General features: G+C 66.8%; 99 protein-coding genes (2 of these 99 running past the window's edge). 54 read left to right on the top strand and 45 right to left on the bottom strand.

The features are described 5' to 3' along the window. From YM304_RS07690 to YM304_RS07650, 9 genes are all read left to right on the top strand, one after another. A protein-coding gene (locus YM304_RS07690; protein ID WP_083908262.1) for a putative bifunctional diguanylate cyclase/phosphodiesterase crosses the window boundary here: on the top strand, positions 1-1,227 show its 3' portion. 732 nt of this gene lie to the left of the window's left edge; the window shows 1,227 of its 1,959 coding nt (coding positions 733-1,959); its start codon lies beyond the left edge, outside the window; its stop codon occupies positions 1,225-1,227. A 70-nt stretch (positions 1,228-1,297) separates the two neighbouring features. Then, positions 1,298-2,305, top strand: a complete 1,008-nt coding sequence (locus YM304_RS07685) for a rhomboid family intramembrane serine protease (RefSeq protein ID WP_015441093.1) — start codon at positions 1,298-1,300, stop codon at positions 2,303-2,305. Positions 2,306-2,329: 24 nt separating this feature from the next. Continuing rightward, a complete protein-coding gene (locus YM304_RS07680; RefSeq protein WP_015441092.1) occupies positions 2,330-4,024 on the top strand; it encodes a glycerol-3-phosphate dehydrogenase/oxidase in 1,695 nt (564 codons plus the stop codon). A 26-nt stretch (positions 4,025-4,050) separates the two neighbouring features. Continuing rightward, the gene (locus YM304_RS07675; RefSeq protein WP_015441091.1) at positions 4,051-4,824 is read left to right on the top strand and encodes a M90 family metallopeptidase; all 774 of its coding nucleotides are present in this window, start codon (positions 4,051-4,053) and stop codon (positions 4,822-4,824) included. Between the two features lie 74 nt (positions 4,825-4,898). Continuing rightward, positions 4,899-7,865: a putative bifunctional diguanylate cyclase/phosphodiesterase gene (locus tag YM304_RS22195; RefSeq protein WP_015441090.1), complete on the top strand. Its 2,967-nt coding sequence runs from the start codon at positions 4,899-4,901 to the stop codon at positions 7,863-7,865. Positions 7,866-7,988: 123 nt separating this feature from the next. Further along, positions 7,989-8,615, top strand: a complete 627-nt coding sequence (locus YM304_RS07665; protein ID WP_015441089.1) for a hypothetical protein — start codon at positions 7,989-7,991, stop codon at positions 8,613-8,615. A gap of 248 nt (positions 8,616-8,863) precedes the next feature. Next, positions 8,864-10,894, top strand: coding sequence for an SPFH domain-containing protein (locus tag YM304_RS07660; RefSeq protein WP_015441088.1), 2,031 nt, complete (start codon positions 8,864-8,866; stop codon positions 10,892-10,894). Positions 10,895-10,960: 66 nt separating this feature from the next. Beyond that, a complete protein-coding gene (locus tag YM304_RS07655) occupies positions 10,961-15,925 on the top strand; it encodes a DNA repair ATPase (protein ID WP_015441087.1) in 4,965 nt (1,654 codons plus the stop codon). Between the two features lie 63 nt (positions 15,926-15,988). Continuing rightward, on the top strand, positions 15,989-16,285 hold the full coding sequence (locus YM304_RS07650; protein WP_015441086.1) for a hypothetical protein: 297 nt from the start codon (positions 15,989-15,991) through the stop codon (positions 16,283-16,285). A gap of 39 nt (positions 16,286-16,324) precedes the next feature. On the opposite strand, the gene YM304_RS07645 is transcribed toward YM304_RS07650, so the two are convergent. Both YM304_RS07645 and YM304_RS07640 read right to left on the bottom strand, forming a co-directional pair. Then, positions 16,325-17,593: a hypothetical protein gene (locus YM304_RS07645; protein ID WP_015441085.1), complete on the bottom strand. Its 1,269-nt coding sequence runs from the start codon at positions 17,591-17,593 to the stop codon at positions 16,325-16,327. Between the two features lie 54 nt (positions 17,594-17,647). Then, positions 17,648-18,631, bottom strand: a complete 984-nt coding sequence (locus YM304_RS07640) for an LLM class F420-dependent oxidoreductase (protein ID WP_015441084.1) — start codon at positions 18,629-18,631, stop codon at positions 17,648-17,650. 94 nt (positions 18,632-18,725) lie between these two features. Between YM304_RS07640 and YM304_RS07635 the strand changes: the two genes are divergently transcribed. Next, positions 18,726-20,144, top strand: a complete 1,419-nt coding sequence (locus YM304_RS07635) for an amidase (RefSeq protein ID WP_015441083.1) — start codon at positions 18,726-18,728, stop codon at positions 20,142-20,144. A gap of 186 nt (positions 20,145-20,330) precedes the next feature. Further along, complete coding sequence (locus YM304_RS07630; RefSeq protein WP_015441082.1) at positions 20,331-21,875, top strand: AMP-binding protein; 1,545 nt, start codon at positions 20,331-20,333, stop codon at positions 21,873-21,875. 45 nt (positions 21,876-21,920) lie between these two features. Here YM304_RS07630 and YM304_RS07625 read toward each other — a convergent pair whose 3' ends face one another. Then, positions 21,921-23,180 (bottom strand): pyridoxal phosphate-dependent decarboxylase family protein, encoded by a 1,260-nt coding sequence (locus YM304_RS07625; protein ID WP_015441081.1) that lies wholly within the window; start codon positions 23,178-23,180, stop codon positions 21,921-21,923. A gap of 70 nt (positions 23,181-23,250) precedes the next feature. Between YM304_RS07625 and YM304_RS07620 the strand changes: the two genes are divergently transcribed. Together YM304_RS07620 and YM304_RS07615 are read left to right on the top strand one after the other, a co-directional pair. Then, positions 23,251-24,270 carry an extracellular solute-binding protein gene (locus YM304_RS07620; protein ID WP_015441080.1) on the top strand — a complete coding sequence of 340 codons (1,020 nt, stop codon included), beginning with the start codon at positions 23,251-23,253 and terminating at the stop codon, positions 24,268-24,270. 38 nt (positions 24,271-24,308) lie between these two features. Continuing rightward, positions 24,309-25,907: an ABC transporter permease gene (locus tag YM304_RS07615; protein WP_015441079.1), complete on the top strand. Its 1,599-nt coding sequence runs from the start codon at positions 24,309-24,311 to the stop codon at positions 25,905-25,907. Here YM304_RS07615 and YM304_RS07610 read toward each other — a convergent pair. Continuing rightward, positions 25,808-28,492 carry an AMP-binding protein gene (locus YM304_RS07610; RefSeq protein WP_015441078.1) on the bottom strand — a complete coding sequence of 895 codons (2,685 nt, stop codon included), beginning with the start codon at positions 28,490-28,492 and terminating at the stop codon, positions 25,808-25,810. The genes YM304_RS07615 and YM304_RS07610 overlap by 100 nt on opposite strands. Before the next feature lie 132 nt (positions 28,493-28,624). Here YM304_RS07610 and YM304_RS07605 point away from each other — a divergent pair, with 132 nt between their 5' ends. Beyond that, positions 28,625-29,740 (top strand): ABC transporter ATP-binding protein, encoded by a 1,116-nt coding sequence (locus YM304_RS07605; RefSeq protein ID WP_015441077.1) that lies wholly within the window; start codon positions 28,625-28,627, stop codon positions 29,738-29,740. A 35-nt stretch (positions 29,741-29,775) separates the two neighbouring features. Then, positions 29,776-31,443: an amidohydrolase gene (locus tag YM304_RS07600; RefSeq protein WP_015441076.1), complete on the top strand. Its 1,668-nt coding sequence runs from the start codon at positions 29,776-29,778 to the stop codon at positions 31,441-31,443. A gap of 9 nt (positions 31,444-31,452) precedes the next feature. Here the strand turns inward: YM304_RS07600 and YM304_RS07595 are convergent, their stop codons facing one another. Further along, positions 31,453-32,469: a CobW family GTP-binding protein gene (locus tag YM304_RS07595; protein WP_015441075.1), complete on the bottom strand. Its 1,017-nt coding sequence runs from the start codon at positions 32,467-32,469 to the stop codon at positions 31,453-31,455. 59 nt (positions 32,470-32,528) lie between these two features. On the opposite strand from YM304_RS07595, the gene YM304_RS07590 reads away from it, so the two are divergent. Continuing rightward, positions 32,529-33,704 (top strand): CaiB/BaiF CoA transferase family protein, encoded by a 1,176-nt coding sequence (locus YM304_RS07590; RefSeq protein WP_015441074.1) that lies wholly within the window; start codon positions 32,529-32,531, stop codon positions 33,702-33,704. 13 nt (positions 33,705-33,717) lie between these two features. Here the strand turns inward: YM304_RS07590 and YM304_RS07585 are convergent, their stop codons facing one another. The 4 genes from YM304_RS07585 to YM304_RS07565 form a co-directional block, all read right to left on the bottom strand. Beyond that, entirely contained in the window at positions 33,718-35,187 is a 1,470-nt protein-coding gene (locus tag YM304_RS07585) for a serine hydrolase domain-containing protein (protein ID WP_154723358.1), read from the bottom strand. Between the two features lie 73 nt (positions 35,188-35,260). Next, positions 35,261-36,157, bottom strand: a complete 897-nt coding sequence (ligD, locus tag YM304_RS07575) for a non-homologous end-joining DNA ligase (protein ID WP_015441071.1) — start codon at positions 36,155-36,157, stop codon at positions 35,261-35,263. Between the two features lie 4 nt (positions 36,158-36,161). Then, entirely contained in the window at positions 36,162-37,208 is a 1,047-nt protein-coding gene (ku, locus tag YM304_RS07570; RefSeq protein WP_015441070.1) for a non-homologous end joining protein Ku, read from the bottom strand. A 74-nt stretch (positions 37,209-37,282) separates the two neighbouring features. Beyond that, positions 37,283-38,188, bottom strand: coding sequence for a hypothetical protein (locus YM304_RS07565; protein WP_015441069.1), 906 nt, complete (start codon positions 38,186-38,188; stop codon positions 37,283-37,285). Between the two features lie 106 nt (positions 38,189-38,294). Here YM304_RS07565 and YM304_RS07560 point away from each other — a divergent pair, with 106 nt between their 5' ends. Further along, positions 38,295-38,945, top strand: a complete 651-nt coding sequence (locus YM304_RS07560) for a hypothetical protein (RefSeq protein WP_015441068.1) — start codon at positions 38,295-38,297, stop codon at positions 38,943-38,945. A gap of 28 nt (positions 38,946-38,973) precedes the next feature. On the opposite strand, the gene YM304_RS07555 is transcribed toward YM304_RS07560, so the two are convergent. Genes YM304_RS07555 through YM304_RS07545 form a run of 3 tightly spaced genes read right to left on the bottom strand, consistent with a single transcriptional unit; the run spans position 38,974 to position 41,369 of the window. After that, positions 38,974-40,092 carry a M24 family metallopeptidase gene (locus YM304_RS07555; protein WP_015441067.1) on the bottom strand — a complete coding sequence of 373 codons (1,119 nt, stop codon included), beginning with the start codon at positions 40,090-40,092 and terminating at the stop codon, positions 38,974-38,976. A gap of 24 nt (positions 40,093-40,116) precedes the next feature. After that, a complete protein-coding gene (locus YM304_RS07550; RefSeq protein WP_015441066.1) occupies positions 40,117-40,977 on the bottom strand; it encodes a fructosamine kinase family protein in 861 nt (286 codons plus the stop codon). Beyond that, positions 40,974-41,369: a VOC family protein gene (locus tag YM304_RS07545; RefSeq protein ID WP_015441065.1), complete on the bottom strand. Its 396-nt coding sequence runs from the start codon at positions 41,367-41,369 to the stop codon at positions 40,974-40,976. Before YM304_RS07545 ends, YM304_RS07550 begins: the two co-directional genes overlap by 4 nt. A 53-nt stretch (positions 41,370-41,422) precedes the next feature. Here YM304_RS07545 and YM304_RS07540 point away from each other — a divergent pair, with 53 nt between their 5' ends. From YM304_RS07540 to otsB, 6 genes are all read left to right on the top strand, one after another. Next, entirely contained in the window at positions 41,423-44,506 is a 3,084-nt protein-coding gene (locus tag YM304_RS07540) for a BTAD domain-containing putative transcriptional regulator (RefSeq protein WP_015441064.1), read from the top strand. Between the two features lie 65 nt (positions 44,507-44,571). Beyond that, positions 44,572-44,904 (top strand): glutaredoxin family protein, encoded by a 333-nt coding sequence (locus tag YM304_RS07535; protein WP_015441063.1) that lies wholly within the window; start codon positions 44,572-44,574, stop codon positions 44,902-44,904. Between the two features lie 33 nt (positions 44,905-44,937). Beyond that, positions 44,938-46,362 carry a cystathionine beta-synthase gene (locus tag YM304_RS07530; protein WP_015441062.1) on the top strand — a complete coding sequence of 475 codons (1,425 nt, stop codon included), beginning with the start codon at positions 44,938-44,940 and terminating at the stop codon, positions 46,360-46,362. Beyond that, positions 46,362-47,540 carry a cystathionine gamma-synthase gene (locus YM304_RS07525; protein WP_015441061.1) on the top strand — a complete coding sequence of 393 codons (1,179 nt, stop codon included), beginning with the start codon at positions 46,362-46,364 and terminating at the stop codon, positions 47,538-47,540. Before YM304_RS07530 ends, YM304_RS07525 begins: the two co-directional genes overlap by 1 nt. A 100-nt stretch (positions 47,541-47,640) precedes the next feature. Next, positions 47,641-49,080, top strand: a complete 1,440-nt coding sequence (locus tag YM304_RS07520; protein ID WP_015441060.1) for an alpha,alpha-trehalose-phosphate synthase (UDP-forming) — start codon at positions 47,641-47,643, stop codon at positions 49,078-49,080. Further along, positions 49,077-49,877 carry a trehalose-phosphatase gene (gene otsB / locus YM304_RS07515; RefSeq protein WP_015441059.1) on the top strand — a complete coding sequence of 267 codons (801 nt, stop codon included), beginning with the start codon at positions 49,077-49,079 and terminating at the stop codon, positions 49,875-49,877. Before YM304_RS07520 ends, otsB begins: the two co-directional genes overlap by 4 nt. A 26-nt stretch (positions 49,878-49,903) precedes the next feature. Here the strand turns inward: otsB and YM304_RS07510 are convergent, their stop codons facing one another. The 3 genes from YM304_RS07510 to YM304_RS07500 are packed head-to-tail and all read right to left on the bottom strand — an operon-like array spanning position 49,904 to position 53,118. Further along, positions 49,904-50,581 (bottom strand): ribonuclease HII, encoded by a 678-nt coding sequence (locus YM304_RS07510; RefSeq protein ID WP_015441058.1) that lies wholly within the window; start codon positions 50,579-50,581, stop codon positions 49,904-49,906. A gap of 4 nt (positions 50,582-50,585) precedes the next feature. Then, entirely contained in the window at positions 50,586-52,103 is a 1,518-nt protein-coding gene (locus YM304_RS07505; RefSeq protein WP_015441057.1) for a hypothetical protein, read from the bottom strand. Positions 52,104-52,110: 7 nt separating this feature from the next. Then, positions 52,111-53,118 carry an NAD(P)H-dependent glycerol-3-phosphate dehydrogenase gene (locus YM304_RS07500; RefSeq protein ID WP_015441056.1) on the bottom strand — a complete coding sequence of 336 codons (1,008 nt, stop codon included), beginning with the start codon at positions 53,116-53,118 and terminating at the stop codon, positions 52,111-52,113. A 99-nt stretch (positions 53,119-53,217) separates the two neighbouring features. On the opposite strand from YM304_RS07500, the gene cofC reads away from it, so the two are divergent. After that, positions 53,218-53,838: a 2-phospho-L-lactate guanylyltransferase gene (gene cofC / locus YM304_RS07495; RefSeq protein WP_015441055.1), complete on the top strand. Its 621-nt coding sequence runs from the start codon at positions 53,218-53,220 to the stop codon at positions 53,836-53,838. Continuing rightward, positions 53,835-54,596 carry a PIG-L deacetylase family protein gene (locus YM304_RS07490; protein ID WP_015441054.1) on the top strand — a complete coding sequence of 254 codons (762 nt, stop codon included), beginning with the start codon at positions 53,835-53,837 and terminating at the stop codon, positions 54,594-54,596. Before cofC ends, YM304_RS07490 begins: the two co-directional genes overlap by 4 nt. A gap of 87 nt (positions 54,597-54,683) precedes the next feature. On the opposite strand, the gene YM304_RS07485 is transcribed toward YM304_RS07490, so the two are convergent. The 3 genes from YM304_RS07485 to YM304_RS07475 all read right to left on the bottom strand — a co-directional run bounded on the left by YM304_RS07485 (position 54,684) and on the right by YM304_RS07475 (position 56,047). After that, complete coding sequence (locus tag YM304_RS07485; RefSeq protein ID WP_015441053.1) at positions 54,684-55,076, bottom strand: hypothetical protein; 393 nt, start codon at positions 55,074-55,076, stop codon at positions 54,684-54,686. Between the two features lie 4 nt (positions 55,077-55,080). Continuing rightward, on the bottom strand, positions 55,081-55,368 hold the full coding sequence (locus YM304_RS07480; protein ID WP_015441052.1) for an HU family DNA-binding protein: 288 nt from the start codon (positions 55,366-55,368) through the stop codon (positions 55,081-55,083). 244 nt (positions 55,369-55,612) lie between these two features. Next, positions 55,613-56,047 (bottom strand): HIT family protein, encoded by a 435-nt coding sequence (locus tag YM304_RS07475; RefSeq protein WP_015441051.1) that lies wholly within the window; start codon positions 56,045-56,047, stop codon positions 55,613-55,615. A gap of 309 nt (positions 56,048-56,356) precedes the next feature. Here YM304_RS07475 and YM304_RS07470 point away from each other — a divergent pair, with 309 nt between their 5' ends. The 3 genes from YM304_RS07470 (at position 56,357) to YM304_RS07460 (ending at position 58,960) form a co-directional block, all read left to right on the top strand. Beyond that, the gene (locus tag YM304_RS07470) at positions 56,357-57,820 is read left to right on the top strand and encodes a PhoH family protein (RefSeq protein ID WP_162142048.1); all 1,464 of its coding nucleotides are present in this window, start codon (positions 56,357-56,359) and stop codon (positions 57,818-57,820) included. A gap of 167 nt (positions 57,821-57,987) precedes the next feature. Continuing rightward, on the top strand, positions 57,988-58,317 hold the full coding sequence (locus tag YM304_RS07465) for a WhiB family transcriptional regulator (RefSeq protein ID WP_015441048.1): 330 nt from the start codon (positions 57,988-57,990) through the stop codon (positions 58,315-58,317). Between the two features lie 58 nt (positions 58,318-58,375). Next, complete coding sequence (locus YM304_RS07460; RefSeq protein WP_015441047.1) at positions 58,376-58,960, top strand: 3'-5' exonuclease; 585 nt, start codon at positions 58,376-58,378, stop codon at positions 58,958-58,960. A 24-nt stretch (positions 58,961-58,984) separates the two neighbouring features. Here YM304_RS07460 and YM304_RS07455 read toward each other — a convergent pair whose 3' ends face one another. Together YM304_RS07455 and YM304_RS07450 are read right to left on the bottom strand one after the other, a co-directional pair. Continuing rightward, positions 58,985-59,968 carry a helix-turn-helix transcriptional regulator gene (locus YM304_RS07455; RefSeq protein WP_015441046.1) on the bottom strand — a complete coding sequence of 328 codons (984 nt, stop codon included), beginning with the start codon at positions 59,966-59,968 and terminating at the stop codon, positions 58,985-58,987. Next, complete coding sequence (locus tag YM304_RS07450; protein WP_162142047.1) at positions 59,965-61,020, bottom strand: helix-turn-helix transcriptional regulator; 1,056 nt, start codon at positions 61,018-61,020, stop codon at positions 59,965-59,967. The genes YM304_RS07455 and YM304_RS07450 overlap by 4 nt, the downstream gene beginning before the upstream one ends. Position 61,021: 1 nt before the next feature. Here YM304_RS07450 and YM304_RS07445 point away from each other — a divergent pair, with 1 nt between their 5' ends. From YM304_RS07445 to YM304_RS07425, 5 genes are read left to right on the top strand one after another with little or no spacing between them, the layout of a single operon-like run. Then, positions 61,022-61,837, top strand: coding sequence for an ABC transporter ATP-binding protein (locus tag YM304_RS07445; RefSeq protein ID WP_015441044.1), 816 nt, complete (start codon positions 61,022-61,024; stop codon positions 61,835-61,837). Positions 61,838-61,844: 7 nt separating this feature from the next. Next, the gene (locus tag YM304_RS07440; protein WP_015441043.1) at positions 61,845-63,089 is read left to right on the top strand and encodes an aminotransferase class V-fold PLP-dependent enzyme; all 1,245 of its coding nucleotides are present in this window, start codon (positions 61,845-61,847) and stop codon (positions 63,087-63,089) included. Further along, the gene (gene sufU / locus YM304_RS07435; protein ID WP_015441042.1) at positions 63,089-63,562 is read left to right on the top strand and encodes a Fe-S cluster assembly sulfur transfer protein SufU; all 474 of its coding nucleotides are present in this window, start codon (positions 63,089-63,091) and stop codon (positions 63,560-63,562) included. The genes YM304_RS07440 and sufU overlap by 1 nt, the downstream gene beginning before the upstream one ends. A 9-nt stretch (positions 63,563-63,571) precedes the next feature. After that, entirely contained in the window at positions 63,572-64,234 is a 663-nt protein-coding gene (locus YM304_RS22190; RefSeq protein WP_015441041.1) for a PaaI family thioesterase, read from the top strand. 60 nt (positions 64,235-64,294) lie between these two features. After that, positions 64,295-65,380, top strand: coding sequence for a phosphotransferase family protein (locus YM304_RS07425; RefSeq protein ID WP_015441040.1), 1,086 nt, complete (start codon positions 64,295-64,297; stop codon positions 65,378-65,380). A gap of 6 nt (positions 65,381-65,386) precedes the next feature. On the opposite strand, the gene YM304_RS07420 is transcribed toward YM304_RS07425, so the two are convergent. The 6 genes from YM304_RS07420 to YM304_RS07395 all read right to left on the bottom strand — a co-directional run bounded on the left by YM304_RS07420 (position 65,387) and on the right by YM304_RS07395 (position 69,422). Further along, on the bottom strand, positions 65,387-65,905 hold the full coding sequence (locus tag YM304_RS07420) for a YbaK/EbsC family protein (protein WP_015441039.1): 519 nt from the start codon (positions 65,903-65,905) through the stop codon (positions 65,387-65,389). Then, on the bottom strand, positions 65,898-67,202 hold the full coding sequence (locus YM304_RS07415) for an MFS transporter (protein ID WP_015441038.1): 1,305 nt from the start codon (positions 67,200-67,202) through the stop codon (positions 65,898-65,900). Before YM304_RS07415 ends, YM304_RS07420 begins: the two co-directional genes overlap by 8 nt. Continuing rightward, complete coding sequence (locus YM304_RS07410) at positions 67,199-67,438, bottom strand: 4a-hydroxytetrahydrobiopterin dehydratase (protein ID WP_015441037.1); 240 nt, start codon at positions 67,436-67,438, stop codon at positions 67,199-67,201. The genes YM304_RS07415 and YM304_RS07410 overlap by 4 nt, the downstream gene beginning before the upstream one ends. 63 nt (positions 67,439-67,501) lie before the next feature. Continuing rightward, complete coding sequence (locus YM304_RS07405; RefSeq protein WP_041298104.1) at positions 67,502-67,855, bottom strand: hypothetical protein; 354 nt, start codon at positions 67,853-67,855, stop codon at positions 67,502-67,504. Positions 67,856-67,909: 54 nt separating this feature from the next. Then, entirely contained in the window at positions 67,910-69,148 is a 1,239-nt protein-coding gene (locus tag YM304_RS07400) for a SufD family Fe-S cluster assembly protein (protein ID WP_015441035.1), read from the bottom strand. A 4-nt stretch (positions 69,149-69,152) separates the two neighbouring features. Then, on the bottom strand, positions 69,153-69,422 hold the full coding sequence (locus YM304_RS07395) for a ferredoxin (protein ID WP_015441034.1): 270 nt from the start codon (positions 69,420-69,422) through the stop codon (positions 69,153-69,155). Between the two features lie 42 nt (positions 69,423-69,464). Here YM304_RS07395 and YM304_RS07390 point away from each other — a divergent pair, with 42 nt between their 5' ends. Beyond that, positions 69,465-71,540: a S9 family peptidase gene (locus YM304_RS07390; protein WP_015441033.1), complete on the top strand. Its 2,076-nt coding sequence runs from the start codon at positions 69,465-69,467 to the stop codon at positions 71,538-71,540. 27 nt (positions 71,541-71,567) lie between these two features. On the opposite strand, the gene YM304_RS07385 is transcribed toward YM304_RS07390, so the two are convergent. Continuing rightward, complete coding sequence (locus YM304_RS07385; RefSeq protein WP_015441032.1) at positions 71,568-71,945, bottom strand: MauE/DoxX family redox-associated membrane protein; 378 nt, start codon at positions 71,943-71,945, stop codon at positions 71,568-71,570. A gap of 13 nt (positions 71,946-71,958) precedes the next feature. Next, entirely contained in the window at positions 71,959-72,753 is a 795-nt protein-coding gene (locus tag YM304_RS07380; protein WP_051071351.1) for an MBL fold metallo-hydrolase, read from the bottom strand. A 249-nt stretch (positions 72,754-73,002) separates the two neighbouring features. On the opposite strand from YM304_RS07380, the gene YM304_RS07375 reads away from it, so the two are divergent. The 3 genes from YM304_RS07375 to YM304_RS25660 are packed head-to-tail and all read left to right on the top strand — an operon-like array spanning position 73,003 to position 75,899. Beyond that, positions 73,003-73,902, top strand: a complete 900-nt coding sequence (locus tag YM304_RS07375; RefSeq protein ID WP_015441030.1) for an alpha/beta fold hydrolase — start codon at positions 73,003-73,005, stop codon at positions 73,900-73,902. Next, the gene (locus tag YM304_RS07370) at positions 73,899-75,374 is read left to right on the top strand and encodes a thioredoxin family protein (protein WP_015441029.1); all 1,476 of its coding nucleotides are present in this window, start codon (positions 73,899-73,901) and stop codon (positions 75,372-75,374) included. Before YM304_RS07375 ends, YM304_RS07370 begins: the two co-directional genes overlap by 4 nt. Positions 75,375-75,383: 9 nt before the next feature. After that, complete coding sequence (locus YM304_RS25660) at positions 75,384-75,899, top strand: UGSC family (seleno)protein (protein WP_255296097.1); 516 nt, start codon at positions 75,384-75,386, stop codon at positions 75,897-75,899. Between the two features lie 20 nt (positions 75,900-75,919). On the opposite strand, the gene YM304_RS07355 is transcribed toward YM304_RS25660, so the two are convergent. The 3 genes from YM304_RS07355 to YM304_RS22185 form a co-directional block, all read right to left on the bottom strand. Beyond that, positions 75,920-78,034 carry a WD40 repeat domain-containing protein gene (locus tag YM304_RS07355; protein ID WP_015441026.1) on the bottom strand — a complete coding sequence of 705 codons (2,115 nt, stop codon included), beginning with the start codon at positions 78,032-78,034 and terminating at the stop codon, positions 75,920-75,922. Between the two features lie 77 nt (positions 78,035-78,111). Next, a complete protein-coding gene (gene galE, locus YM304_RS07350) occupies positions 78,112-79,110 on the bottom strand; it encodes a UDP-glucose 4-epimerase GalE (RefSeq protein ID WP_015441025.1) in 999 nt (332 codons plus the stop codon). A 19-nt stretch (positions 79,111-79,129) separates the two neighbouring features. Then, positions 79,130-81,085 carry a hypothetical protein gene (locus YM304_RS22185; RefSeq protein ID WP_015441024.1) on the bottom strand — a complete coding sequence of 652 codons (1,956 nt, stop codon included), beginning with the start codon at positions 81,083-81,085 and terminating at the stop codon, positions 79,130-79,132. Between the two features lie 409 nt (positions 81,086-81,494). Between YM304_RS22185 and YM304_RS07340 the strand changes: the two genes are divergently transcribed. Then, positions 81,495-83,492 (top strand): hypothetical protein, encoded by a 1,998-nt coding sequence (locus YM304_RS07340; RefSeq protein WP_154723352.1) that lies wholly within the window; start codon positions 81,495-81,497, stop codon positions 83,490-83,492. 37 nt (positions 83,493-83,529) lie between these two features. Beyond that, positions 83,530-85,164: a hypothetical protein gene (locus tag YM304_RS24660; protein WP_015441022.1), complete on the top strand. Its 1,635-nt coding sequence runs from the start codon at positions 83,530-83,532 to the stop codon at positions 85,162-85,164. On the opposite strand, the gene YM304_RS23425 is transcribed toward YM304_RS24660, so the two are convergent. Continuing rightward, on the bottom strand, positions 85,066-87,342 hold the full coding sequence (locus YM304_RS23425) for a glycosyltransferase (RefSeq protein ID WP_070105282.1): 2,277 nt from the start codon (positions 87,340-87,342) through the stop codon (positions 85,066-85,068). The genes YM304_RS24660 and YM304_RS23425 overlap by 99 nt on opposite strands. Before the next feature lie 80 nt (positions 87,343-87,422). Between YM304_RS23425 and YM304_RS07320 the strand changes: the two genes are divergently transcribed. The 4 genes from YM304_RS07320 to YM304_RS07305 are packed head-to-tail and all read left to right on the top strand — an operon-like array spanning position 87,423 to position 91,265. Next, positions 87,423-88,007 carry an acyltransferase gene (locus YM304_RS07320; RefSeq protein ID WP_015441020.1) on the top strand — a complete coding sequence of 195 codons (585 nt, stop codon included), beginning with the start codon at positions 87,423-87,425 and terminating at the stop codon, positions 88,005-88,007. 35 nt (positions 88,008-88,042) lie between these two features. Continuing rightward, positions 88,043-89,947 (top strand): HAD-IIIC family phosphatase, encoded by a 1,905-nt coding sequence (locus YM304_RS07315; RefSeq protein ID WP_015441019.1) that lies wholly within the window; start codon positions 88,043-88,045, stop codon positions 89,945-89,947. Further along, positions 89,944-90,195: an acyl carrier protein gene (locus YM304_RS07310; RefSeq protein ID WP_015441018.1), complete on the top strand. Its 252-nt coding sequence runs from the start codon at positions 89,944-89,946 to the stop codon at positions 90,193-90,195. Before YM304_RS07315 ends, YM304_RS07310 begins: the two co-directional genes overlap by 4 nt. After that, the gene (locus YM304_RS07305; RefSeq protein ID WP_015441017.1) at positions 90,192-91,265 is read left to right on the top strand and encodes a glycosyltransferase family 4 protein; all 1,074 of its coding nucleotides are present in this window, start codon (positions 90,192-90,194) and stop codon (positions 91,263-91,265) included. Before YM304_RS07310 ends, YM304_RS07305 begins: the two co-directional genes overlap by 4 nt. On the opposite strand, the gene YM304_RS25655 is transcribed toward YM304_RS07305, so the two are convergent. The 9 genes from YM304_RS25655 to YM304_RS07265 all read right to left on the bottom strand — a co-directional run bounded on the left by YM304_RS25655 (position 91,266) and on the right by YM304_RS07265 (position 99,936). Then, positions 91,266-91,802 (bottom strand): acyltransferase, encoded by a 537-nt coding sequence (locus YM304_RS25655; RefSeq protein ID WP_015441016.1) that lies wholly within the window; start codon positions 91,800-91,802, stop codon positions 91,266-91,268. Next, positions 91,799-93,358: an O-antigen ligase family protein gene (locus tag YM304_RS07295; protein WP_015441015.1), complete on the bottom strand. Its 1,560-nt coding sequence runs from the start codon at positions 93,356-93,358 to the stop codon at positions 91,799-91,801. Before YM304_RS07295 ends, YM304_RS25655 begins: the two co-directional genes overlap by 4 nt. Beyond that, positions 93,355-93,498: a hypothetical protein gene (locus tag YM304_RS24655; RefSeq protein ID WP_154723351.1), complete on the bottom strand. Its 144-nt coding sequence runs from the start codon at positions 93,496-93,498 to the stop codon at positions 93,355-93,357. The genes YM304_RS07295 and YM304_RS24655 overlap by 4 nt, the downstream gene beginning before the upstream one ends. Positions 93,499-93,562: 64 nt before the next feature. After that, positions 93,563-94,360, bottom strand: coding sequence for a tyrosine-protein kinase family protein (locus YM304_RS22180; RefSeq protein ID WP_015441014.1), 798 nt, complete (start codon positions 94,358-94,360; stop codon positions 93,563-93,565). Further along, entirely contained in the window at positions 94,357-95,820 is a 1,464-nt protein-coding gene (locus YM304_RS07285; protein WP_162142046.1) for an oligosaccharide flippase family protein, read from the bottom strand. Before YM304_RS07285 ends, YM304_RS22180 begins: the two co-directional genes overlap by 4 nt. A gap of 84 nt (positions 95,821-95,904) precedes the next feature. Then, a complete protein-coding gene (locus YM304_RS07280; RefSeq protein ID WP_041298099.1) occupies positions 95,905-96,870 on the bottom strand; it encodes a hypothetical protein in 966 nt (321 codons plus the stop codon). 161 nt (positions 96,871-97,031) lie between these two features. Continuing rightward, the gene (locus YM304_RS07275; protein WP_051071347.1) at positions 97,032-98,105 is read right to left on the bottom strand and encodes a WecB/TagA/CpsF family glycosyltransferase; all 1,074 of its coding nucleotides are present in this window, start codon (positions 98,103-98,105) and stop codon (positions 97,032-97,034) included. Then, positions 98,102-99,313 carry a glycosyltransferase family 2 protein gene (locus YM304_RS07270; RefSeq protein ID WP_015441010.1) on the bottom strand — a complete coding sequence of 404 codons (1,212 nt, stop codon included), beginning with the start codon at positions 99,311-99,313 and terminating at the stop codon, positions 98,102-98,104. Before YM304_RS07270 ends, YM304_RS07275 begins: the two co-directional genes overlap by 4 nt. A gap of 65 nt (positions 99,314-99,378) precedes the next feature. Further along, complete coding sequence (locus YM304_RS07265) at positions 99,379-99,936, bottom strand: serine O-acetyltransferase (RefSeq protein ID WP_197536940.1); 558 nt, start codon at positions 99,934-99,936, stop codon at positions 99,379-99,381. A gap of 70 nt (positions 99,937-100,006) precedes the next feature. Between YM304_RS07265 and YM304_RS07260 the strand changes: the two genes are divergently transcribed. From YM304_RS07260 to YM304_RS07230, 7 genes are read left to right on the top strand one after another with little or no spacing between them, the layout of a single operon-like run. Beyond that, the gene (locus YM304_RS07260; RefSeq protein ID WP_015441008.1) at positions 100,007-100,573 is read left to right on the top strand and encodes an acyltransferase; all 567 of its coding nucleotides are present in this window, start codon (positions 100,007-100,009) and stop codon (positions 100,571-100,573) included. A 23-nt stretch (positions 100,574-100,596) separates the two neighbouring features. Next, a complete protein-coding gene (locus YM304_RS07255; RefSeq protein ID WP_015441007.1) occupies positions 100,597-101,619 on the top strand; it encodes a Gfo/Idh/MocA family protein in 1,023 nt (340 codons plus the stop codon). Further along, on the top strand, positions 101,616-102,920 hold the full coding sequence (locus tag YM304_RS07250; protein WP_083908255.1) for an acyl-CoA dehydrogenase family protein: 1,305 nt from the start codon (positions 101,616-101,618) through the stop codon (positions 102,918-102,920). The genes YM304_RS07255 and YM304_RS07250 overlap by 4 nt, the downstream gene beginning before the upstream one ends. Continuing rightward, on the top strand, positions 102,917-104,020 hold the full coding sequence (locus YM304_RS07245; RefSeq protein ID WP_015441005.1) for a DegT/DnrJ/EryC1/StrS family aminotransferase: 1,104 nt from the start codon (positions 102,917-102,919) through the stop codon (positions 104,018-104,020). Before YM304_RS07250 ends, YM304_RS07245 begins: the two co-directional genes overlap by 4 nt. A gap of 12 nt (positions 104,021-104,032) precedes the next feature. Then, entirely contained in the window at positions 104,033-105,022 is a 990-nt protein-coding gene (locus YM304_RS07240; protein WP_015441004.1) for an NAD-dependent epimerase/dehydratase family protein, read from the top strand. Further along, the gene (locus YM304_RS07235) at positions 105,019-106,170 is read left to right on the top strand and encodes a DegT/DnrJ/EryC1/StrS family aminotransferase (protein WP_015441003.1); all 1,152 of its coding nucleotides are present in this window, start codon (positions 105,019-105,021) and stop codon (positions 106,168-106,170) included. Before YM304_RS07240 ends, YM304_RS07235 begins: the two co-directional genes overlap by 4 nt. Then, positions 106,167-107,018 (top strand): leucyl/phenylalanyl-tRNA--protein transferase, encoded by an 852-nt coding sequence (locus tag YM304_RS07230; RefSeq protein ID WP_041298097.1) that lies wholly within the window; start codon positions 106,167-106,169, stop codon positions 107,016-107,018. Before YM304_RS07235 ends, YM304_RS07230 begins: the two co-directional genes overlap by 4 nt. On the opposite strand, the gene YM304_RS07225 is transcribed toward YM304_RS07230, so the two are convergent. Beyond that, the gene (locus tag YM304_RS07225) at positions 106,979-108,034 is read right to left on the bottom strand and encodes a GNAT family N-acetyltransferase (RefSeq protein ID WP_015441001.1); all 1,056 of its coding nucleotides are present in this window, start codon (positions 108,032-108,034) and stop codon (positions 106,979-106,981) included. The genes YM304_RS07230 and YM304_RS07225 overlap by 40 nt on opposite strands. 119 nt (positions 108,035-108,153) lie before the next feature. On the opposite strand from YM304_RS07225, the gene YM304_RS07220 reads away from it, so the two are divergent. Next, positions 108,154-109,212: a GNAT family N-acetyltransferase gene (locus YM304_RS07220; RefSeq protein ID WP_015441000.1), complete on the top strand. Its 1,059-nt coding sequence runs from the start codon at positions 108,154-108,156 to the stop codon at positions 109,210-109,212. Here the strand turns inward: YM304_RS07220 and YM304_RS07215 are convergent. Then, positions 109,169-109,900, bottom strand: a complete 732-nt coding sequence (locus YM304_RS07215) for a class I SAM-dependent methyltransferase (RefSeq protein ID WP_015440999.1) — start codon at positions 109,898-109,900, stop codon at positions 109,169-109,171. The two genes, YM304_RS07220 and YM304_RS07215, sit on opposite strands and share 44 nt — an antisense overlap. A 149-nt stretch (positions 109,901-110,049) precedes the next feature. Here YM304_RS07215 and YM304_RS07210 point away from each other — a divergent pair, with 149 nt between their 5' ends. Then, positions 110,050-110,769 carry a hypothetical protein gene (locus YM304_RS07210; RefSeq protein WP_154723349.1) on the top strand — a complete coding sequence of 240 codons (720 nt, stop codon included), beginning with the start codon at positions 110,050-110,052 and terminating at the stop codon, positions 110,767-110,769. Positions 110,770-110,814: 45 nt separating this feature from the next. On the opposite strand, the gene YM304_RS07205 is transcribed toward YM304_RS07210, so the two are convergent. Continuing rightward, positions 110,815-111,882 carry a glycosyltransferase gene (locus YM304_RS07205; RefSeq protein ID WP_015440997.1) on the bottom strand — a complete coding sequence of 356 codons (1,068 nt, stop codon included), beginning with the start codon at positions 111,880-111,882 and terminating at the stop codon, positions 110,815-110,817. After that, on the bottom strand, positions 111,879-112,997 hold the full coding sequence (locus YM304_RS07200; RefSeq protein WP_015440996.1) for a glycosyltransferase family 4 protein: 1,119 nt from the start codon (positions 112,995-112,997) through the stop codon (positions 111,879-111,881). Before YM304_RS07200 ends, YM304_RS07205 begins: the two co-directional genes overlap by 4 nt. 104 nt (positions 112,998-113,101) lie before the next feature. Here YM304_RS07200 and YM304_RS07195 point away from each other — a divergent pair, with 104 nt between their 5' ends. Continuing rightward, positions 113,102-113,854: a polysaccharide deacetylase family protein gene (locus YM304_RS07195; RefSeq protein ID WP_015440995.1), complete on the top strand. Its 753-nt coding sequence runs from the start codon at positions 113,102-113,104 to the stop codon at positions 113,852-113,854. Between the two features lie 34 nt (positions 113,855-113,888). After that, on the top strand, positions 113,889-115,343 hold the 5' portion of the coding sequence (locus YM304_RS07190) for an FAD-dependent oxidoreductase (RefSeq protein ID WP_015440994.1). Its footprint extends 183 nt past the window's final position; the window shows 1,455 of its 1,638 coding nt (coding positions 1-1,455); the start codon lies at positions 113,889-113,891; its stop codon lies beyond the right edge, outside the window.

Raw genomic sequence — 115,343 nt, 5'->3', positions numbered from 1 at the left:
GGACGACCGGGGCACGTGGCCGCGATCTTCGTCGACCTCGACCACCTCAAGTACGTCAACGACGCATTCGGCCACCGCGTCGGCGACCAACTCATCACGTCGACCGCACAACGCCTCGCCCAAGCGATCCGCCCCACCGACCGCGTCGCCCGCATCGGCGGCGACGAGTTCATCGTGGTGAGCACCGGCATCGTCGATGCGATCTCCGCGCTCGACCTCGCCGAACGAGCACGTCGCGCGCTCACCGGCCATCTCAAGATCGGCGAACTCGACCTCGCGTTCTCGGTCAGCATCGGCGTGGCGCTCACCGATCCCGACGTGATGGATCTCGACGACATCGGTGCCGCCGGACTGCTCGTCGGCAACGCCGACACCGCCATGTACGAAGCGAAACAGCACGGACGTGGCCGCTGCATCCTGTTCACCTCCGACATGCGATCGGCCGCTCGCGAGCGCACCGAGATCGCGGCGACGCTCGCCCGCGCCGTCAACGACCACGACCTGACCGTCGACTACCAACCCGTGTTCTCCACGGTCACCAAGACCGCAGTCGCCGCCGAGGCCCTCGTGCGCTGGACGCATCCGACCCGCGGCCGCATGGACCCCGCCACGTTCATCGCCGTCGCCGAAGAGTCCGGCATCATCAGCCGACTGGGCGAACTCGTCCTCGACCAGGCCATGGGCGACCTACGCGGGTGGATCGAGAACCACACCGTCCCGTCCGACTTCTCGGTGCACGTCAACGTGTCAAGGGTGCAGCTCGGCTCGGCATCGTTCGTCAACCTGGTCATCGCCAAGCTCCGCGAGCACGCCCTCGACCCGACACAACTGGTCCTCGAGGCTCGCGACACCTCGCTGCTCGGCCGCATCGCCGACGTCGACCGGTCGATCCGGGCGCTGCGCCGCGCCGGGGTGCAGGTCGCCGTCGACAACTTCGGCACCGGGCCGAAAGCGCTCGCCGTCATGACCGACGTCGGCGCCGATGTGCTCAAGCTCGACGGCTCGCTCGCCCTCCCGACCGGTTCGTCCGACGCCGAGACACGCCTCGTCAGGGCCATCGTCCTCCTCGCGCACGCACTCGACATGTCGGTGGTCGCCGAACGGGTGAGCGGCTACGAACAACTCCGACGCCTCCAAGCCGCCGGGTGCGACCTGGTGCAGGGGAATCTGCTCGGCGCGCCACGGCCGGCATCGGCGTTCGGCACGGCCAGCAACATCGAGTGGTAGCCGCCGCGCGGCGCCGCTGTTTCGAAGGTTGTCAGGATTCGCCACGGTCGGCGTCGATACGCTGATCGTCGTGCCACTGCCGTTGCCATCATCCGACTCGAGCGGCACCTCCGGAAAGTCTGCGCTGCCGCAACCACCCGGTGGTGGCTTCCAGCCGCCGCAGGGGGCGCCCGCAGGTCCGCCGACGTCCCCGGGGACCCCCGCGCCGGCTCCGGCCGCCTGCTACCGGCACCCCGACCGCGTCGGCGGTCGCCAGTGCACCCGCTGCGGCAAACACGCCTGCCCCGACTGCCTGACCCAGGCAGCCGTCGGCAGCCATTGCCTCGACTGCGCCAAGGCCGCCCGCCCCGACCTCAAGACGCGAGCGCGATTCTGGTCGGCCGGACAGCCCGCGCTGGTGGCGTACACCCTCATCGCCATCAACGTCGCCGTGTTCGTCGGACTCGGCCTCTACTACGACTTCGGCGGCATGTTGTCGGGCCGTATCACCGAGGCGCACTTCTACTACGCCCTCAACGAAGCGTTCCTCGACTCGAACGTGCCCGCCGAGTTCTCCCCGTTCGGCACCGAGGGTGCCCAGTGGTACCGCCTCGTCAGCTCCGGCTTCCTGCACTACGGCCTGCTGCACCTCGGGTTCAACATGTTCTTCCTCTACCTGCTCGGCAACGAGATGGAACCGATGATCGGCCGCACGAAGTTCGCGCTGCTCTACGTCGCCTCGCTGCTCGGAGGCTCCGCCGGCGTGCTGCTCATCGACGGGCAGAACGCCTTCTCCGCCGGGGCGTCGGGCGCCGTGTTCGGGCTCCTCGGGGCGTACGCCGTGGGCATCTGGCGCCACGGGATCAACGTGTTCAACACGCAGATCGGCTCGCTGCTGATGATCAACCTGTTCCTCACGTTCTTCGTGCGCAACATCTCGATCGGCGGGCACATCGGCGGTCTGGTCGCCGGTGGCATCTGCGGGTTCATCATGCTGGCGCCCGGCTACAAGGGCGTGCCGCCCTGGTCGAAGTACGCCGTGCCGATCGCCGTTGCCGTGGCATCGATCGCCATCTCGGTCGTCGTCGCCTCCGGCTGATCTTCGGGCCGTAGCCTCGTTCACATGGCTCTTCGTGAGACGCACATCGACCGGATGCGTGACGGCTCGTTCGACACGCTCGTCATCGGTGGCGGCATCAACGGTGCCGTCACCGCCGCATCGCTGGCCGGGCGTGGTGCCAGCGTCGCGCTGATCGACCGCGGCGATTTCGCGCACTTCACGAGTCAGGCGTCATCCAACCTCGTCTGGGGCGGCTTCAAGTACCTCGAGAACTACGAGCTGTGGCTCGTGTTCAAGCTGTGCCAGTCGCGCAACCGCCTCATGCGGGCCTACCGAGACAACATCAAGGAGATCGGTTTCTACGCAGCGCTCGACAAGAAGGGCCCGTACCCACCGTGGTTCGCGGCACTCGGCGCGCTCGGCTACTGGATCATCGGCCAGTTCGGAACCCGCTGGCCTCGGCTGCTGTCACGCGAGAAGATCGAACGCGAAGAACCGGCGATCAACACGACCGACGTCGCCGGGGGCATCGAGTACCGAGACGGCATCCTGATCGACAACGACGCTCGCTTCGTGTTCAGCTTCGTCCGCTCCGCGATCGAAGCCGGAGCCGCCGCCGCGAACTACGTCGAGATGGTGAGCGCCACACGAGACGGCGACCGCTGGACCGCGCAGCTCCGTGACGTCGACACCGGCGAAGAGTTCCAGACCACCGCACGCACGATCGTCAACGCCGCCGGCCCGTTCGTCGACGAGACGAACCAGTCGTGGGGCCTCACCACCGACCACCGCATCGTCTACTCCAAGGGCATCCACCTCGTCGTGCCTCGGCTCACCACGAAGCACCACGACAAGGTCCTCGCGTTCTACGACGACACCGAACGCCTCTTCTACGTGATCCCGATGGGTCGCCGCTCGGTGATCGGCACGACCGACACCCGGGTCGACACGCCCTACACCGAAGCCGACGACGACGACATCGAGTTCCTGCTCGAACAGATCAACGCTCGGATGGACCTCGACCGCCCGCTCCGCAAGCCCGACATCATCGCCAAACGCTGTGGCGTGCGACCGCTGGTCGTCTCGACCGACGGCGCCGACCACACCGAGGTCGACTGGACCAAACTGTCACGCAAGCACGCGGTCGAGACCGATCACCGCCAGCGAGTCGTCACGATCTTCGGCGGCAAGCTCACCGACTGTCTCAACGTCGGCGAAGAGGTCGCCGAGGCGGTCGAGCAGCTCGGCATCCCCCTCGAGAAGGATCTGCACAACTGGTACGGGGAGCCCGCCCGCGCCACGCGCAAGGAGTTCTTCCGGCAGGCCCGCTTGATGAAGCTCGACCGCATCCGCGACAAGCCCGAGGTCGAACCGCTGTCCGATCGCCTGTGGCGGCGCTACGGACGCCGAGCGTTCGCCATGCTCGACGCCATCCGCGAAGAACCGGCGATGGCCGAAGACATCATGGGGTCGGCCGACTACATCCGCGTCGAACTCCACGAGGCGGCACGTTCCGAGATGGTCACGAAGCTCGAGGACTTCATGCGGCGCCGCTCGAAGATCGAACTCGTCGTGTCCGATCACGACATCGATCACTCGCCGGGTTTGCGCGAAGTCGCCGAGATCCTGTTCGGCGCCGACCAGGCCGACGCTCGACTCGCCGAGTACTTCGGCGGTGACGACAACATCCCCGACGCGGTCAAGGCCGGTCCGCCACCGAGCGAGTCGACCAAGTCGGCCGGCGACGTCCTCGTCTGACCGGCGACGACCCGACGACGATGTCGATGCTGTCTCGAGTTCGCGGCTGGTTCCGACGCACCCCGCCGAGCTTCGATCCCACCTGGGAGGCGGTGCTCCGATCCGGGTTCGACCACTGGAACCTGCTCGACGACGCCGAACTCGAACGCATGCGCATGCTCGTGGCGCGCTTCTTCCACGGTCGCCGCTGGGAAGCGGCGCAGGGGATGGACCTCACCGACGAGGTCAAGGTGCTCATCTCCGCTCAGGCCTCGATGCTCCTGCTCGGTCTCGAACTCGACGAATACCTCGACGTCAGCTCGGTCATCGTGCACAAGTCGACCATGCGGGTGAAGAAACAGCGGCCCACCGGCGGTGGCGTGTGGTCGGGCGGCACCCAACACATCTCCGGCCAGGCGCATCACCGCGGCCCGGTGATGCTCTCGTGGTCGGCGGCTCAGCGCGGCGCTCGTGTGCCCGAACGAGGGATGAACGTCGTGTACCACGAGTTCGCGCACCGGCTCGACATGATGGACGGGGTGACCGACGGGACGCCGCCGCTCGGCGACGAAGCCGCCCAGGCACGGTGGCAGCAGGTGTTCACCGAAGCGTTCGCCCGGGTCCACGACGGCGAGTCGATCCTGCGCAACTACGCCGGCACCAATCCGGCCGAGTTCTTCGCGGTCGCGACCGAGCTCTTCTTCAATCGACCCTTCGACGTGTTCACTCACGAACGCGATCTCTACGAGGAGTTGCGGTCGTTCTACGGCCAGGACCCGGCGAACCGGCTCGTCCGCGCCGGCATCCACCCCGACGCCTGAACCGCACCTGCCATCCGGCGCGAGCAGACACTTTCTTGAGTCAAGCGCACCTTTGTCAGAGACGATGTCCGTAGGTGGCTTCAACATCACGGCGCACCGGTGGATCGTTCGCGATGCGCCTGCTGTTGCTCATCGCCGTGCCCATGATCGGGGTCAGTGTCCTCGCCTACCAACGGATCCGAGCGGAGAACGACCTCGCCGCCGATGCGCTCGAACTCGCCGAGGACGCCAGAGTCCAGCGAGCGACCGCCGAGGTCTACGGACCGGCCCAGATCGAACAGATCGCCTTGCAGGGGCTCGCCGCCATCGACGAGATGGAGGTCCCCCGCGATCTCGTCGTCGCCATCGCCGGCGTCGACTTCGAGACCCTCTACAACGCCAACCGCGTCAAGCTCGACGCCGCGCTCGACGCGCTGGCGGTCTCGGAGTCGCCGCGCATTCGAGCATCGAGCAACCTCGCCGACCAGCTCAGTTTCGTTCGCGGCGAACTCAACGCGCAACGCACGCAATCGGAGTCGTTCCGTGCCATGCCCGACGAGATCCGCCACGTCTTCACCAAGCTCGACGACATCCTCGCCGACCGAGGTGGCACCGTTGCGCTGAGCGACGTCGTGTCAGCGACCACCTCGGGCACCACGGCCGACCGAGCCAAGCTCCTCGCGCTCAGCCAGGTACTCGAGAACGTCGGTGAACGCGGCACCGCCCTGCTCGAGGCCCTCCTCGACCGCGGCCCGGCTTCCGCCCGCGGGATCCTCGAGGCGAACGCTCGACTCGATCTGTCGATCGAGAACTTCGAATCGCTCCTCGACGATGCCGAGGTGGCGCGACTCACAGACGTCACGTCGTTGCTGAAAGAACCGCCCGCAGCGTTGACCGACGCTCTCGCCGGCGTTCCGCTGTCGGAGCAGATCGATGCGAACTACATCCAGACCTCGGCCGGTGCCGTGCTCGACCAGATCGATTTTCTCGACGCGCTCGAGGTCTACTCCAACGACTTCCACGACGGCGTGGTCCGAGCCCTCGACGACCAGGCGGTCGCCGCCGAATCCGCAGCGTTTCGCACCACGCTGCTCCTCGCTGCGACGCTCGCCGTCAGCCTCGCCATGCTGCTCTTCCTCACGCTCTCGACGCTGCGGCCCCTCCGACGGCTCACCCGACGGGCGGCCACCATCAGCGACGGTGGATTCGACGTGGCGCCACTCCCCCTGCACGGGCCGAACGACGTTCGCACGCTCACCAAGTCGATGAACGACATGATGGTGACCCTCCACCATGTCGACCACGGCATCTCCGAGCTCGCCGGAGGGGCGACCAACAGCCTGCACGACGACCTCCCGGGACCCATCGGTGTGTCGCTGCGCCAGTCGTTCGAACGGCTCGAAGACACCAACAGCAAGCTGCAGGCGAGCCAGCAACTCGCCTCGGCGATCGTCGAGCAGGCGGCCGACGCGATCTGGACCATCGACGCCGACGGGCTCATCACGACGGCCAACGACGCGAGCGTCGCCCTCGTCGGCCTGCACGCCGACGACCAGGTCGGCCAACCGCTGCACCGCTTCCTGCCTCGCTACGACGGCGAAGTCACCGTCGAAGGCCCCACCGGCGAGTCGGCGCGGTTGCTGGTCGCGAGCAGCGACATCGACGCCGGCCACGAGCCGTTGACGACCGTGATCGCTCGCGACATCTCCGAACGGACGCGCTACGAGGAACGCCTGGCATACCAGGCCCACCACGACGCGCTGACCGGGCTCCCCAACCGTTTCGCCCTGCTCGAACGGCTCAGCGCGCGACCCGCCGGCGCCGCGGTCGCTGTGATGTTCATCGATCTCGACGGATTCAAGTCGGTCAACGACACCCAAGGCCACCTGGCGGGCGACCAGTTGCTGACCGAGGTCGGCAAACGCCTCACCTCCCATGTGCGTCCCGGAGACTTCGTGGCACGTCTGGGCGGCGACGAGTTCGTCGTGATCATCAACGACTACGCCAGCGTCGCGCACGTGGTCTCGTTCGGCTACCGCCTGATCCAAGAGGTCGAACAACCCTTCGGTGACGGCGACAACGTGTTCGCGCTCTCGGCGAGCGTCGGCGTGGCCGCGTTCGACAACGGCCTGGCCGACGCCGACCTGACACCGCTCGACGCCATACGTTGCGCCGACAATGCCGTGTACGAGGCGAAGCGCCGAGGACGGGGTCGCGTCGAACTCTTCGATGCGCGCTTGCGTGAGAGCATCGTGCAGAGCGCCGAAGTCGAGATCGCGCTCCGGCAGGCGGTGCGCAACGACGAGCTCGAACTGCACCTGCAGCCAGTCCTCGACATCGAGCGCAACACGTTCAGCAGCGCCGAAGCGCTGGTGCGATGGAACCGTCCGGGACACGGCATGGTCCCGCCCGGCGACTTCATCCCCATCGCCGAGCGATCGTCGCTGATCTTCGAGATCGGCCGATGGGTCATCCTCGAGTCGTGCAAGACCTTGAAGCGCTGGGCCGACGAGGACCCGTCGCGGACGCAGAAGATCGCGGTCAACATCGCCGGCTCGCACCTCATCGACGGCAACCTCGCCGCCGACCTCGATGCAGCGCTGCTGCTCACCGGAGCCGATCCGACCCGCCTCGAGTTCGAACTGACCGAGACCCAACTGATGCACGACGTCGAGCGGGCACGAGACGTACTCGAGCGTGTGCGGAGCCGCGGTGTCACCGTGGCGATCGACGACTTCGGAACCGGCTACTCGTCGATGGCATATCTGCGTCAACTCCCGATCGACACGCTGAAGATCGACCGCAGTTTCGTGTCGAACGTGACCGAGGACGGCTTCGACTCGACGGTGATCGACGCGCTGTTGACGATCGGGCACGCACTCGGCCTGTCGGTGGTAGCCGAAGGCATCGAGTGCGCCGAACAGCTCGCCTACCTCGCCTCGAAGGGCTGCGACCGAGCGCAGGGTTACCACTTGGCTCGACCGGCCCCGATCGCCGACGCCGAAGCGCTCATGTGGCCCCACGGCCAGCACGACCCGCTCGAACAGCTGCTCAACATCTGACCTGCTCACGAGCTGAGACCCGCGACTCAGATGTTGAGTCACCATGACGCAGCATTGTGACGGTTCGATGTTTTCGGCGCTCGACGTGTCGAGCGACACCGCGGGTTCCGGCATGATGATGACATGGCCGACGTACTCCGTGCATCAGTCGAACTCCCCACGATCGTCTTCACCGCGCTGCTGGCGATCTGCGCGGCGATGTGGCTGCTCTCACTCGTCGGCGTGCTCGACATCGAGGCCGACGCCGCCGACGGCCTGCTCGACGACGCGCTCGAACCGCTGCACCTCTCCGAGGTTCCCACCACGATCCTGCTCACCAGCGTCGGGCTCGCCGGGTGGTTCGCGTCGGTCCTGGCCAGCGTGTTCCTCCTCGACTCGCGTTCGGGCACCGCGCTCGCGATCCTCTCCGTCGTGGTCGGCATCGGCGCCGCGGTGTTCGCGCTGGGGGTGACGATCTGGATCGCCCCGAAGCTCGGCCGCATCTTCGTCACCCAGACCGCACCGTCGAAGCGAGATCTGCTGGGCCGCATCGCCGAGGTCCGCTCGGCGACCGTCACCGAGTCGAGCGGACGAGGCGAAGCCACCTGGCCCGACGGCACGGTCTCGACGGTCGACATCCGCACCACCACCGGTGCCGGCCTCGCAGCCGGCGAACTCAAGCGAGGCGATCGAGCGCTCCTCGTCGACTGGGTCGAAGCGACCGACGACTTCATCGTCGACCGAGTGCCGGCCGAACTCGCCGAATCGTGACGAGCATCCGTTCTCGACGGCGTGCTCCGTCGTGACCTCATCCCGCCGGTTCACGCCGCGTTCACCCCGCTCTGGCACGATCGACGAAGATCACCGAATCCGGAGCACAGCGATGCGCACCTCACCTAGCGTTGCCGCCGGGTGGCCGAACAGCGCACGGTCCACACGGCCCGCTGCCTCGACACATCCTCACCACCGTCTCGGCGTTCCGCTCCGAGGCCGAGACAACCAGAAAAGAGAGTGCCTCAATGGGTAGCGTCCTCGCCGCCGCAGCGATCGTCGTGATCGTGGTCGTCATCGTCATCTTCGTCGTCGCGCTGTTGGTGTCACGATTGTTCCGCAAGGTCCCACAGGGCCAGGCGCTCGTCGTGTCGAAGTGGCGCTCCGTCGTGGTCACCTTCACCGGCCAGATCGTCATTCCGGTCATCCATAAAGCCGAGATCATGGACATCTCGGTCAAGAACATCCAGATCGAGCGCCGCGGCAAAGGCAACGGTCTGATCTGCAAAGACAACATCCGCGCCGACATCTCGGTCGAGTTCTTCGTCAAGGTCGATCCGACCGAGCAGGCCGTCAAGAAGGTCGCCCAGGCCATCGGGTGCGACCGAGCGTCCGACATCGCCACGCTCAACACGCTGTTCGCCGCCAAGTTCTCCGAAGCGCTCAAGACCGTCGGCAAGAAGTTCGACTTCGAATCGCTCTACACCGACCGCGACAGCTTCCGCGACGAGATCGTCGAGATCATCGGCAAGGACCTCAACGGCTACGTCCTCGAAGACGTCGCGATCGACTACCTCGAGCAGACGCCGCTCGCCGACTTCGATCCCGACAACATCCTCGACGCCGACGGCATCCGCAAGATCACCGAGCGAACCGCCATCCAGCACATCGAGACCAACAAGGCCGAGCAGCTCGAGCGTGAAGAGACCACGCGCCGCACGGTCGATGCCGACAAGGCCGTGTTCGAGATGGAGCGCGATCGTGCCGAGGCCGAGGCCCGCCAGCAGCAGGAGATCCGCACCGTCCAGGCCCAGGCCGACTCCGAAGCGAAACTGGTCGAGGAGACCGAGCGCAAGCGTGCCGAAGAGGCTCGCCTCCAGGCCGAGCAGGGCATCGGCGTGGCCAACGAGAACAAGGACCGCGAGGTCGCGATCGCCGGGTTGAACCGCGAACGCGTGGTGAAGGTCGAGTCGGAGAACATCGAGCGCGACCGCTTGCTCGCCGTGACCGGCCGTGAGACCGCCGTCGCCGAAGCCAACAAGGAGAAGGAGGAGCGAGCCCGCGAGCTCGCCGACGTCGCACGGGGTCGCGTCGAAGCCGATCTCGGCGTCGCCGAGAAGGAAGAAGCCATCGCCACACTGCGCGTCGTCGAAGACGCTCAGCGCCGAGCCGACGCCGAGATCCGCACCGCCGAAGGGACCGCGCAGGCACTGTTCGTCGGCACGGTCAAGGAGGCAGAGGCCGCCCGCCAGGCCGCCACGTCGGAAGCCGAGCGGGCCACGATTCTCGCCCGAGCCAACGCCGACGCCGCCCAACAGGACTCGCTCGCCTCCCAGCGTCGCGCCGAAGGCAAGCAGGCCGAGCAGGCCGCCGACGGTTTGGCGACCGTGCAGGTCGAGCGCGAGCGTGCCGAGGCGATCCGGGCGACCGGCCTGGCCGAGGTCGAGGTCAAGCAGGCCGACGCCAGCGCCGTCGAAGCACTCGGCGCCGCAGAGGGTGCCGCCACCAAGGCCCGCCTCGAAGGCGAAGGCCAGGGTCTGCAGGCCAAGGCCGAAGGTGTCGGCGCGATGACCGCCGCCGGCCAAGACCACGAGGAGTTCCGCCTGCAGCTCGAGACCGACCGCGACGTCGCGTTGGCCAGCGTCCAGGCGAAGGCCGACGTCGCCAAGTCGGCGGCTGCGGCACTCGGCGAGTCGCTGTCGCACGCCGACATGACCATCGTGTCCGACGAGGGCATCGTCGAACGCATCCTCTCGGCCGCCGGGCACGGCCAGGCGATCGACGGATTCGTCAACTCGAGCAGCGGCGCTTCGAAGATGCTGGCGCCATACCTCGACGGCGAGGCCAACATCGTCCAAGACGTCGCCGCTGGCGTCGGTGGCATCGGTGCCGCCGGCATCCGCGACCTCACGCTCGCGGAGTTCGTCGCTCGACTCGGCGGACGCATCGGCGACAGCGACGGAGCGTCGGCGCTGATCGATCAACTCAAGTCGGCCGTCGAATCGAGCGGCTTGGCCGACCAGTCGGTCAGCAACGTCATCGACACCGACCCCAAATGACCCGCGGCTCCCGCATCAAACGGTGTCTGACACCGGATGACGCCCGTTCCCGCGCGTTCGGTTGCGATGACTGACGAAGCTGCACCGAGCGAGGAGCACGGATCCGAGGCGCTGCGCGGCGGGTCGTACGACCTGTTGCGTCGGCGCGTGGCCACGCAGGTCACCGAACTCGAACGCATCGCACGACAGATCGACGACGCCCGGGTGGCGTCGTTCGGTTCGGTCGGACTCTCGCTCAGCGGGGCCGACCGTCTGGCGACCGACCTCGCGTGCCTCCCGCGCGACATCGCCCGCATCGGCGACCTGCTCCTGCTGGGCTTCAACATCGACGTCGAGCTCAGCGTGCAGCAGCCCGAGCAGGTGTTCGCGCTCTACTCCGTGTCCGACATCGAGAGCGACGAACCGACGCTCTCCCCCGTCGCTGCCGACGACGATCGCAACTTCCTGGCAGAGCCGGCGTTTCGTGAGGAGTTCGACAAACTCGTCCGCTTCTACGGCAAGACGCGCTTCAGCGATCTGCGCACCACGCAGAACCAGTTGCTCGCCGTGTTCCAGGTCGGTGACCGCGTCGACGACGTACGCGTCTTCCGGTGGGCGCTGACCGGCGAAGGCGCCGAACGGCGCGCCACGTTCACCGACGGGCGCGGCGAACGTGACTACACCTGGCCCTCCGCACACGATCAGGAGTGGTCGACGTCGACGCGTGAAGACCAACGGGCCGGCGCCCACCCGGTCGTGTCGGTGCTCGACGAGGTCTTCATCGGGTTCCGCGGCGGTCGCCTCCAACTCCGCGTCGAGACCGGCGAAGGCGGTTCGCACGCGGAGATCGACGAAGCCATCGCGAACTCCGGCCAGTCGCTCGCCGACCTCGGCGTCGACTACCTCACCATCGGCGACATCCTGCTCATCCGAGTGCGTCTGTACGAGGAGGACCCGCGTACGTACGTGTTCTCGCGTCGGTCGCGGGCCGGCACGCGAGTCGATGCCGCGGGCGTCGCGTCACGCCTGCTCCCTGGCGGCGAGGGCATCGTCTTCCCCGGTGGCTACCACCTCACGTCGACGGGCACGCGCACGTTCGACGTCGACGTCGACGGGCTGCAGTTCGAAGAACTCGTCGCCGCACCGAACGGCGAGGACGTGCTCTACGTGTTCCACCGCCGCGAGAGCGGCGAGTACCTCCTCATGCCGTACAACCTGGTGCGCCGTGAGATCGCCCAGGTCATCGCCTGCCACGGATTCGCCACGTTCGCCGACGGGTCGATGATCCTCTTCCGCGATCAGCCGCAGGACTCCGACGCGGCCAAGATCCATCCGATCCAGTGGTGGACCACACCGTTCGCCGACACGACCTACGTCCCCGTCGCCGCCGATGGCGACGCCTGGTCGTTGCGGGTCGGCAACGCAGCGCTCGTCGCCGGTCTCGGCGACGTGTACGACATCGTCCGACTCAGCCGAGACGAGCGACCCAACGCCCGATCGTGGGAAGCGCTCGCCGCGGCCACCCGACGGGCGATGGACCAACACCTCTGGTTCGTCGACGACGAGGCCCACGGGATCGGCGCAGCGGCACACGAAGTGCTGATCACCGCTGGTCAACTGCTCGACGAACACAAGCTCGTCGAGCGCAAGCGTTCGGCTGCCCGCGCCACGCTGGCCGCCGCCGAGACCGACGTGCGACACGTGCTCAACGGAATCGCCACCGCGTCCAACCCCGACCAGGTGGTCTCGGCCCTCGGACAACTGCGACGAGCGCGCGGCGAGATGTCGGTCGTGGCCGACACCGACGGCATCGACACCGAGCGGGTCGAACTGCTCGTCGGCGAACTCGACGCCGGAGTGGCCGAGCTGTCCGAGCGGGCGGTCGACGTGCTGTCGCGTCCCGCCGCCTTCTCCACCCTCGAATCGAAGATCGCGTCGAGCGAAGCAGCGGTCGCCGACGCAACGACGTCGGCGCAACTCGACGACATCGCCACCACACTCGCCGGGCTGCAAGACGATCTCGATGCCGTCGTCGACACGGTGTCGGCGCTCGAAGGTGGCGATCCGACGGTCCGCACGGCGATCGTGCGCAGCGTCGCCGACGTCACGGGCACCGCCAACCGGGTACAGGCGCAGCTCGACTCGAAGCGACGGAATCTCGGCGCCACCGAAGCGACCGCGGCGTTCGACGCCGAACTCGCACTGGTCGAACAGACCCTCAACGGCTCGGTCGCCGGCGCGGCGACGCCAGAAGACTGCGACAGCGTTCTCGCCCGCCTCCTCGTCACCATCGAGCGACTCGAATCGCGTTACGGCGACGAACCCGAGCGCAGCGCGTCGATCGCCGAGCTCCGTGCGTCGGCCCACGAGGTCGTCGGCGAACGCCGCACCGCCCTGCTCGACGAGCGCAACCGTCGTGCCACTCGCATCGTCGACGCCGCCACCCGCCTCCTCGCCACCGTCACTCGCCGCGCCAGCGAGTTCGACGACGACAAGGAGGTCGCTGCGTTCTTCGCCACCGATCAGCTCACCTCGCGAGTTCGCGAGCTCGCCGACGAACTCGAATCGCTCGACGACGCCGGACGAGCCGCCGAGGTGCGCAGCGGACTGCGCGACGCGATGGAGGAGGCCCGTCGGCGCATCCGCGACAAGGCCGCCCTCGTGTCCGACGACGGCGCCGTCGTGCTCGGCGGGGTCCGGCTCGCGCAGAACACCCAGCCCTTCGAGATGGTCCTGTCGGCGCGGACCGACGAACGCGGCAACGACTCGATCGCCGCGACCATCACCGCCACCGACTTCGCTGCCGACGTCACCGAGCAACTGTCCGAGTTCGCCGATCTCCTCGGACGTGCGTTCCCGTCCGAGACCGCAGAGGTCTCGCGCAGCGAGTATCTCGCTTGGGCGGTGCTCGAATCGATGACCCAGCGGCCCGGCGGACTGCAGGAGTTGCTCACCGCCACCGCGAGCCCGGCGAAGATGAGCGAGCTGTGTCAGGCCGAAGCCGAGCGACGCCACGGCGACGGCTATCAGCGCGGCGTGCACGACCACGACGCGGCCCGCATCCTCACGGCCATCCTCCCGTCGCTCGAAGCCGAGCCACTCCTGCGATTCACCGGTCACGTGCGAGGACTCGCACGGCTCTGGCTGGCCACGCTCGACTCCGACACCGTCGAGTCCTGGGTGGCGAAGTCGACCGCCGCTGCCACCGCCGCTCGTCGGCTCCGTGCCTCGGGGCCGACCGAACGACTCGTCGACGACGCGGGCCTCGAACTCGCCCGGTTCGTCGCCGAATCGTCGCCCGCGTCGCCGGCAGACGCACCTGCCGACCCCACCGCCGGCTTCGGCGAGGTGCAGATCGAGCGAGCCGCCGATTATCTCGTCGCCGAACTCGCATCGGGTGGCACGGTCATCGCGTCGTCGACGGCCACGGCGCTCGTCGACGAACTGCGCAACGACCTCGGAGCCGAAGGCGTGGCCGAACTCGACGTGGCACTCGCCGCCGAGCCCGACCCGATCGAACGATTCGTGCTGGCCAGCGACTGGCTCTCGGCCTACGTCGCCGCCGACGAGTCCCGAGCCGACAAGGCCTTCGACATCGCTGAAGGCGCGGCGATGCTCTCCACGCCCGATCTCGCAGTGCGACGCGTCACCCACGGCGGCGCGCTCACCGTCAGCGGCCTCGTCGCCGACCACCCGCGCATCGTCGACGGGCAACTCGTCACCCGCACCGACGAACTCGCCGAAGGCGCCGGTGCGCTGTTCGCCGAGATGCAGACCCGCTGGCCTGCGTACTCGGCGGCCCGCAAGCGTGTCGTCGACGTGCAGAGCGAACGGGTCAAGCTGGCCGAGCACCGGCCGCGCGTCATGGCGGGCTTCGTTCGCAACACGCTGATCGACACCGCGCTGTTGCCACTGTTCGGCCCGAACCTCGGTCGTCAGCTCGGCACGGTCGATCCGACCGACGTCGCTCGACAAGGCCTCCTCGTCGTCGTCTCGCCTCCCGGCTACGGCAAGACCACGCTCATGGAGTGGATCGCCGATCGACTCGGACTGCTCATCGTGAAGGTCAACGGACCAGCGCTCGGGCACGACACGACGAGCCTCGACCCCGCCGACGCGCCCAACGCCGCGGCGAAGGCCGAAGTCGAGAAGATCAACCTCGCGTTCCGGATGGGACGCAACGTGATGCTGTATCTCGACGACATCCAGCACACGTCACCGGTGCTGCTCTCACGATTCATCCCGCTCGCCGACGCCACGCGCCGGATCGAGGGTGTCGCCGACGGCGAGGCGACCACGTTCGACCTGCGCGGCAAGCGCTTCTGCGTCGTCATGGCCGGCAACCCCTACACCACCGGTGGGGGCCGCTTCGAGATGCCCGACATGCTCGTCAACCGGTCCGACGTGTTCAACCTGGGTGATGTCTCGGGAGAGCACGGCGAGGCGTTCGCCCGGTCGTACATCGAGAACTCGCTCACCGCGTGTCCGACCATCGCGCCGCACGCCTCGAAGCTGCTCGACGATCTCGCCCCGGTGCTCGACATGGCCTCGGGCCGCAGGCCGGTCGACTCGACCGGCCTGCAACACGCGTGGGACGGCGCCGAACTCGACGCGACGGTGCGATCGGTCGCCATGCTCCAACGGGCTCAGAACGTGTTGCTGAAGGTCAACGCGGCGTACATCGCCTCGGCGGCGACCTCCGACGACGACCGCACCGCTCCCCCGTTCCTCTTGCAGGGTTCGTACCGCAACATGGCCCGGATCGCCGGGCGCATCGTGCCGGTCATGACCCCCGACGAACTCGATGCGGTCGTCGACGACCACTACAACTCCGAAGCTCAGACGCTCACCGATCGAGCCGAGCAGAACACACTCGCCTACAAGGCGCTCACCGGCAGGATGACCGACTCGGAGACCGAACGCTGGGACGAGATCCTCGAACGGGCTCGGGCCCGTGCGGAGGCGGCCGATGGCGTCGGGCGCGTCGTCGGAGCGCTCGATCGGCTGACCGGCGCCGTGCTGCACGATCCCGAGCACGACGGACCGATCTGAGGCAAAACACCAGGTCACGGCGCGCTCGCAACTCTGTTACAGGGTCCTGCGCATCATGGAGACATGAAGAACAGCGCCGCCGACATCCGCCACATCGATTCCGCTCCCACCGCCGTCAACGCCGCCGCAGAGCAGCTCACGCTGCTGAGCGTCCCGGTCGACACCCGGGCACATCAGCTGCCCACCACCGGCGCCCCGACCCGTTCGGTGCACGCCCGGTTCCGTCTCAACAAGGCCACCCGCGAGCGTGGGCTCCAGCACGTCGCCGAGATCCGCCGTCAGCTCGACGAGGCCAAGGCCGCTCGCGAAGCGAGCAACGTGCGGCGTCTGCCGTCACGCAACCCGGCCACGGCCGCCTGAGTGGCCTGGCGGACACGTCGGGTCCGCCCTCTGTTCCGGTCAGCGACGGCGCTGACGACCGGGGCCGAGGGTGATGCTCGGGGTGATCGCCTTCCAGTCCTTCAGCCGGAGCATGCTCGACCAGATCCCGGCGCCGAACGCCACGTCGAGCATCAGGCGATGTGGAGCGGCCACCACGGCCACCACCGCCAACCTGCGGGCACGGCGCGACACCAGTGCAGCCACGGCCACCAACGGCCACCACGCCCGACGAACCGCCGTCGTCAGCTGACGTGCGGCGGCCACGTGGTTCGTCACCGACAGGCGGAGCAGCGTGGCCGGAGCGACGTCGGGCAGCTTTCGACGGATCGACCACGTGCGACTGCCCGCCAGTCCGAGCCCGACGAGTGGATGGCCGGTCAGCGCGAGCAGCAACGAGCTCGCGGTCCAGCCGTCGGACCGGAACGGGGCCAGCGCCCGGGGATGGCGCAATGCGAGCGGCGCCGACGACGACCCGTATCCGTACTGCTGACGTAGGCGCTCCCGCACGGTCGCCCGACGGCGGTGTTCGACGGTCGCTGCCGGCTCGTAGCGGCAACCCCACCCGGCCTGGTCGAGTCGCCACACGAAGTCGACATCCTCACCGAAGCGCATCTGCTCGTCGAAGCCACCGATCTCGTCGAACGCCTCGGAGCGCACGATCAGCGCCGCTGCAGGCACGTAGCTCACCCGGGTTCCCTGCCGCACCCGAGCGGGGTCGGGTCCGAGGTCGAGCGACGACCCGGGGTCGCCGGTCACTCGGGGTGCCACCGCCCCGACTCTCGGGTCGTCGAAGTGGGCAAGCAGCGGCTCCCACCACGCTCGAGCGATGCCCTCATCGGACGCGGTCGGCCCACCGGTCACCTGGCTGGGCAGGTCGACGTCGGCGTCGACGAACGCGATCAGCGCCGTGTCCACCTCCCGGCGGCCTGCGTTGCGAGCCGCCGCTGGCCCCCGGTTGGTCGCCAGGCGGACCGACGCACCTGCGAGCGGCGGCACACTGCCGTCGTCGACGACCACCCGCTCGCTGAAACGCACGGTTCCGCCGAGTTGGGGCGTCACGATGGTGACGTCGGCGACCTCGAACACGGTCGATCGCTCCGGCCGCGGATGGATCGCTCCGGCCTCGAGCATCCGGTCGACCAGTGTCGACGTCTCGATGTGGTCGCCGGCGACGAGACGGTCGACGACCGCTCCGCCGGACGTCGAGAGTCGGAACATCGTCAGCGGCGACCCGGCGAGCACCGTGTCGCCCGCTCGCCGCCACGTTCGATCGACTCGATAGAGCATCAGCGGCTCAAGGCGAGCGGCGAGGTCGAGCCCACGAGCGCCGATCGAGGTCGATCACGTCGCGGTCGGGGCGAGGTCTTTCACGGCCTGCCAGTGATTCAGTTCCGGGTCGAGCGGCAGGATCGCGAGCGAACTGGTGGTGACACCGTTGTCGAAGTACGACTGGATCTTGGCCCGGCACTGGGCCGGCGAACCGTGCACGACCAGATCGTCGACCACCGAGTCGGGAATCTCTGCGAGTGCGGCCTTGCGATCGCCGGCCTTCCACGCGTCCCACATGCCCTGCAGTTGTTCGCCGCGGCCGAGCCACTCGTGGAACGCTGCGTACACCGGCACGTTGAGGTAGGCAGCGATCGCGAACTTCGCCGCCGCACGCACCGTCTCGGCGTTCTCGCTCGGGCAGCAGAAGATCCGGCACACGACTTCCTTCTCGTCACCGCCGCCGGCGTCCTGCACGACCTTGTTGACCATGGGCACGTCGGACGCGCTCAGCCAGTTGATGATCACGCCGTCGCTCTCGCGTCCGGCGAGTCGCAACATCCCCTCGCGCAGCGCGGCGACGAGGATCTTGGGTTGCTGTTCGGGCCGCACACCGAGGCGGAACCCGTTGATCTCGAAGGTGTCGTACGACTTCTTGATCTTCTCCCCCTCGAGCGCGTCCTTCAGGAAACGCACGACGTCGCGCACCTTCTTGTACGGCTCCTCGAACGGAATGCCGTTCCAGCGCTCGACGATGACGTTGCTCGACGAGCCGATACCGATGGCGAACCGGCCGGGGGCGGCGTCGGCCATCGAAGCGACGCTCTGCGCCATCAGCGCCGGCGACCGCGTGTAGGCGGGCACGATCGCCGTACCGAGCCGCAGCCGGGGCTCCCACGCCGCCGCCATCGCCAGCGGCGTGAAGGCATCGGCTCCGTCGGACTCGGCCGACCAGATGTCGGTGTAGCCCATGTCGGCCAGTTCGGCGAGTTTCGCCTGGTGCGAGTGCAGCGGGCCGGGAAGCGGAACGGTCATGCCGGGACGGATCGGAAGTGCCATGCCGCAAACCTAGAAGACCGCTCCCGAGCGGTGTGCATCCGCCGTCGCCGAACTGCGAGGGTCAGCCGCCCGCACCGACGCGGTACCGTTCGGCATGAGCAACGACACCTGGCAAGGCGATGCGGTCGGACTCGTCGAGGCGTTTCGCGCCGGTGAACGCAACCCGACCGAAGAACTCGACGCGGTCTATGCGGCGATCGATGCCAGCGACCTGAACGCCGTGTGCTTCACCGATCGCGACGCTGCTCACGACGCCGCAGCCGGTGCCGACGTGCGCAAGCCGTTCGGTGGCGTTCCGATCGGTGTGAAGTCCCTCACACAGGTCGAAGGCTGGCCCGACGACGATGCCTCGGTCCCGTTGAAAGACCAGATCGCTCCCGACACCGCCACGATGGTGCAGCGAGTTCGCGACGTCGGCGGTGCGGTCCTCGCTGCGCAGATGACGTCGAGCGAGTTCGGTGGCGTCAACATCACCCGCACCGTGTTGCACGGCACCACCCACAACCCGTGGCAGCACGGGCGAACGCCGGGCGGATCGTCGGGCGGTTCGGCCGCCGCGGTCGCCGGCGGCATCGTGCCGATCGCCACGGGAGGCGATGGTGGCGGTTCGATTCGCATCCCGGCCGGGTTCACCGGCCTCGTCGGGCTCAAAGGCACTTTCGGTCGGATCCCGCTCGGCCCGAACGCGAGATACGGCAACCTCACCGTGTCGACGGGCTGTATGGCCCGCTCGGTGCGCGACACCGCACGCTGGTTCGACGTGAGCAGTGGGCACGACGCCAACGATCCGCTCAGCCTGCCGAAGACCGACCCATGGGAACCGGCGCTCGGCACGCACCTCGACGAACTGCGCGGCGCCCGCGTCGCCGTGGCACCCGACTGGGGTGGAGCGACCGTCTCCCCGGTCATGTGGGAGCTCCTCGAAGAACGCGCGATCGGACTCATCGACGAACTCGGATGGCAACGGATCGACGGCCTCGACCTCGGCCTGCCTCGCATGGGAGCCGCCTGGTCGATCTCGGGCATGCTCGAGATCGCCGAGGCGCTCAAAGATCACTGGCCCGAGTGCGCCGACGATCTCACGTGGGAGATGCGCAACGGGCTGCGGGCGGTCGAAGGTCGCTACGGGCCGGAGGAACGAGCCAAGATCGAGCGGCGCCGCATGGAGGTCAACCAGGCGATGGCGCGCATCTTCGATCCGTCCGATGGTGTCGACTTCGTCATCACCGCATCGAACCCCGACGTCGCCTTCGACGCCGACGGCCCGCTGCCCAAGGTGTTCGGTGGCGTCGAAGCGCCATCGGGTCGCGGCAACAACGGGCTGCTCACGTTCCCCGCCAACCTGCACGGAAACCCGGCGATCTCGGTCCCCGCCGGCTTCGTCGACGACGGATCGAGCCGCCTGCCGATCGGCCTCCAGATCATCGGTCGCCACTTCAGCGAGCCCCTCCTCCTCGACGCCGCCCTCACCATGGAACGCACACACCCCTGGCCCCTCACCGCCCCCAACTGATCATCCCGCCCGTCCCGCCCTCACCACTCCCGTTTTGCCCCTGCAATCCGTCATCGGTGACGGATCTGAGGGGCAAAACCAGACAGGCCCGGTTTTGCCCCGGGGATCGGTCAGAGATGACGGATCTGAGGGGCAAAAGCTGGCGGCTGACGGGGCGAGTGAGCGGAGCGCGTAAGTTGTGCGTCGATGAAGGTCGCACTCACCGTCAATGACTTCCTGAAGCGAGCCGAGCTCGTCTACCCCGATCGCGAGGCGCTGGTCGACGAACCAGATCAGCCCGCCGAGAGTTGGGGATCGATCGACTATCGAGAGATGGCCCGACGGGCCAAGGCGATGGCTGCGGGGCTCGACGAACTCGGCATCGGCGTGGGCGAGCGCGTGGCGATGGTCAGCCACAACTCCGCTCGGCTCCTCACCGCGCTCTTCGGGGTCTCCGGTTCGGGTCGCGTGCTCGTGCCGATCAACTTCCGGCTCGTCGCGGCAGAGGTGGAGTACATCATCGAACACTCCGGAGCGCGACTGCTCCTCGTCGACCCCGAACTCGAAGAAGCGCTCGCCGACGTGCAGTGTGAGCGCAAGCTGATCATCGGTGCCGATTCCGATGCCGTGCTGATGAAGTTCGACACCGAGCCCGCCCCGTGGGAAGCCGACGAAGACGCCACGGCGACCATCAACTACACGTCGGGGACGACCGCTCGTCCGAAGGGCGTAGAGCTCACGCACCGAAACGTGTGGATCAACGCCACCACCTTCGGCTGGCACATGGGGGTGAGCGACCGCGACGTGTACCTCCACACGCTTCCGCAGTTCCACTGCAACGGCTGGGGCATGCTCTACGCGGTCAGCGGCATGGGCGGCAAACACGTCATCATCCGCAAGATCGACGGGCACGAGATCCTGCAGCGGGTCGACGAACACGGCGTCACGCTGATGTGTGGCGCACCCGCCGTGCTCAACATGGTGATCGACGCGGCCGAAGAACTCATCGCCGAGGGCAAGCCGGTGCCGGGTCGTGACCGCGTGCGCATCGTCGTCGCCGGCGCTCCCCCGCCCACGAGCACGATCCAGAAGACCGAGGAGGTGCTCGGCTGGGAGTTCGTCCAGATCTACGGCCTCACCGAGACCGCGCCGCTGATCACGATGAACCGCGGCCGGGCGGAGTTCGACGAACTGTCACCGACGGAGCGTGCGCAGAAGCTCGGCCGGGCCGGCGCACCGAGCATCGGCACGACGATGGCGGTCAGCCCCGACGGCGAGATCATGGCTCGCAGCAACACGATCATGAAGGGCTACTGGGAGCAGCCCGACCAGACCGATGCCGCGATCAAGGACGGCTTCTTCCACACGGGCGACGGCGGCACGATCGACGACGACCACTACGTGGTGATCTCCGACCGGAAGAAGGACGTCATCATCACCGGCGGCGAGAACGTGTCGTCGATCGAGGTCGAGGACGCGATCTTCCAGCACCCGGAGATCACCGAGGTCGCCGTCATCGGCATCCCCGACGAGAAGTGGGGCGAACTCGTGACGGCCCTCGTCGTCACCACCCCGGGCAGCGACCTCGACCAGGACGCGGTCATCGCACACACCCGCACGCTGCTCGCCGGCTACAAGTGCCCGAAGCGCATCGAGTTCCGCGACGAGCTCGCACGCACCGCCACCGGCAAGCTCCAGAAGTTCAAGCTCCGCGAACCGTTCTGGGACGGCGTGAACCGACAGGTCAACTGAGCAACCGTTCCTGAACTCCGACGGCCACGACGTGCCGCTACCCGGTCACTCGAGGGTGGCGTAGGTGGTGCTGCGATCGTCGGTGGTGTCGCCACGAACAGCGGCGACGCACGCCTCGAGATCGGTGAGGTAGTCGTCGATCACACCGGAGTTGGTGTTGCTGACCGTCGAATGCAGGTTGTCGGGCGGCGTCTGGCGATCGTGGTACCAGCCCCGCTCGAGCAGCGCGTCGCCCAGTGCGAACGCATCGACCGGCGTGCCACTCGCATCGGGATCGGACGCCATGGCCACGAGGTGGAACTGCCCGTCGCCGAGCACCTTGATGCCGTCGATCGCCATGATGCCGGCGCGCATCTTGTCGGCGTTGATCAACGTCTGGCGGGTGAGGTCGACGTACCCGTCGATGCCCAGATGCTGCATGACCGCCCACGCACACGCCATCGGCAGGCCCGAACGGGTGCCCTGCATGTTCGGTGAGGCGTAGAAGCCACCGAGCCAGTCGCCGAACACGAAGGTCTGGTACTTCCGCAACTCCTTCGTGCGGTGCAGGATGACCGACACGCCCTTGGGTGCGTAGCCGAGCTTGTGAATGTCGGCGGAGATCGTCGTGACCCCGTCGACGCGGAAGTCCCAGGGCGACACCTCGCGTCCGAGACGTTCGGCGAACGGCAGCACGAAGCCGCCCATGCAGGCGTCGACGTGGCAGCTCGCTCCCACCGACTGGGCGAGCGCGGCGATCGCCGGAATGTCGTCTTGCACGCCCTGCGGGTACTGCGGCGCAGATCCGACGACCAGGGCCGTGTTCTCGTTGACCGCCAGCGCCATCGCGTCGACGTCGGCGGTGTAGTCGGCCTTCACGGCGACCTTGCGCACGATGAGCCCGAAGTTGTCGGCCGCCTTGTGGAACGCCGCGTGTGCGGTCTCGGGCAGCACGATCTCGGGGGCGATCACACCGCGTTCGGCAGCGGCGCGCTTGCGCGCTGCGAGCACCGCGCACAGGATCGACTCGGTGCCGCCGCTGGTGAGGAAGCCGGCCACGTCGTCGTCGCCGTTCAGGAGCGCCGAGGTCCACCCGACCACTTCACGCTGGATCGCGGCCAACGACGGGAACGCCTGGGTGTTCAGCGCGTTCTCGTGGAGATAGAGGCGGGCTGCCTGCTCGGCCACCTCGTGCACCGACGGGCCACCGTCGTACACCATGCCGAAGGTCTTGCCATCGGCCCACTTGACGTCGTTCGCTCGCTTCTCGGTCAGCTCCGCGATGACCTCGTCGACGGGGCGTCCTTGCTTCGACAATTCGTCCATGCCGTGATTCTCTCAGAACCGGCGTCCGGTCAGGTTGTTAGGCAAACTTCACACGGCATACGCTCATCGCATGAAGCTCCGGACTCATCGCTCATTCGCCCTCATCGGAGTCGCGGTCGCTGCGCTCGTCGCCAGCGCGTGCGGCGGCGACGACGGCAACAGCATCACGGTCTACTCGGGTCGCGGCAACAGCCTCATCCAGCCGATCATCGATCGGTTCGAGGAGGAGAGCGGCATCGACGTCAAGGTCAAGTACGGCGATTCGGCCGACCTCGCGCTCCTCATCAACGAAGAAGCCGACGCCGGTCGGGCCGAAGCCGACGTGTACCTGTCGCAGAGCCCCGGGTCGATCGGGTTCGTCGACGCCAACCTCGCGCAGATCCCACAGGCGACGCTCGATCTCGTCGACCCGAACACTCGCGACGACGACGGGCGCTGGGTCGGCATCTCGGGCCGTCAGCGTGTGCTCGTCTACAACACCGACGACGTCGATCCGGCCGAGCTTCCCGACTCGATCTTCGACCTGGTCGCCGATGACCGCTGGGCCGGCGAGATCGGCGTGGCCGGGGGCAACGGCTCGTTCCAGGACTTCGTGACCGCGATGCGCTTCACCGAAGGCGAAGACGTCGCCGCCGCATGGCTCAGCGACCTCGCCGCGCTCGACCCGGTCGCCTACGCCAACAACAACGCCATCGTCACCGCCGTCGGGCGCGGCGATGTGCAGGTCGGCCTCGTCAACCACTACTACAACTTCCGCCAGCTGGCCGAGAACCCCGATCAGCCGAGCGCCAACCACGTCTTCGCCGACGGCGACCCCGGGGCCACGCTCATCGTCACCGGCGCCGCCATCGTCGCCGGGAGCGACAAGGCCGATCTGGCCGACCAGTTCCTCCAGTTCCTGCTCTCCGACGAAGGCCAGCAGTACTTCGCCAACGAGACGTTCGAGTACCCGCTCGTGCCGGGTCAGCCGACCGCCGGCAACGTGCCGCCGATCGAGTTCGGTGACGTCGGATCGATCGACCTCGACGAACTCGAAGGCGGACTCGGTCAGACCCGAGCGATGATCGAAGCCGCCGGGCTCGAGAGCTGAACGTCGCAACATCGAGCGAAGCTGCCAGACTTCGCTCGATGCCCGCAGACGCGACGAACACGGCCGCACCCCGTCGACCGCGGCGCTGGTCGGGCATCACCGTTGCAGCGATCGCCATCGGCGCGATCTTCGCGGCGCCCGCGCTGTTCGTCGTCGCCCGAACCGTCACCCTCGACGCGTCGTTCTCCGACACCCTCGACGACATCCGAGGTCCGCTCTGGCGGACCGTGCAACTCGCCACGCTGGTGTCGTTCTCGGCCACGTTGCTCGGAACCGGGCTGGCGTGGCTGACCGTTCGCACCGACCTGCCGTTTCGACGCGTGTGGCGCATCGCCCTCGTCCTCCCGCTCGTCCTGCCCTCGTTCGTCGGCGCCGGCGCGTTCATCGCCGGCATCGCGCCGGGCGGCGTCATCCACGATGCACTCGACCTCATCGGGGTCGACGCCCCACGACGATTCCGCGGGCTGGGTGCCAGCTGGCTGGTGCTCACTGCGTTCACGTACCCGTACGTGCTCCTGCCCGTCTCGGCCCGACTCGACTCGCTCCGCACGAGCCTGGCCGAGAGTGCCACCCTGCTCGGCCTGAGCCCTCGCCGAGTGTTCTTCCGGATCATCGCTCCCGAGATCCGACCGGCCGTGCTGGGCGGAGGGCTCCTGGTCTTCCTCTACACGCTGTCGGAGTTCGGGGCCGTGCAGTTGCTCGGCTACGACACGCTGACCCGTGTGATCTTCGTGACGCGGCAGGCCGACCGGGCCACGTCGTTCGCCGCAGCCACCACCCTGCTCGTCCTCGCCGTCGTCGTCGTCACGCTCGAACGCCGTCTGCGGGGTCGCACGAGCGTCGACCAGCGATCGGCGGCGATCGACCATCGCCCGGCCACGCTCGGCTGGAAGCGGATTCCGGCGACGCTCGCGTGTGCGGCGACGCTCGCCGTTGGCCTCGTGGTCCCGGTGCTCAGCCTCCTGGTGTGGACCCGTCGGGGCTTCTCCGACGGTCGCCTCGACGTCGGCGACCTCACCGACCCGGCGATCAACACCGCCACCGTTGCCGTGATCGCGGCCATCGTCACCGTGCTCGTCGTGCTGCCCATCGCACTGGCCACGACGCGACGACCCAGCACCGCGACGAGCGTGGCAGCAGGGGCCGTGCTCGGCGGTTTCGCCATCCCGGGTCTGGTCATCGCACTCGCGCTGGCCGTGATCGCACTCAATGCTCCGGGGATCGGGTGGCTGTATCAGTCGTTCTCGCTGCTCATCATCGGCTACGTGATCCACTTCGGCTCGCAGGCGCTGGCGAGTGCCGAACAGGCGGTCCGAGCCGTCCCCGACCATGTCCGCGAGCAGAGTCGGCTGCTCGAACCGCGCACCGCTCGGCGGGTGCTCCGCGTCGACCTGCCGATGATGCGTCCGGGGCTGCTGGCCGGCGGCGGCCTCGTGTTCCTCGCCACGGTCAAGGAGTTGCCCGCCACACTGCTGCTCGCACCCCTCGACTTCCCGACGCTCGCCACCGAGATCTGGGGCGGGTTCAACGAAGGGCTCTACGCGCTCACCGGGCTCGCGTCACTCACGCTCATCGCGGTGTCGGGCGTGCTCACCTGGTTGCTGGTGCTGCGCCCGACCGTGCGACGTCGCCGCTGATCGTTCCACCATCGGCCGATCAGCACCGCGACCCGCCACACCACGACACCGGTGGCCATCGTGAGCAGGTAGGCGACGCGATCGTCGAGCCACGGGGTGAACAGCGGCCACACCTGCCAGTGGACCAGGAAGGTCCACATCGAGGCCGCGGCCATGACGCCGACGACGCGAGCGACCGGCGTGGGCAGCGAGATGCGCGGGATCCAGATCAATGCCGTGACCATGACGATGATGCGCCATTCACGGTCGGTCTGCCCGAAGTAGCCGACGCTGGTCGCCACCGTGGCGGCGGTGGCGACGAGGCGCTGCACGTTCGTCGTCGACCGGTAGGCCAACCAGCCGAGAGCGACGAACGACGCGACCGTGTGGGTGCGGAACAGGTAGTTGTAGCTCCCGCCCAGCGCGATCACGTCGAACCGGAACAGCCAGGTGATCGCCAGGACGCCGAGCGCGAATGCGAACGGCGCGCGCCGTTCGGCGTGTCGCACCCGGGCGAACGAGAACAGGAGCCCGAGCACGATCATCACCTGGACGAACGTCTCGAAGTACCAGTACTCCCATCGACCGTCGCGCCGCGCGGCTCCCCCGGTGTAGTTGTTGACGAGCAGCACGGCGCCGAGGCTGTAGCCGCCGAACAGGAGCGCATTCAGCCCGATCCACACGCTCGTGGGCACGGCGACGCGAGCGATGGTCGAGCCGAGTGACCGGAGGCGCGCACCGACGTCGACGGCGGTGAGCTGGAAACGAGCGAAGTTGTAGCCGAGTACAGCGAGCAGCGTGTGCGCTCCCCCGGCGAGACGGAAGACGCGCATGTGGGTGCAGACGATCAGCGAGATGCCGATCGCTCGGATCACGACGCTCGTCTCGAGTTGCGTGACGAACCGTCGGCGCTGCTTGCTTCCGACCAGGCGATCGAGTTCGCCGACCGAGAGCACGTGCCAGTCGGACGGGACGGTGCCGATGATCTCTTCCAACCTGATCGACATCTCGACGTACGAGAACGAATCGCCCCCGAGCCCGGCGAACGTGTCGTCGGGAGCGACGGTGTCGACGCCGAGCACGAGCCGGAACGCCTCAGCGACCGACGCGTCGGTGCTCGGCTGCGCCGGTCCTCCGTCGATGCTGCGACCGGCCGCGACGAGCGCCGGGCGATCGATCTTGCCCGACGACGTACGAGGAAATTCGTCGACGACGATCGAAGCGATGCGCCCGGCGGGGATCGCGACGTGCTGTGCCGCAGCGTGAGCGAGGTCGGCGGCGGTCGCCGGGGGCTCACCGGTGGGGTCGGGTCGAAGGGCCGCGACGACGAGCAGTTCGTCGTCCCCGGCGCACCGGACGTCGCCGACCGTCGCCTGCAGCGTCGCTTCGAGATGGTCGAGGTCGATCCGCTTTCCGTGGATCTTGAGGAAGCGATTGGCCCGACCGACGATCTCGAGCAACCCCGCGTCGTTGATGCGACCGAGATCGCCGGTGCGGAGTTCGTCGAACTCTCGGCCGGTCGCCAGATCCGACGCGCTCGTCGCGTACCCCATCATCACGTTGGGCCCGCGATAGACGATCTCGCCGACGTCGGCGTCGGTCGCTGTGGCGTCGTCGCACCCACTCCGATCGATCGACAGCTCGCCGCCCGGAATCGCGACGCCCACGCACTCGGGGTGCGCCTCGACCTCGTCGGGCGGCAGGTATGCCATGCGTGCAGTCGCCTCGGTCTGCCCGTACATCACCACGAAGTCCCAGCCCGATCGCCGACCTCGCTGCGCCAACCTCGACACGACAGCGGGCGCGAGGCGACCCCCGGCCTGCGTGACGAGGCGCAACGTCGGGCTGTCGAGCAGGTCACCGCCACCGCGTTCGAGCAGGTCGAAGGTGTACGGCACGCCGGCCAGCGTGGTCACTCCGTGCCGGACGACGGCGTGGCGGAAACACGGGTCGACGACCGAGTTGTCGGTGAGGACGATCCGCGCTCCCACGACGAGGTGTGAGGTGAGCACCGACAGGCCGTAGCAGTAGTGCATCGGCAGCGAGGTGATCGCGCAGTCGTCGTCACGGAGATCGAGCGACGAGGCGATGGCGACGGCGTTCGATGCGAGTCCGCGCGCCGACCAGCGGACCAGCTTGGCCGCACCGGTCGAGCCCGAGGTGCTCGCCAGACCGGCGAGTTCGGCATGGAAGCGATGCGGCGACGGCACGGTCGGGTCGGTGCGGTGGTCGATGCCAACCCGGTCGGGTTCGCAGGTGACCACCACGTCGGGCCGATACGACTCGATGCCGGCCAGCGCAGCCGCCGATGGTTCGACGAGCACGAACGGATGACGCCCCTCGATGCAGGCGAGCAGCGTGACGACGACGTCGAGGTCGTTGCCGCCGCCGATGACCACGAGACGCCGTCCGACGCCGAACTCGGTGCACCGCTCGGCGGCGAGCCTCGCCAGTTCGGCGTACGACACCGAACGATCGCCGACGTGCACCGCCGTGCGACGGCCATGTCGCCGGAGCGCCGCGTTGCCGAGTACGTCGACGAGTTCGCGACCGTGGCGCTCGTCGCCATCCCCCACGTGGGGGCGATCGATCACCAGCTCGGACATCACATGGAAGGTACCCACGTGGCCGTAGGTGAAGCAACCCTAACGATCAGGTCGCTGATCGATCGCCGAGGCCGACCGACCCTGCGGCGCCGACAGCACGACTGGCGAATTGTTCGGTTACCCTCACAAGGAGTGCAACGCCTGCCTGCCGCCGCTGCTCCCGCAACGATCACGTTGCCGCGCCGCGGTGTCACGGTCGACGGCGTCTCGGTCAGCTACGACGGCACCGCTCGGGCGGTCGATCACGTGTCGCTCGACATCGAGGCCGGTTCGGTCGTCGCCCTCCTCGGTCCCTCCGGTTGCGGCAAGACCTCGTTGCTTCGAGCCATCGCCGGACTCGAGCGACCCGACACCGGAACCATCTCGGTCGGCGATCAGGTCGTGTCGGGTCCGTCCGACTGGGTGAAGCCGGAGCGCCGCAACATCGGCATGGTGTTCCAAGACGGTGCGCTCTTCCCGCATCTGAGCGTCGCCGACAACATCGCGTTCGGCCTGCGCTCGCCCGGCACGAAACTGTCGCGTGCCGATCGATCGTCGCGAGTCGACGAACTGCTCCGCCTGGTCGAACTCGACGGCCTGGGCGACCGCCTACCCGAGACGCTCTCGGGTGGGCAGCAGCAACGCGTGGCGCTGGCCCGATCCCTCGCGCCCAACCCGTCGGTACTGCTCCTCGACGAGCCGTTCTCGGCGCTCGACGCCGGGCTCCGGGTCCAGGTGCGCTCGAAGGTCGCCCGCATCCTGCGCGATGTCGGCGTCACCTCGATCTTCGTCACCCACGACCAAGACGAAGCGTTCGTCCTCGGCGACCGTGTCGCCGTGATGCGCAACGGCAACATCGAACAGTACGGCACGCCCGACCAGCTGTACCGAACGCCCACCACACCGTGGGTCGCCAACTTCGTCGGCGAAGCCAACTTCGTCGACGGCTCCCCCGTCGGCGACGGGGTCCACGCCACCACCATGCTCGGCGAGATTCCGATCTCCGATCACCGCGGGTTCAAGGGCGGCGGCGCGATGCAGATCCTCGTCCGTCCCGAGCAGGTCTCGATCGAGCGGCTCCCGCTCGACGGCCTCCACGCCGCAACGGTGACCGAGATCGAGTACTACGGCCACGACGTTCGCTACGAACTCGAGCTGGCCAACGGCGCTCGCCTCGCCGCCCGCACGCATCCCGGGCTGCTGCTCGAGCCCGGCGAGACGGTGCACGTCGGCTACGACGGCGGCCCCACCTCGGCCTGGCCGAGCTGACCCGCGCCGCCCGACCGCCAACTACGGTCGCAGCGATGGACACCGAGAACGTCGTCTACACCGCCCGCAAGATCGTGACGATGGATCCGTCGCAGCCCGTGGTCGACGCGGTGGCCGTGCGCGAGGGTCGCATCCTCGCCGCCGGGTCACTCGACGAGTGCACCTCGTGGGGCCCACACACGATCGACCGGACCTTCGACGAGCACGTGCTCGTCCCTGGCATGATCGAAGCGCACGCACACAGCCTCGAAGGAGCGTTCGCGCTGCTCCCCTACGTCGGATGGTTCGACCGGCACCGCCTCGACGGCACCGCACCGGGCGTTCGAACGTACGACGAGCTGATCCACCGTTTACGCGATCTCGACGACGAGATGACCCGAGCGGGTGCCGATCCGCTCGAACCGATCGTGGTCGGCGGGTTCGATCCGATCTACTTCACCGACGAAGCACGCCTCACCCGTGAACACCTCGACCACGCCGCGATGGAACGACCGGTGTTCGTGTTCCATGCCAGCGCTCACCTCGCCACGGTCAACTCGGCCATGCTCAGGGCTCACGACGTGAGCCGACACTCGACGACGGTCGGCATCGCCACCGACGACGACGGCGAACCGAACGGTGAGCTGCAGGAGATCCCGGCGATGATGGCGGCCGCGAGCTCCGCGCTGCAGCGCATTCTGCGAGCGATGAACGAGCCGGCCGCGATCGAGGCCCTCGGACAGATCTGCGCCAATCAGGGCATCACCACGCTCGTCGACCTCGCATCGGCAGGTCTGCAGCGTCCGGCGTCACAAGATCTCTGGCACGCCACGGTCGAGCGCGACGGCTTCCCGGCCCGCATCCTCCAACGGCACGTCGCCGCGCTCCCGCCGGGGTCGACCGACTGGGCCGAAGCTGCCGACGCGATCCTGCGGCTCCGCGACGACGACTCCGACAAGCTCCGCACCGCCGGCATCAAGATCATCCTGGACGGGTCGATCCAGGGCTTCACGGCGAAGATGGACTGGCCCGGCTACTACACCGGTACCGACCACGGTGTCTGGATGACCGCACCCGAACAGCTGCTCGACATCTGTCGTCCGTTCCACGAGCGCGGCATCAACATCCACACGCACTGCAACGGCACGATGACCATCGACCTCTGGATCGACACGGTCGAACAGCTCCTCATCGAGCATGCGTGGCTCGATCACCGGCACACGGTGCAGCACTGTCAGCTCACCTCACCGGCGCAGTTCCGACGCATGGCGAAGCTCGGGATGTGCGCCAACATCTTCACCAATCACATCTGGTACTGGGGCGACCAGCACCACGACATCACCGTGGGTCCTGAGCGGGCGCGCCGGATGGAGGCCTGTCGAACCGCCGAGCGCGAGGGTGTGTCGTTCTCGATCCACAGCGACGCGAACGTGACGCCGCTCGGGCACCTGCACACGATGTGGTGCGCGGTCAATCGCGTCACGCCGTCGGGCCGGGTGCTCGGCCCCGACGAGCGCATCTCGGCCGAATCGGCCCTGCGTGCGGTCACCCTCGGTGCGGCCTATCAGCTCCACCTCGACGCCGAGTTCGGTTCGATCGAGTGCGGCAAGGCCGCCGACTTCACCGTGCTCGGCGACGACCCGCTCACCGTCGATCCGATGACGATCAGAGACATCGACGTGTGGGGCACCGTCGTTGCCGGTGAGAAGTTCCCGGCCACCTGAACGGCTCGGTCAGTCGGCGCGGGGTGGTCGTGGTCGGTCGAGGTGCGTTGCCGCGAGCACGTCCATGTCGCGGTCGTCGAGCAGGCCGCGCACCCCGATCGCTTCGAGCCGTACGACCGGCGCGTCGCAAGCGATCGGGCGGTGGTCGACACGGCGCCCGACGACGTCGACGTGGAAGCCATGTCCTGGCCGATCGCCATCGGCCACGACCCCTTTGAGCCGGAGCAGCCCATCGGGAAGCTCGTCGAGAAACGACTGCAGCCCAGAGCTCGACACGCCCGTCGTCGACTCGAACGACCACGTCGTGTACGCCGCACCGACGACCGCTCCATGCTCCTCGATGAGGATGTCGCCGTGCGCCTGCGTCATCGGGTGTCTGACACCCGATGACGCAGGCGGGCGGTGCGGTCGGATGATCTCGATCGGGATGTCGCCGTGCGCAGCGCGCACGACCGGTGCGGCGGTCGTGCCGGCGAGCCACCGGGCGACGGCGTCGAGCTCGTCGTCGGTGCACCGATCGATCTTCGTCATCACCACGATGTCTGCGCCCTCGAGCTGGTGCATCACCTCGGTGCCGACATAGCGATCGCGCGACTGCCTGCGGATCGTGTCGGCGGCAGCGAGCACGATGGTGCCGCCTGGGCTGAACGGGGCGACGGTGCCCCACGCTGCGGTGGCGGCCGGATCGGCGACGCCGCTCGCCTCGATCACGATCTGGTCGAGCGGCGGGTCGAGTGACGCGAGCGTGGTCAGTGCTTCGTAGAGGTCGCCACCGAGCGTGCAGCAGACGCAACCGTTGGGGAGGTTGACGACGCCGTCCGGTGCGGCATCGTCGAGCAGACCGGCGTCGAGACCCAATGCACCGAAGTCGTTCACGATCACCCCGAATCGCACGCCGTGCGAGCGTCGCAGGATCGAGTCGAGCAACGTGGTCTTGCCCGCTCCGAGGTAGCCGCCGATCACCGTGATCGGAAGGTGCATCGACGGTTCGGGCGTCGCCGATCGGTGCTCGTCGTCGGACTCCATCTCGACGCGACGGTAGCCCGCTTCGTCAGAGGACTCCGTCGCCGTGCAATCATCACGCCATGGGGCCACTCGACGGTGTGAAAGTGTTGGACTTCTCGGTGATGATCTCGGGGCCGTTGTCCGCGATGATGCTCGCCGACCAAGGGGCCGAGGTCGTCAAGGTCGAGACGCCTGGCTTCGGCGACATCATGCGGATTCTCGGCACGTCGAAGAACGGGATGACCGGCATCTTCGCCAACAACAACCGCGGGAAGCGCTCGTTGGTCGTCGACCTCAAGACCGACGAGGCCAAGGAGGTCGTCCGACGGCTCGTCGCCGACACCGACGTCCTCATCCAGAACTTCCGCCCCGGAGCGATGGCCCGTCTCGGGCTCGGCTACGACGAACTCGCCGAGATCAACCCCGACCTGATCTACATGTCGATCTCCGGCTACGGCCCCGACGGGCCGTACAGCAACCGTCGCGTGTACGACAACGTGATCCAGGCCGCGTCGGGCTTGGCGAGCGTGCAGTCCGACCCGGCCAACGGCGAGCCCGCGATGTTCCGCACGCTGCTGTGCGACAAGGCCGCCGCCTACACCGCGTGCCAATCGATCACCGCGGCACTGTTCGCCCGGGCGACCGGCAAAGCGCGCGGCCAACACATCGAGTTGGCGATGCTCGACGCGGCCATCGCGTTCATGTGGCCCGATTCGGGGATGGACGCCGTGATCCTCGACGACGACGCCAACCGCCAGCCGACGTTGGCGGCGAACTACGGCGTCACGCGGCTCGCCGACGGCTTCGCGAGTGCGAGCGCAGTGACCGACAGCGAGTTCCAGGGACTCACCGCGGCGTTCGGTCGCCCCGAACTCGCCGAGGACCCACGCTTCGCCGACACGCTGTCGCGGATGGCGAACTTCGGCGAGATGGTGACCGAGTTGGCCGACGCCGCCGCCAACTGCTCGCTGCACGACTTCATCGAGCGGTCGGCCCAGTTCGATGTTCCGTCGTCGCGCATCAACACGCTCGACGACCTGCCGAGCGATCCGCAGGTGATCAACAACGAGGTGTTCGTCGAACGTGACCATCCGATCGCCGGACGAGTTCGCGAGCCGCGCCCTGCGGCCCGCTTGCACGGCACACCACAGCGGGTGAGTCGCGATGCTCCCGGTCACGGCGAGCACACGCTCGAGATCATCGCCGAACTGGGTTTCGACGCCGACGCGCTGCGCGCTGCCGGCGCCATCGCCTGACGCGTCGCTCGGGTCAGCCGGTGACGAAACCGCCGGCTTCGAACGCTCGGTTCATGATCTGTTCGAGCGCCGTCGATTCGCTCGGTGACTGCCCGGCGACCGTGAGCGCCCAGGTGACGCCGTCGCCACGATTGAGCAGCATCGCGTGCGTCGACTCGATGGTGCCGGTGTGGCCGAATCTGCCGTCACCGTACGAAATCAGGCCGAGGCCATAGCCGCGCTGGCCGTACTGCCCACCGACCGGGATCGCCATCTGGAACACGGTCGACTGGTCGAGCGGCTTGAAACCCGACGTGGAGAGGTCGAGCGAGTCGAGGATCGTGACGAGGTCGGTCGGCGAGGCGATCCACGACCCCGCTCCCCCGAGGGTCTCCATGTAGTTGCGCCCGTCGGTCGTCTGGTGTTGGATCTCGTCGGGACCGGGGTCGAACGTCGGAGCGAGACGCATCCCCGAGATACCGAGCGGGGTGAGAAGCTGCTGATATGCAGCCTGTTCGTAGGTGAGGCCGGTGAGCGCTTCGATGAGCAGCCCGGCGAGGCAGTAGTTCATGTTGCTGTAGATGTAGCCCCCGCCACCGACACCGCGAGCCAGGCCCTGGCGTGCCGCGTCGGTGCAGTCGTCGGCCCCGCTGCGGAAGAAGGTCGACTCGTACTTGCCGAAGCCGCTGCGGTGTGACAGCAGCCGGCGCAAGGTCAGTTGCTGGGCGCCGGACGACACCGACGACAGACCGACGTGTTCGGCGAGCACTCCGCCGATCGGGTCGTCGAGACCGACGACGCCGTCCTCGACCAGCGTCATGGCGACGATCGCCGTGATCGGCTTCGAGATGCTCGCGATGCGGAAGCGGTCGTGCGGTTCGGCCGGGTCACCGGTGGAGGGGTCGCGCTCCCCGAAGGCTGCGGTGTGGACGACGTCGCCGCCGATCGACACGGCGAGCGCCGCTGCGGTGTTGCCGGGGACGACGAGGACCGATTCGAGATACCGGTCGACCGCAGCCCACCCCGTGAGCGGCGTGTCGTCGGGCTCGTCGGGAGCTCCCGGTTCGGGAGCGCCACCGCCGATGCCGGCGTCGTCGACCGGGAACCGTGCGAGATCGATGTCGATGTCGACCTGCGGTCCGATGTCGAACGTCGGATCGTCGTACACGACCTCGCCGAGCGGGTCGACGGTCTCGTCGAGTCCATCCGCGTCGGCTTCGTCGACCGGTCCGGACACGGGCAGCACGCTCGTCGTCGGCGGAACCGCGGACGACGGGGGCAGGCTCGACGGTGACACCGTCGGCGACGGAAGCGGGCCGGTCGTCGTGGAGACCGTCGGAATGGTGGTGACGCTCGGGACGGTGATGGTGGTGGAGGTACTGGTGCTGGCCGGTGCCGATGCCGCAGGGGGCATGGTGTCGACCGCCGACTCCACGGCCGGTTCGGAGGCGCATCCGGCGACCACGAGCGCACACACTCCGCCGATTCCGATGCCACGCCTCACCGCCCCAGTGTGACGCAGCGAGGACCGCGTCACGTGTCATCACCGACGTGACATGGCGCTCAGCGCGCCGCCGTCAGGACTGCGGTGTCGGGAGTTCTTGCTGCAGTGTCAGCACCGGTTCGAACAGGTCGCCGAACTCGTCGACGCGTTCGAGCACGTCGCCGGCTTCGAACACGAGGTCGAGGTCGCCGCTCGCGCACGACTCGACCTCGTCCCAGGTGACCGGCGTCGACACGGTCGGACGAGGCCGGGCGCGCAGCGAGTACGGGGCGATCGTGGTCTTGTGGAGCGCGTTCTGGCTCCAGTCGACGAAGATCTTCCCGGGGCGCACGTCTTTGGCCATGATCGTGGTGACCTTGCCGGGCAGTTGCCGCTCGAGCACCTGTCCGACGGCGAGGGCGAAGTCGGCTGCACCCTGATGCGTGGCCCCGGGGGTGTTGAGCGGCACGTACATCTGGAGCCCCTTCGACCCCGAGGTCTTGCACCATCCTTGGAGCCCGACCGATTCGAGCACCGCCGTGGTCGCCAACGCGATCTGGCAACACTCGACGACCGAGGTCTTCGGCCCCGGATCGAAGTCGAACACCAGCGTGCTCGGCGTGTCGATGTCGACCGCATGCGCCATCGGTGCGTGGAGTTCGATCGCTGCCAGGTTGGCGGCCCACACCATCGCGGCCGGTTCTTCGATGCGGCAGTACTCGATGCCGCCACGCCGATCGCCCGGACCCAGCGACACCGGCACCCACTCGGGACGATGCTTGTTGCACCGCTTCTCGAAGAACCCGTCGCGATCGGTGCCGTCGGGGAACCGACGGAACGTCAGGCAGCGATCGGCGAGGTGCGGGATCGCCCACGGCGCGATGCGGGCGTGATAGTCGACGACCTCGGCCTTGGTGAACCCCGACGGGTACAGCACCTTGTCGAGGTTCGTGAGCGTGACCTCGCGCCCGTCGATCGAGACGACCGTCATGTGTTCACGCCGACTTCTTGGTGTCCGTCTTCTTCGCCTTGGCGCTCGAACGCTTCGTCGCGCTCTTCTTGGCCGCTCGCTTCTTCGTTGCCGTCTTCTTGGCCGCGGTCTTCTTCGCGGCGGTCTTCTTGGCCGCACTCTTCTTGGCTGCTGACTTCTTGGCGGCGCTCTTCTTCGCCGCGGTCTTCTTGGCGGCGGTCTGCTTCTTGCTCGCCAACGAACTCACCGTGCCGCCGCCCGACGCCTTGGCCGCCGGATGCCGGGCTCGGGACTCCTTGGCCGCGGCAACGCTGGCTTCGAGCGCGGCCATGATGTCGATGACCTTGGGCCGTTCTGCTTCGACCTCGGGCGCGGTGATCTCCTCACCATCGGCCTTCATCTGGATGAGCGCCATGACCTGCTCGCGGTACTCGTCGTGGTAGCGCTCGGGCTCGAACTCACCGCTGAGCGACTCGACGAGCGACTCCGCCATCAGGACCTCTTTGTCGTTGACCTCGACGTCGTCGAGGCCTCGGAGTTCTTCGATCGTCGTCCAATCGACCACCTCGTCGGCATACGCCAACGACGACATGACGAGCCGGCCCTCCTCGGCACGAATGGCCGCGGTGTACTGCTTGTTGCGCATCACGAAACGACCGATCGCGACCTTGCCGCTGGCCTCCATCGCTCGGGCCAGCAGGACGTACGGCTTCGGATTGTCGACGTCGGGGGCGAGGTGATACGCCGTGTCGAAGTAGACCGGATCGATGTCTTCGAGGTCGACGAACTCCTCGAGGTCGACGGTCTTCGACACCGCCGGCATGAAGGGTTCGAGTTCGTCGGGGTCGATGATGACGTAGCGCCCCTTCGAGATCTCGTACCCCTTGACGATGTGCGCGTCGCTCACCTCGTCGCCCGTGTCGGCGTTGACCTTGCGGTACCGGATACGAGCCATGTTCCGCTCGTCGAGCTGGTTGAACGACACCGACTTCTTGCGCACGGCGTGGTACAGCTTCACCGGAATCGCGATGAGACCGAAGGAGATGGTTCCGTTCCACACCGGTCGTGCCATTGGCTCACCCTACTTGCCGCTGCGCCTCGCGAACCGGCGCCGTCTCGCCCACACCGACGCGCGGTGCGGTCGGATCAGGTCTGATCGAGCACGGCCCGGGCGACGATGTCGGTGCCGAACCCGGTGAGGATCGCCAGGTAGAGCAGGCCGGTCGCTGCCATGACCGCCGAGTAGTAGCGCTCCTTGAGTGCCGCCCGGGTGACGAACACCAGGATGATCGTGGTGATGGCGCATGCGCCCCACATCCACCCGAGCAGTCCGCCCCATCCGTCGTCGACGGCACCGGTCCACACACTGATCATGCCGGTGGGAAGCAGCAGCGCACCGACTTCGAGCGGCCACAACCAGCCGAGCGCGGTCACCATCTCGTTGAGGAGTCGGCGCGGTAGACCCGGCTGCACCAGGTACCAGTGCCCGAGCAACATGCCGTCGCTGATGGCCCCGATGAAGGCTGCACCGACGAGCGTTCGCAGCAGGGCGACCGCAGCGTTGCCGCCGGCGTCGAGCGAGGCGGCGACCAGCCCCATCACGCCGATGAGCACCGGTACGAGGTCGAGGATCGGTGGGAACTCGGCGGCGACCGATGACGACTGCGACGCAGCATCGGTGGCTCCCCCGGCGTCGTCAGCCCCTTCGTCGGCACGCCCGGTTCGTTCGATTCCGGTCATGGCGGCGACCCGTTCGGATCGCCGGTCGAACTCGGCGTTCTGTCCGCTGACGCCGGCGTCTTTGCGTTGGACCGACACGACGAGGCCGACGACGCAGGCGAGGGCCACACCGAGCGACGACGCTTCGCGAATCCAGTTGGTGTCGAATGCGAGCCCGACTGCGAGCGCACCCGCCGCGAAGCAGAAGTACGTGGCGCGCAGCAGCCAGCCGTATCCGATGCCGACGACGCGGTGCCGGGTGGTGTACCAGCAGAACAGCATGCCGCCCGTCGCCCATTGCAGGAGCACCGTCGCGGCATCGAGTCGAATCACGGTCGCTGAGGGTAACTGTGGTCTTCCCGACCCGCTCCCGAGATCGGTGTCGACACGTCACGTGCGACGCCGGATTCTCGGCCGCCGGACCTAGCCTGGCGTCATCATGGTCACGCATCGATCGGGACGAACCGCCGCAGTGCTCGGAGCCGCCGCCATCGTGCTCGCAGGGTGTTTCACCGGCGAACGGCCGAGCTTCGAAGACGAAGAGGGCAGTGCAGCGCTCGTCAGCACCGGGAGCGACGACATCGACCTGGTGCTCGACCGCCTCGAATCGACCGACGGCGCCACCTTCACCGCCGACTACGAGACCGAACTCCACTACGGCGGGGTGTCGGCCACTGCGTCGGTCGTCCAGACCGACGACGATCTGCTCGTGGTGACCGTTGCGACGCCCACGGCGACCACGCAGTTCACGAGCAGCGCCGACGGCGACGAGACGTGCAACGTGCTCACCAACGAATGCGAAGCCGAGCTCAACGAGGCGCGCATCTCCGACGTCGCCCTCCGCCACGACTTCTTCGGCCAGGCCTTCGCCGACCGCCTCCGGAGCAGTGCCAGTCGCAGAATCGGTGACTCCGCGTCGTACACCAAGCCGATCGCGGGCGAAGACGCTCGCTGCGTCGACGTGGTCGTCTCCGGAGGAACCGAGACGTTCTGTGCGCTCGACTCCGGCGTGTTGGCCCAGTTCGTCGGTGCCGACATGAGCATCGACCTCACCGACTACAGCCCCGAGGTCGACCCCACCCGACTCTGAACGACGGCGACGCCGTTGCTTCGGCGGGTCAGGCGTCGACGGAGACGAGGTCGTGGTTCGAGTGGTTGACCGGCGCCGGCCCGCCGTCGGTGGCGACGACGATGTCTTCGAGCCGCATGCCCCACTCGCCCGGCACGTAGATGCCCGGCTCGATGCTGAACGCATGGCCGGCGGCGAGCGGGAGGTCGTTGCCCTCGACGATGTAGGGATCCTCGTGCTCCTCGAGGCCGATGCCGTGACCGGTGCGGTGAATGAAGTAGTCGCCGTACCCGGCGTCGGCGATGACCGCTCGTGCCGCCCGGTCGACGTCTTCGCACGGTGTGCCGACGGTGGCCGCCGCCACCCCGGCCGCGTGCGCGGCGTGCAGCACGGCGTACGCCTCGGCCACGTCGCCGGCGATCTCGCCGGTGAACACGCACCGGGTCGTGTCGGAGCAGTAGCCGTTCATCGTGCCGCCGAAGTCACAGAGCACGATCTCGTTCTCGCGGATCACCCGCTCACCGGCATGGTGGTGTGGGCTCGACGCGTTCTCGCCGGCGGCGACGATCGCGAAGTTCACCCGCTGGTGCCCCTCTTCGATGATGCGTCGACTCAGGTGCGCCGACACCTCGGCTTCGGTGCGTCCGACCAACGGGATCTCGCCGCGCTGCAACTCCCCGGCGATCTTGTCGACCGCGGCGCCGGCTGCGGCGAGCGCATCGATCTCGGCCTGATCCTTCTTCATCCGCAACTCGCCGACCACGTCGACGGCCCGGGTGTACTCGGCGCCCGGGATGTGGGGCAACAGTTCGACGAGGAACCGGGCCCACATCTGATCGCCGATGGCGACGCGGCCGGAGCCCGCGGCGAGGCGACCGACGATCGCCGTCGGATCCTGCGTCTCACCCCACGGGACGAGGGTGAACACGCCGGGCTGTTCGACGACGCGCGCCGCTTCGAGTCCGGGGATGATCATGCTGGCGTCGCCGTCACGCGGCACGACCAGCATCGTGAGCCGTTCGAGCGGCATCGCCGTGTAGCCGGTGAGGTACGGCAGGTCGTGGCCGACCGACAGCAACAGGGTGTCGATGTCGTGCTCGGTCATCGCCGCGCGAACCCGGTCGAGCCGGTCGAGATAGACGGACGTGTCGGCAGCGGGTGCGCTCATCTCCCCAGTCTGCCCGCTGCCTGATCAGATGCCGAGCGCGTCGAGGGCGCGTTCGGTCGCTGCGGCGTAGCCGCCACCGAACTTGACGGCGTGAACCACCAGTGGCGCCAACTGATGGAGCGGCACGCGCTGCTCCCACTCGTCGGCGAGGGGGAACTCGTCGTCGTACGCGTCGAAGCACTCCGGCCCGTAGCCGCCGAACAACTGCATCATCGCCAGGTCGAACTCGCGGTGGCCACCGTGCGCCGCCGGGTCGATCAGCCAGCTCGACCCCCCGGTGTCGACCAGGCGATTGCCCGCCCACAGGTCACCGTGCAGTCGTGCCGGGGGTTCGTCGGCAGCGCCGAACTCGGGGAGCCGAGATGCGGTGCGCTCGAGCCGCTCGAGACACGTCGGCGACAGCGCCGCGTGATCGGTCGCCAGCCGCACCAGCGGGAGCAGCCGGTTGGTGGCGTAGAACTCGGCCCAGGTGTCGCACGGTTCGTTCGGCAGGCGGCGGCTCCCGGTGGTCATGCGGTCGTCGCGTCCGAAGCACGGAGCCCCGGCTCGGTGCAGCGCTGCGAGTCCGCGACCGAAACTCGTCTCGGTCGCGCTCGCGGCACGGCCCTCGTCGATCCACTCCAGCACCAGCATCGCCGAGTCGACCGCCAGCACCTGTGGAACGGCGATCGCATCCGCGTCGCGCAGCCAGTCGAGACCGGATGCTTCGGTCTCGAAGAAGTGCGGCGGTGGGTCGCGGTGGGTCTTCGCGAACACGGTGCGGCCATCGTCGAGGACCATGCGATACGCCTCGGCGACATCGCCGCCACCGAGCCGTGCCGCGGCCAGCACCGCGGCGCCGAGCGCGTCGGCGACCCGCACGGTCAGGTCGAGCGGTGCCGTCACGCCGGCTCCAACAGGTCCCACTTGTTGCCGAACGCGTCGACGAACACGGCAACCGTGCCGTACTCCTCGTGCCGAGGCGCTTCGAGGAACTGCACACCTCGTCCGAGCATGCGCTGATGGTCGCGCTCGAAATCGTCGGTGTGCAGAAACAGGAAGACACGACCGCCGGTCTGGTCGCCGATGCGAGCACGCTGGTCGTCGTCGCTCGCTTGCGCGAGCAGGAGGTGGGTGGCGTTCGGGTCGTCGGCGGTGCCCGCGGGAGCCACCACGACCCACCGCTTGTCGCCCTGGTCGAGGTCGCAGACCAACTCGAACCCGAGATCGTCGACGAAGTGTCGAATGCCGCGGTCGTAGTCGTCGACCACCAACGAGATCAGTCCAAGCGATGCCACGACCGAAGTATCGCACTCTGGGCTGCGCCGACGCGGCGATCTACAGTGACGTCGTGGGCAACGGCAGCAACGACGATCGAATCGCACCGGTCCGGCTGCCCGAACTGCAACGAGAGATGGTCCGCCGCCCGCGACTGCTCGACCTCATGTCGTCGCGACACCAGCGTGTGGCCACGATCATCTCCGCCGGAGCCGGCTTCGGCAAGAGCACCCTGCTCGCCCAGACGATCCACGACCCGCTCACCACCGCACGGTCTCACACGATCTTCCACCGGATGGGTGCCCGTGACGACGACGCCGGTGAACTGACGGCGTCACTGTCGGCCCAGATCGCACTGCTGGCATCGGCGCACGATGCGTCGCAGGCCATCGAGTCGCGTCCCGAGATCTCGGTCGCCGACCAACTCTGGCACCTCAGCCCGTTGCCGATCACCGTCGTGGTCGACGACTACCACCACCTCGCGCCGGGGGCGCCCGGTTGGGCCGTGCTCGACGAACTGATCGGCGATCTCCCCGACAACGCCAACATCGTGCTGAGCGGCCGCGGCGGCCACGAGCTCAAGCTCGCCCGGTTGATCGCTCGGGGCGAGGCCGTCGACATCACCGAGGAGATGCTCGCGTTCACCCCCGACGAACTCGACGAGTTCGCGGCGCTGCGCAGCGTCGACCGCGACACGCTCGACGACCACGGATGGCCCGCGCTCGTCGAACTCGAAGCGCGTGCGGGCGTGGCCGGAGCGCACGAGTTCGTCGCCGAGGAGGTCATCGCACAGCTCGACCCGGCGCGGGTGCAGGCCCTGCGCTGCGTCGCCGTGTACGAGTTCGTCGACGACGGTCTCGTCGCGGCCGTCACAGACTTCGACGGCAGCACCGACGACCTGCTCGCCGGGCTCCCCCTCGTCTCGTCGAACGGCGACGGCACCTGGACCTTGCACGACCTGTGGCGCAAGGTGCTCGTCGACGGTCTCAGCACCGCCGAGCGCCGGGCGGCACTCACGCAGGTCGCGATCGAACTCCAGCGACGTGGCCGACTTCGCGACGCCTTGATCGCGGCGGTCGATGCCGACGCCGACGACGTCGCCCTCGACGTGCTCGTCGCGTTCGCTCGCGACCTTCCGCTGCGCCATTCGATCGACGACCGACGGGCGATCGTCGCGATGCTCCCCGACTCGCTGGCGTCGAGCGCCGAAGCCGAGATGCTGCGCGCCGACATCGTGTTCGCGTCCGAACCGACGCTCGCCGCCGAGCCGTTGCAGCGCTCCATCGACGTCGCCACCCAGCAGAACCGACCAGAGGTCACCGTGCTCGCGCTGTTGCGCCTCGGCGACCTCGCGTACCGGTCGGGGCAACGCGACGGTCTCGTCGAGACGCACGAGCGCCTCACCCGACTCGCCGCACTCGGCGGGACCGGCGCCGAGGCGGGCGTCGTTCTGGCCGAGTCGTGGCTGCTGCTGCTCGACAACTCCGCCGACGTCGCCATCGAGATGATGCGTTCGCCGGTCCTGCAGTCGTACCAGCCGGTCGCCGACATGGTCGACTACTACCGGGCGGTACAACTCGGCCAGGCCGGACGATGCAACGCCTCGCTCGAAGTGCTCGCCGACCTCTCGCGGATCCCCAACGCCCGCATCGCGCGGCGCATGGGCGGCTTCGCGGCGCTGATGACCTGGTGGTCGGGGGCCCTCGACGCCGACGACCGACGAGCCGCCCTCGAACTCACCGAGCAGATCGGCGCCGACCGCCAGGTCCACCTGTACGTCGAGGCGATGGCCACGGCGGCACTTTTCAGCGCGTCGGCCGGCGATGTGCCGACCGCCCGCTCCCTCCTCGGTAGAGCCGTCGCCCACCGCGACCGGATTCCGGCCATGGGATGGGGTGTCATCACCGTCGAGATCGCCACGGCGGTGCTCGATCTGATGGACGGTCACGAAGACCGCGCCGCGGCGCGCCTCGACGGTCTGGTCCCCGACACCGGTCCGTTCAGCGGGTTCGGCCGCCACGTGTTCGGCAACGCCGGCGCGCTCATCTACGCGCTGGTGCCCAGGTCGCGCCCGTTCTTCGACGACGAGGTCACCGGCCCCGACCTGTCGCTCGCGACCGAGGTCGGGCGAGCGCTGGTGGCGCTCCGCGAGCGCAACAGCACCGAGCCCGCACGACGTCTGCCGTGGGACGACCTCGCTCGTCTCCGCACCTGGGCCTACGAGCCGCACCTCGCCGAACTCGCGATCGCCGCCATCAGCAGCGGATCGGTGCGCGCCCGGGTGGCGCTCGCCTCGCTGGTCCACGATCCACGAGCCGCGCTGCGCGCCGTCGCCGAACGCCACGGCGACCCGGTCGGATCGATCGCCACCTCCGAGCTGGCCGACACGCCGCACCGCCCGTCGGAGCCGGTTCGCGTGTCGGTGCTCGGCCCCACCGCGGTCACCTTCGGCGACGAGCGTCTCGACCAGGCCATTCCGATCAAGCGCACGATGGTTCGTGAGCTGCTCCTCCTGCTCGTCGACCGCCGCACGATGCGCCGCGACGAGATCGGCGCGGCGCTCTGGCCCGACAAGGACGAGACGAGCGCACGCAACAACCTGCGGGCCACGCTCAATCATCTTCGCCAACTGCTCGAGGTGGCGAGCGACGAATCGGCGCCTCCGTGGCAGGTGCGATCCGACGGCGACTCGATCACCCTCTTCGCCAGCGATCGCCTCGACCTCGACGTCGGCCGATTCCGTGCAGCGATGGCTGCGGCACGACGAGCCGAGCGCGATCGCAACGCCGGTGATGCGCTCGCCCACTACCGCACCGCCCTGGAGCTGTACCGCGGGCCGTATCTCGCCGATGCGCTCGACCCCGACTGGGCGATCAACGAACGCACGGTGTTCCACCTCGACATGGTCGAGGCGGCCACGCGGGCGAGCGAGCTCTCGCTCGGGCGAGGCGCCGTCGACGATGCGCTCACCTTCGCTCGCCGCGCGGTCGACGCAGAAGAACTCTCCGAACGCGCACACCGAGCGCTGATCCGAGCGCTGATCGCCGCCGACGACCGCGCCGCGGCGGTGCGCGCTCACGACCGAGTGGTCGAGGTGCTCGCCGCCGACGGACTGCGCCCCGACGACGAGACGCTGCGCCTGCGCACCGAGATCTGACAACGTCGCCGAAACTCGGTCGCCCACCGCCATCGGGTGAGCCGTGGTGTTTGTAGCGTGAGCCCATGACTCAGGGAACTCCGACACAGGTCGATCTCTACTGGCGCCCCGGCTGCGGCTTCTGCTCGTCGCTGCGCCGCCAACTCGACAAGCTCAGCATCGAGCGAGTCGAACACGACATCTGGGACGACCCGAGCCACGCGGCGGTCGTTCGCCAGCACGCCGACGGCAACGAGACGGTGCCGACCGTCGTGGTGGGCGACGTGGGCATGGTCAACCCGTCGGCCGCCGAACTCGTGGCGCACCTCGCGCAGCACGCTCCGCACCTGCTGCCCGATGGTGTCGAGGCGCCGCAGCCCGGTGCGGTCGGGCGGGCGCTCGGCAAGATCTTCCGCTGAGCCCATCCCCTGACTCAGCGGTACTCTCATCGCATGACGCATCCGCAACTGGAGGGCACCGAGATCGTCGATTCGGTGCTCGACCTCATCGGTAACACGCCCATGGTCCGCCTCAAGCGGGTCAGCGAAGATCAGGGCATCGAGTGCTCGCTCGTGATGAAACACGAGGTGACCAACCCGGGCGGCTCGTCGAAGGACCGCCCGGCGCTCGAGATGATCCTCGCCGCCGAGGCGAGCGGCGAACTGAAGCCCGGCGGCACCATCGTCGAACCCACGTCGGGCAACACCGGCGTCGGCCTCGCCATCGTCGCTGCGCAACGGGGCTACAAGTGCGTGTTCGTCATGACCACGAAGGTCGGCAAGGAGAAGGTCGACCTCCTCCGGGCGTACGGCGCCGAGGTCGTCGTCTGCGACGTCGCCGTCGCTCCGGAAGACCCGAACAGCTACTACTCGGTTGCCGAGCGGCTCACGACCGAACTCGACGCGTTCCGCCCCAACCAGTACGCCAACCCGCACAACCCCGAAGCGCACACCAAGACCACCGGCCCCGAGATCTGGCGCCAGACCGGCGGCAAGATCACGCACTTCATCGCCGGCGCCGGCACCTGCGGGTCGCTCACGGGCACCGGCCGCTACCTCAAGCAGATGAACCCCGACATCAAGATCATCGCCGCCGACCCCGAGAAGTCGGTGTTCTCCGGCGGGTCGGGTCGCCCGTACCTCGTCGAAGGTGTCGGCGAAGACTTCTTCCCGGCCGCCTACGACGCCGACCTGTGGGACGAGGTCATCCCGATCAGCGACGAGGAGAGCTTCCTCACCGCTCGCTACGTGAGCGAGACCGAGGGCATCCTCATCGGAGGGTCGGGTGGCACCGCCGCCGCGGCCGCCATCAAGGTGGCCAAGCGCGAAGGCCCCGACGCGATGGTCGTCGTCTTCAACCCCGACTCCGGTCGCGGCTACCTGTCGACGGTGTTCAACGACCACTGGATGACCAACTTCGGGTTCCTCAAGGAATGCGATCAGTGCGTCGGCGCCGTGCTCGAGACGCGCAACGCCTCGATCGAGAACCTGCTCTACGTCAACCCGCACCAGCCGGTGAGCGATGCGATCGAGATCATGCGGGCCAACGGCGTCAGCCAGCTCCCGGTGTGCAAGAACACGCCACCGTTCGCCAACGCCGAGGTGTCGGGTTCGGTCGACGAACTCGAACTGATGGAGGTCATCCACCGCGACCCGGCCGCCATGCGCACCGAGGTCGAGAAGGTGATGTCGGCGAAGCTGCCCACCATCGGCGTCGGCCAGAAGGTCGAGCTGGCGGTGCAGATGCTCGAGAGCGCACCGGCGCTGCTCGTGTTGTCGGGCGGGCAGCCGCTCAGCGTGCTCACCCGATCCGACCTGCTGTCGTACTTCACGGCCGTGGCCGAATCCGCCAACAGCGAGAACGAAGGAGCCGACTGATGGGCGACGTCGACCAGGAAACCGAACTGCAGGGATTCTCGACCCGCGCCATCCACGCCGGGCAGGACCCCGAGCCGACCACCGGCGCAGTCGTGACCCCGATCTCGCTGTCGACCACGTTCGCCCAGGACGGCGTGGGCAACCACAAGGGCTTCGAGTACTCGCGTTCGGGCAACCCGACCCGCACCGCCATGGAGACCCAGATCGCGTCGCTCGAACAGGCCCGCCACGGCCTCGCCTTCGCTTCGGGTCTCGCCGCCGAAGACAACATCCTGCGCCTGCTCACGGTGCAGGACCCGAGCAAGGGCAAGCGCATCCTGCTCGGCAACGACGCCTACGGCGGCACGTTCCGCCTCATCGCCAAGGTCTGGTCGCCGATGGGCTTCCCGTGGTCGGCCGTCGACCTCACCGATCTCGACGCGCTGCGTGCCAACTGGCCCGACGACACCGGGATGATCTGGCTCGAAACGCCGACCAACCCGCTGCTCACCTGCTTCGACATCGAGGCGATCGCGTCGATCGCTCACGAGCGCGGCGCGATCGTGGTGGTCGACAACACGTTCGCCACGCCGTACCTGCAGCAACCGATCACCCTCGGCGCCGACGTCGTGGTGCACTCGGCCACGAAGTACCTCGGCGGCCACAGCGACGTCGTCGGCGGGTTCGTGGCCACGTCGAACGACGAACTGGCCGAGAAGCTCACGTTCACCCAGAACGCTGCCGGCGCGGTGCCCGCACCGTTCGACTGCTACCTCGTGCTGCGCGGTGTGAAGACGCTCGCCGTGCGCATGGATCGCCATTGCGAGAACGCGCGGGCGATCGTCGATCTGCTCGTGCACCACGACGCGGTCGACCGTGTGCTCTACCCGCAGCTGCCCGATCATCCGGGCCACGAAGCAGCGGCGAAGCAGATGAAGGACTTCGGCGGCATGGTGTCGTTCACGCTCAAGGCCGGCAAGGACGCGGCGCTGCGCGTGGCCGACGCGACCTCGGTGTTCACCCTCGCCGAATCGCTCGGCGCCGTCGAGAGCCTCATCGAGCACCCCGGGGCGATGACCCACATGTCGGCCGCCGGCTCGCCGCTCGAGGTGCCCGACAACCTCATCCGCCTCTCGGTCGGCATCGAAGACGCCGCCGACCTCGTCGACGACCTCGCCACGGCGCTCGACACGATCTGACACCCACGTCAGGTGGCGTCACGTCGAGCGTGACGTGAACACCGGGTGACGTCCAACCTGGTGGTGCGCGAATCGGTCGAGTCGTGCCATGCTTCGTGACATGCCAGGCACGTCGACCAGCAACCCTCCCGGTGGCGACAGCACCTCGAACGATGCGTCGTCACGCAACCCCATCGTCATCGCCGCGAACCGTCTTCCGGTGATGCGCACCGACGACGGCTGGGCGCCCTCGCCCGGCGGTCTCGTGCGAGCTCTGCTCCCGATGCTCCGCGAATCGGGTGGCACCTGGGTCGGGTGGACCGGCAACTCCGACGATCACGTCGAGCCGTTCCATGTCGACGGCGTCGACCTGCACCCGGTCCCCATCAGCGAAGAAGAGATCGAGCTCTACTACGAGGGCTTCTCCAACGACGCGCTGTGGCCGCTGTATCACGATGCGCTCCGCGACTCGACCTACGACGCGGCGCAGTGGGAGGCCTACCGATCGGTCAACGAACGCTTCGCGGTCACGCTGGCCAACATCGCACCGACCGACGCCACGGTGTGGATCCACGACTATCAGCTCCAACTCGTCCCGGGGATGCTGCGCGAGCAGCGTCCCGACGTGACGATCGGGTTCTTCCTGCACATCCCGTTCCCGCCCTACGAGCTCTTCTCCCGGCTCCCCTGGCGTGAAGAGATCATCACCGGCCTGCTCGGTTGCGACCTCGTCGGCTTCCAGCGACCGAAGGGTGCGACGAACTTCATCGCCTGTGCGCAACAACTCCTGGGCGTCGACGCGCACGACGGCATCATCGAGAACGCCGAGTACCAGACGCGCGTCGACAGCTTCCCGATCTCCATCGACTTCGGTGAGGTCGAGGAGATGGCGGCGGGCCGTGCCACGCGCAAACGAACCAGCCAGATCCGCGCCCGCCTCGGCGATCCCGAAGTGATCATGCTCGGCGTCGATCGCCTCGACTACACCAAGGGCATCGGACTGCGGCTCCAGGCGTTCGCACAACTCCTCGAAGACGGGCGGCTCGACCCCGAGCGCCACGTGCTCGTCCAAGTGGCCACGCCGACTCGCGAGGCGGTCGAGCACTACAAGGACGAGCGAGCCCAGATCGAGCGGCTGGTCGGTGAGATCAACGGGCGCTTCAGCCGCATCGGACTGCCCGTGGTCCACTACCTGTACCAGACGCTCCCCTACGACGAACTGATCGCGCTGTATCGAGCTGGTGACGTCATGCTGGTCACCCCGTTCCGCGACGGCATGAACCTCGTCGCCAAGGAGTACGCCGCGGCGCACATCGACGGCGACGGTGTGCTCGTGCTGTCGGAGTTCGCCGGCGCGGCCGACGAACTCACCGACGCGGTCCTGGTCAACCCGCACGACAACGAAGCCCTTCAAGACGCGATCCTGCAGGCGGTCGCGATGCACCGCCACGAACGTCGCCACCGCATGGCCGGACTCCGCGACCAGATCCGCAAGAGCGACGTGCAGGGCTGGGCCGACCGGTTCCTCACCGCACTCCTGCACGCCGGCGAAGCGCCGTGACCGACCACTTCGACGATCCCCGTGAGGTGGCCGCGGCCATCGACGCACTCGAGCCGCCACGGCTGCTCGTCTGCGACTGCGACGGCGTGCTCGCACCGCTCGTCGACCATGCCGACGACTCGCGACTGCTCGACGGCGTCGGCGACCTGCTCCATCAACTCGCCACCTCCACCCCGTGGAACGGCGTCGCCGACGACCTGAACGTGGCCGTACTCTCGGGCCGATCCCTCGCCGGCCTGGCGCAGTTCGACTTCGCCACCGACGTGATCGTGGTGGGCAGCTACGGCGGCGAGCGGCGCAGCCGCGACCCCGAACCGCTCACGGCCGCCGAGTCGCAGCGCCTCGACGACCTGGTGGCTGCTGCCGAAGCGGCGTGTGAACTCGCCGGCGAGGGTGCGTGGGTCGAACACAAGCCGGCCAGCGTCGTCCTGCACGTCCGCACCGCCGACCCCGAATCGGGCCAACGCGCACTCGACTCACTCGCCGAGGCACAGCCGGCCATCACGGGGTCGACCGCGCACCACGGATCGAACGTGCTCGAACTCATGGCCCGCCCCACCGACAAGGGCACGGCACTGCAGAACCTCCGCCGTGACGAAGACGCGGCCACGGTGATCTACATCGGCGACGACGTCCCCGACGAAGACGCGTTCGCCGTGCTCGGGCCCGACGACCTGAGCATCAAGGTCGGCCCAGGGGCGTCGCGGGCGTTCCGTCGTCTCGCCGATCCCGAAGCCGTCCGCGAACTGCTCGCGGCGCTCGCCGATCTGCACCGCACACCTCCCGCCGACCGCTGACGCCCGCTCCGGGCGTGCGGGCGCGTTCAGAACAGCGAGGTCTGGCCGGCCGGCGGCGTGCGGCGGATGGCCGTCCAGGGGTTGTAGTTCTCCATGAACACCCAGCTCCGGCGATGGATCGACGACGGTCCGTAGCCGAGGATGGCGGCCTTGTGGACCGGGCAGGGATACCCCTTGTTGGTGTCGAACGACCAGTGCGGGTAGTGCTCGGCCTCGGCCCGCATGATCCGGTCTCGTGTCACCTTCGCCAGGATGCTCGCCGCAGCGACGCTCAGACAACGCAGATCGGCCTTGACCTCGAGTTCGACGTTGGCGACCGACGGTGACACGAAGTCCCACTTGCCGTCGGTGACGGCCACGTCGGGCACCAGGCCCAAGCCCTCGATCGCTCGTCGCGCCGCCAGCTTCTGGGCCGCGGACATGCCGAGGCGATCGCACTCGTCCTGTGAGGCGCCACCGACCGCCCACGCGTCGCACCAGTCGGTGATCCGGTCGAACAAGAACTCCCGCTCGCGCTCGTTCAGCAGCTTCGAATCGCGCACTCCGTTGACCCTCGTGTCGCGAGGCAGTACGGCGGCGCCGACCATGAGCGGGCCGGCCCAGGCACCTCGACCGACCTCGTCGATGCCGACGACGGTCTGATGGCCGAGCGCCCACATCGCCTTCTCGATCTCCCGAGTCGGCGCACGCTTCTTCGATGCCATCGGGTCAGGCGAAGGTTCCGCCGTCGGGATCGATGCTCAGGATCCCCGTACCGGGTGCCGTGTTCGGTGGTGTGGCATCCGGTTCGTCGCTGTCGGCAGCGGGGGCTGTGGCGTCGTCGACCGCGGTGACCATCAGCGACGATCGGGCCGCCTTCGGCACCGCTGGCGCCGCCCACAGCGTCTCGCCGCTGGCGTCGACCGTCGACCACTCGGGGTCGATCGTCGGCGAGTCGAGGCGCACCTCACCCTGGTGCTGCTCCCAGAGCACGGCAGGGCGCTCTCCGTGCCAGCGGATCGCGAACGACGCAGTCGACACCGGACCGGTCGGGATGCCGTGGACCTCGAAGTTCGTGCCGAGCCAGCCGGTCGGCACACCTCCTGGGAGCAGCGATGCTCCGCCCGACACGGGGTCGACGACGTCGACGATCCGGCGCTCGATCGAGCGCACGAAGCGGCCGACCGACGTCGATCGGCGGACATCGGCCAGCGACGACAGCGCCGGCGGTGTCGAGGCAGCGGGTGCGGTGTCGGCGCGATCGACATCGCCGGATCGCCCCTTCCACCAGCGGCGACCGGAACGTCCCGCGGCCAGGTCGGCGGCGAGTCGTTCGAGATCGGCCGACGCTCGTTCGTCGCCGGCGCGCTGGGCGATCAGTCGAGCGGAGCGCACGGCATCGAACGCTTCGCGGCGATCGGATGCATCGGCGGCCGCACTCGTCTCGCGTGCCACTCGCTCGACCGGCTCGACGATCTCGAGCAGCCAGGCCTCGGCCGAATCACCGCATCGCACCAGCTCAGCGACATCGAGCAGGAATCCGACGGGGTCGGCATCCGGGTCGACGGGGCCCTCGAGCAGCAGGTCGCAGCGGGCCGCGTTGACCGCGTCGACGAGCGCTTCGTCGGGCAACACGAGTCGACTCGCCTGCTCGGTCACCCGCGTCCACCCGCGCACCACCGACATCGCCGGCGGGATCGAACCGAACCCTCCCGACGAGTTCGCCGACCGGAGCAGGACACGCACCGTGGCGTGGTGGCCGACCGGCAGCACGATCGCATCGTCGGGCAGCTCGATGCCCTGGATCGGCACGTCGGAGGTCGGGCGCTCGGTCACCACGTCCATTCCCGCCACCGACACGGCGATCGGCAGCGGCGACTCGTTCTCGAACTCGACCACGACGGTGCCACCGGCGTCGGGCACGGCCCAGACCCGCTGGATCGCGTCGCCGTCGGGAATTCTCAGCCGAGTCTCGAGGACGGGCGTGCCCTCGATGCGACGCTGCCGGATCGTGGGCTCGTCGGCGGGCACGTGCCATCGATCGTCGGCGGCGACGTACCAGTCGAGCACCGGCGACACCGCCACGTCGTCGGCATCGTCGTCGGTGAGCCACGGCGACACCGCACCCCAGGCGCTGACCGACCAGCGAGGCCGGAGCCCGGTGACGCCGATCGTGGTCTCGGGCGGGTTCGACCGCACGTCGATCGACGCTGAGCCGGGCGCCGTGGAAGCGCTACTGATGGTCATCGGTGAATTACTCGTGTTCGCTCTTGCTGGTTCGCTCCATGAGCGATGCCAGCGCGTCGGCCGCTGAAACGCCTTGGTGACACACCGCGACGACTTGCTCGGTGATCGGCATCTCGACACCGTACCGGCCCGCGAGCTCGAGCACGCTGGGACACGACTTCACGCCTTCGGCGACCATGTTCATGCTCTCGACGATGTCGTCGATCTGCTCGCCCTGACCGAGACGCAGCCCGACCGTGTTGTTGCGGCTCTGCGTCGACGAGCACGTGGCGATGAGGTCGCCCATGCCGGCGAGTCCGGGGAAGGTGTGTGGGTCGCCGCCCATCGCTTCGCCGAGCCGGGTCATCTCGGCGAGCCCGCGCGTGATCAACGTGGCACGCGTGTTGTCACCGAACCCCATGCCGTTGGCCATCCCCGAGGCGATGGCGATGACGTTCTTGACGACGCCGGCCACCTCGCAGCCCACGACATCGGAGTTCGTGTAGACGCGCAGACTCGGACGGCTGAAGATGCGCTGCAGTTCGGCAGCGACGCGCGGGTCGTCGATGGCCACCACACTGGCCGCCGGCTGCCCCTGGATGATCTCCTTCGCGAGGTTCGGCCCGGTGAGCACAGCGATCGGGTGGCCCGGCATGACCTCGGCGGTCACCTCGCTCATCCGCATCTGCGACGCCCGTTCGAGCCCCTTCGACAGGGTCACGACGGGGACCCAGGGCCGCAGGTACGCGGCGGCCTCCTCGGCGACCTCGCGATAGCCGTGCGACGGCACGCCCATCACCACGACGTCGGCCGTCGACACCGCTTCCTCGAGCGAACTCGTGGCGTCGAGCTCGTCGGGGAGCTCCTGCCCAGCCAGATAGTCGGGGTTGGAGTTATGGTCACGGATCTGCGTGGCCAGCTCGGGCCGCCGAGCCCACAGCGTGGTCGGGGTGTTGGCGCTGGCGAGTGCCGCAACGGTGGTCCCCCACGAACCGGCGCCGATCACCGCGACTCTGATCTTTGGCAACTCCGTCATGCCCGCGACCGTAGCCGCCGCCGAATGCGTGCACCCACGGCAGGCGACGTGATGCGAGCGGGTGCGGTGAGAGCGGCGTGCGACTCCTACATTGAGGGCGTGAAGACGGCCGTACTCGTTCCTGTCAAGGGCTTCTCCGCGGCCAAGCAGCGCCTGTCGGACGTGTTGTCACCCGACGAGCGCATGCGCCTCGCCGAGTGGCTGGCCGATCGAGTCGTGGCCGCCGTCGCCGACTTCGACACGTTCGTGGCGTGCGACGACGAGGTGGTCCGGTCGTGGGCGATCGACCGCGGCGCCACTCCGCTGTGGGGACCCGGCCTCGGCCTCAACGGTGCGGTCGACGACGGCGTGGCCCGCATCGCGGCGCTCGGGTTCGACCACGTCATCGTCGCGCACGCCGATCTCCCCTACCCGGCCGGGCTCACCGCCGTCGCCCGCCAGGGCGTCACCACGATCGTTCCCGACCAGCGACGCGACGGCACCAACGTCTTGTCGTTCCCGACCGATCGACGCGTCGACGCGGCCTACGGGGCGCACTCGTTCGGTCGCCATCTCGCAGCGGCCACCTCCGACGAGCGCCACGTGGTGGAGATCCGCCCCGATCTCCGGCTCTCGCTCGACATCGACACCCGCTCCGACCTCACCCATCCACTCACCTCGGAGGTGCTGCCGTCATGGCTGCCAACGATCCCGGTCAACCACTTCACCCACGGCTCATGACGTCCGACGTCGACGTCGACCGGTTCACCCGCGACCTGACCACCCCGACCTCCGCTCTCGCCATCGGCGCTCACCCCGACGACGTCGAGTTCGGCTGTGGTGGCGTGCTCGCCAAATGGGCGGCCGACGGCTGCATCGTGCACCACCTCGTGTGCACCGACGGCTCGAAGGGCACCTGGGATGCAGACGCCGACACCGCGGCGCTCGCCGCACGCCGCCAAGACGAACAACGCGACGCGGCGCGACGCCTCGCCGGAGATCGCGCCGGCGAGGTGCACTTCCTCGGCCAGGTCGACGGCGAGTTGCGCAGCGACCTCGACGTCCGCGAACAGGTCGCCTTCGTCATCCGCTCGGTGGCACCGCAGGTGGTGCTGGGTCACGACCCGTGGAAGCGATACCGCCTGCACCCGGATCACCGCAATGCCGGCCTGCTCGCCGTCGAGGGCATCGTCGCCGCCCGTGACCCGCACTTCTACCCCGAGCACCTCACCGAACACGGCGTGCGCCACCATCGCCCCGAGGCGCTGTTGCTCTGGGAAGCCGACGAACCCGACCACGTCGAAGACGTGACGACGGCGGTCGACACGAAACTCGACGCGCTCGAAGCGCACGTCAGCCAGTTCGAGTCGACGATGAAGGCGGTCGACGACACCGAACTCGACGCATTCCGGCAACGTATCCGCCAACGCCTCGCCGAACTCGGCGGCCCGTTCGACCTCGCCGCAGCCGAGATCTTCAAGCTCATCACGAGCCTCTGAGACGCCAAACGGGCGAGGACCGAAGTCCTCGCCCGTCGCTCGGCAGTGCCGAAGAGGTGTGTTGCTCGGCTCGATGGCCGAGCCGACTCACTTCTTCTTGGCGGTCGCCTTCTTCTTGGCAGGAGCCTTCTTCGCTGCTGCCTTCTTCTTCGCAGGAGCCTTCTTGGCCGGGGCCTTCTTCGCTGCTGCCTTCTTCTTCGCAGGAGCCTTCTTGGCCGGGGCCTTCTTCGCGACTGCCTTCTTCTTGGCAGGAGCCTTCTTCGCTGCTGCCTTCTTCTTGGCAGGAGCCTTCTTGGCCGCTGCCTTCTTCTTGGCAGGAGCCTTCTTCGCTGCTGCCTTCTTCTTCGCAGGAGCCTTCTTGGCCGGGGCCTTCTTGGCTGCTGCCTTCTTCTTGGCGGGGGCCTTCTTGGCCGCTGCCTTCTTCTTCGCAGGAGCCTTCTTGGCTGCTGCCTTCTTCTTGGCTGGACGCTTCGCGGCCATCAGTTCACTTCTTCTTGCCGTTCAGGGCTTCCTTGAGTGCCGAGCTCGACGAGAACTTCATCGCCGTCGACGCCTTGATCTGAACCGGCTCACCCGTCTGCGGGTTGCGGCCCGTGCGGGCGCTGCGCTCGGTCGTGCTGAACTTGCCGAAGCCCGGCCACGCGATGCTCTCGCCCTTCTTCGTTTCGGCGACCACGTGGTCGAAGAACGCACCGAGGGTGCGCTCTGCGTCTGCCTTCGACACGCCTGCAGCGTCTGCCACTGCGTCGATCATTTCTGCCTTGGTTGCCATTGGGATCCTCTTTCGATTGGTCTCGCTGTTCCTTCACCGCTGGTTGCGGTGAAGCCGATTCAGCCCCTCAGTCGGGCCCGAATGACACCCACGTAACTTACTGATGGTGCTCGCGCACAAGTATCAATGTGATTGCAAATGCAAATACTGGCGGCGAGAGCCCTTACCGGTATTGACCGAAACGGCCGTCGGGACCGACCATATGCATCGACGCGCCGCTCCCCGACCCGGACTCACGATGCGGTCAGCCCTCATGCCACGAGGCCTCGAATGCGGCCCGCATCCGCGCCGCGAACTCGGCCGCCTGCCCCTCCTCGTAGGTCGTTCGCGGCCAGAAGAACCCGCGTAGGCCGTCGCCCTTCGTTCTCGGCACGACGTGCACGTGCAGGTGCGCGACGCTCTGACTCACGATGTTGTTGTTCGCCACGAACGTGCCCGAACACCCCAGCTCAGCGGGCATTTCCGCACTGATGTGACGGACCCGCTGAAAGAACGGCCCCACCTCGTCGGCATGCAGATCGGCCAGCGTCACGACGTGCCGGCGAGGCACGACGAGCGTGTGCCCGTGGAACAGCGGGCGCCGATCGAGGAAGGCGACCACGTGGTCGTCGGCGAACACCACGTCGGCCGGTTCGACCCGCTCGACGACGCCACAGAACACGCACGCATTCGAGCTCATGCACCCAGCCTGCCACGCGGCACCCAGCACGCGACGGCCCGGCGTGCGGCGTCGGCACGCGAGGCGAGTGTCGACCCGAGGGTGCCGACGAGAACGCCGAGCGCCACCGGCGCAACCGACAACGGTCGGAGCCGCCGCCATCGATCAGAGCCGTCGCCATCGATCAGAAATGTGTCGCGCTGATGAATTCACGTCACCGACACGCATCCATCCCCCACCCGACGCGCGGCGTCCGCTACAACAGGACCTGTTCGCTATGAACGTCGATCTGCAAGTCCGCATCGAACCCAAACAACAACAGGAGTGATGGTGTCTGACCTTCTCTCGTCCAGTGTTCCGCCTGCCTCTGCTGCAGCGCCCCCGGAGACGAAAGGAGAAGCGTCAGCCACATCGCCCACCGACGACCAGCTCAGCGTCACCGACGCCCGCGATCGCACCTACCCACCGGGCACACGCGACCGCATCGTGCTCGACACCTCCGTCCTGATCGCCGACCCGACCTGCGTGCTCGAGTTCCGCGATGTCGACGTCGTCGTCCCACTGACGGTCGTCGAAGAACTCGACGGGCTCAAGAGCCGCAGCGACGACGTCGGTCGCGCCGCCCGAACGGCACTGCGCACACTCGAAGAACTCCGCGTGCGCCACGGTGGCTCGCTGGCCGAACCGGTGCCGACCGGCGCCGACAACGCCACGCTGCAGATCGAGATCAACAACATTCGCAAACACCTGCTGCTCGAGCACGGCCTCGACGCGTCGGTCCCCGACAATCGCATCATCGGCGCGGCGATCGGCCAGTCCGACTTCGGCCCCACCACCATGATCAGCAACGACGCGGCACTCCGAATCAAGGCCGCGCACCTCGGCGTCGACGCCGCCGAACACCGGCTCACCACCTCCGACCGCCCGACCGCAGCGATCGGCTGGACCACCATCGACGCCGCCTACGAAGCGATCGACTGCCTGTACGCCGCCGGGGCGATCGCCGTCGACGCCGTACTCGGCGCCGACGCCGAGCAACCACGTGAGAACGAGTTCGCCGTGCTGCGCTGTGGATCGCAGTCGGCACTCGTTCGCACCGTCGACGACGAGTTCGTGCTCCTCCCCCAGCAGTCACCCGAACCCTGGGGGCTGCGGCCGCGCAACAAAGAGCAGCGGTTCGCACTCGAACTCCTCCTCGACCCCGACATCGCAGTCATCGCACTCGACGGACGGGCCGGTACCGGCAAAACGCTGCTGGCGATCGCCGCCGGGCTCGAGATGGTCGTCGAGCAACGACAGTACGAACGCCTGGCGGTGTACCGCCCGCTCGTGCCGGTCGGACGCGCCGACGTCGGCTTCCTCCCCGGCGGCCTCGACGAGAAACTCGACCCGTGGATGTCGGCCATCCACGACGCGATCGTCGCCCTCAGCGACCAGGGCAACAGCCACGATGCGAGCAACCTCGTCGACGAACTGACCGACCGCGGGCAGCTGTCACTCGAGTCGGTGACGTTCCTCCGCGGTCGCTCGCTGCAGCGCCAGATGGTGCTCATCGACGAAGCGCAGAACCTCGAGCCGACCACGCTGCGCACGATCCTCACCCGGGTCGGCGACGGCACCAAGGTGATCTTCACCGGCGACACCAGCCAGATCGACGCCCCGTACCTCGGCGAGAACAACAACGCACTGAGCGTGCTCGCCGGAGCGTTCGCCGATCAGCGCTGCTTCGGGCACATCACGCTGACGGCCTGCGAACGCAGCTCGGTCGCCAGCCTCGCCGCCGAACTGCTCTGACGCCCGAACCGCGACGACAGCGACGACAGCGACCGGATCCGCGGCCCCGCTGTCGTCGACGCGCCCGCCACCGCAGGCTCTGACAACGATCTGACTCCAGCTCTTGTTTTTCACACGCCGATGTTTTAGTGTTAAATGCAATCACACCGAGCGAAACGACACTTGACATGAGCCTTGCCCACATCGACACCCCCCTCGACGAGAGCAACTACCCCTCTCGCAGCGACGCCTGGCGCGCCTACGCCGCATGCCGCGGCGAGACGCGTCTGTTCTTCCCCAAGAAGGCCGAACGACCCGAAGCGCGGGCACGCCGTGAGGCCAAGGCGCTCCGGCTCTGCGCGCAGTGCACCGTCGCCACCCCCTGCCGGGACTTCGCCCGCGAGCACCGCGAGTACGGCTTCTGGGCAGGCGAGTCCGAGGAAGAACGCCACCTCGCCGGCTACACCATCGCCGCTCCGATCGGCATCCGCGCCCGCAACGCCACCAAAGCGAGCTGACCGAGCGTCGGCAGCGCCGACGAGCAACACCGTCACACCCCGCCTCTACAGTGAAGCCGTGGGACTCCCCCGGTTTGCCGTCGTCGATCTCGAGACCTCCGGCCTCTCCACGCGCAAGCACCGAATCCTCCAGCTCGGCATGGTCACGGTCGAAGCCGACGGACGCGTCGTCGACCAGTGGTCGACCCTCGTCAAGCTCCGCTGGCCGCTGTCGCGTGTCGGGCCGACTCATGTCCACGGGCTTCGCCGCCGCGATCTGCGAGGCGCCCCGCCGATCGACCACGTCCTCGACGAGTTCTCCGAGCGACTCGGCACGTCGATCTTCACCGCCCACAACGCCCGGTTCGATGCCGAGTTCATCGAACGAGCACTCGAACGACGCTCCCGCCGCCACGAGTGCGGCGACGCGCTCACGCAGCGGCTGTGCACGCTGCGCATGTCGCGTCGACTCGACCCCGATCGTGAACTCTCCCACCGCCTCGGCGACGTCTGCACCCGCTACGGCGTCTCGCTCGATCGCCCGCACGATGCACTCGCCGACGCGATGGCGACAGCCGAGATCCTCCCGCACCTCCTGCGAGCGCACGACGTCCACGACGTGCACGACCTCGAACCGTTCTTCGATCGCCCTCGCACCCGCTGACGGCGCCGACCGAGCGCCACCGACTCAGTCGGCGTAGCGGGCGAGCATCCGCTGCGCGAGCGAGGTCACCGCGGGCCGCAGCTCGTCGGGCTCGACGAGCACGGCGTCGGGTCCGAGCCGCACCAGCAACCTCGCCAGCCACCGCTCGCTCGCCACCGGGAGCGTCACGTCGAGCCATCCGTTCGGCACGCCGCGCGCGGTCGTGGGATCGGCCCGATCGATCGGATACCGATCGATGATCCACTGAGCGTCGGGGCCGACGCGCACGAGCGCTCGCGGCACGTCGACATCGGTGAAGAACGGTTGCGGTTCGCCCGGCGCATCGCCCTCCGGCGGCACCGTACGGCCGGTCGGAGCCGCCTGTTCGATCCGGTCGATCCGGAAGGTGCGCAGCTCGCCCGAACGAGCGTCGTCGGCACGCACGTACCAGTTGCCGGCCTCGACGAACACGTGGCGGGGCACGAACGTCCGCTCGCTCACCGCGTCACGGGCCGGCGTGTAGTACGTGACGGCGAGCTCCGCGTGAGCAGCGACGGCATCGATGATCTGATCGGTCAACTCGGGTCGCGACAGGTCGATGGCCACGCCCGCCGTGTCGTCGGACCCGGCACTGGCCGTGTCGATACCGGCCGCGCCGAGCGCTGCGGCGAGTTTCGCGAGCCCGCGCCCGAGCGGCCCGGTGGCGTCGCCACCCGGGAGTTCGAGCGCTGCTCGTCCAGCGGCCAGCAGCGAGAAGGCTTCGGGCGCGGTGAGCCGCAACGACCTCGTGAAGAGCCGCGGCACCCCGACGAACACCATCCCGTCGTCGACGAACACGTCGATCATCTCGTCGACATACGGCGGCAAGCCACACATCGCGACGAGTTCGAGGTCGTTCGTGACCTGCGCTTCGGTCATGTCGAAGCGCTCGGCGACCTCCGACAGCGGCACCTCGCCCGCCTCCATGAGGTACGGCAGCATCACCAGCAGGCGCCGCAGCCGGTCTTCGGCGTTGCGCGGGCCGCTCACGACGCACTCTCCACGCGGGCCGACGCTTCGATCCACTCGACGATGTGTGCCCGGATCTCGGGCGGGCCGACGACCACGGCGTGATCGGTGAGTCCGAGGACCCACGACCGGAACGCGTCGAGATTGGTCGCCGGGACCCGGACGCGGATCGCCCCGTCGTCGAGGTGCTCGATCACGCGATCGGCCCCGAGTTCACGGGCGATCGCCCCGGCGCGCACCGCCGACACCTCGACCACCGCATCGACACCGTCCTCGGCTGCGTGGCCGATCTGTTTCGGATCGGCCGGAAACGCATCGCGTGGATCGAAGTCGGCCGGACGCTCGAACGCCCCCGGCTCTCCGGTGGCGATGTCGCCGACGATGCGGTCGACACGGAACGTCCGCTTCTCGCCGCGCAGGTGGTCGTGGCCGACCAGGTACCAGAAGCCCCCTCGCAGCAGCACGCCCCAGGGCTCGACGACGCGCTCGGCGTCGCGGTACTCGAACGTGATGGGAGCGCGGGCGGCGACGGCGGCGCGGATCGTCGGCAGCTCGGGCCGGTCGGGCAGCACCGCCGAGATCGGCGGGCGCTCGTCGCCGATCGAACCGCCGAGTTTCCAGATCGCGTCCTGCCCGGCATCGGTGCGCACCGTCGCCACCGCCACCTGCAGCGCCCGCATCTCGTCGTCGGCCAGATCGAGTTCGTCGAGCTCGTACGACGATCGGTCGATCCAGTACTGCGTCTGGCCCGACATCTCGTCACCGCCGACGACCGTCATCTCGATGGGCACGCCGATGCCGCGCAACGCCGCCTTGTCGCGCTCGAACGCCTGGCGCGCCGCCTTGTCGTTCTCGGGATACTGCCCGGCGAGCTCGGTGCGGATCCGGCGGAGCGGGAGCGGTTGCTGCGTTTCGAGCAAGAGCGCCAGGAGATTCGTCAGACGCTCCACACGATCGGCCATGTCGGCCATGCTAAAGGTCGCCGCGACGCGCGCACGCGTCCAAGCGCTGCTCAGCGGGGATTTACCCGACGCACACGAGAGAAACTCCTGCCCGACTCGTACAATCGGCATCGTGACGAACGCCGGAGCGACCGACTCGGCCCTCACGGGCGATGCGCCGCTCCTCGCTGTCCGCAACCTGCACGCAGCACCCGACGACGGTGACGTCGCCACCATGCCGGGCGCCGCCCAGGGGTGTGTGCTGCGAGGTGTCGATCTGACGATCGGCGTCGGCGAGCTCCACGCGATCGTCGGCGATGCGAGTACCGCAGCGATCGGCCCAGTGCTCATGGGATCCCCGGCGCATCGGGTCACCGACGGCAGCATCCACCTCCGCGGCGACGACGTCACCGATTGGCCCGTCGACGAACGAGCCAAAGCCGGCCTGTTCCTGTCGTTCCCACGCCCCACGCCGATTCCCGGCGTCTCGGTCCGGCGACTCCTCCACCGAGCCGAGTCCGCCAACGCTCGGTCACGCTCCTCGGCGCAAGCCGCTCACGGCACCGCCGGCGACTGGGCCCGGCGCGTCGGTCTCGACGCCGACGCGGTCGACTCGCCCGCCGCCGGCGACCTGTCCGAGCACCAATCCGAGCTCCAACCGCTCACCGAGATCGTGCAGCTGGCCGTCCTCCAGCCGGCGCTCGCCGTGCTCGATCTCACCGACTCGCCCAGCGACGCCGCCGTGGCCCGCGCCGTCCGCCTGGTCTGCTCCGAACGGCCACACATGGCGGTGCTCCTGATCGCACCGTCTCCTCGGCTTCTCGCCGAGATCGCACCGCACCGGGTCCACTCGTTCGTCGGTGGTCGCATCGTCGCGTCCGGCGGACTCGAACTCACCCAGCAACTCGAACGGAGCGACCACGAGTCGTTCCAGAAAGTCGGGGTCTGAACTCGTCATGACAACCGAAGCAATCGACATCGCCGCGATCCGCAGCCAGTTCCCGCTGCTCACCGACCGCACGATCGACGACAAACGCCTCGTCTACCTCGACTCGGGCAACACCTCGCAGAAACCCCGGCGCGTCATCGACGCGATGCAGCACTTCATGGAATCGACGTACGCGCCGATCAACCGCAGCTCGTACCGACTCGCCGGCGAAGCGACCGAGGTCTACGAAGGCGCTCGCGCCGCCGTGGCCCGTCTCATCAACGCCCCGTCGGCCGACGAGGTGGTCTTCACGAAGAACGCCACCGAGTCGATGAACCTGATCGCCCTCGCCTGGGGCCGCGCCAATCTCGGCACCGGCGACGTGGTGGTGCTCACCGAGATGGAGCACCACGCCAACATCGTCCCGTGGCAGATGCTGCAGGCCGAGCGGGGCATCGAGATCCGGTGGATTCCGCTCACCGCCGACGGGCAACTCGATCTGACCGACCTCGACCGCCTGCTCGACGGCGCCAAGGTGCTGTCGTTCACCGCGATGAGCAACGTGCTCGGCACGATTCCACCCACTGCGATGCTCTGCAGCGCCGCCCACGACGCCGGTGCGCTCGCCGTGGTCGACGCCTGCCAGTACGTGCCCCACAACGTCACCGACGTGCAGGCGTGGGGAGCCGACCTGGTCGCGTTCTCCAGCCACAAGATGTGCGGCCCGTCGGGCATCGGCATGCTGTGGGGGCGCATGGAGATCCTCGAGTCGATGCCGCCGTTCCTCGGTGGCGGCAACATGATCGACACGGTCACGTTCGACGGTTTCACCACCGCACCGGTCCCGGCCAAGTTCGAGGCGGGCACGCCTCCGATCATCGAAGCCGCCGGCCTCACCGCAGCGGTCGAGTTCCTCGAAGAGATCGGCATGGCCAACATCCGTCAGCACGAGATGTCGCTGACCCGCTACACCCTCGACACGCTCAACGAGCGTTTCGGTGACGAGATCACGATCTACGGACCCGACAACGTCGAGCTGCGCGGCGGGGTGTTCAGCTTCGCCTTCCGCGACCTGCACCCGCACGACGTGAGCCAGGTGCTCGACGAGACCAACGTCTGCGTCAGAGCCGGGCACCACTGCGCCAAGCCGCTCATGAAGACACTCGGCGTCGCCGCCACGACCCGAGCGAGCGTGTACCTGTACAACGACGAGCACGACATCGATGCGCTGGCTGATGGCCTGGCCGGCGCAACCGATATCTTTGGCTTCTGATGTCTGGCCTCGAAGATCTCTACCGCGAGATCATCCTCGATCATTACCGCACGCCTCGCAACCGGGGCGAGCTCGATCCGCCTGCGGTGCAGACCGACGGTCACAACCCGCTGTGCGGCGACGAGATCAGCGTGTACCTGCTCGTCGACGACTCCAGCGGCTCCGGCGACGATGCGGTGATCTCCGACATCAAGATCGGTGGCCAGGGTTGCTCGATCAGCCAGTCGTCGGCGTCGATGATGAGCCAGGCCGTGATCGGCAAGACCGTCGGCGAGGTCAAAGCGATCATCCGTCGGTTCAAGTCGATGATGGGCATCGAATCGGTCGAGCTCGAAGCGGGCGACGACGCGGTCGACCTCGGCGACCTCGAAGCGCTCCAGGGCGTGGTGAAGTTCCCGGTGCGCATCAAGTGCGCCGTGCTCTCGTGGAACACGCTCACCAACGCGCTCGACGAAGCCTCGTCGTCGACCTGAGCTCGACGAGTGTCGTCCGAATCGTCCGCGACCACGACGCCCGACGTCGCTGAAGCACGCGCCCGCCTCGGCGCGGCGTACCGGCGCCTCGGTCATTCGATCGCCGGCCACGACGCCGAGGCCGACGACCTCGACCGCATCGCCGACTCGCTCCACCTCGCCGCCGACGAACTCGACGCCTTCCCCATCCGTGACCGCGCCACCGAACGACGGACCGGCGACTGGGGACCACCACCGGCGAGCGGCGAGCAGATGTTCAGCTTCGACGAACGGCCGATCTCGGGCCGTGCCGCGCCGCTCGGATTCGACGTCTCGATCACTCGCGAGGGCGACGAGGTCGTCGGCAGGCTCACACTCGGCTCGGCGCACGAAGGCGCTCCGTCGCGCAGCCACGGCGGCATGGTGTCGGCGCTGTTCGACGACGTGTTCGGCTTCGTTCTCACGATCGAGCAACAGGCGGGCTTCACCGGTGAGCTGACGGTGCGGTACGAGGCCGGCACGCCGATCGGTGTGCCGTTGGCGTGTCGTGTGCGGCTCGCCGCACGCGACGGCCGCAAGTTGCTGATGACCGGCGAGCTGACGCTCGACGACGACCCGACCACGGTGTTCGCACGCTCGACCGCGACGTTCATCGCGATCGACCCTGAACGCTTCAGCCAGCTCACGTCCTGACCCGCGCTGCGTGCCGCTCGACTCCGAGTGGCGGCGGGCGCGGCGATTATGTTGCCGCACATGGCAGCCCCAGCAATCCCGGCCCAGATCGCCGACATCGACGTCGCCTGGCTCAACGAGGCGCTCGGCGACGAGTTCGGCACGATCACGGCGGCGAGCGCCGAGCGATTCGGCGAAGGCGTGGGCATCCTCGGCGAGTTGGCTCGGTTCACGCTCACCTACGCCGACGGTCACAGCGGGCCCGCCACCCTCGTCGCCAAGTGTGCGTCGCCGTCGGAGGAGAACCAGTTCCTGGCGCTCGCGATGGGGTTCTACGTCCGCGAGGTCAACTTCTACCGCCATGTCGCCGACAGCGTCGCCGTGCGCGTCCCGCGCCCCTATCACGCCGCGACCTCCGACACCGGGGTGCCCTTCGTGTTGCTGATCGAAGACATCGCCGGTGCGTCCACGCCGGATCAACTCGCCGGACTGTCGGTCGACGAGGTCACCACGATCATCTCGACCATCGCGCCGCTGCACATCCAGTTCTGGGGCAGCGACCGACTGGATGCGCTCGACTGGCTCCCGCCGATGAACAACGACATGTACAAGGGCGGCGCGCCGCTCGCCACCGCGTTGTTCCCGTCGTTCGCCGAGCACTTCGGCGATCGGATCCCCGCCGACTTCATGGCGACGATCGGCGGCGCATGCGAGCGCTACGCCGAACTGCTCGACTACACCACCACCATCGGAGCTCCGACGTTCACGCACACCGACTGCCGCGCCGAGAACTACCTGTTCGGTGGCCCCGACGGCGACGACGCCGTGACGGTGATCGACTTCCAGCTGTCGACCCGGCACATCGGCATGTGGGACGTCACCAACCTCATCGCCGGCTCGATGGACCCCGAACTCCGCAAGCAGCACGAGACCGCCATCATCCAGGGCTACGTCGATCAGATCGTCGCCGCCGGCATCGACTACTCGCTCGACCAGGCGATGCACGAGTACCGGGTCTGCCTGTTGCAACAGATGGCCGCACAGGTGATCACGAGCGATCTGCAGGGTGGCAACGATCGCGGCACCGAGCTGCTCGAGCAGCTGCATCTGCGGCCGGTGCTCGCCGCGATCGACAACGACGCCGGCTCGATCCTCGACCTCTTCTGACCGGCGTCAGTCTCGTCTGAGGTCGGTGACCGTGCCGCCGCTCGCGGTGACGAGGCGGTCGGGAGCGATGGCGAACACGTCGTTCCAGGTGCCGGCTGCAGCCCAGACCTCGTCATACTGCAACAGATCGGGGTCGATGAACACGTCGAGTTCGGTGTCGTGACCGAACGGTGGCACACCGCCGATCGGGAAGCCGGTGGCCGAGCGAACCGTGTCGGCGTCGACGCGCCGGCACCTCGCAGCACCGGCCGCCGCAGCGAGCTTCTTCTCGTCGAGCATGTTGGCACCCGACACATACGCGAGCACGAGGTCGATCGAGCCGTCCCCTGCGTCTGCGTCGCCGGCGCTCCGGTCGACGCCGAAGATCAGGCTCTTCACGATCTGGCCCACGGCGCAACCGACGGCGTCGGCTGCATCCTGTGCCGTCTTGGCGCCCTGCGGGTAGCTGACCGGCTCGACGGTGACCCCCAGTGTTCGGCCGGCCTCGACCACCTTGACGACGTTGCGGTGCGGTTGTTCAGACATCGATGGCGACGGTAGTCGGAAGCGTCGCCGGACCGGCTCGGGAAATGACCACGGTGCCCACGCCGCACAGCATCGCCGCGATCAGATACGGCCAGTCGTACGACCCGAAGACGTCGTAGAGCCACCCGATGAGCAGCGGACCGCCGGCCACACCCGCGATCGCGATGGCTTGCGATCTCCCGTAGATCTTCGGGTAGTCGAGCACCCCGAACCGCTCGGCGATCAACAGCGGTTGCAACATCAACAGGTTGCCGATGGTGAGCCCGAACAACACGATCGACGCAAAGATCAAGACGGTCGCACGGGAGACGGCGATCCCGGCGAGCGCCACACACTGCAGCCCGGCGAGCGCGACGGTCAGGCGCGTCATCGGCACGATCGACACGAGACGGCCACCGATCAGACGAGCGACGACCGACGTCGCGGCGAGCACGGTGATCGCGAACTGGGCGGTCCGCTCGTCGGTGCGGTCTTCGACCAGCTTGACCAACTGTTGGATGCCGCCGACCTGCGACCCGAGCGCCAGCACGAACCCGTAGGTGACCATCTTGTAGAACGTCGACGACACGGCGTCGGCATACGGCACGCCGGTGGCGACGGCCGGAGCAACGCCGCGTGCAAGGCGGATGCCGTCGGGTTCCCATCCGTATCTGGCAGGGTCCGGGCGGATGAGCAGCCAGGTGACCGGTACGACCCCGACGACGAACAGCACTCCGAGCCACGGCGTGGTCGCCGCCAAGCCGTGGTCGTCGATGAAGCGCTTCGCGAACGGCGTGATGACGATGCCTCCGACCGAGAGACCGGTCGACGCGACCGACAGGGCCACTCCGCGCTTGAGATGGAACCAGCGCGTCACCACCGTCGTGGTCGAGACCAGACCGGCGAACCCGTACCCGACCGCGAAGAACGCGTACGACACATACAGCTGCCACGGGCTGGTCACCTGCCCGACGAGCGCCAGCGCACCGCCCGAGACGAGCGCGCCGATGGTGATGACGATGCGCACGTCGAAGCGGGCGATGAGGCGGGCGACCCACAAGCCGATGAGCCCGCCGATGACGAAGAAGACGGTGACGGCGAACGAGATGCTGCCGAGCGCCCAGCCCTGCTCGTTGCTGAACGCGTTGAGATACACCGCCAACCCGTAGAAGGCGAGCCCCGAGTTGACGAGCAACACGACGAAGCAGCCCGCGACCACTCGCCACCCAGGAAACGTTCCCGTCGGCTCATCGAGGGCCGACACGTCCGGCGCGACCGACGCGGCGGCACCGCCGACGTGCGCCGGATCTCGGCTCATGAACCGGCGATCGCGTCGATCGCCGCGGCCACGGCGCGATCGCGCTCGGTCACGACGTGGCCGGCATCGTGTGTGGTCAGGCGGATCCTGACGGTTCCGTACACGTTCGACCATTCGGGATGGTGGTCGTGTTCCTCGGCGATGAACGCGACTCGCGTCATGAACGCGAACGCTTCACGGAAGTTCGCGAACGTGAACTCGCGCTCCAACCCGTCGTCGACTTCGCTCCAGCTCATTGCCAGAACCTACGCGCGCTGGCGTCGCGGCAGATCACCGGGGCACCCACCAGCAGGCGAGCGTCAGCGCTTCTTGCGGAAGATGCGCTTCAACAACCCCGGTTTGTTCGCGGCGTCGCGCTCTGCCTGCACTTCGGCCATCACGTCGGAACCGATCGAGTTCACGATGTCTTCGGCCGCGTCGAGCACCGCCGCGGCCGACCCGTCGTCGAGCCCGGCCGGTTCGGGTGGCGTCGCCGGAATGGCGAGGCTGCCGTGCGTCCAGGCGGCGTCGGCGAGGCGACGCTCGTAGCCCGGGCAGTTCTCGGGGCACCGCCACGGCGCGTCGGGTGCCAGGTCGATGTTGCACTTCCGAACGGTGTCACCATTGGGGTACGACCGAGATTCGAAGTTCTTGCACTCGGTCCGCATCGGCATGACGACGATGATATCCGGGCGCGAAGTGCCCCGACCCGCGGCCGTTCGAGCCGGTCAGCCGACCGACCCGCGCAGCGTCAGTTCGACGAGGCGTGACCATTCGACGGCGTACTCCATCGCGAGCCGGGACGTGACCGGCTCGATGAAACCGTCGACGATCGTCGCATCCGCCTCGTCGACGGAGAGCCCGCGCGACATGAGGTAGAACCGCTGCGACCCGGTGATGTGCCCCGTGTGATGCGACACCCGTACGTCGCCCACATCGGCGTGTGGCGCCGAGACCGCCCAGGCCGATGCCGCATTCGCGGCAGTCGTCACGTCGTCGGCGTGCAGCCGATCGGTGGTGACGTCGGTTCGAGTCGCTGCTGCCGTGGGCTCCGCGATCACGTGCACGTCCCCCGTCGACCGCCCGTCGTCGACGGTGATCGACGTGGCGACCACCGTGGCTGTCGTGTTCGGTGCGGCGTGGACCACGTCGACGTGTGCTCGACGTTGTTGGCCGCTCCCGGCCGCAGCCACCGACCACGCTCCGCCACTGGCCCCGTCGCCGACCAGTTCGACACCCGTGCGGTCGACCGTACGACGAGCTCCGATGTTGCCGTCGATCCATTCGGCGCTACCGCCGGCCTCGACCCGCGCTCGTTTGGTGGCGAACTGATCGACGTGTGCCGACCAGTTCTGGACCGTCGCGTGCACGACACGCCCCCGGGGCCGCACCACCACCTCGGTCACCGCGGACTGCGTCGACCGGTCCGTGTAGATCGGCGCCGAACACCCCGCGACACAGGTGACGCTCGCGCCGACCTCGGCGACGACCAGCGTTCGCTCGAACCGACCCGGTTGGCCCGGTCCGAGGCTCGACGCCGTCTGCACCGGCAGGTCGACCTCGACCCCGGGCGGCACATGGACGAACGTGCCGCCCGTCCACAGCGCCGTGTTGAGCGCGGCGAACGGGTCGGCGTCGGGACCCACCACCGACCCGAGGTGTTCTTCGACGAGGTCGGGATGCTCGTGCACGGCATCGTCGAGCGAACAACACACCACACCGAGGTCGGCGAGCGAGCGCGACCGCTCGCTGGACTCGGCATGGGCGACCTCGGTCGCTCGAACCCGAGCACCGCCCCGGGCGAGCGCCAGATGCCGGTCGAGTTCCCCGCGCAGGTCGAGGTCGGGAACCGCGTCAGCGAACCAGGCGACCGTCGACGGCTCGGCGAGCACCTCGAGCGCACGCCGTCGCAATTCCGTCAGCCAGCCGGGCTCGTCGGCACGGCGGGCGGCATCGGAACCGGACATCGCGTCAGGCGAGTTCGTCGACGGGCTCGACCGGCGGATCGTCGAGTTCGATGAAGATGCACTCGCCGGGGCAGGTCTCGGCCGAGTGGATCACGTCGGCCACGTTGCGCGGAGCGACCCAGGCCAGGCTTCCCGACCCACCCGGGTCGTTGAGCGGCTGCCCGGCCTCGGCGACATAGGCGATGCCGTCCTCGAGTTGGACGAACACGTCCGAGCAGTGATCGATGCAGATGCCATCGCCCGTGCAGAGGTCTTGGTCGATCCACACGCGCATGCAAGCGGAACGGTACCGGTGTGCGCCTACATTGGCTCGACCGTGAGCACGCCTGATTCAGCCCCAGCGACCAACGTCACAGCACCCAGCGCGCCCCGGCGCCCACACACGTGGCACCGGCCGACCGGCGAGGTCGACGACGACTACGCCTGGATGCGAGACGTCGACGACCCGGAGCTGCATGCCCATCTCGCCGCCGAGAACGCGTACGCCGACGGCTGGTTCGCCCAGCACACCGACACGATCGACTCGATCTTCGGAGAGATCAAGTCGAGAGTCCGCGAAACCGACATGTCGACGCCGGTGTTCAACGGTGGCTGGTGGTACGTCACCACGACCGAGGAAGGCGCCTCCTATCCCCGGCACCACCGCGGTCCGAGCGCCGACACGGCCACGCGGCATCTGCTGCTCGACGAGAACGTCGAAGCCGACGGTCACGACTACTTCGACCTCGGTGCGTTCGACGCCTCGCACGATCACTCGCACTTCGCCTGGTCGACCGACACCGCCGGCGACGAGCGCTACACGCTGCGCATCAGGACCATCGCCGACGACGGCACCTCGTCCGAACTCGACGACGTGATCCACGACGTCGCCCACGCCGGCACCGCCTGGTCGGCCGACGGCAGCGTGCTGTTCTACGTGCGCCCCGACGAGCAACAACGCCCCTTCCAGGTCTGGCGACACACCGTCGGCGACGCGACCAGCGACGACGACACCCTGGTGTATCAGGAGTCCGACGAACGCTTCTTCGTGCAGGTCGGAGAGACCCGTTCCGACGAGTGGATCGTGATCCACTCCGGCAGTCAGACCAGCGCCGAGGTCCGGCTCATCCCCAGCGCCATGCCGCTGATCACGCCCACCGTCGTGCTCGAACGCCGCGACGACGTCGAGTACCAGATCGACCACTGGGGCGACCGGTTCGTGATGGTGACCAACGACGGCGCCGTCGACTTCCGCATCCTCGAAGCGTCGATCGACGCCGACTGGACCCACCCCACGAGCTGGACCGAACTCGTGGCGGGTGAGTCCGGACGCCGGATTCTCGGTTGCGAAGCGTTCGCCGATCATCTCCTCATCCACGAATGGGCGGCCGCGCAGCCGCGCCTGCGCCTCTTGTTCCGCGACGGCACCGAACGCTTGATCGACCTCGGCCCCGAACCCCACGACGTCAATCCGTCGGCCAACCCGGAGTGGTCGACCACCACGTTGCGCTTCGGAACGCAGTCGCTCACCTCGCCCCCGACGCTGTACGACGAAGACGTCGTCACCGGCGAACGCACGCTGCTGCGCCGGCTCCCGACCCCGAACATCGAACTGGGTGACTACGTCGCGAGTCGGATGTGGGCCGAGTCGGCCGACGGCACCGCGGTGCCCATCGACATCGTCCGCCACGTCGACACGCCGGTCGACGGCACCGCGCCCGGCTGTCTCTACGGCTACGGGTCGTACGAGGCCTCGCTCCCGCCGTGGTTCTCGGTGGCCCGGCTGTCGCTCCTCGACCGCGGCTACGTCTGGGCCCTCGCTCACCCTCGGGGCGGCGGCGAGCTGGGCCGGCAGTGGTACCTCGACGGCAAGCTCGAACACAAGCAGCACACGTTCGACGACATGATCGCGAGTAGCGAACACCTCGTCGCCACGGGAGTGGTCGCACCGGACCGGTTGGCGATCCGCGGCGGGTCCGCCGGTGGGCTGCTCGTCGCCGCGTGCATGACCCAGCGACCCGACCTCTACGCGTCGGTGGTGGCAGAGGTGCCGTTCGTCGACATCGTCAACACGATGAGCGACCCGTCGCTGCCGCTCACGGTGACGGAGTGGGAGGAGTGGGGCGACCCGCGAACGGAGCCCTTCGCGTCGGCGATGCTCTCCTACTCCCCCTACGACAACACGGTGCCCGCCGACTACCCGGCGCTCTACGCCACCGCCGGCCTCAACGACCCGCGAGTCAGCGTGCACGAACCCGCCAAGTGGGTGGCCCGGCTCCGTGACGTGACCACCGGCGACGCCCCGATCGTGCTGCGGACCGAGATGGACGCCGGACACGGCGGACCGACCGGTCGTTACGACGCCTGGCGAGACGAGGCCCGCACCCTCGCCTTCCTGCTCGCGACCACCTGAGTACGCCGCGAGAGCGACCCGAGTCGCTCAGGTGGCGGCGATCGCCGCAGCGGCCAACAGCGCGAGGTTTCGAGCGACGTGACCCACACCGATCGGCTTCGCCGACCACGCGCCGAAGCACGCACACGGTGGCCGCTGTCCGGCGCGCAGCCGCACGACGATCAGCACGGTGAACGCGACGAGCAGCACGAGCGCCGCCACGGCGAACAGCTGGCGGGCGAACTGGGCGACGAGTGCGGCGCCGATCACGAGTTCGACCCACGGCATCACCGGGATGCTGAGCGACGGCGCTCCGAGGCCCCGAGCCTGTGACGCCCACGCATCGCGAGCGGCGAGCTTCGACGCACCAGCGACGAGAAACGCACCACCCACGACGACCGCGGCGACGATTCTCGCGATGTCCACCGACGCCTCGCGACTACGACGTGGCGGTAGCCGCGCCGTCGACCACGACGGTCTGGCCTTCGCGGGCACCGAACACGTCGAGGCCCTGTCGGGCGCCACTCGCGATCGCTGCGTCGAACAACTCGTCGAGTTCGTCGTCGTGATGGCTCGGGTCGTGATGGAAGAGCGCGAGCCGCTTCGCTCCCGACTCGACCGCCAACCACACCGCGTAGTCGATGGTGCAGTGTCCCCAATCGCACTTCCCGACGAACTCGTCGGGGGTGAACTGGGCGTCGTGGATGATCAGATCGGCGCCTGCGCACAGTTCGAGCGCGCCCTCCGACGCCGTCAGCGACCCGTCGCACGGCATCTGGTGGTCGCTCAGGTACGCGACCGATGCGCCGTTGCACTCGACCCGGTAGCCGACCGTGTTACCCACGTGCGGAATCTGGCGAGCTTTCACGTCGATGCGCGGCGTCGAATCGCTGCCCTCGACCAGCGTGAAGTCACTGTTGAGGATCTCGTGGAACCGCACCGTGCCAGGCAGCAGCGCCAAGTCGACGGGAAAGAGTGGCGGCTTGATCGTGTCGGCGAACACCTGCTCGACGCTGAGTCCGTCGAGTTGCTCGGGTGCGTACACCGCGACCTCCGAACCATCTCGCAACAGCGGGGTGAAGAACGGGATGCCCTGGATGTGGTCCCAGTGGAGATGGCTCAGCAGGCAGGTGCCGGTGAACGGCTGGTCGGCCGGCTGCCCGGCGCCGAAGTAGCGGAGACCCGTGCCCAGATCGAACAGGATGGGCTCGACGCCGGCGATGTCGAGTGACACGCACGAGGTGTTTCCGCCGTACCTGACGATCTCGGGGCCGTGACAGGGCGTGGAGCCGCGCACGCCGTGAAAAGTCACGGACATCCCGCTCGACGCGGGCCGAAGATCTGCATTCCCCCTGATTCGTGAATGGTAGGCCCGCTCGCGGCCCAAACCGCAAGGTCGACGGATGTGACTCCCGTCAGACACGTTCGGTCGTGACCGCCGCTCGAGAGCACCCGTCGGTGTCGTGCTGACTACGGTGCGGGCATGACCGACCCGATCGCCACGGAGCCGCTCCGCTTCGACAGTTTCGACGGCACCTCGATCTCGTTCCTGGCCGGGGAACACATCGACGATCGGGCTCGTCCGCTCGTCGTGTGTGCCCACGGGTTCCCCGATTCGCCGCAGACGTGGCGCCACCTGCTCCCCCGGTTGACCGCTGCCGGCTACCGAGTCGCCGCTCCGTTCCTCCGTGGCTACGCGCCGAGTGGGGTCCCCGACGATGGATGCGTGCAAACGGCAGCGTCGTCGGCAGACCTGATCGCGCTGCACGAGCATCTCGGCGCAGACGAACGCGCCGTGCTGATCGGCCACGACTGGGGCGCGCCGATCGTCTACGGCGCAGCTGCACTCGAACCGTCGCGCTGGGCGAAGGTGATCGGCATGGCCGTGCCACCGGGCAGCGCTCTCGGCACCGCCTTCCTCACCGACACCGCGCAGCTCAAGCGCAGTTGGTACATGTTCTTCTTCCAGCACCCGCTCGCCGACCTCGTCGTGCCAGCCGACGACCTGGCGTTCATCGACATGATCTGGAACGACTGGTCGCCCGGCTACGACGCATCGGTCGACCTCCCGCACGTCAAAGCGGCGTTGCGCGAACCCGCCAACCTGGCGGCAGCGATCGGGTACTACCGAGCAACGCTGGGCGGCGTCGGCCTCCGCGACGATCTCGCCGAGGCGCAGGCCGCCACCCAGGCCATCCCGGCCCAACCGATGCTCTACCTGCACGGTGAGCACGACGGCTGCATCGGCATCGAGGTCGCCGCCATCGCTCAGGCCGAAGCCGGCGAACACGTCCGCTTCGAGACCGTCGCCGACGCCGCTCACTTCCTCCAACTCGAACAACCCGACACCGTCAACGATCTCATCGTGGAGTTTCTCGCATGACCGACACCACCAGCACCAGCAGCAGCCCGTTCCCGATCCAGGACGGATTCGTGATCGTCGTCAAACGTGACTGCGAGACGTGCCGAACCGTCGCTCCCGTACTGGCTCAGCTCGACGGGTCGCTCGGAGCCGGTCGCGAGCTCGCCGTGTACACGCAAGACGACCCGGCGTTCCCGTCGTCACCCACGCCGATCGACGACACCGAACTCGAGTTCAGTTGGCACCACGACATCGAGACCGTGCCGACCGTGATCAAGATCGTCGACGGCGCCGAGGTCGCCCGAACGGTCGGATGGCTGCGCACGGCGTGGGAGGAGATCACCGGTGTCGACGGACTCGGCCCAGATCTCCCACCCATGCGTCCGGGGTGTGGATCACTGTCGGTCGATCCCGACCTGGTCGACGGCCTGCGCGTCAAGTTCGACGGCGGGGTGCTCACCGCGCGTCGCGTCGAGGTCGCCGACGCCGAAGACGTGATGGAGATGATGTTCGCTCGCGGCTGGACCGACGGACTCCCCGTCGTCCCACCCACCGAGGAACGAGTCCTGGCGATGCTCGAAGGAACCACGCGGGCGCCCGGCGACATCGTCGCGGTGATTCCGCCCGACCTCGACGAGATCACGGTCGAGAAGGTGGCGATCTCGGCGGTGATGGCCGGATGCAAACCCGAGTACCTGCCCTGGGTGCTCACCGCGATCGAGGCCGCATGCAACGACGAGTTCAACATGCACGGCCTGCTCTGTACGACCATGCCGGTCAGCCCCGTCCTGGTGTGCAGCGGTCCGGGCACGCGTGCGATCGGGATGAACTCGGGCGGCAACGTCCTCGGTCAAGGGAACCGGGCCAACCTCACGATCGGGCGGGCGCTGCAACTCGTCGTCCGCAACTTCGGTGGGGGCATCCCCGGCGACATCGACCGGGCCACGCACGGCAGTCCGGCGAAGATCAGCTTCTGCTTCGCGGAGGCCGACGACACCTCGCCGTACGGCACGCTGGCCGTCGAGCACGGCATCGACCCGGGCGTCGACGCCGTGACGGTGTTCGCCGGGGAAGCCCCACAGGGGTTCGTCGATCAGCTCTCGCGAACACCGGAGTCGCTCACCCGGTCGCTCGCCATGCGTCTCCAGGCCGTGCAGCACCCGAAGCTCATCATGATGTTCGACGCGATCCTCGTCATGGGGCCCGAACACGCTCGAGTCTTCGCCGACGCCGGATGGAGCCGTGAGCAGATCATCGCCGGCATCTACGAGCACCTCAACAGCCCCGGAAGCGAGCTCGTCCGTGGCGCGCACGGCGTCGCCGAGGGGGTGCCGGAGGCGTTCGGCACGGCCGAGTCGCTGCCGAAGTTCCGGCCCGGCGGTCTGATGCTTGCGTACGCCGGTGGCGGTGCCGGGTTGTTCTCGCAGATCATCGCCGGGTGGCTCAACGGCGACAAGGGCTCCAAGCCGGTCACGCGGGCCGTGCGGTACTAGGTTGGCAGCATGACCAACGTGCTCGATCCGACCAGCGAACGCAACGTCGTCGAACGTGAGCGTCTCGCCCGCCCGAGCTCGCTCGAAGGACTCACCGTCGGCCTGCTCGACATCTCCAAGCCGCGCGGCGACGTCTTCCTCGACCGGATCGAAGAACGACTCGTCGGCATCGGCGCCAACGTGAAGCGCTACGCGAAGCCGACCTTCGCCAAGCCGGCGCCGGTCGACCTGCGCCACCAGATCGCCACCGAGTGTCAGGTGGTCATCGAAGCCTTGGCCGATTGAGGCAGTTGCACGTCGTGCAGTGTGCACGACATCAACGATCTCGAATTGCGTGGCATCCCGGCGATGTTCGTCGCGTCCGACCAGTTCGTCGACGCCGCCGCCAAGCAGTCGGCGTCACTCGGCTTCCCGGCCGTCGCGCGCGTGTTCACGCCGCATCCGATCCAAGACCGCACCGACGACGAGATGCTCACCTACGCCGACGTCGCGTTCGACCAGATCCTCGACACCCTCACGCTCTGACCACTCGCGTTCCTGCTGCGTCATCTCGCTTCGAGCCGCCACACGATCGTCGTCCCATCCTGAGAGCCGGTGACCAGCGTCTGCCCGTCGTCGCCGAAAGCGGCCGTCTGGACAGCTCCCTGGTGTCCGTTCGCTGACGCCACGAGTCGACCGTCGGCGACCGACCAGATGTTCACCAGAGAATCCGCGGTGCCAGCGGCGATCAGCTTCCCGTCGGGCGACACCGCGATTTCCGCCGTACGCAGCTTTTCTCCCTCGAACGGTGCCGACATCTCTCCGGTTCGGAGATCGATCCTCTGCACCCGGCCGAGCAGATCACCAACGATTGCGACGTCGGCGCCCGGTAGCACCGCCACGTTCCGAGCCCCTCCGTCGGGCACCCTGTGCGATGCAACCAGTTCGTAGGACTCGAGATCCCAAACGCGCAACACTCCGTCGTCGGCGACGGTGACCAGAATGGAACCGTCCGCAGCGATGTCGAGGTCGAGGATCCCGCTGGCCTGGGGCGGCAGAACGTGGACCGTGTCGGCGGTCTGGGCGTCGAGCACGGTGACCGTGAAGTCGTGCGAGGTCGCCACGATGAACGATCCGCCCGGAGCGAAGCGAACCACGTTTCGGAAGAACGAGCACCCGTTGACGTCCTCTGCCTCGGCCACAGTCGACGCGACCCGCTCGTCGCGATCGACATTCCAGATGACCACCGTGTCGTCGTAGGCGAGCGCCGACCGCCGCTGCCCGACGCCGGACACGAGGCGGTCGCCGTCGTCGGAGAATCCGACGGTGTCGACATTGCCTTCCGGGTGCTCGAGCCGGGTGGTGCGCGCGGCCGAGTCGTCGACACGAACGGTGCCGTTTGCCGATGCTGAGGCGATCGATCCCGTACGAGAGATCGCGACATCGTTGACGGTCGCAGCGACGAAGTCGTCGAACCGATCCACGATCTCGCCATCGGGTGTCCGTCGCTCGATGCTTCCGTACAGATCGACGGTCAGGACCGACCCGTCTGACGCGTGCGATATCGCGGTGATGGGCAGCCCCAATCCGTCGAGTTGGGCGATCGACTCGCCCGTCTGTCCGAGCACCTCGCTCGACCCCTCGGCGTACACCACTCGTACACGGCTACTCTCGCCGCTCGCCGATGCCAGGAGCCAGCGAACTCGCTGCGAGCTCGACAGGCGGACCGACGATTCGCTTCCGTCGGGATCGACGATGCGCAGTTCACCGTTCGCCGCGACAAAGGCGCTCCCGTCAGCCGCAACGTCCCAGGGCGAATCGGGCGTGCCGGAGTCGACCGTCCACCGAAACTCGCGATCGCGCAGGTCCCACATTCCAATGGACCCGATGAACGAGTCGTCTGCCGAGGTCCACGACATCGCCACCACTGACTCCCCCACCGGTCGAATCGCGCTGATCTCGGTCTGAGCAGGCAGATCGATCGGCGTCACCAGCGGGTCCTGCCCGCGTTGCCAATCGAGGGCCAACGGCCCATCAGGGCTCGACAATGCGGCCACCACCGAATCGTCAGCGATCGCTGCCGCGAGCACCACCCGATCCTGCTCGATGTCGAACTGATCGATCACCGTCCCGTCGCTTGCCACGAACTGCAGGCTGCGACGGCCGGCGACGATCACGTTCGAATCCGATCCGTATGCGGCGGCTACGACGTCGTCGAACATGGCTGTCGGCCCCGGCGGCAATCCATCCTGGCCGGGCCCCAGACGCCACACCTCGAGGCGGTCGGCCGACAGTTGCAGTGCTGTCTGCTCGTCTGGGGCGATCTGCACGTTCCGCGTCTCGCCGTTCGTCGTCGCCGAAATCTCCGCGTATCCGTCGGAGGGCGATCCGGCGACGAGCCCGAGCGTGGTGGCGACGACGATGAGATCGCCGTGCACTGCGGCGTGCAGCGCACGCCCGCGGCCCAGCTGGCGAGCAAGGCTGACGACCAGATCACCCGCGACCGGATCGAGTTGGCGCTCGTCGTCGTTCGGTGCCACGAGCTCAGGCGGCGGAACCGAGTCGGCTCCGTCTGTCGGCACGGGACTGGCACACGCTGCAACTGCCACGAGCATCGACACGGCCGCACCCGACAGCGCGAGGCGTCGTGCGACGCCGTTCGCCGCATCTCGTGATCTCATCGATCGAATTCTGCCACGGGCTCCAACCGACCGACGCTCACATTCCGGTCTGTCAGGAGGGTGAACGAACCACGAGGTCAGCGGTCGGTGTGGGCAGCGTGCCAATCGTACGCCGTCTTCATGATGTCACGAAGTCCATGTTTGGCTGTCCAACCGAGGAGTATCCGCGCCTGCTCGGGGTCGGCGAAGATCGCGGCCGGATCGCCGCTACGGCGAGCTGCGATGTCGTGAGGAACCTCTCGTCCGGCGATCTCGGATGCGAGTCCGAGCACTTCCATCACCGACGAACCAACACCGGTTCCGATGTTCAGAGCGGTCGACTCACCACCTCGCTCGAGATGATCGAGCGCCTGTACGTGAGCCCTGGCAAGGTCTTCCACATGGACGTAATCGCGGATGCACGTTCCGTCCGGGGTGTCGTAGTCGTCGCCGAACACCTTCAACCTCTGGCCATCGCCCAACAGCGCCTTCATCGCGAGCGGAATCAGACTGAACGTGTGATCCCAGTCTTCACCGATGGCGCCGTCGAAACTCGCTCCGGCAGCGTTGAAGTATCGAAGGCTGATCGACTTCATGTCGGTCGTCTGGGAGTACCAATGCAGCACCCGTTCGACCATCGCCTTCGACTCCGCGTACACCGACTCAGGCCGGATCGAATGCGATTCGTTGACCGGCATGTCATCGGGATTTCCGTGCACCGAGCACGAGGATGAGAACACGACCTGGGCGACGCCAGCTGCGTGGACGGCGTCGAACAACTCGATGGACCCCGCGACATTGTTTCGCCAGTAGATCCCCGGTTTGGCCATGGACTCTCCAACGGCCTTGTACGCAGCGAAGTGGACGAGTTGCGTGACGCCGTGGTCGTGACACGTCGACGTGACGAGGTCTCGGTCGGCAACATCACCCACCACCAGCGGCGCACCGAGAACCGCGTCGACGTTCCCGTGCTCGAGCGAATCCAGCACGACCACATCGCGTCCGGCGGCGCGCAGGGCACGAACCGTGTGCGAACCCACGTATCCGGCACCTCCGGTCACCAGGACGGATCCGGCCGACTGCTCCCCTTTCGCCATGTGCAGAAACTACCTGTCCTCATCCGTTGATGAACGCCGAAGTCTCCCAGACCCGTTGATCGAGATACGACTGCACCCTTCCGATGTATTCGACCGCCGGCGTCGTGTACCAACGCCCAGCGAACCAGACGCCCATGCAGCCCATGACGTCCCCGGCTCCGTAGGTCGCTCCTCTCTCGACGTCGTTCAACCACGTCAGATCACCCTCGAAGCAGGCTCGCCAGACCGCGTAGGCGTAGTCGGCGTTGTAGGCCGAGGACCTGATGGCGTTCTCATCGACGAATGCCGAAGCGTGGTACAGGTACCGGACCTGCAGGAGCCCGATCGATTCGGGACACTGCCCCGACGCCGTCCGCAGTGATGGATGACACGCCGACTGATCCGAGGTGAGGTCGCCTCCGGCATCTTGTTTCCACCACGACTCGATCGCCGTCTGCGCTCTGACGAGATCCTCGTCGACACCCCACTTGCAGGCGACCCATTGGAGTATCTCATCGGTCGTCCCCACGAAGTCGCCGTCGACGCGAGGATGATCGCTGTTCGGCGTGGACCCTCGGGTGGCGTTGGCGCCTTGATTGACAGCCCGCACCTCGGCGGTCGGTCGCACCCGCTCAGCGCACCACTCGCCGTTCGGCAGCGTTGCCCCGACCGGCAAGGTCTCGAAGCGCCCGACCGGATCGGGCTCGGGGTCTGGATCGGGATCGGGATCGGGATCGGGATCGGGCTCAGGGTCCGGATCGGGATCGTCTCGCGTGTCGGTGAGGCGGAACGGAGAGAACGACACCAGATCCGACGAACCCGGGAACGCCGCGTTCACATCGACGATCAAATCCGTCGTCGACGACGACCACAAACACACCTCGCCGTCATCACCCAACCGCACCGTCGTCGAATTCGAGATCGGCTCACCCGCCCGATAATTCAAACTCGCCGCAGTCGGCCGATCCGAACCACACGGCCACGCCACCACGTGCCCATCCGCCACCGCACGAGCCGACGCGATGTTCAACACCGCCGCCTCAGCATCGACCGGCACATCACCACGACCACCAACCGACACCTCCAACACCGAACCACCGACATTCGCCGCACCCTCGCGGGTGTCGGTGAGGCGGAACGGAGAGAACGACACCAGATCCGACGAACCCGGGAACGCCGCGTTCACATCGACGATCAAATCCGTCGTCGACGACGACCACAAACACACCTCGCCGTCATCACCCAACCGCACCGTCGTCGAATTCGAGATCGGCTCACCCGCCCGATAATTCAAACTCGCCGCAGTCGGCCGATCCGAACCACACGGCCACGCCACCACGTGCCCATCCGCCACCGCACGAGCCGACGCGATGTTCAACACCGCCGCCTCAGCATCGACCGGCACATCACCACGACCACCAACCGACACCTCCAACACCGAACCACCGACATTCGCCGCACCCTCGCGGGTGTCGGTGAGGCGGAACGGAGAGAACGACACCAGATCCGACGAACCCGGGAACGCCGCGTTCACATCGACGATCAAATCCGTCGTCGACGACGACCACAAACACACCTCGCCGTCATCACCCAACCGCACCGTCGTCGAATTCGAGATCGGCTCACCCGCCCGATAATTCAAACTCGCCGCAGTCGGCCGATCCGAACCACACGGCCACGCCACCACGTGCCCATCCGCCACCGCACGAGCCGACGCGATGTTCAACACCGCCGCCTCAGCATCGACCGGCACATCACCACGACCACCAACCGACACCTCCAACACCGAACCACCGACATTCGCCGCGTGCGTCGCCTGGGGCACGACCGACATCGTCCCGACCATCGCCAACAGGGCGAGCGCGCCAGCCACCCCCGCCTCCCCAGCGCGCCGCACATCGGGTATTCCGGTCCGCCGCGTCATCGAAGAGGACAGTTTCATGACGATCATGTTACAACCATCCCAGCGTTGATTTCGCGGCGCATCGAAACCCACCGCCGGCCAGGGCGGACGCGCCCGAACGGCGGCTTCATCCGCTCATGCCGCTGCCCTCCATCGATGAGCGCTCCATTTCATTGACTCTCCGCAGCAACGACCGGGCCGATGCCATCGCGCTGTGACCTGCGGCGTTGCAGACGAACTGCACGAAATGTCGAAACTTGTCGCACCATCCACCGAATCAACATGACAGTCCCGTTACAATCGTGAGGACTACGTTGCTGTAGTTCATCTTTTCTCTTCATTTGGCTCCGCCGCGCGCCGATCGATGAGGAGAACGTTTCCGCCAACTTCGCCCCGGCGACTGTCACACGTGAGGAATCCAAGCGTGCTCACACACTCCACCAAACAATGTCAGCGCGAGAGCATCCGCTCGTCGTCACACGCACAACGAGCCTGGCCAGCGGTGTCGATCGTCTTCGCACTGCTCGCTTCGGTGGTCGTGATGAGCATCTCGGCGCCGAGCGCGCTCGGTACGAATTCGTCCGGTTCAGTCCTCGAGATTCAGGTCGCCGGCCAGGGAAGCATCCCGAGCGACGCCACCTCCGCCGTGCTCAACATCGCGTCAGCGCGTGCCAGTGCCGATGGGTTCGTTGTGGCGTGGCCATGCGGGAGCCCTCGGCCCGACACAGCGAGCCTCAACTACCGCAAAGGTCAACCCATTTCCAATGCCACGATCATTGCGATCGGCGACGGTGGAAAGATCTGTCTCGCGAACTCGACCGACACCGACCTGATCGTCGATGCCAACGCGGCGCTGACCGCTACGACGGGGGTGGTCACGGCGAATCCGATCCGCATCCACGACACGCGCGACTCATCGCCGAACGAAGCAGGCGCAACACTCGAGATACAGGTGAGCGGGCGGAACAACGTTCCTGAGGACTCTGAAGCAGCTGTGCTGAATATCGCCGCTGCTCGAGGAGCGAACAACGGATTCGTCACGGCGTGGCCGTGCGGCGATCCTCGACCCACCGCGTCGAGCCTCAACTACCGGGCGGGCGAGGCGGTGTCCAACGCAACGATCATCGCGATCGGTGACGGTGGCAAGATCTGCCTCTCCAGTTCGACTTCGGCAGATCTCGTCGTCGATCTCAACGGAATCGTGTCGGGCAACGCCGACTTCGCCGGCGGAGCGCCGATTCGGCTGCTCGACACCCGCGGCGGAAATCCGAACGGAGCCGGGGCCACGCACGAAGTTGCTATTGCCGGAGCCGGTATCGCGCCTGCAAACGCAACCGCCGCGGTGATCAACATCGCCGCAACCAACGCCACGGCGGCGGGCTTCGTCACGGCGTGGCCGTGCGGCACGCCCCGCCCGAACGCCGCCAGCCTCAACTACGGCACCGCCGGAGCGATCTCGAACTCGACCACCGTCGGAATCGGCGACGACGGCAAGATCTGTCTCTTCACATCGACGTCCGCCGACCTGGTCGTCGACGTCAATGGGGCGTTCGAGGGCGATGACCTCGCCACGTTCCCGCCTGTCCGGCTGGAGGACACACGAATCACTGACACGTCAGGCGGCGGAGGAGACGGCGACACCACGACCACCGGAGGAGACGGCGACACCACGACCACCGGAGGAGGAGGAGGAGGCGACACCACGACGACCGGAGGAGGAGGCGACACCACGACACCGACACCGTCCGGCACTCAGTTCTTCGAGTCGTTCGACGGCAACACCGGACTCGACCGGTTCCGGACTGGACTGTTCCACCGCGATGACACGGTCATCACACAGCATTCATGGCAGGGCGACCATGATCTCGACTGCAACGCCCCACCTACGGAACGCACGATCGACCGCAACGACATCGACGGATGGCGCTATCTGTGCAAGGACCACCTGATGACGAGCATCGGCGACACGTCCGGATACTCCGTTGGCTGGTTCTCGCCCGACCAAGTCTTCGACTCGATCACCGAGGTGTGCTGGGACGTCAACCTCACCGACCTCGGAAGTCGACAGTGGTGGAAGGTCGCCGTTCTCTCGACGTCAGCGCCGGACATCATGTCGGAGGTCGCAGCGTCCGAGCTGTCAGATCTGAACGGCAGCGACCGAGCCATTGCGTCCTATGGCGGCGTCGGTGGTTGGAAGGGCAAGATGCGGATTGGAGATGAACGGCAAGACTGGTTCGGCATGGACTCTGGCGACGACAAGAAGACGCGCTATCCAGCGTGTTTCCGCGACAACGGAAACGGGACGCTGACATTCACCATGACGGGCCCGAAAGATGGAGGTGCCGTGAGCACCGAGTCATTCACATCGGCAGGGTCCTTCCCCGACGGCCCGCTCAAGGTCGTCTTCCAGGACCACAACTACACGCCGACAAAGAGCGACAACGGCGTGGGGACTCCCGTTGGCTTCACGTGGCACTGGGACAACATCATCATCTCCTGAACCAACACTCGACCAGTGCGTCGCTAACCTCACGGCGGTGAACGGGTGGATCTCCACGAAGCGACGACTCCACCGTTGGTCTGCGATCGTGATCGTCTTCCTGGTCGCGAGTTGTTCCGAGCAGTCGGCACTCCCCCGAGCGGAGACCGAAGCATCACCGCTTCCGCGCTCGGACACCGATGTGGCCGTGGGCGACGACCAACCGAGTGCGACTTCTTCGCCGACCACCATTGCCGAGCCACCCCGCTCCGTTCCCGAGGGCACGATGCTGGTCGATGCAGCGGACGGCCGGCCGATCGACCGTCGGGTGTTCGGAACGAACCTCCCCGCCTGGGCACGCCCCGAACTCCTCAGCGATCCACGATTTCACGACGCTGCCACTGCTTCGGGGACGACGCTGATACGCATGCCGGGAGGCAGTTGGAGCAATCTCTACGATTGGTCAGGCTGCGAACAGCGAGATCCCGACCGATGCCTCTGGACCTGGGCCGCGCGGCCATCCGACTTCATCGACTTCCTGCAGGCGACCGACCTTGCCGGCATGTGGACGGTCTCGATCAACGAGACGGCTCAGAGCGCCGCAGCCGCAGTTGCGTTCTTCAACGGAGCGACCGACGACGACCGTCCGATCGGGGTCGATCGAAACGGAGTCGACTGGGGCACGGTCGGAACGTGGGCCGATCTGCGAGAACAGGGCGGCAACCCCGACCCGATCGGCATCAGCCTGTGGGAGGTCGGAAATGAGGTATTCGGCGCCCAGCAGCAAACCGGTGGTTCGGGGTGTGCCGACTTCGGGTGGGAACCCGTCTGGACCTGCCGCGGTGCCGAGTACATCACCGGGAACTCCGACCATGACGGGGCGCTCGAAATCCGCGCCGCGATGCTCGCCGTCGACGACTCGATCGAGGTCGGGTTCGTCGGAACCGGTGACCCCCAGAACTGGAACAACTTCGGCAACGAGGTGATCGACCAGGCTGGCGATGCGCTCGACTTCTACATCGTCCACTTCTACGGTTTCTCGTCGTCGGTCGACGGCGACGAAGCAATCCGACGGCCGCCAGATCTTTGGAATCCAGTCATCGGTGCCGTGTCACAGGCGCTCCCTGCATCGGTTCCCATCGCCGTCACCGAGTACAACCTTGTGTCCAACGAGGTCAACGATGCCGAACTGACGATGACCCAGACGATGAACGGACTCTTCCTCGCCGACACGCTCGGACAACTGGTCACACTCGATGTGCCGATCGCGAATCAATGGAACCTCGTCAACGGGACCACGACGAGCGGCACCGACTACGGCCTCATGAGCGTCGATCGCGTCCCGTTCCCTGCGTTCACCGCGATGTCCCTGTGGACACGAACCGGCTCCACGTTGCTGTCATCGTTCGGATCCGGCAATGACGACATCCGCTTCTACGCGACCCTCCACGAGGACGGCCGCATCGTCGCCGTGATCCTCAACCTCGCCGAGTCGACGGAGGAACTTCCGGTGCAGTTCGATCGATTCGAGGCCGCCAGCGGATCCGTCGAGTCATACAGTGCAGCCGATCTCACCGATTCAGAGTGGGTCGAGTCAACCTCGAGGCCGGTGTTCGACGACCCCTCGTCGATCACCGTCGATCTCCCTGGGTGGTCGATCAACCTCCTCGAACTCGTTCCCACGAGTTCGTGACGCCGTCCGAAGGGTCGCCGTGTCGAATCCGAAATCTTCGACGTGCCAGTCGGGCGGCAACGTGAACTCGGCGACATCGGCCAGCAATTCGACCAGACGGCGTGCGTTCTTGCGCGCATCGTGCTCGGTTCGGATCAGCTCCTGCGCCGAACGGCCGAACCGTTGACGAAGCGCTGAGTCACGCAGCAGTCCGTCCAGGCACGCCGACAGCGCACGTTCGTCGCCGACGGGGACGAGGGAGCCCGTCTCGCCCGGTCGGACGATTTCCGAAATCGCTCCCACGTCGGTCGACACCAGCGCCATGCCAGCCGCTCCGGCTTCGGCGAGGACCATCGGCAGGCAGTCTCCGGCCGTCGGTAGACAGAAGATCTCACAGCGATGGTAGAGCTCGATCAACTCGGGGCTGTTGGCCGTGAGTGAGTGGTGCACCGTCACACCTGGAGGTGGTGCCGAGATCTCAGTCTTCGTCACGATGTGGATCTCGAAGTCGGGAACGTCCGAGTTCGCCAGCGTGGCCGCAGCCGCGAGCAGCAGATTACCCCCCTTGCGTTCCAGGTCGCCGCCGACGAAGAGGATGCCGACCGGCCCAGCGGTAGGAGTTCGCTCCGGACGCTCCCAGATTTCGAGATCGACACCCGGTGGGATCACGGTGACGTCGTCGGGCCGCACTCCGTAGTCGTCACACAACCCATCCTTCGCCCACGACGACCACGTCACCAGCCGATCGGCAGACGCGAAACACCGGCGATTCAGTGCCAGCTTGATCCGCTCGGCGAGTCGAGAACCAACCTCGTGCGAATACGAGGCTCCGAGTGAGTCGTACTGCAGCGGCGTCGCGTCGAGCGAAACGACACTCGGCAGCGATCGAAGCCGACGGCCCAGCAGGACTGCCGGAACCTGGCTGTGGACGAACAAGGCGTGAGCCGTGACGTCCGGATATCGCCGCTGAACCCGGCGGAGACCGAGACGTGCCCTCAACCCAGCGCGCACGGTCCAGTTCGACCATCCAGGCAAGCGCGACCCGAACCGCCCGAGTCCGGGTTCGACCGGGATCACGGCCAATTGCAATGACTGGCTGTTGTGCAAGGCCGCCACCAGGTTCTTCGTGTGCGTCACGTGACCCAGCGTTTGTTCGAGCACGAAGAACGGCGTGAAGGTGTCCGGATCCGTGCCGAGTCGCCCGAGGAGCGTGAGCAATTCCTCTCGGGAACCGAGTTCCTGAGCGACGCCCTGATAGAAGTCGAGACCGTACATCGCACTGAGCAGGTTTCGGGTGAGCGACCGGGCGCGCAACGCTGCCGACAATCGCATGAGGCGCTCGAGCACGAACTGAGTCGGCTCCATCAGCCTCCCGCCGACGATTCGCTGGACGAGGACCCGCTGCAGACCGTGTCGCTCGTCGAACTCCTCCGCCATCGATCGCAACATGAAATCCTGACCGGTCCGGGCGAAGATCACGTTGTTGCGGCCGTACGCGAAGGCCATGGCCCGCCATGACGAGAACGGTCGCTCGGCGTAGTGCATGCCGCGCGCGGTCGGACAGAATCGAAACACGAGTCCGGCCTGGTGCAACCGGAACGCGAGTTCGACATCTTCTGCTCGTCGGAACGAACTGTCGAATCCACCGAGGCGGACCAGATGCTCACGGAACAGCGAGGCGTTGCCCGTGTAGAATTGCCGATACGACGGTTCGACGTCGTTCTCTCCAAGCGACTGGTACTGCTTGGAGAGTTGGAACTGCTCCCACTCGACCCAGGGCTCATACTCGGCGTCGACCGGCGAGAGCATCGGCCCGATCACCACGAGGTGGCGATTGCCGCTGTTGCCGTGCTCGCGGACGTGCTGTTCGACGAGGTCGGGCTCTGGAACGACGTCGTCATCCAGGAACAGCACGAGGTCCTTGCTGGCATGGTCGATGCCGACGTTGCGGGCGACGGCGGGTCCCGAGTTGTCGATCTGCACGGCCATGACATCGAGATCGAGCCCGTGGGATCTGAGGAACTCGTGAGATCCGTCGGTCGAACCGTCGGACACCACCACGACTTCCAGTGGCCCTCGATGCGTCTGGTGCTCCAACGCTCGCAAGACGCGTTCCAGGCGGTCGCGGCGATTGAACGTGGGGATGATCACGCTCACCGCCATTTCGAGCGTGTCCAACCCGTTGTCGTCTTCGACCACCGCAGGCAAGCGTACCCGCCAGCCCGCAGATGTCGGTGTCAGCGAGGCGGCCGGCCTCGCGCCACGGGTAGTTTGTCGAGGTGTCGAACGGTGAACAGTCTCCCGACCCAGATGCGTCGCGCCTGCGATCCGTCCTCACCGAGGAGTTCGGTTCGCTTCATACCCGCGTTCGGCTGATGCGACGACTCTCGTTGCTGATCCCTCGCGGAACAGGCTTCCGCCTACGCACGCAGGCGCTCAGGATGACCGGTTGGAAGATCCCGCGTTCGACGATGTTCTCGGAGGTCCCCCAGTGGTCGGGGTCGGGCCCGATTCGAACGCGCCTGACCATCGGCGAACACGGCTGGATCAACGTCGGTTGCCACTTCGAACTGAACGACCACATCATCATCGGCGATCACTGTTCGCTGGGTCATGAGGTGCTGATCATGACCTCGACGCACCGCGTCGGATCGCGGGGCTCGCGGGCCGGGGCGCTGTTCACCGCTCCAGTCAGTATCGGAGCGGGCGCTTGGATCGGTGCGCGATCGACCATCTTTCCAGGCGTCACCGTCGGCCGTGGCGCCATCGTGTCGGCCGGTTCGGTCGTGACCACGGACGTTCCGGACAACTCCGTGGTCGCCGGCGCTCCGGCGAGCATTGTCGTCAAACGTCTCCCTGGGTGAGAATCCCCGGCGCTCACGCTCGGTACGATGGCGACGTGGGTCAGGCGGACGACGAACTCGCTGCGCGCCGCAGCCGGGTCGATGTGTTGATCGCCGACGGCGACATCGCTGGCGCTCGACGAGAACTCGAACAGATCTGGACGCTCAAGCCTGGCGCAGCCTCTGCCGGATTCATCGAGCAGCGCCAGCACGTACTCGTCGACGCCGACCGCCCACACATGATCAAGGTCGGCATCGTGCGTTCGTTCACGGTCGAGCCCCTGCTGCCACTCCTACGCGCCGCCGCTGCGCTCCACGGCGTCGGGATGGAAGTCGACGTCGGCGGATTCAACACCTACGCGCAGGACCTGTACGCCCCCGAGCAATCGGTGCTCGCCGGGCAATCGTTCGATGCCGTCATCGTCGCGACGCAGACGAGGGACGTGGCCCCCGACCTGTGGAACGACTTCGCGTTGCTCCATGCCGACGCCGTCGACGCCGCGGTCGAACGTGTCACCAACGAGTTTCGATCCATGCTCAGAACGTTCCGCGACGCCTCGAGCGCACATCTGATCGTCCACTCGCTCGAAGTGCCGATCCACGCCGCGGCAGGCATCGCCGACCGTCGCTCCGCCTCCGGCCAAGCGCGTGCGATCCGGCGCATCAACGACGAACTCGACGAGATCGCGTCCGAGCTCAGCGGCGTCTCCGTTCTCGACATCGGTTCGATCATCAGCCGAGTCGGAAGCCACGCCTGGTTCGACGCGTCGAAGTGGCGAGCGATGAAGATGCCGATCCGGCCAGCCGCGATGATCCACCTCGTCGACGAGTGGCTGCGGCATCTGTTTCCCGCAACGGGTGCGGTCGCCAAGGCCGTGGTCGTCGACCTCGACAACACGCTCTGGGGCGGCGTCATCGGAGAAGTCGGAACCGACGGAATCGACCTCGGCGAGGACTCGCTTCGCGGTCTCGGGTACCGAGAATTCCAGCGGACACTCCGCGACATCCGTTCACGCGGAATCTTGCTCGCAGTGTGTTCGAAGAACAACGAGTCCGATGCTCTCGATGTCCTCGAACGACATCCGTGGATGGTGCTGCGAACCGACGACTTCTCGACCATTCGATCGAACTGGAACAGCAAGGCCGACAACCTCGTCTCGATCGCCGATGAACTCGACATCGGTGTCGATTCGCTGCTCTTCGTCGACGACAATCCCGCCGAGTGCGATGAGGTTCGTCGCCGGCTCCCAGAGGTCACCGTCGTCGAGTTGAGCGCTCCACCGAGCGCTACCTCAAACCCGTTGATCGGGCATCCCCGGCTCGAACGCATTTCGCTGACCGACGACGACCGTCGACGGGCCGAGATGTACGAGCAGCAACGCGAACGGCGAGCAGCACGCCACGACGCGATCTCGTTCGACGACTATCTGGCGTCGCTCGACATGCGCATCACGCTGGCTGCTTGCGGCAACAACGACGTCGAGCGGGTCGCACAACTCACACAGAAGACGAACCAGTTCAACGTCACGACTCGTCGGTACTCGGTGCCCGAGATGGATCGGCTGGCCGCCGACCCCGACGTCGACATCACCGTCGTTCGGGCCGCCGACCGTTTCGGTGACCACGGCATCGTCGGTGTGTCGATCGTCCGTCACCTGGGCGCCGTCGCTCACATCGACACGCTCCTGCTGAGCTGTCGTGTCATCGGCAGAGGCATCGAACACGCGATGGTCGCCCGAACCGCCACGAGAGCTTGGGCAGTGGGCGCCGAGCACCTCGAAGGCGTGTTCATCCCGACCGCCAAGAACGCGCCGGCAGCCCAGTTGTTCGAGCAGAGCGGTTTTGCCGCTACGACGAACCCCGGCGCCGAGCCATCGGGCGAGCACTGGCGGCTCGACCGTGGCAGTGTTGTCACCACCCCGAGTTGGCTCTCGGTCACCAATCTGGAGGAAGCCGAATGAACACACCCACCGTCGAGAGGATCATCGATCTCGCGTCGGCCCTGTTCGACACCACCAGAGACGACATCTCGGCTGCAACCACTCCGGCCGACGTCCCGAGCTGGGACTCGTTGGCGCAGCTGAACCTCATGGTCGCGATCGAGGACGAGTTCGAACTCGAACTCGACCCGGAAGTGGTCGGAGAGATTCTCGAGATCGGCGCGCTCGCGGCGCACGTCGATCTCGCGCTCGCCGGTCGAGCGCCATGACCGATTCATCCGCTGCGGCACAGCGTTCCGCCGTCATCGCCGTCTCCGGATCGATTCCCGCGACCCTCGACGACGACATCGCTGGTGGAACGCGCCCGCGCGCCGACTATCGGGTGTTGGCCGAGCACCTCTCCGGCGAGCTGCTCGACTACGACACGGCGATCAGCAGCCTCGGGCGCACCGGCCGCGTGCTGTCTCGCATTTTCGGAAAGAACGTGGCACTCGCTGTTGCTCTTCACCGGCGTGGTCGTCATGTCACCGATGTCTTCACCGACGGTGAGCAGGTCGGGCTGCCGTACGCCGCCCTGAGCCGGTTCCGGAGGAAACGGCCGCGCCATCACATGATCGTCCACATCATGTCGGTGCCGAAGAAGACCTTGCTGTTTCGCACCCTGAAGCTGCGCCCGCTGATCGACAACTACTTCGTGTACGCGTCACGCCAGGTCAATGCACTACGCGAACTGGGTGTCGAAGAACGCCGAATCCATCTGACCTCCTTCATGGTCGACTCTCGATTCTTCGCATCCACCGAGATCGAAGTGGCTCGGAGAAGAATGATCTGCTCGGCGGGCCTCGAGCAACGCGACTACGAAACACTGCTCGCCGCGGTCGACGGCCTCGATGTCGACGTCGTTCTCGCTGCCGCCAGCCCGTGGTCGCGTCGACGGTCGACGGTTGACGAGCGTGCGATTCCCGCCAATGTCACCGTCTGCCGCCTCGACTTCGTCGAGTTGCGACGACTCTACGCCGAGGCGGCCTTCGTGGTCATGCCGCTCCTCGACGTCGAGTTTCAGGCCGGGGTCACCACGATTCTCGAGGCGATGGCGATGGAGCGAGCGGTCATCTGCACCCGGACGATCGGCCAGACCGACGTGATCGTCGACGGCGACACGGGTGTCTACGTACCTCCGGGCGACGTGGCCGCCCTGAGAGCGGCGATCGTGCGCCTCCTCGAGGACCCAGATGAAGCCGACCGTCTTGGTTCCGCCGCGCGCCGCTACACGACCATCGTGGCGGACATCGACGTGTACGCGCAGCGTCTCGCCGAGATCATCACCTCGGTCGGCTGATCACAGCGAACGCAACACTGACGCCGGCACACCGCCGACGATCGTGTTGGCAGCGACATCGGCGGTCACGACCGCGCCTCCAGCGACGACGGCCCCATCTCCGATCGTGACACCTGGCAAGATGAGCACCGATGCCCCGATCCAGACGCCGTTGCCGATGGTGATCGGCTCGGGTGCAAGCGGCCCACCCCGAGCGTCGGCCGGACCGATTTCATGGCGCCCGGTGGCAAGAATCGTGTCGTGCCCAATGAGGACGCCGTCGCCGATCTCGACGGCTGCATCGAGGCAGATCGCGACCGGTGGACTCAGCGTGGTGTTCCGACCGATCGACAACGATTCGGCTCCCCACACACGGACCCGGCCGAGGATTGCCGAACCGTGTCCGATCTCGATGCCTGCGACCCGGAACAATGCCGTTCGGACCCGAACGAACATCGCATTGGGAAGCCTGTTCGCCAGCCACACGGCGAACATCCGCCGGTGGACAACACTCGCTGGAGCGAACTCCTCTCGCAGCACGGTGATAATGCGCGTCATCGGCTCTGAGACGACATCTCGCGGTCTGCCTCCGCGACCGGGGTGCCGATCTCCGAGGCCGGGTTCTCGACCTCGGATCGCTTGAGCTGACTGGTGCAGAGCGCAAGCGCCGTCCCGAACAGCACAGCATTGCGAGGCTCCCACGCGATGTCGACGTACACGAAGATGCTGTACATCACCACGAATGCCAAGGCTCCGACCGTGATGGCGAGGTCGTCACCGCGCCGCTGACGACGCACCCGCGACATCCCGAGTGAGATCGAACGGGCCATCACGTACAGCAGCGTGACGAAACCGGCGAACCCGGTCTTGATCCAGATCCAGAGAAATGAGTTGTGCGGGATGTACTCGTTGAACTCGAACGCACTGATGTCGGGCAGCGGGATCGGTCGGAGAAACTTCTGACCGAAACCGAGGCCCGTGATCGGTGAGGATCTGATGGTTGCGTGGAGGTCGATGTTTTCGATGACGCGATAGATGTCGGAACTCTGGTCCTTCTCACTGAGTTGATCGGGAGCGATCACGGTCTTCACCGCCTGAGCCGGGAACCCGATCGTGGTGTCGGAGTTCCAGAACGCCCCGACATAACCGAGCGCGACGACAGCAAGCGCCGGAACCACCTTCCAGAACGTGTTCCGCTGACGCCAGAACAGAACGACGCAGAGCAGAATCAACGCCACCGCGAATCCGATGAACGCCGCCCTGCGCTGTGAGAGCAGGTAGATGACGGTGACCGGTATCGCTGCGAGGAACAGCAGCCAACGCAGCCGCGTGGAGCAACTCCGGATCGTCAGGCTCGTCAGCAGGACAATCGCGATGAGGTTCATCCCGATGCTCGATCCGTGCTCGGTGAGCGTTTCGAGGTTCTCACGCACGAAGGCGGGCTGGCGAAGCAGGTACTCGATCGACAACAACGACTGGATCGTGATGGCGGCGAGCGCCAAATAGAACACCCGTCGGAAATCACGAGCATCTCGACACACGTTCGCAGCGAGGAGATAGACCACCGGGAAGTAGAGCAGAGGTCGAACCTCGAACACCGCGGCGCGCAGGTCGCCTCCGCGGGCGATGCCGTTCAGGAAGCCAAACACCACCGCTGCGACGAACACGGCGAGCGGACGGATCAACGGACTCGATTCGAACGGTCGGCCTCGCTCGGCGAGCCCGTGCAAGCCGACCGCGACGACAGCGACGCCCAAGGTCATCTCGAGCGGACTGATCGTCAGCCCGTCCGCGATGAAGAGCAGTGACTCCGGGCTCGACATGTTCTTGTTGAAAGGAAACCACGACACGGTGACCGCGTCGCCGATCAGCGCACAGAACACCGTCAACGCCAAACCGAGGCGCGGTCGCACGAACCAGGCCACCCAGATGCAAAGCAGCAGTGCCAACGAGATGCCGAGATACGGCTGGTACGAGCGCTTCCAGGAGATACCGGCCACGAACAATCCGACGAACAGCAGCGCACCGTACGCGATCAGAAACGAGAGCTGTTGACTGCTCAGAACCCGCCCGACGACGTCGGATGCGCGTCGTCGCACCGACGTGGCGATCACTGCACCACTCGCATGCTGAGGAAGCTGGCGCCGACGATCACGCACAGCACGATCAGACGGCGGGGTCGATCGACGAGGAGCGATGGCCGCACGCCCGACACGATCATCACGGCGAGAAGAAACCCGATGAAGACCTTCATGCGCGATCCCGCCGCGTCTCGGAGCGCGACCAGCTGGCCGCAGCGGCCGCGAGACTTCGACTCGTCAGCGAGAGAGCCATCGACGGAAGGGGCGCGGCGTCCGGGTCTTGACCTGATTGAGAATGACGCCCATTGACTCGACACCGGCGATCTGGTCCACGGCAGTTCGCACTTGGGAAACTGTGGTGACGCCGTGGCGAACCACCAGCAGGTGGGCGTCGGCGTGACGCAGCATCTCGAGCGAATCACTACCTCCGAGCAGTGGCGGGATGTCGAGCACCAAGTGCTGATACCGGCCGGCCAACTCGTCGATCAGACGGTCCATGGCCCCGGAGCGAGCAACGCGGTGACGCTCGTCGTCTGGAACGCCACCGCGTCGGAGCGTGGCGATACCGCCACTCGTTCGAATCACCGCGTCGAGTTCCGCCTCGCCGCGTAGGACTTCGTAGAGGCCAGGCCCCGCTTCGTCGAGAACCGAGGCCGCATCGCTCCTTGACCACCAGTTGAGATCGACCCAGCACGTCTGGCCAGGGGCCTGCTCGTCGAGCATCGCCGTCAGTGCCAACGCCACGGTGGTGGTTCCATCACCCGAGACGGACGAGACAACACCGATTCGCGCCGGCACCACGCTGTGCTCGTCGAGACGCGCTCGCGACACGACGTATCGCACCGACTCCGCGAGCGCGTCAGGGATGCGATCGCCGATCGCGTCGAGTTCGGCCAGCTCAATGCCGCCGATCTTGTCGGACTCGGTCAGGTCGAGGTCGGCCACCGCCGACCCACGATCCTCGTCCCGACGCGGTGGCTTCGTCTCGTGCTCCTGGATGTCCATGTCGGTCATCTCCTTGCTCGTCGCGCTCATCGCTCCGCCTTCTTGTGTCGGCCTGGCCAACGCGAGCGGAACACCCGAGTCAGACGCCGAAGTTGATCGATTTCGTCTTCGCTCAGCACCCGCAACAACCAAACGGCCACGACGTACACACCAACCGACACGGTACCTGGAATCACGAACACCATGTCTCTGAATTGCCAACCGACCCACAACATCAGGCCGCCTGCGGCTCCACAGCGTAGGACGCGGTCGAGCGTACGCATCGTCAGCAGGTGGGGTGCCATTCTGACGACCCCGACGATCATCATGATCGACTCCGTCACCACGTACGCGAGCGCTCCGCCGAGCGCTCCGTTGTCGAATCGGTCTCGAGTCCAGGGCACGAACACGAGGTCGAGCGGAACCGTCAAGAGAATTGAGAACACCATGAGACGGACCCAGAAGGCGACTCGGTCCGTTGCGAGTGCAAACCGCCCGAGCATGATCGTCTGACACGACAGGATGACGACGACGCCGAACACCGCCAGAACGGGGGCTGCATTGTCATACGCGTCGCCGTAGAGCGTGTTGACAAAAGAACGACTCACGACGATGGTGCCGACGCCGATCGGCACCGACACGACCAGCAGCGAGCGTGAGGAGCGCTCGAGCAAGTGAGGGACCTCGGCCGGGTCGCGCTGGTGCATGTCGGCGATCGCGGGAAACATCGCCGTCATCAAGATGACCGGGACGAACAGTAGTGACCCGAACAACAGATCGGCGGTGGCGTACCACCCGATCGTCTCCTCGTCGACGAGGATCGACATGACCAGGGTGTCGAGTTGCTGGTAGACGACCAGCGAGGCTTCGGCGAGCAGGAACGGGGCGGCGACCGTCGCGACCCTGCGCGCCGACCAGTCGGACGTCGACGTAGCCGGAGGACAGACCCGCCGGAACGCGTTGACCAGCAGTACCGCTGAGACGACCGAGACGCCGGCACCGACGCCGACGATGGCCAGTGCGCCACCACCGAGCGCGAGCGCCGAGACGACGGCGACCGCGTTGAGTAGCTTGCCGATCACCTCGACCCGTGCGGTGGCGCCCATCTCCTGGAGTCCGTGGATCACCGATGCGTAGGTCGATGACACGAGATTCACGAACGCAGCGAAGCTCATCGCCAGCACGATCGCGACGGTGCGTCGCTCGTAGTCAGCAACGAGGAGCAGCAGCACGACGAACGGAGCGACAGCGACGAACGCGACGGCGCGGGCGCGAATGGCCCTTGCCGCGAGGACTCGGGCCGCCGGTACGTCGCGCGCCACCTCGACCGTCAGCATCGTCGGAGTGCCGAGCGAAGCGAGCACGCTGACCATGAGCCAGATCGCGACGCCGAGGCTCAATCGTCCGATCGGGACCGGGCCGAGGAATCGTGGAACGATTGCGGCGACGACGGTGGCGAGCACCCAGGTGACCGACTGTGAGGCCATGAGCGCTGCTGCGTTCCGGGCCATGGATCGTCGCGGTTGCCCTACCTCCACTTCCGATTCAGTCTCCATGCTCGCCCGCACCTCCGCCGTCCGGGGGACCTGTCGCGGTCAGGAACCCAAGCGCGACGCGAGCGCCGACCGAGTGGGTTGCGACTTGCGTTTCCACGGCAAGCGCCGAGGAGGGCGCAGGGCCTTGATACGTGGCACAGCGGCCACGACGTGGGAGCCCGTAGCCGTCTCGACGTCACCCGCTGTCTGCACTGAGTCGTCGAGACGTGTCGAGAGCAGCAGCGTGGCCGCCGCCAGCACCACGCCCAACATGAAGAATGCTCCGAGCAGCAGGATCTGCGTCGACGAGGTCGATTCGGGTTCGAGCGGAACCTGTGGCGGATCGATCATGACGAGTGTTTTTCCGGCCTCGCTCCGCGACTGGATGACGCTGAGCTGAGACGCCTCGATCGCCGCCGACGAATCATCGATCTGCGACTGAGCGTTGATCACACGATCGTTCAGTCGGCTGAGTTGCAACTGATCGGACAGCGGGAGTTCGGCATCGGCGGCGAGGACGGGCAGCGAACGGACGAAGGCGTCGTAGGCGAGACCGGCATCGGCGGCCTGCGCGGTCGCCTCGGCCAGTCGGTCTTCGTAGAAGTCGACGGCGGCCTCAGCGTCCTCGGAGACGGTCGTGAGCACGAAGTCGAGATACTGCTCGATCGTGACGGCGACGAGCACGGCAGTGGTCTCCGGATCGCTCCACGTCGCCTCGATCGTGAGGAGCGTTTCGCCGATGTCGCGGGCGAACACCCTCGACCTGATGTCGTCGAGGAGCAGTCCGCCGGCCTCGATCGACTCCGTGAGCCCGGCCGCCTCGGCGATTCGTTCAATGAAGGCATCGGTTTGCAGACGTTCGTTGATCAGCCGAGCGGTTCCGCCGGCCGGCGACTCGAAGAAGTCGATGGACGTACCTCGGACTTCTTGACCTTCGACGAGTGGGTTGCTCGAGGCACTCAACGTGCCGGTTGCTTTGTATGGCGCCGTGACCCGGCCCGCCAGCACCACGCCGATCGCGAGCATGAGGACGATCGGCAGCGCGAGGAGATACCACCTCTTGAACAGGTTCTCTGAGAGCCTGAGCCAATAGTTCGGCCGGCGCTCAGCGTGCAGATGCGCTCCAGACGTGAGAATATGCCCCTCTTCCACCCGCCCAGGCTACCGCTCGTACCGCGTTCGATCCGTCAGTTCTCGGTCATTTCGCAGATCCATTCCTCACTCTGCGTGGCCATCGCGTACTGCGCTAGGGCCCGACCGACGTTGACGAGTGCGTGTGGTTGCTGCGCCCGCCGCGCCACGCGAACCAATCCGGCGAGCTGTGCCACCGCCCGGATGTCGAGTTCGGCCAGGCCGGCGAGGTCGATCTCCAGCGGTCTCGACTGTGCAATGGCCTCGGCGGCGAGCTGCCATTCGGCAGCGCGTCTGACGGTTGGTGCACCCGTCACCGCGACCGCCTCGCCGACGGTGAATGACAGACCAGAGCCGCCATGTGTTCGACGAGCGATCCGAATGTGACGAGCGGCTCGAGGACCGAAGACCCGAGCGTCTCGCGCGTATCTTCTACCGAGGCGGCCGGGTTCCTGTCCAGCGCGATACGCCCACTCGAGTCCTGCACGGCACATCCACTCAGGGGCACGTCGACGGTGCCCCACGAGCATGTCGAGCGAACCTCCGATCCCGATCATCACCGGGTTTCCCAGACGTGCACGATGCGCCGCGATGAAGCGCTCCTGTTTGGGATTACCGAGCGCGACACACAAGATGTCGGCATTTCGCGCCGCGATGTCGTCGAGCACGGAATCGTCGATGTCGCGCACGTCGCTCATCTGCGGTCCGCTCTCCGCGGTGATGTCGAGACCGGGATGACGGCTGCGGAGCAGATCAATCGCCCGCGCCGACACGTCTGGCGATGACCCGAAACAGTGGATCCGCCACCCCTCCCGCTCGCCACGCTCGGCGAGCAGAGGCACGAGATCCGAACCAGCGACTCTCTCCGCAACCGGCATGCCAGCAGCAGCCGCCGCCCACACGATCGGCATGCCGTCGGCCAGGTTGGTGTCGCTCCGACGCAACACATCGCCGAGATCGTTCTGGAACAGCGCGTTGACGACGAAATCGACGTTCACGGTCGCGATCTGATGGACCCGATCATCGGCGCGTCCACGCTCGACCAACTCGGCAACCAGATCGAGCGTCGTGGCCATCGTGAGGTCATCGATCGGAACACCGAACAACAACGCGGGTGGTTTGAGCATCATGTCGCTCCTCGTACGGGCGTACTGGTGTCGTTGCGCGTGGTGCGGGTCCATACGACCGATCCGGGGCGGAGCGCCACTCGGGCAAGAAGAGCCAGCTTCCACACGACGAGGCGCGGTGCGGACAACAGTGCCCGGTAGGTCGAACGCGGAGCACCGGCGAGCTGCAACCCGACCAGCACATGGGCGACGATCGCCACCCCGGCTCCGGCTCCGGCGAACGCGTGGAGCCGAGATCGTCGCCCTGCCAGGCCGAGCACGCCGACTGTGGTGGCCACCGCGTTCGCAGCGACCAGCACCGACAACGGTGGGACGAGGTGGTCGGCCACCGCGTCGAGATGAGCAGTCCGATGCCTCGGTCGGGTCGCTGCGGACCTCAGCAGCGGCGGGATGAACGTTCGGGCGACCTGCAGTCGGCCGAGCTCCCATCGTTCGTGTTGCGTGGATGATGACGCCAGGCTCTCCGGCATTTCCGCGGCGACCCCCGCGGTCGGCACGTAGTGCACGACGATTTCGTCGAGCAACAGTTCATTCTGGAGTTCGGCGTCCTCGACCAGGTGGCCCGACCATCGACGGCCGTCGAGAACGTGGCGACGAAAGACCATTCCGTTGCCGTACAGACCACACGACCCTCCGAGTTCGTTGCGGCCGAGGGGGCGCAGATGATGACGACACGCAAGCGCTGCGGCGCGAATCGCCGTGGCGGGCGACGTCGAGTCGTCGAGCACGTCGTAACGCCCCTGTGCAACGTCGGCACCAGCGTCGAGAGCCCTCGCCATCTCGGTCAGAAAGGCCGGATCCACCACCGTGTCGGCATCGACGATGGCGACAGCGTCTGACGGCCCGACCCGACCGAGCAGCCAGTTGAGCGCTGGACCCTTCCCACGTGCTGCCGGATCTGTTCGTTCGTGAACGGTCGCTCCGGCCGAACGAGCGACCGCAGCGGTGTCATCCGAGCAGTTGTCGGCGACGACATGGATCGAGAACGAGGCGCTCGGATAGTCGAGCGCTCGCATGGCGCGAATGGTTCGGTCGATCACGGCACGCTCGTCGTGCGCCGGAACGAGCACGACGAAGACGAGGTCGCCGTCGACCGGGGACGCGTTGACCGAGCGGCGGCTGCGGGCGACGGCTGCAACGCTGAGCAGTGCGAGGTATGCCGAACACGCTCCGACGAACCCACTGACCGCCGCAATGGCGGCGCGACCCACGCCGCCGACGACTCGACACAACAGGCGCGTGGGTACTCGACCAAGCCGAGCCGACTGCGATCGATTCAACGTGTTGCCGTTCGCGTCCGTACGGTCTCGGCCGGATTCCCGACCGCCGTCGCTCCGGCAGCAACATCGTCGAGAACCACCGCGTTCGCTCCGATCCGCGCCGCTGCACCGACAGTGATCCCACCCAGAACTCGGGCGCCGACACCGAAGAATGTGTCGTCACCGACGATCGGCCAACGGTTGTCGGTTCGGGTTCCGAACGTCACTTGGCCGATGATGGTGACGTTCGTGCCGATGTCTTCGGCGACCAGGACGCAGCCGACGGGATGCGCGATGTAGAGACCCCCGCCGATCGGCGTTCCGGGTGTCAGTTCGAGGCCGTACAACCGGAGGAGGCGCCGCTGGATCCAGCTCGGTACGCCGCGCACGCCCGAACTGGCGAGCGCAGACGCGAGCCGGAACCACGCCATCGCTCGCAACGGCGGGTGCCGTACCAGCAGCTTGGCGATCACCCGCCCGCTGAGCGTCGAGACCGGAACGATTTCTTGAGGGCGCACCCATCGGGCAGCGTCCATCATGAATCGGTCGACGGCATCTCGAATCGATCCACTCACGATCGGCAGTTTGCCATACTGTTGCCGTGGCCCCACGCCCAGATGGGCCAGGAGCAGTGAGAGGAATTCTGTGCAGCGAATTCATGAGACCGCGCATGTCGAGGACGGCGTCGAGATCGGCGACGGGACGGCGGTCTGGTCGCACACGCAGATTCGACCCGGTGCCCGCATCGGCCGGAACTGCAACATCGGCCGCAACGTCTTCGTCGACACGGACGTGTCGATCGGCGACAACGTGAAGATCCAGAACAACGCATCACTGTTCGAGGGAACGACCCTCGAATCAGGCGTCTTCGTCGGACCGCACGTCATTTTCACCAACGATCGCGTTCCACGCGCGATCACACCGGCAGGCGACCTCAAGACGGCCGACGATTGGGAACTCGGAAGGATTCTCGTCCGCTACGGCGCCGCGATCGGCGCTGGAGCGACGATCATCACGGGTACCGAGGTCGGCCGATGGGCGATGATCGGCTCGGGTGCCGTCGTGACGCACGATGTGCCCGATTACACACTGATCATCGGAAACCCAGGTAGAGTCGCGGGGTATGTGAGCGCGGCCGGGCGTCGCTGTGACTCACTCGACATGGCGGTGACGCTCAGTGAATCGGAAGCACAGCGTGTCACCGGTTCATGAAACATCGGACGGGGAACTCGCGCATGGTCAACATCGCTGTCATCGGGTACGGATACTGGGGTCCAAACCTCGTCCGGAACTTCGCCGCAACCGGCGGAGCGTCGGTCACCGTCGTCTGTGATCAAAACCAGGCTCGCCTCGACGAGATCAACAAGATCTATCCAGCGATTCGTACCTGCACCTCGGTCGACGAAGTCTTTGGAGCCGATGATGTCGAAGCCGTCGCGATCGCCACTCCGGTCACGTCGCACTTCGACCTTGCTCTCGGTGCACTTGAGAGCGGGCTGCACGTTCTGGTCGAGAAGCCGATGACATCGACCAGCGACGAGGCGAAGAAGCTCATCGAGGTCGCCGACGCCGCCGGACTCACGCTGATGGTCGATCACACCTTCGTGTACACCAGCGCCGTTCGCAAGATCCGTGAACTCATCGATGACGGTCGCCTCGGCAAGTTGCACTACTTCGATTCGGTCCGCGTGAACCTCGGTCTGTTCCAGAGCGACGTGAGTGTCGTGTGGGACCTCGCGGTCCACGACCTCTCGATCATGGATCATCTTCTGAATCGGTCGCCGAAGAGCGTGTCGTGCACGGGCGTCGCACACGTTGCGGGCCAACCCGAGAACATGGCGTACATCACCTGCATGTTCGACGACGATCTGATCGCCCACTTCCACGTGAACTGGCTCGCTCCCGTCAAAGTTCGCCAAACGCTCATCTGCGGTTCAGAACAAATGATCGTGTACGACGACGTCGACATGAGTGAAAAGGTCAAGGTCTACGACAAGGGCATCATTCTCGACGACGACGCGAAGTACCAGCGTCACGTCGGCTATCGCACGGGAGACATGTGGGCCCCACGCCTCGACAACGTCGAGGCGCTCGCGCTCGAAGCGCAACACTTCATCGAGTGCATCGAGACCGGAGCGACACCGCTGTCCGACGGCCACGCCGGCCTCCGAGTGATCGAGATTCTCGAAGCCGCCGCGGCCTCCATGGTCAACGGCGGGACGCCGGTCTCGCTACCGGGGAACGGGTCACACCGATGAGCACGTTGCCTCGACGAGTCTTCGATCGGATGCCCAACAAGGCACAGGACGCGGTCCGTCGCGCCGCTGGGAAGACGAACGGATCTACGCCGCCGTCGAAGCCCCTCGCGTCCGGGTTGCGGGTCGGCAACCAGGCCATTCACGAGGTGAGGCGAACGCCCGAAGCCGATGACGCAACCGACGCGTGGCTCGACAAGGTCGAATCGATCGCCGAACTCGCCGTCGAGCACCGCGATCGCGGCGAGGCCGATCGCCGCATGCCTCCCGAACTCAACGACGCATTGCGTGCTGCCGGATTCGCACGCATGATGGTCCCACGCCATGCGGGAGGCGAGCAGGAATCGCTCACGACGGCCACCCGCGTCGTCGAAGAACTCGCCCGCCTCGACGGGTCCCTCGGATGGGTCGGCTGGGTCACGATCGGCCACGGACGGCTCGCCGATCTGATGTCGACCGCCGCGACATCCGCCGTCTACGACCACGGTGAAGGCGTCGTCGCCGGCAGTATTCTGAACACCGGAACGGCGACCCGGGTGCCAGGCGGCTACCGCCTCACCGGACAATGGTCGTTCGCCAGTGGTTGCCACGGAGCCGACTACTTCCTCACGGGCGGATCCGTCGTCGAGGACGGCAAGAAGGTGATCATCGACGGTGAACCGCTCTTGCTCGCGCTGCTTCTCCCCCCATCCGAATGCGAGATCCTCGACACCTGGCACACGACCGGGCTCAGTGGGACCGGGAGCCACGACATCCGTGTCGACGACGTCTTCGTCGCCGACGAGTTCACGTTCCGCGCCGATGGGGTCTGGCAGGTGCTCGACAGTGACGGCGTCGGCTACGGTCGGCCCTACAGCGAGTACAGCCCTCCGATGATGGCCGCCGTCGCACTCGGGATCGCACAGCACGCGATCGACGAGTTCAAGGCCATGGTCGAGTTCAAGAACCGCCAACAGGAGATGCACTGGATGGCACGCCTCCCGAACACCAACGCCGCGCTCGGTCGAGCGGAGGCCACAGTGCAGGCAGCCCGCTCGTTCTTGTACGAGAACGTGCGACTTCTCGCGAGCCTAGAGCCGGGCGACGCCGCCATGGGACTCCAGTCGCAGATGGTGGGTCGGTACGTTGCCGAACAGTCAGCCGTCGTCGTCGACGACCTGTACGAAGCCGGTGGCGGGTTCTCGATCTACAAACGCAATCAGATCGAGCGCTGTTTCCGTGACGTGCGCATGGTCACGCATCACGGACTGATCTCGTCGGTGACCTACGGCAACGTCGGCCAGGCGATGACGAGCGGCTCATGAACGTTCCCTACGCCGACCTGCGAGCGCAGTATCACTCGATCAAGCCCGAGATCGACGAGGCTGTCCTCCAACTCCTCGACAGCACCCAGTTCGTGCTCGGCAGCCGTGTCGCCGCATTCGAAGACCTCTTCGCTCCCTATTGCCATGCGGCGCACGCAGCGGGTTCGAGCTCGGGGACCTCAGCGCTCCACCTCGCGCTTCTCGCTCTGGGCGTCGGCCCGGGTGACGAAGTGATCACGACCCCGCACACCTTCATCGCAACGGCAGCGGCGATCGGCTACTGCGGAGCCCATCCGGTCTTCGTCGACATCGATCCCGTCTCGTTCAACATCGATGTCAGCAAGATCGAGCCGGCGATCACACCGAACACCAAGGCCATCGTCCCGGTTCATCTGTACGGTCAACCGGCCGACATGGACCCGATTCTCGAGATCGCAACGCGTCGCGGCCTCGGCGTCGTCGAAGACGCGGCGCAGGCGCACGGCGCCGAGTACCGGGGGCGTCGCGTCGGAAGCATCGGCGATCTCGGATGTTTCAGCTTCTACCCGGGCAAGAACCTCGGAGCCTACGGCGAAGGCGGCGCGGTCACGACCAACAGCGCCGAACTCGACGAGGCCGTCCGGGTCCTCCGCGACTGGGGTGCCCGCGAGAAGCATCATCACGAGGTCAAGGGATTCAACTATCGACTCGAAGGGATCCAAGGTGCCGTCCTCGCCGTGAAGATGGCGCACATCGAACGGTGGACCGAGGCTCGGCGTGTGGTTGCGGCACGGTACGACGAGTCGTTGGCGGGCAGCGCGGTCGTCACGCCACACGCACTCCCCGATCGTCGCCACGTGTACCACGTGTACTCGGTTCGCTCCGACGATCGCGACGCTCTCGCCGCACACCTCTCCGCCGACGGCATCGCTTCGGGCATCCACTACCCCACGCCCGTGCATCTCCAACCAGCCTTCGCCGAATTGGGGCACGGGCGAGGCGATTTCCCAGAAGCCGAAGCGGCCGCTGCTTCCATCCTCTCCCTCCCCATGTATCCCGAGATGCCTGTCGAGTTCCAAGAACGTGTCGCCGAATCAATCCACGCCTGGTCGGCGAAATAGGACAACGTCATCATGAAGACATTCGACAAAGTCGTGCTCACCGGCGGCGCCGGCCTCATCGGCTCACACATCGCGGATGGGCTCGTCCGACTCCAGAACGACGGCGCCTGCAATGAGATCGTCGTGTTCGACAACTTCACTCGCGGCCGCCTCGACAACCTCGACGACGCGCGATCGATCGGTGACGTCACCATCGTCGAAGGCGACGTCAGAGATACCAACGCGCTGAAGGCCGCATTCGACGGCGCCGACCTCGTGTTCCACCTCGCCGCCATCCGGATCACTCATTGCGCCGAGGATCCACAACTCGCCCACGACGTACTCGGTACGGGAACCTTCAACGTTGCACAGGCTGCAGCCACCGCGAACGTCGACCGGGTCGTGCTCTCGTCGAGTGCATCGGTCTACGGGATGGCATCGCAGTTCCCGACGACGGAAGACCACCATCCGTATGGGAATCGCACGCTCTACGGCGCACTCAAGACATACAACGAAGGTCTGTTCAGATCGTTCAACGACATGTTCGGCCTCGATTACCTCGCGCTCCGGTACTTCAACGTGTTCGGACCTCGCATGGACGTTCACGGCAAGTACACCGAGGTGCTGATTCGCTGGATGGACCGCATCATGAACGGCGAGGCGCCGATCATCTTCGGTGACGGGACTCAGACGATGGACTTCGTCGATGTGCGTGACATCGCGCGGGCGAATCTGCTCGCTGCGCAATCGTCGATCTCCGACGAGGTGTACAACGTCGCCAACGGCACCGAGACCAGTCTCAACGACCTTGCACGATCGCTCGCCTCGGTCATGGGGAGCGACCTCACACCGGAGTACGGACCAGAGCGATCGGTGAACCCCGTTCCTCGACGTCTCGCCGAGGTCGACCGCGCTGCCGACGAACTCGGGTTTCGCGCGGCGATCGATCTCGAGTCCGGACTGCGCGACCTCGTCGAATGGTGGACCTCGGTCGCCGAGATCGACGGAGACGCTCGTCGATGACCGACGCCTCGCGAAGCGTTCCGCTCCTCCGCCCGTTGATGGGCGACGAGGAGGCCGACGCGGCGCGCCGGGTCATCTTGTCCGGCTGGATCACCCAGGGACCGGAGGTCGCTGCCTTCGAAGACGACTTCGCTGACTACGTCGGCTCGCAACATGCCTGCGCTGTCAGCAACTGCACCACAGCGCTTCATCTCGCGCTCCTCGCCGTCGGTGTCCAACCCGGCGACGAAGTGATCACGGTCAGCCATTCCTACATCGCCACCGCCAATGCGATTCGCTATTGCGGGGCCGAGCCGGTTTTCGTCGACATCGAAGCCGACACGAAGAACATCGACCCGGCCTCGATCGCTGCGGCGATCACCGACCGAACGTCCGCTGTGCTCTGCGTTCACCAGGTCGGCATGCCGTGCGACCTCGCCGCCGTTCTCGACGTCACGAACGCCCACGATCTTCCGCTGGTCGAAGATGCGGCCTGTGCGATCGGCAGCGAGATCCTGTGGAACGGCACGTGGGAGAAGATCGGTCGCGCCCACGGCGCGATCGCGTGCTTCTCGTTCCATCCGCGCAAGGTGATGACCACGGGCGATGGCGGCATGTTGACCACCAACGACTCGTCGTACGACGCTCGGTTCCGATTGCTCCGGCAACACGGCATGAGTGTGAGTGACCGCGAGCGTCATGCGGCGACCGACATCATCTTCGAAGAGCACTCGGTCCTCGGATTCAACTACCGGATGACAGACATCCAGGCATCGATCGGACGGGAACAACTGAAGCGGATGGACGGCATCATCGCCGAGCGACGACGCCTCGCTGCGCTCTACGACATGCTCCTCGCCGACATCGAGGGCGTCACGACACCGATCGAGCCCGACTGGGCGCGCAGCAACTGGCAGAGCTACCTCCTCGGCCTTCCCGACTGGGCCGACCAACGCGAGTTCATGCAGGGTCTCCTCGATCGAGGCATCGCCTCTCGACGCGGCATCATGTGCTCGCACCGCGAACGCCCCTACGAGGGCGAACACGATCTCCCGGTGTCAGAGTGGGCCCAGGATCGCCACGTCGTCCTCCCGCTCTTCCCGACGATGCATGACGACGACGTTCGAGCCGTGGTCGATGCTGTCGGTTCCACGCTCGACGCACGATGACCACCGAAGCCTCGCACCGAACGCTGTCGCAGGTCACAGCGTTGATGCGACGCAAGGCTCGAGGGGCTCGTCGTCGCCTGCTCGCGAAGCGCGAGGGCGCTACCGACCTGTTCTGGAGAAGCACCGTCGTCGGCTCGGCGACTCGGAAGCTCGGAGCCGACGAAGTCGTGAAGATCGCGATCGGCCACAGCGGTGACGCAGACGTCGCCGCACGCCGCTCGATCCGCCGCCTCAGAGAGCACCTTCCGATCGACGGTCTCGACATCCTCCCGAACCACCTCCAGGGTCTCGTGTTGCTCGGCAACACGGCGCGAGACGGCGGCCATGAATGGCAGGAATACGACCGACGAGCCGTCATTTCCAGAGCATCGGCACATCTTCCGAGGTCCGCTCGAAGAGCACTTCGCCAAACCGATCTCGACATTCGGATCACCAGCGACGTCGAGCCGATCATCCGTGCATGCCGACGGGAGTGGGAGAGTTGGATCACCGAGGACTTGATCGATTCGTACGTCGATCTCGCCAACCGGGGCGTGTGCATCGGAGTCGGGGCGTACCGTGACGACGACCTCGTCGCCGGAATCTGGGGACTAGTGGTCGGACGATGCTTCACCGGCATGAGCACATTCCACACTGAGCCGGGCGCCGGAACCGTCGTGTTCGCATGGCTTGTCAACGAGGTGATCGAACAGCGAGAACTGGTGTCGATCGACGTGGGCGAGGCGACACCGCACGTCATGAACTACGGCGTGTACGAGATCTCGCGTGAGGACTTTCTCCGCTACTTGCAAGCTCGTCTGGGCACCGATCAGGCCTCGGCGGTGGAGCTCCCGGCGCCGCCTTCCTGACCGCCGCGAGCGCGAACGCGGCCGAGCGCTGCCTCGCCGAGTTCGCGGACGCCGCGTATCGATCGCATTGCGGGCGAGACGTAGCTCCAATAGCGCAAGGGCACCTCCCTCGTGTTGAAGCGCTGCTTGTACCTCACGACCCCCGGGTGGTCACCGGTGGTGTTGAGATCGTAGAACTTGTATCCGCGAGCAGCGGCGTCACGAGCCACGTCCACGTCGGCCACGGGCATCACCTGATGGTTCAGGAACTCTCGTCGGGCGCTCCCGTGCCACAGCGTCGCGTGCTGGTTCCAATAGAAGACGAGACGACCTCCGACAGGTTCCCCGTCGACGCTGATCAGCCACAGCTTGATGTTCTCCGGATGCCGAGTGGCGAGGTCTTGAATCGTTTCGAACACGGTCCAGCCGTAGCCGTATCCATCGTCCTCCCCCCATCGGTCCACGGCGTCGCGGTACGCGTCGAAGTGAGTCCGGTACGACTCGACCGTCGTCGCTTCGGCGATGGTGACACCCTTGCGGAGGCCGCTGCGGTAGTGCTCGCGCAGCCGCTTCTGAAACCCGGAGAAGACCTGCTCGAAGTCTTCGTCGAGATCGATGACCCACGCCGGTTCGTCACGATCGACGGACCACCCCTTGCCACCATCGGAGAGCTGCGCCGGACCCGGCAGTGGGCTCTCCAAGTAGTCGAACGCGAGCACCGTCCGCCCGAGTACTTGCGCAGCGATCTCATCGAGTTCTGCCGCCGAGACAGGCCCTGTAGCGATGAGCCCGCCATAGCACCCTTCGGCTGTCGACGTCAGCTTGCGGAGCGGCCCGAGGCGCTTTGTCGCAACTGCGGGGAGCACGGCTCGAACTCCGGAATCGAGTTCGAATCCGACCGTGGCAGCCTCATCGGCGCGAAACGACGAGACCGCGATCTCCTGCCAGATCGGAGTGTGAAAGAACGTCGCAGCGGGCGACTCCTTCGCAACGTCCGTCCACCACGCCGTGTCAACGTCCCGAATCAGTTTGACCACGACTGCACCTCCGTCACGTTGACCAGGCCCCAGCACCCATCGCAGCAGGCTACCGAACGGCGCCACGAAGGAAGCCGCGAACCCTAGTGCAAGCAATCAGACTGGCTATCGTGCCGTGAATGGCGTCGCTGAAGCGTTTCAAGGGCGACCTCGCTCGACGGTACGACCGCACGCTGGAGCGCCTCGCGAGAATTCCTTACCGCCGCGGTGGTGTGCGCATCAAATGGTTCGACGATTGGCCAGACGAACTCGACGAAGCGCTCGTGGACATCGGTGTCCGCGACGAGTTCGGGGTCGATGCCCACCGAATCGCAGCACAGCCTCGCGACGGCGTCAAGAAGCTCCATGCGATCGTCACTCGACATCGCGAGCCGATTGCGGTGATCTCGCTGCGCCGACGCGGCACCTTCTGGGAGCCGGTGACCGCGCAGTGCTTACCCGAGCCGACGTTTGCTGCTCGAGCAGGTGAGCTCGGTTGCGCACTTCGGGCACTCGGCATCGAGATACGCGTCGAGGCTTCCCAAGGATGGGGCGAACGTCACGGCGCAGACGAACGTTGGCCCGAGACCTCATTCGTCGCCGATATCGCGCCGCCAGCCGACTATGAAACGCACTGGCGCTCCTCGTCCCACTGGAAAAAGGTGCGGTCCGCCAGGAATCGAACAGCCGACTTCGAACTCGCCTACGACGATGTCGGCGACCTCCGCTGGACGGTGGATCGATGGGAAGCGAACTGGCGAGACGATTCTCATCAGGCTGCCGTCGCCGCGGCCGATCGCATCGCCGTTTGGACGCATCTGCTTGCGAACGGCCAGGTGCAAACGGTGAGTCTCCGAGAGAACGGCGTACCGATCGCTGGGGCGGTCAACGTTGCGGTCGGCTCACGTTTGACCGGGCAATGCATCGCCCGAGACCTGGACCACCCGGCGAAATCGTCTGGTCATCGTGTCATCGACGCCGGGTTCGAACATGCCCGGGCCGCGGGCTTTCAGACGTTCGATCTCGGAGGATCGGTCGGGTACAAGAGTGCCTGGGCCCCGCCTGGCGAGGTTCGTTCTGTCGCCGTCTTCGAGCCGCGCTGGCGCCGAGCTCCAGGTCAGCTACGCCGGCTCGGTGAAACGAGCCGCCGTCGATTCACGAGTCAGACCGACGCCCCCGCGCCAGCACCATCAGGTTGAACTGCGGGAAGACCGCAGCGCCCAGGCTCGGGCGAACACGAAACAGCACCCGACGCATCTGAAACGCGAGCCACGACTTGAACTGACCGAACGTGGGCTTCATTCCGGGCAAGTCGAGGTCGTCGGTGAACTCACAATCGATCACGGTGAAACCGGCCGCCTCGACAGCACTCAGTGCCGTTTCCCGCGTGAAGTAGTGGAGATGGCCGTACTGCTCACGCATGTACGACGCCCAGTAGGAGCCGCGCACCACACTCTTCGCACAGACGTCGAGCGGGATGTGAAAGATCGTCAGATCAGATCGTTCGCTCAGTGTCTCGAGAAAACCGAGATAGTCCGGCACGTGCTCGAACACGTCGAGGAGCATCACCAGATCTGCTGGAGACTGCTCGGTCGCCAGGTAGTCCTCCTCGCGAAACTCGATTGCGGGGCCAGCATGCGTCGCCGCCAACTCGATGGCCTGCGGCGAGATGTCGAAACCCACGAACTCGGTCCCGACAGCGAGCAGCGAACTCAACTCATTGATCACTGCGCCGCTGCCACAACCCACATCGTGGACGACGCTTGGCCCGACGCCGTGACGGTCGAGGATCCGCGCGATGTTGGCCGCCTTCCACGGCGCATCGCCAGCGTGCCAATCGGACACTCGATCGAAGTAGGTCCCGTCGGTGTAGATGTTGCTCGTCATGCCCCCGCCTTGATGCTCTGTCCAGAGCTACGGCCCCGAACGATATCGACAACGAGACATCCGATTGTGCGCGTTGTACATATTCGACGGCCGATCCGGGCCGATCGCATTATGCGGTAATCTCCAACCTCGACACGGACGAGAGGCAGGTGAGCGTCATGCAGAGATGGACCATAGAGATTCGACCGCTCCATCTCCTCAACGTCCTCGTCGGCATATCCGGCCTGTTCTTCGTCACACATTCAGTCGCCGTCACCTTGGCCATCGAGCGCGGCATCACCGGACGCGGGTTCATCGACAAAGTGAATCTCGGTATCGACACGGCCATTCCGACCTGGTTCGCGGCGTTGTTGTTGTTTATGTCAGCGGTCGCATTGCTGGTCGTATACCGAACCTCAGCGGCAATCGACCCGCGCAACGGTCGCCATTGGCTCGGACTCTCGGTGATCTTCGCCCTGCTCTCGATCGATGAAGTGGCCGCCATTCACGAATGGGTCGGCGATCAGGGCCTCATCGAGAACCGAACCGGCGTGCTGTACTACCAGTGGGTCGTCGTCGGCATCGCGTTCGTCATCGCAGTCGGACTCGTGTACTTGCCGTTTCTCGCCCGACTCGACCGTCGCTCCCGCAACCTGTTCGTCCTTTCGGGGGCGCTCTATGTCGGTGGAGCAGTCCTGATGGAAATGGTCAATGCAGCGGTGGGGTCAGCCACCGAAGACGGCGAACGAGGACTTCAGTACGCGCTCCAAACGGGTGTGGAAGAACTCTTCGAAATGGTGGGCGCCGCGGTGTTTCTCTACTCCGTTCTCGATGTTCTGGCCCGTCGCAGCGTCTCGGTCCACATCGACGTCGGCGCGGGACAGCGCTGACCCTGCACGGCATCGATGAACCCGCGGATCTCCTCGCGACCGTCGTCAGTCGGGATCTCGTCGAAGCCGAGGATGACGGCGCAGGAAACGGGCCCTCCGCGCAAGTCGTCCCAGAACGAACGGTGGGAACCACGGCCAACGACCCGGGCCGAGTCGGCGGCGGAGCGTGTGGCCCAGCCACGCCGGAGATCGCGTCAGTCCGGGATCCGTGTCGAGAGCGAAGTCGACGAGATCGGATGGGTCGAACTCCGCATCGTGGTCCATCCGCCGACTCGACCGCTCGACCGCATCACGGGCGAGCGCACGCATCGCCAGACGCTCCAGCCGTTCGGATTCGGGTCGGCGGAAGTCGGCGTCGGCGAAGAACAGCCTGAACGCTTCGCGTCGCTGCTCCAGGTCGAGCGCTGCCTCTCCGAAACCGGCCGACATGTTGTCGCCGTGGACTCGGTAGAACGCGTGGGTCGGGCCCGCGACCCGAGCGACGTCGGAGACCGTCGCTGCCCGCAGCCACATATGCAGATCTGACGTGTGTTTGAGACCATGGTGGTACGGCCCGATCTGGCGCTGCACGTCGGTCCGAACGACGATCTCAGGCGAAAACGTGTTGTTCTCACCCGTCGAACACCTGCGGCGCACCCACGTACCGCCGGGAACGATCGAGACAACCGGAGGCGCGACCACCGGACTCGGAGCCACTTCGTCGAATCGGAGCACGTCGCCGTACAGCAGGCCCACCGACGGGTGTGCGGTCAGCACCGACGCCGCCGTGCCGAGCGAACCCGGCGCGAGCAGATCGTCGGCGGACAGCAGGGCGAACCCGAGTCCGTTCGCCCAGTCGACGCCGTCGTTGAACGTCGCGATGTGGCCCTGATTGCGGGCGTGACGCGTGTATTCGACGTTGTCGAACACCCGCACGAGTTCGGCCGCGCGTTCCTGCGAATCGTCCGACGAGCAGTCGTCGACGATCAGCACTCTCGTCGAGACGCCTTGTTGCTCGACCACGCTGCGCACGCAGCTCTCCAGATAGCGCCCGTAGTTGTAGCACGGGATCGCGACCGAGATAACGGTGTCGCTCACGCCCGACGAGGAGCCGGCATCGGTGGCACTGCTCATCGTTTCAGACAGTCCTGGTAGACCGACGTGAGTCGCTCGATGTGAACGCTGAACGAGAAGTTCTCGACCGCATGTGACCGCGCCGCCATCGAGAACGCGATCCGAAGGCCCGGATTCTCGATCAACTGCACGATGGCGTCGGCGAACGCCGACGGATCACCGATTACCGCGACCCGACTCGTCGTCCCCTCGACGATCGCCTCGGTGAGACCCGGGTGGTCGGAGACGACGGTCGGCAAGCCTGCTGCCAACATCTCGAGGAGCGCGAGCGACAATCCTTCGTGCCTCGACGTCATCACCCCGATGTCGAACGAGTGGAGCACCGGTACCACGTCATCGACGGCATCGCGCAGCTCGATGATCTCATCGAGGTCGAGGGCCGTGATCTGTTCTGCCAAGTCGCCGCACAGCTCGCCACTTCCGACGATCAGGCATCTGGCCGATGGAACACGTTCATGTACTTCGGCCATCGCTGCGACCAGCGTCGCGTGGTCTTTCTGCGGTGTCAGACGGCCGAGGGTACCGATGACCAGATCGTCGGTACCGGCTCCGACCGGCGACGCCGGAACGAACCGGTCGACGTCGACGCCGTTGTGGACGCACTGCACCTTGGCCGGATCGCGACCGACCAGTTCGCACTGTTCGGCCGCATCGGATCGCGACACCGTCAGCACGCGTGCGGTCAGACGATCGGTCACGCGCTGAACGATGCCACCGAACGGTGCGCTGCTGTAGGCCGACGGCGAGTTGTGTTCCGTGCGCACCACCGCGCATCGACGCACCAGACGGGCAACGACGGTGTGCATTCGTCCGCCCTCGACTCGAGCGGTGTGAACGTGCACGATGTCAGGGTCGAAACGCCGAATGAGCCGCCCGACAGCGACCAGGTTCAGCATGCGGCGGATCGGCATCGGAAGACGTTGCGTCGTCGTGTTCGGGCGGAGCACCCTGATGCCCATCTTCTCGGCCTCTTCGATCAGGCGTATCGGACTCGTGTGCTCGGTCCCGGCGAATCCGCGCACGAGTATCGCGACGTCGAACTCGTGTGCGAGCGCATCGGCCGAGCGAAGCATCACGTTCTCCAGGCCACCGAACTGATGGCTGTCGTGCACCATCAACAGCCGCCGCTTTGGGAGTGGCCACTCGCTTGTCATTCCAGTCTGCACCCGTCCTCGTTTCATGAGCACATTAGCGATTTCAGCTCAGCTATCGTTGAGACGTGGGCATTCAACACGAGGTGAGACGGCGCATCGGCCCAGTCGTTCGCCCCCGCCTCGATCGCCTCGGCACCTCGCTGCTCGCACCTCCTCGCACCGGGTTCGGCAGCTACCACCAGCACGGCGACCGAAGTCAGCGCACGGTGTCGCTGACCTTCGACGACGGGCCGAGCAGGCCGTCGACCGAGTCGATGCTCGATGTTCTCGACGATCTCGACGTGCAGGCGACATTCTTCTGTGTCGGCGAGATGGTCGAGTGGTACCCCGACATCGTCCAGCGTGCCCACCACAGTGGCCACATCGTCGCGAGCCACTCGATGTATCACTCGCGCGCTCAGGCAGCGTCACTGCGCAGCGACGCTCACCTGACCGCGACAGACGACGCAATCGAGCGCGCCATCGGGATGCGACCATCGCTGTACCGGCCTCCGTGGGGATGGCTCACACCATGGGAAGCTCGCCGCGTTCGGCGTCGCGGTCAGACGATCATCGGCTGGGACGTCTATCCCGATGATTGGAAAGACCCCGAGACCGACGCTGCTGTCACCGCCGAACAGGTCTGCTCGCGCGTTCAGCCGGGGTCGATCATCCTGATGCACGACGCAACGTCGAACATTCGAAACTGCCAAAAGACTCAGAGCGCCATCGCAGTTCGCATCATCGTCGAACGACTTCGAGCAGACGGGTACGAGTTCGTCACGATTCCTGAGATGCTCGGCGTCAGCCCATACGCCGCTGAGAGCACGCACGACTGATGCTCATCATCGCGTCGACAGGGACCGACGTTCGTTGATCACGACCTGTGACCGCCACAGCGACGACACCAGGCTCACCGCCGACATCTGCATCATCGGTGCAGGTCCGGCCGGCTTGACCCTCGCCGCACAACTCGACGGTGGTCCACACACCGTCCTCGTGGTCGAAGCCGGTGGATACCCGGGCACGCCAGATGGGCTCCACGAGGCGGGCGTTGCCGAAATGTCGGGAGACTTCGATGCCCCAGCGCTCGTTCCCCACCGATTCGGCGGTGCGGCAAACGAGTGGATCGTGCGTCTGCCTTGGAACCGCCGCGGCGTGCGGATGGTGCCGCTCTCCCCCATCGACCTCGAACGCCGCTCATGGATCCCCAACAGCGGATGGCCGATTTCCTGGGATGAACTCCAGCGTTACTACGGCGCTGCCACCCGTTTCTTGTCACTGGACGAACGCGGCTACGAACTCGATGCTTGGACCGACGACGATCATCAACCGCTCGCCCTCGACACCGCTGGCTTCAGCACCGGCATCGAACAGTTCGCCGATCCACGACGGTTCACTCGCGATCTTCTCGACGTGCTCGAGGCGTCCCCCAACGTTCATGTCGTGCTCGGTGGATCCGCCGGCCAACTGCAGGGCTCGCCGTCTCGGGCGACCGTGCTCGAGATCGACCACGACCGTCCGGCGCGCTTGAGCGCCGCTGCTTCCCGGTTCGTCGTGGCTACGGGCGGACTTGAGAACGCACGCCTACTGCTCGATGCGCGAGCCGGGGCAGGTTTCGGAGGCGGTTCCGACATCGTCGGCCGCTTCTACACCGACCACCATCGCGTCTTCACTGGGACCCTGACACCCGCCCGACGTGACATGTTCAGCACTGCCAGGATGTACGACCTCACCCAGCGCGAGACCGATGCTGGTTCCGCTCGCCCTTCGGTCATGGGCAAGCTAATCCCCACGGCTGCGCTGCTGCGCAGCGAAGAACTGCTGCACAGCGCGTCGATGCTCCTCCCCAAGCCGTCACCACTGATCGCGGCCGGGCGATCCGACATCGGGCGACTGCTACGCGGAAACCTACGGGTGCTCGGCGAACGGCGATCTGCGAGTCGAGTCGCACGCACAGCACTTCACTCGCTCCGTCTCGGCGTCGGGCTCACCGCAGCTCAGCGACGCATGCCACCGAGGATCGACGCCGGCTGGTCGGGCGTCTCCGGACGGTGGACGCCCTTCGAGCGATTCGACATCGAAACACAAATCGAGCTCGCACCGGACGCTGGCAATCGACTCACTCTCGGAACGACGGTCGACCGATTCGGGAGACAGCGTTGCGACCTGACCTGGACCTGGTCTGACGCCGACCTCGACAGCCTCCGCCGCACCACCGACCTCCTCGGCCGAGCATGCGAGCAGACGGGCGTGGGAGCCTTCGCTCCGACGAGGTGGGGTTCGACGCCCGAACTGACGACGCCATGTGGGGCCTTCCACCCGTCC

It is taken from the genome of Ilumatobacter coccineus YM16-304, from assembly GCF_000348785.1.
Lineage (GTDB): Bacteria > Actinomycetota > Acidimicrobiia > Acidimicrobiales > Ilumatobacteraceae > Ilumatobacter_A > Ilumatobacter_A coccineus.
Note: the sequence above shows the minus strand (reverse complement) of the source record. Positions and strands in the feature narration are given on the sequence as shown.

What these genes read in the sequence shown, in the direction of transcription:
- YM304_RS07410 (WP_015441037.1), bottom strand. Translation starts at nt 67,438, where the DNA reads ATGAGCTGGAGCGAAGTCGACGACGGGTTGGAGCGCGAGTTCACGTTC.
- YM304_RS07635 (WP_015441083.1), top strand. Translation starts at nt 18,726, where the DNA reads ATGAGCAACGACACCTGGCAAGGCGATGCGGTCGGACTCGTCGAGGCG.
- YM304_RS25655 (WP_015441016.1), bottom strand. Translation starts at nt 91,802, where the DNA reads ATGACGCGCATTATCACCGTGCTGCGAGAGGAGTTCGCTCCAGCGAGT.
- YM304_RS07615 (WP_015441079.1), top strand. Translation starts at nt 24,309, where the DNA reads ATGCCCGCAGACGCGACGAACACGGCCGCACCCCGTCGACCGCGGCGC.
- YM304_RS07355 (WP_015441026.1), bottom strand. Translation starts at nt 78,034, where the DNA reads ATGAGATCACGAGATGCGGCGAACGGCGTCGCACGACGCCTCGCGCTG.
- YM304_RS07680 (WP_015441092.1), top strand. Translation starts at nt 2,330, where the DNA reads ATGGCTCTTCGTGAGACGCACATCGACCGGATGCGTGACGGCTCGTTC.
- YM304_RS07370 (WP_015441029.1), top strand. Translation starts at nt 73,899, where the DNA reads ATGACCGACACCACCAGCACCAGCAGCAGCCCGTTCCCGATCCAGGAC.
- ligD (WP_015441071.1), bottom strand. Translation starts at nt 36,157, where the DNA reads ATGACGGTCGTCTCGATCGACGGGCGCGAGGTCACGCTCACGAACCTC.
- YM304_RS07555 (WP_015441067.1), bottom strand. Translation starts at nt 40,092, where the DNA reads ATGAGCGCACCCGCTGCCGACACGTCCGTCTATCTCGACCGGCTCGAC.
- YM304_RS07525 (WP_015441061.1), top strand. Translation starts at nt 46,362, where the DNA reads ATGGGCGACGTCGACCAGGAAACCGAACTGCAGGGATTCTCGACCCGC.
- YM304_RS07280 (WP_041298099.1), bottom strand. Translation starts at nt 96,870, where the DNA reads ATGCTCGCGATCGGCGTGGTGCTGGCGGGCCGGGTCACGGCGCCATAC.
- YM304_RS07450 (WP_162142047.1), bottom strand. Translation starts at nt 61,020, where the DNA reads ATGCCGATTGTACGAGTCGGGCAGGAGTTTCTCTCGTGTGCGTCGGGT.
- YM304_RS07425 (WP_015441040.1), top strand. Translation starts at nt 64,295, where the DNA reads ATGGCAGCCCCAGCAATCCCGGCCCAGATCGCCGACATCGACGTCGCC.
- YM304_RS07215 (WP_015440999.1), bottom strand. Translation starts at nt 109,900, where the DNA reads ATGACGAGCAACATCTACACCGACGGGACCTACTTCGATCGAGTGTCC.
- YM304_RS07205 (WP_015440997.1), bottom strand. Translation starts at nt 111,882, where the DNA reads ATGAGCAGTGCCACCGATGCCGGCTCCTCGTCGGGCGTGAGCGACACC.
- YM304_RS07250 (WP_083908255.1), top strand. Translation starts at nt 101,616, where the DNA reads ATGAGCACGTTGCCTCGACGAGTCTTCGATCGGATGCCCAACAAGGCA.
- YM304_RS07230 (WP_041298097.1), top strand. Translation starts at nt 106,167, where the DNA reads ATGACCACCGAAGCCTCGCACCGAACGCTGTCGCAGGTCACAGCGTTG.
- YM304_RS07625 (WP_015441081.1), bottom strand. Translation starts at nt 23,180, where the DNA reads ATGGACGAATTGTCGAAGCAAGGACGCCCCGTCGACGAGGTCATCGCG.
- YM304_RS07510 (WP_015441058.1), bottom strand. Translation starts at nt 50,581, where the DNA reads ATGGCATCGAAGAAGCGTGCGCCGACTCGGGAGATCGAGAAGGCGATG.
- YM304_RS07240 (WP_015441004.1), top strand. Translation starts at nt 104,033, where the DNA reads ATGAAGACATTCGACAAAGTCGTGCTCACCGGCGGCGCCGGCCTCATC.
- YM304_RS07590 (WP_015441074.1), top strand. Translation starts at nt 32,529, where the DNA reads ATGGGGCCACTCGACGGTGTGAAAGTGTTGGACTTCTCGGTGATGATC.
- YM304_RS07400 (WP_015441035.1), bottom strand. Translation starts at nt 69,148, where the DNA reads ATGTCCGGTTCCGATGCCGCCCGCCGTGCCGACGAGCCCGGCTGGCTG.
- YM304_RS07485 (WP_015441053.1), bottom strand. Translation starts at nt 55,076, where the DNA reads ATGGCCGCGAAGCGTCCAGCCAAGAAGAAGGCAGCAGCCAAGAAGGCT.
- galE (WP_015441025.1), bottom strand. Translation starts at nt 79,110, where the DNA reads ATGGCGAAAGGGGAGCAGTCGGCCGGATCCGTCCTGGTGACCGGAGGT.
- YM304_RS07245 (WP_015441005.1), top strand. Translation starts at nt 102,917, where the DNA reads ATGAACGTTCCCTACGCCGACCTGCGAGCGCAGTATCACTCGATCAAG.
- YM304_RS07620 (WP_015441080.1), top strand. Translation starts at nt 23,251, where the DNA reads ATGAAGCTCCGGACTCATCGCTCATTCGCCCTCATCGGAGTCGCGGTC.
- YM304_RS07310 (WP_015441018.1), top strand. Translation starts at nt 89,944, where the DNA reads ATGAACACACCCACCGTCGAGAGGATCATCGATCTCGCGTCGGCCCTG.
- YM304_RS07490 (WP_015441054.1), top strand. Translation starts at nt 53,835, where the DNA reads ATGACGTCCGACGTCGACGTCGACCGGTTCACCCGCGACCTGACCACC.
- YM304_RS07665 (WP_015441089.1), top strand. Translation starts at nt 7,989, where the DNA reads ATGGCCGACGTACTCCGTGCATCAGTCGAACTCCCCACGATCGTCTTC.
- YM304_RS07595 (WP_015441075.1), bottom strand. Translation starts at nt 32,469, where the DNA reads ATGGAGTCCGACGACGAGCACCGATCGGCGACGCCCGAACCGTCGATG.
- YM304_RS07255 (WP_015441007.1), top strand. Translation starts at nt 100,597, where the DNA reads ATGGTCAACATCGCTGTCATCGGGTACGGATACTGGGGTCCAAACCTC.
- YM304_RS07405 (WP_041298104.1), bottom strand. Translation starts at nt 67,855, where the DNA reads ATGCCGATGCGGACCGAGTGCAAGAACTTCGAATCTCGGTCGTACCCC.
- YM304_RS07420 (WP_015441039.1), bottom strand. Translation starts at nt 65,905, where the DNA reads ATGTCTGAACAACCGCACCGCAACGTCGTCAAGGTGGTCGAGGCCGGC.
- YM304_RS07640 (WP_015441084.1), bottom strand. Translation starts at nt 18,631, where the DNA reads ATGGCACTTCCGATCCGTCCCGGCATGACCGTTCCGCTTCCCGGCCCG.
- YM304_RS07600 (WP_015441076.1), top strand. Translation starts at nt 29,776, where the DNA reads ATGGACACCGAGAACGTCGTCTACACCGCCCGCAAGATCGTGACGATG.
- YM304_RS07645 (WP_015441085.1), bottom strand. Translation starts at nt 17,593, where the DNA reads ATGCTCTATCGAGTCGATCGAACGTGGCGGCGAGCGGGCGACACGGTG.
- YM304_RS07505 (WP_015441057.1), bottom strand. Translation starts at nt 52,103, where the DNA reads ATGACCATCAGTAGCGCTTCCACGGCGCCCGGCTCAGCGTCGATCGAC.
- YM304_RS07660 (WP_015441088.1), top strand. Translation starts at nt 8,864, where the DNA reads ATGGGTAGCGTCCTCGCCGCCGCAGCGATCGTCGTGATCGTGGTCGTC.
- YM304_RS07500 (WP_015441056.1), bottom strand. Translation starts at nt 53,118, where the DNA reads ATGACGGAGTTGCCAAAGATCAGAGTCGCGGTGATCGGCGCCGGTTCG.
- YM304_RS07655 (WP_015441087.1), top strand. Translation starts at nt 10,961, where the DNA reads ATGACTGACGAAGCTGCACCGAGCGAGGAGCACGGATCCGAGGCGCTG.
- YM304_RS07220 (WP_015441000.1), top strand. Translation starts at nt 108,154, where the DNA reads ATGGCGTCGCTGAAGCGTTTCAAGGGCGACCTCGCTCGACGGTACGAC.
- YM304_RS07375 (WP_015441030.1), top strand. Translation starts at nt 73,003, where the DNA reads ATGACCGACCCGATCGCCACGGAGCCGCTCCGCTTCGACAGTTTCGAC.
- YM304_RS07285 (WP_162142046.1), bottom strand. Translation starts at nt 95,820, where the DNA reads ATGGCCCGGAACGCAGCAGCGCTCATGGCCTCACAGTCGGTCACCTGG.
- YM304_RS07530 (WP_015441062.1), top strand. Translation starts at nt 44,938, where the DNA reads ATGACGCATCCGCAACTGGAGGGCACCGAGATCGTCGATTCGGTGCTC.
- YM304_RS07630 (WP_015441082.1), top strand. Translation starts at nt 20,331, where the DNA reads ATGAAGGTCGCACTCACCGTCAATGACTTCCTGAAGCGAGCCGAGCTC.
- YM304_RS07610 (WP_015441078.1), bottom strand. Translation starts at nt 28,492, where the DNA reads ATGTCCGAGCTGGTGATCGATCGCCCCCACGTGGGGGATGGCGACGAG.
- YM304_RS07535 (WP_015441063.1), top strand. Translation starts at nt 44,572, where the DNA reads ATGACTCAGGGAACTCCGACACAGGTCGATCTCTACTGGCGCCCCGGC.
- YM304_RS07520 (WP_015441060.1), top strand. Translation starts at nt 47,641, where the DNA reads ATGCCAGGCACGTCGACCAGCAACCCTCCCGGTGGCGACAGCACCTCG.
- YM304_RS07275 (WP_051071347.1), bottom strand. Translation starts at nt 98,105, where the DNA reads ATGATGCTCAAACCACCCGCGTTGTTGTTCGGTGTTCCGATCGATGAC.
- YM304_RS07675 (WP_015441091.1), top strand. Translation starts at nt 4,051, where the DNA reads ATGCTGTCTCGAGTTCGCGGCTGGTTCCGACGCACCCCGCCGAGCTTC.
- YM304_RS07480 (WP_015441052.1), bottom strand. Translation starts at nt 55,368, where the DNA reads ATGGCAACCAAGGCAGAAATGATCGACGCAGTGGCAGACGCTGCAGGC.
- YM304_RS07465 (WP_015441048.1), top strand. Translation starts at nt 57,988, where the DNA reads ATGAGCCTTGCCCACATCGACACCCCCCTCGACGAGAGCAACTACCCC.
- YM304_RS07440 (WP_015441043.1), top strand. Translation starts at nt 61,845, where the DNA reads ATGACAACCGAAGCAATCGACATCGCCGCGATCCGCAGCCAGTTCCCG.
- YM304_RS07305 (WP_015441017.1), top strand. Translation starts at nt 90,192, where the DNA reads ATGACCGATTCATCCGCTGCGGCACAGCGTTCCGCCGTCATCGCCGTC.
- YM304_RS22180 (WP_015441014.1), bottom strand. Translation starts at nt 94,360, where the DNA reads ATGAGCGCGACGAGCAAGGAGATGACCGACATGGACATCCAGGAGCAC.
- YM304_RS07415 (WP_015441038.1), bottom strand. Translation starts at nt 67,202, where the DNA reads ATGAGCCGAGATCCGGCGCACGTCGGCGGTGCCGCCGCGTCGGTCGCG.
- YM304_RS07475 (WP_015441051.1), bottom strand. Translation starts at nt 56,047, where the DNA reads ATGAGCTCGAATGCGTGCGTGTTCTGTGGCGTCGTCGAGCGGGTCGAA.
- YM304_RS07200 (WP_015440996.1), bottom strand. Translation starts at nt 112,997, where the DNA reads ATGGTGCACGACAGCCATCAGTTCGGTGGCCTGGAGAACGTGATGCTT.
- YM304_RS24655 (WP_154723351.1), bottom strand. Translation starts at nt 93,498, where the DNA reads ATGAAGGTCTTCATCGGGTTTCTTCTCGCCGTGATGATCGTGTCGGGC.
- YM304_RS07650 (WP_015441086.1), top strand. Translation starts at nt 15,989, where the DNA reads ATGAAGAACAGCGCCGCCGACATCCGCCACATCGATTCCGCTCCCACC.
- ku (WP_015441070.1), bottom strand. Translation starts at nt 37,208, where the DNA reads ATGGCACGACCGGTGTGGAACGGAACCATCTCCTTCGGTCTCATCGCG.
- YM304_RS07560 (WP_015441068.1), top strand. Translation starts at nt 38,295, where the DNA reads ATGGTCACGCATCGATCGGGACGAACCGCCGCAGTGCTCGGAGCCGCC.
- sufU (WP_015441042.1), top strand. Translation starts at nt 63,089, where the DNA reads ATGTCTGGCCTCGAAGATCTCTACCGCGAGATCATCCTCGATCATTAC.
- YM304_RS07235 (WP_015441003.1), top strand. Translation starts at nt 105,019, where the DNA reads ATGACCGACGCCTCGCGAAGCGTTCCGCTCCTCCGCCCGTTGATGGGC.
- YM304_RS07395 (WP_015441034.1), bottom strand. Translation starts at nt 69,422, where the DNA reads ATGCGCGTGTGGATCGACCAAGACCTCTGCACGGGCGATGGCATCTGC.